This is a genomic window from Enterobacter sp. 186315 (assembly GCF_053290175.1).
The window spans coordinates 1-115,343 of sequence record NZ_JBPTTK010000010.1; the positions used below are offsets into that span (position 1 = coordinate 1).

Sequence of the window (115,343 nt, forward strand, 5' to 3'; positions counted from 1 at the left end):
GAGCAGTTGACTTTTAATCAATTGGTCGCAGGTTCGAATCCTGCACGACCCACCAATGTAAAAAGGCGCCCTAAAGGCGCTTTTTTGCTATCTGCGATATGGATGATTCGAACCTGCGGCAGGTTCGAGCCGAACGCAATGAGGCAGCGGAGCCGTTTACGGCGACGACCCGAAGGGCGAGCGAAGCGAGTCATCCTGCACGACCCACCAATGTAAAAAAGCGCCCTAAAGGCGCTTTTTTGCTATCTGCGATATGCCACCTGGTAATCCCTCCTTTTAGCCTCAAGCTCTCGCGCGAAATGCCGATATCCCTTATTTATGGCGAAAAGGATCTCAAAATGACAACCCTCAAGGCAGTATCGCTGTCGGCGCTGGAAATCGGCAGCACCGATAGTAGCTCTGGCGGAAACGACCTGGCCTCGCAAATCACCCGTCTGACAAAACAAATCACCAAAGTCACCCAGCAGTTAAAAGAGGTGGGGTTGAGCGATGGCTCCGTAGAAGAAAAACAGAAGCAGCAAGAGATGCTGGAATCACAGCTGGCAATGTTGCAGGCGCAGCTCGCTCAGCTTCAGCGCCAGCAGGCGGAAGAGTCAGCCCCTAAAGCAAGCCCGGTGCAGCAGGCGGTTGAAGAAGGGGTTAACAAACCTTCCAAAGACCATCAAATTGATATCTACATCTGATTATCGGTTGGGGTAAACAGTGGGTCGCGTATGCGCGCTGCGCTTAGTTTCTCGGCCTGCATACGCACCACTTCCCAGATGGCGAGCGCCGCACCGGAGATAGAGCGATTTTTTCGTCTTACCAGCATCAGCTTACGCTCGATCGGCGGCGTAAAGCGTTTCACCACCAGGCGACTGCCCTGCGGCAACGGCAGCGCCAGTGCGGGTAGCACGCTGATCCCTATCCCCGCTTCAACCATCGGGAATAGCGTGGCCGGATGACCGATTTCCTGAACGATCTTCGCATTAACGCCCTGAGCAGCCAGCGCCGCATCAATCAGCGGACGGCTGCCGGAGGCATAATCCTGTAAGACAAGATTTGCCCCCTCCAGCGCCTGCCAGCTCACCTGCGGTAACGCCGCCAGCGGGGAGTCCTCCCGGCACAGCAGTAAAAATGGCTCTGAAAGCACCACTTCGCTTTCCAGATTGCTCACCGGGCCGGGATCGATAACAATGCCGAAATCCACTTCACCCTGACGGATACTCTCCAGCACCCACTGCTGCGGCCTGTCGTGAAGGACAAAATCGATATCCGGGTAGCGCGCGTTACTTTGAGCAATGCACTGGGGGATCAGATGCGCGGATATCGTCTGGCTTGCCGCCACCCTGACGGTACCCGAAAGCTGCTGCCCAAGGCGCCCGACGTCGCGCAGCGTGCTGTTTAGTTCATCCAGAATTCTCTCCAGCCGCGACGCCAGCTGCTGGCCCGCGTCGGTGAGCACCACCTCGCGCGTGGTTCTGTCAAGCAATCGCACGCCGGTCTGGATCTCCAGCTCCTTAACGCTGTGGCTGACCGCCGACTGGCTGAGGCCGATGATCTCCCCTGCCCGGCTGAAGCTCCGGGCATGTGCAACGGTGACAAAGACCCGAAGCTGACGCAGTGAATAATTCATCTGTTTTACTCATGAATAGATGCAATAAATCAATTTTATTTCTCAAACGGAAAAAAGCACAATAGCCATATCTCTTTAAGGAGCCCCTATGAAACTCTTCCGTATTCTCGATCCGTTCACGCTTACGTTAATTACCGTCGTTCTGCTGGCCTCGTTTTTCCCGGCGCGCGGCAGTTTCGTTCCTTTCTTTGAAGGGCTGACCACCGCGGCCATCGCACTGCTGTTCTTTATGCACGGTGCCAAGCTCTCGCGGGAAGCGATTATCGCAGGCGGTAGCCACTGGCGGCTGCATCTGTGGGTAATGTGCAGCACCTTTATCTTGTTCCCCATCCTCGGCGTGCTGTTTGCCTGGTGGGCGCCGGTCAATGTGGATCCTGCCATCTATACCGGGTTCCTTTATCTGTGCATTCTTCCGGCCACCGTGCAGTCTGCCATCGCCTTTACGTCGCTTGCGGGCGGTAACGTGGCGGCGGCGGTCTGTTCTGCCTCGGCATCCAGTCTGCTCGGTATTTTTGTCTCTCCGCTGCTGGTCGGGCTGCTGATGAACATGCACGGCGCGGAAGGCAACCTTGAGCAGGTCGGTAAAATCTGTTTGCAGCTGCTGTTGCCGTTCGTGCTTGGGCACCTTTCTCGTCCGTGGACCGGGGCGTTTGTGGCGAAGCACAAGAAGTGGATCTCGAAAACGGACCAGACGTCAATTTTGCTGGTGGTTTACTCTGCCTTTAGCGAAGCCGTTGTGAACGGCATCTGGCACAAGGTTGGCGTGGGGTCACTGCTGTTTATCGCAATTGTGAGTATCGTTCTGCTGGCGATCGTAATTGCGGTGAATGTCTTTGTGGCGCGCAAATGCGGCTTTAACAAAGCGGATGAGATCACCATTGTCTTCTGCGGTTCGAAAAAGAGCCTGGCGAACGGTATCCCGATGGCAAACATTCTGTTCCCGACGTCTGTGATTGGGATGATGGTGCTGCCGCTGATGATTTTCCATCAGATCCAGCTGATGGTCTGCGCGGTGCTGGCACGTCGTTACAAAGCCCAGACCGAAAAGCTGGCGCAGGAAGAGACCCGCGCCGCAAAAGCTTAAGGACGTTTCAGGGGCTGAACCAGCTGGGTCAGCCCTTCTGTTTTAATCAGCAGCGTGATAGCCATTAGCTCGCCAAGCCGCCCGGCAGGAAATTCATCCTTACGGGCGAACCACAGCAGGTACTCCTCCGGCACATCAATCAACCTGCGGCCTTTGTACTTGCCGAACGGCATCTCGGTATTGGCAATTTCAACGAGCTGTTCTTTTTCCACGTTACTCTCCCAGCAGGCGCAGCATTTCCGCTTCGTCGATGACCTCGATTCCCAGCTCCTGCGCTTTCGCAAGCTTAGAGCCAGCCGCTTCACCGGCGATAACCAGGTCCGTTTTCTTCGATACGCTGCCCGCCACTTTTGCCCCTAACGCCACCAGGCGCGCTTTCGCATCGTCTCGGGAAAGCTGGCTCAGGCTGCCGGTCAGCACCACGGTTTTACCCGCAAACGGGCTGTCTATCTCTTCAGCGTTAATTGTCACAGGCGCAGGCCAGTGAATACCCACTTCCAGCAGCTTGCCGATCACCTCGCGGTTGCTCTCTTCGGCAAAGAAGTTGAAAACGTGTGTGGCGACCACAATGCCGACATCCGGCACTTTTTGCAGCTCATCGATGCTGGCTTTCTCCAGCGCCTCCAGCGTACCAAAATAGCCTGCCAGCCCGGCGGCTGTCGCTTCGCCCACTTCGCGGATCCCCAGAGCATAGAGGAAACGGGCAAAAGTGGTTTCTTTCGCTTTTTCCAGCGCGTTGACCACGTTCTGCGCCGACTTCGGCCCCATGCGGTCAAGGCCCGTCAGCTTCCCGGCGCTCAGAGTAAACAGGTCAGCAGGCGTGTGAACGTACTCTTTCTCGACCAGTTGATCGATGATCTTGTCGCCCATACCGTCGACGTCCATCGCCCGGCGAGACACGAAATGCTTCAGCGATTCTTTGCGCTGGGCACCGCAAATCAACCCGCCCGTGCAGCGCGTGACGGCTTCGCCTTCCACACGTTCAACGTCTGAACCACAGACCGGGCAGTGGGTCGGGAATTCAATAGCGCGGGTGTCGTCCGGGCGCTCTGATTCCACCACGTTAACCACCTGCGGGATGACGTCACCCGCGCGGCGGATCACCACTTTATCGCCAATACGCAGACCAAGACGCGCGATTTCGTCGGCGTTGTGCAGCGTGGCGTTACTGACCAGCACGCCCGCGACCTGAACCGGCTCCAGTCGCGCAACGGGGGTGATCGCCCCGGTGCGGCCCACCTGGAATTCAACGTCGCGAACGACGGTCATCTGCTCCTGAGCAGGGAATTTAAAGGCTACCGCCCAGCGCGGCGCACGCGCCACGAAGCCGAGCTGTTCCTGAAGCTGGAGCGAGTTGACCTTAATCACCACGCCGTCGATGTCAAAACCGAGCGTCGGACGGTCTTCCTCAACCTTGTGATAAAAGGCGAGTACCGCCTCCGGGGAGTCACAAAGCTGTACGCGATTACTGACCGGCAGGCCCCACGCTTTAAATTGCAGCAAGCGTCCGAGGTGCGTATCCGGCAGTTCACCGCCTTCCAGAATACCCACGCCGTAGCAGAAGAAAGTAAGCGGTCGCTTCGCGGTGATGCGCGGGTCGAGCTGGCGCAGCGAGCCCGCCGCGGCGTTACGCGGGTTAGCAAACACTTTTCCCCCCGTGCGGCGCGCGTCTTCATTGATTTTTTCAAAGCCCGCCTGCGGGAGGAACACTTCACCGCGCACCTCAAGACGAGCAGGAATATTGTCGCCGTGCAGTTTTAGCGGAATGGCGCGGATGGTACGCACGTTGGTGGTGATGTCCTCACCCGTCGTGCCGTCCCCGCGCGTGGCGGCGCGCACCAGCACGCCGTTTTCATACAAAATGCTGACCGCAAGACCATCAAGCTTAAGCTCACAGCACCAGGTCAGCGCATCAGTACTTTTCAGCCTGTCCTGCACGCGCTTGTTAAATGCCAGGAAGCTCTCTTCATCAAAGACGTTGTCCAGCGACAGCATCGGCACTTCATGACGCACCTGGCTAAACGCGCCCAGCGGCTCGGCGCCCACGCGCTGAGTCGGCGAATCAGGGGTAATAAGCTCAGGGTGCTGCGTTTCCAGCTCGCGCAGCTCGCGCATCAGACGGTCATATTCCGCATCCGGCACTTCCGGCGCGTCCATGACGTGATACAGATATTCATGATGGCGAAGCGTGGTTCGCAGTTCAGTGAGTTTTTGTTCGATTGAGTCCATATCGCACCATCAATGAGAAAAACCCCCGACAGGCGGGGGTTGAGGAGGAGTTGAAGTAAACGCGACGATTACGCGTTGGCTTCCTTAACTTCGCGGATGCGGTCCTGATATTCGCGCAGTTTCTGCGGCGTCATCATTCGACGCTGGTCGTCCAGCACCACGCCGCCGATTTCATCAGCGATGTGCTGAGCAGACTGGAGCATCAGCTTAAAGTTTTGCAGTTCGTCACCGTAAGACGGCACCTGCATGAAGATGGTGACGCCAGGCGTCACGAAATCACCGGTCATTTCCGGGTCAAACGTGCCAGGGTTAACCATATTAGCCAGGCTAAACAGCGCCGGGCCGCTACCGTCCGGGCTGAGGTGACGATGGAAAATATTCATGTCGCCAAACTTGAAGCCAGCCTGTTGAATGCTGTTAAGCAGAACGTCGCCATTCAGGTGAGTGCCGTGATGGGCGCCCACGTTCATGATGATCACGGCTTCTTTACGCTGTGGTTTTTCAACGACCGGCGCTTCTTCTACAATCGGTTCTGGCTCAACGTGCTGAACGGGCGCGGGTTGTGGCGCAGGCTGAGGCTGAGCGGGCTGAACAGGTTGCTGTTGAACGGGCTGCTGTACCGGTTGTTGCACCGGAGGCTGAACAGGCTGCTGATGTACGGGCTGCTGCGGCTGGCGCACCGGCTCTTCAACCGGCTGTGGAGCAGGTTGCGGACGCGGCTGTGCAGAAGCATACGGCGGTTGATACTGGTGCTGCGCAGGGCGAGGTGCATCATGCTCCCCATGACCCGCAACGGGCGCAGTATTGACCCGATGAACGCGAACTTCACCCACGCCGTCGTCGCTATCGTCGATGTCGTCTTCAACGTCATCGTCGTCACGAGTTGACTTCATGCGCTTGAGTGGGCGATCGCGAAACATAGAAGAGCGCTCTTTACGGCTGGTCCAGAAACCATGTACCAGTAAAGCGATTATGGCGATCGCGCCAACAATGATTAATATCAGACGCAAATCCTGCATCATTATATTCTCTGTTGTTCTAACACCTTGCCACCACGGCAAACATTTACTCACTAAGAGTATTTGCCGTTTAACTCAAGTGCAAGTGTGTCCGGAGCATTCACAGCATAAAGATGCGCTAAATCGTGCTTTTTGCTGTTTTTTCGAACATTTCCGAACTGGTCATTGATCCATAAGTGGATAAGATAGTCGGGCAATTCCACTGGTTGTGAAAAAAGGAGTACGGCCTGGTCATGGTTTCAACCTCAACATCCGCCCCTCGCAGCGGCATTTATTATTTCTCACAGGGATGGAAACTCGTTTCGCTTCCGGGTATCCGCCGCTTTGTCATTTTACCTCTGCTGATCAACATCTTATTAATGGGCGGTGCATTCTGGTGGCTGTTCACAAAACTCGAAAGCTGGGTTCCAGCCCTGATGAGCTACGTGCCGGACTGGCTGCAATGGCTGAGCTACGTGCTGTGGCCGGTCGTGGTGATCTCGGTGCTGCTGGTGTTCGGCTATTTCTTCTCGACGATAGCCAACTGGATTGCCGCGCCGTTTAACGGCCTGCTGGCGGAACAGCTCGAAGCGCGACTCACGGGGGCCACGCCGCCCGACACCGGCGTGCTGGGAATAATGAAAGATCTCCCGCGCATCATGAAGCGTGAATGGCAAAAGTTCGCCTGGTATCTGCCTCGCGCCATCGTGCTGCTAATCCTTTATTTCGTGCCAGGTATCGGTCAAACGGTCGCGCCGGTGCTGTGGTTCCTGTTTAGCGCGTGGATGCTGGCTATACAGTACTGCGACTACCCTTTTGATAACCACAAAGTGCCGTTTAAAGAGATGCGCACTGCCCTGCGCACGCAGAAGGTCGCCAACATGCAGTTCGGCGCGCTTACGAGCCTGTTCACCATGATCCCCTTCCTTAACCTGTTCATTATGCCGGTTGCGGTGTGCGGCGCGACGGCGATGTGGGTCGACTGTTATCGCAACCAACATGCGATGTGGAGATAGGCCGCAGGGGTGGCCTTATGCCCCCCCTTATTCCATACTGATACCCATTATTTCCTTGCAGCATATAGATATGCGAATTCCTTACTTCCCCATACCTGTTCTACAGGTATGCTGGGTCGGTATCCCAATTTCATACAGTTAAGGACAGGCCATGAGTAAGATTTATGAAGACAACTCGCTGACTATCGGTCATACGCCCCTGGTTCGACTGAACCGTATCGGTAATGGACGCATTCTTGCGAAGGTAGAATCTCGTAACCCAAGCTTCAGCGTAAAATGCCGTATCGGTGCCAATATGATTTGGGATGCTGAAAAACGTGGCGTGTTGAAACCAGGCGTTGAGCTGGTTGAACCGACCAGCGGTAACACCGGTATCGCTCTGGCCTATGTCGCTGCCGCGCGCGGCTACAAGCTGACGCTGACCATGCCTGAAACCATGAGTATCGAACGTCGTAAGCTGCTGAAGGCGCTGGGTGCGAACCTGGTTCTGACCGAAGGTGCGAAAGGCATGAAAGGCGCTATCCAGAAAGCCGAAGAAATTGTTGCCAGCGATCCGGCAAAATACCTTTTGCTTCAGCAGTTCAGCAACCCGGCAAACCCGGAAATCCACGAGAAAACCACCGGCCCTGAAATCTGGGAAGATACCGATGGTCAGGTTGATGTGTTTATCGCGGGCGTAGGTACCGGCGGCACGCTGACCGGCGTGACCCGCTACATTAAAGGCACCAAAGGCAAAAAAGATCTGATTACCGTGGCGGTTGAGCCAACGGATTCCCCGGTTATCGCACAGGCGTTGGCGGGCGAAGAGATCAAGCCTGGTCCACATAAAATTCAGGGTATCGGCGCGGGCTTTATTCCGGGCAACCTGGATTTGAAACTGATTGATAAGGTCGTTGCTATCACCAATGAAGAAGCGATCTCTACCGCACGTCGTCTGATGGATGAAGAAGGTATCCTGGCGGGTATCTCTTCCGGTGCCGCTGTCGCAGCCGCGCTGAAACTCCAGGAAGATGAAACCTTTACCAATAAGAATATAGTGGTTATTCTACCCTCTTCGGGTGAGCGTTACTTAAGCACAGCACTGTTTGCCGATCTTTTCACAGAGAAAGAACTGCAACAGTAATGCCAGCATGTTAAGAACGCGTAAAAAAGCACCCTTTCGGGTGCTTTTTTGTGGCCTGCTTCAAAGTTTTACCTCTCCTGGCATTGATTCACCCCGTTGGGTCTGGTATTTAAACCAGCAATTATTTTGATGCGCGAAATTAATCAGTGAACGAAATAGCGTTGCTGAATCGATTTTATGATTTGGTTCAAGTCTTGCTTTCACTGCATAATGTTTAATGACGATCGAAACGTCAGCGCTAACAATACAGGCTAAAGTTCAGTCGCCAGGCTAGACTTTAGTTCCACAACACTAAACCTATAAGTTGGGGAAATACAATGTTCCAGCAAGAAGTTACCATTACCGCTCCGAACGGTCTGCACACCCGCCCTGCTGCTCAGTTTGTTAAAGAAGCGAAAGGCTTCACTTCTGAAATCACCGTGACTTCCAACGGCAAAAGCGCTAGCGCAAAAAGCCTGTTCAAACTGCAAACTCTGGGCCTGACTCAGGGCACCGTTGTAACCATCTCTGCGGAAGGTGAAGACGAGCAGAAAGCAGTTGAGCATCTGGTTAAACTGATGGCTGAGCTCGAGTAAGTTTCCGGGTTCTTTTTAATATCAGTCACAAGTAAGGTAGGGTTATGATTTCAGGCATTTTAGCATCCCCGGGTATCGCTTTCGGCAAAGCACTTCTGCTGAAAGAAGACGAGATCGTCATCGACCGGAAAAAAATTTCTGCCGACAAGGTTGATCAGGAAGTTGAACGTTTTCTGAGCGGTCGTGCCAAGGCATCAGCGCAGCTGGAAACGATCAAAACTAAAGCTGGCGAAACTTTCGGTGAAGAAAAAGAAGCCATCTTCGAAGGGCACATTATGTTGCTCGAAGATGAGGAGCTGGAGCAGGAAATCATAGCCCTGATTAAAGATAAAGGCATGACGGCCGACGCGGCTGCACATGAAGTTATCGAAGGTCAGGCGACTGCCCTGGAAGAACTGGATGATGAATACCTGAAAGAGCGTGCGGCTGACGTACGTGACATCGGTAAGCGCCTGCTGCGCAACATCCTGGGTCTGGCAATCATCGATCTGAGCGCCATTCAGGACGAAGTTATCCTGGTTGCTGCTGACCTGACCCCGTCTGAAACCGCACAACTGAACCTGAACAAGGTGCTGGGTTTCATCACTGACGCAGGTGGCCGTACCTCCCACACCTCTATCATGGCGCGTTCTCTTGAACTGCCTGCCATCGTGGGTACCGGTAGCGTGACCTCTCAGGTTAAAAACGACGACTATCTGATTCTGGATGCCGTGAACAACGCTGTTTACGTTAATCCATCAAACGAAGAGATCGAGCGACTGCGCACCGTTCAGGAGCAGGTTGCCACCGAGAAGGCGGAACTCGCTAAACTGAAAGATCTGCCAGCTATCACGCTGGACGGACATCAGGTTGAAGTGTGCGCGAACATCGGTACCGTACGTGACGTTGACGGCGCTGAGCGCAACGGTGCGGAAGGTGTTGGTCTGTATCGTACTGAATTCCTGTTCATGGACCGCGACGCGCTGCCAACTGAAGAAGAACAGTTTGCTGCGTATAAAGCCGTTGCTGAAGCCTGTGGCTCTCAGGCGGTTATCGTGCGTACCATGGATATCGGTGGCGACAAAGAGCTGCCGTACATGAACTTCCCGAAAGAAGAGAACCCGTTCCTGGGCTGGCGTGCAGTGCGTATCGCTATGGATCGCAAAGAGATCCTGCGCGACCAGGTACGCGCGATTCTGCGTGCTTCCGCTTTCGGTAAACTGCGCATCATGTTCCCGATGATCATCTCTGTTGAAGAAGTGCGTGCACTGAAGAAAGAGATCGAAATCTATAAACAGGAACTGCGTGACGAAGGTAAAGCGTTTGACGAATCAATCGAAGTGGGCGTGATGGTAGAAACCCCAGCCGCCGCGACGATTGCGCGTCATTTAGCCAAAGAAGTTGATTTCTTTAGTATCGGTACCAATGATTTAACGCAGTACACCCTGGCAGTTGACCGTGGTAATGATATGATTTCACATCTCTACCAGCCAATGTCACCGTCCGTACTGACGCTTATTAAGCAAGTTATTGATGCTTCTCATGCAGAAGGTAAGTGGACTGGCATGTGTGGTGAGCTTGCAGGCGACGAACGTGCTACACTTCTGTTGCTGGGTATGGGTCTGGACGAATTCTCTATGAGCGCCATTTCCATTCCACGCATTAAGAAGATTATCCGTAACACGAACTTCGAAGATGCGAAGGTGTTAGCAGAGCAGGCTCTTGCTCAACCGACAACGGACGAGTTAATGACGCTGGTTAACAAGTTCATTGAAGAAAAAACAATCTGCTAATCCACGAGATGCGGCCCAATTTACTGCTTAGGAGAAGATCATGGGTTTGTTCGATAAACTGAAATCTCTGGTTTCTGATGATAAGAAAGACTCCGGAACTATTGAGATTGTTGCTCCGCTCTCCGGCGAGATCGTCAACATCGAAGACGTGCCGGATGTAGTGTTTGCTGAGAAAATCGTTGGTGATGGCATTGCTATCAAACCAACTGGCAACAAAATGGTTGCTCCAGTTGACGGCACCATCGGTAAAATTTTTGAAACCAACCATGCGTTCTCTATCGAATCCGATAGCGGTATCGAACTGTTCGTTCACTTTGGTATTGATACCGTTGAACTGAAAGGCGAAGGCTTCAAACGTATCGCGGAAGAAGGCCAGCGCGTTAAAGTTGGCGATCCGGTGATTGAATTCGATCTGCCACTGCTGGAAGAAAAAGCCAAGTCTACCCTGACGCCGGTTGTTATCTCCAACATGGACGAAATCAAAGAACTGATCAAACTGTCCGGCAGCGTGACCGTGGGTGAAACCCCGGTTATCCGCATCAAGAAGTAATTCTTGCCGCACAAAAAATGGCGCCTTCGGGCGCCATTTTTGTTTATGCTGGCAGGATAAGCTCGTCATAGCCTTTCGACTGCGTATAGATCATCACGTCAGTCACCCGATCCCCGGCCATGCGAATCGCATCGGCAACGGTTTTGCCCCCGACGATACCGCTTACCAGCTCTGAGCAGAACAGATCGCCCGTCCCTTTCAGATCGGTGGCGACGCGCGGGTGCGCGCTGACCGTCACGCCCTCTTCCGTTACCAGCACGACGTGAATGTTTTCCGGATCGTCCGCTACCGGCGCGCTGGTGATGGCCACCCACTTGAGCGTATCCGAGAGCAATCCTTGTGCCGCCTCGATAGCTCTGTCCGGTGTACGGCAGGATTTGCCGCTTAAAATCTCAAGCTCGAACACGTTTGGAGTGATCCCCTGCGCCAGCGGCAGCAGATGCTCCCGGTAGGCTTCTGGAATATCCGGCTTCACGTACATCCCGCTGTCGATATCGCCGATAACCGGGTCAACCAGAACCAGCAGCTCCGGGTGCTGAATTTTGATGGCCTTCAGCCACTGCGACAACAGCTGGATCTGGCTGGCGCTGCCCATATAGCCCGTCGTGACGGCCTTGAGTTCGCGCAGGATCTCACGCTCTTCCAGCGCTTTCAGGTAGCCGCTGAACCACTCGTCCGGTATCACGCCGCCGTAGAAGGTGTCGTAGTGCGGCGTATTGCTGAACAGCACCGTGGGCACCGCCGTCACGTTCAGACGATGGGTGCGAATGTTGGGCACCGCGATGCTGTTACCCACGCTGCCGTATACCACCTGAGACTGTACTGCGACAATGTCGGTTTGCTGCGCCCGGGTATTATCCCGGAATAAAATCATGTCCATGACGCTTAAATCCCCGCCCCCTGCGAATAACTCTCTTCACCAAAGACCCCGGTAGACAGATACCGATCGCCGCGATCGCAAATAATCGCCACCACGACCGCGCCGGGGTTCGCCTCGGCGACCCGAATGGCCCCTGCTACCGCCCCACCCGAGCTGACGCCGCAGAAGATCCCTTCGCGTACCGCCAGTTCACGCATTGTATTCTCCGCCTCGCGCTGGTGAATATCCAGCACCCGATCCACAAGCTGGGCGTTGAAGATGCCCGGCATGTATTCCGCAGGCCAGCGGCGAATGCCGGGGATGCTGCTCCCCTCTTCCGGCTGCAATCCGATAATCGACACGTTCGGCGCCTGCTCGCGCATAAAGCGCGATACGCCGGTGATGGTCCCGGTCGTGCCCATGCTGGAGACAAAATGGGTCATGCGGCCGTTGGTCTGCTGCCAGATCTCCGGCCCGGTGGTGGTGTAATGCGCGTAGGGGTTATCGGGATTGTTAAACTGATCGAGCAGCTTGCCTTCGCCGCGTTCGGCCATTTCAAGCGCCAGATCGCGCGCCCCTTCCATTCCCTGCTCTTTGGTGACCAGAATCAGCTCGGCGCCGTAGGCGCGCATGGCGGCGCGACGCTCCTGGCTCATGTTGTCCGGCATCAGCAGCTTAATGCGGTAGCCTTTCAGCGCGGCGATCATCGCCAGCGCGATACCGGTGTTGCCGCTGGTGGCCTCAATCAGCACGTCGCCGGGGGTAATTTCACCGCGCTTTTCGGCTTGCACAATCATCGACAGCGCCGCCCTGTCCTTGACGGAGCCCGCAGGATTGTTGCCTTCAAGTTTGACCCAGATTTCGCTACCGTTGTCTGGCCCCATGCGCTGAAGCTTGACCAGAGGCGTGTTGCCGATGGTGTGTTCGAGTGTATTCACGATTTTTACTCAATAAAAAAGCCGGGTGGCGTTTCGCTTACCCGGCCTACAAGACGCAGTGATAACTGTAGGCCCGGTAAGCGCAGCGCCACCGGGCGATAAACATGCTAATAACCTATCAGGCTGACTCCGCCAGAGCAACATCCTCGCGCGTTTCAATGCGCTCGTTGCCGTGATAAATCCTCGCATGCTGAAGCCCGACAAACAGGCGCTCACCGCGGTACGGCGGCTCTTCGTCGCGCATCACTACCGTCAGCGGCTCGGTGTACCAGCCAAGCGGCTGTACCACCAGTTGGGTGTAGTGCCCTTTAGGGCTAGCTTCCAGAACCTGCACCGGCAGCGGTGAATCCAGGCTGGTGCGGCGGCTGACGTCCACTTCCCACGGGCGCAGGAACAGGTCAACCGGCCCCTGATGCGCGGAGGTGTAGCCCAGCGGCCAGCGGTGCGCGCCCACGTGGAACTGCCCGCCGCGAATGGTGCCCTGCAAACGGTTCACTTCGCCCATAAACTCCAGCACGAAACGGGTCGCCGGTTCACGCCAGAGCTGTTCCGGCTCGTCAACCTGCTCAATGTTGCCCTGACTCATCACCACCACGCGATCCGCGACCTCCATCGCCTCTTCCTGATCGTGGGTGACGAAGACGCTGGTGAACTTCAGCTCTTCATGGAGCTGACGCAGCCAGCGGCGCAGTTCTTTACGCACCTGCGCATCCAGCGCACCGAAAGGTTCGTCGAGCAGCAGGATTTGTGGTTCGACCGCCAGCGCACGGGCAAGCGCCACGCGCTGCTTCTGCCCGCCGGAAAGCTGCGCCGGGAAGCGATCGGCAAGATGGGCAAGCTGCACCATCTCCAGCAGTTTGGTGACTTTCGCCTTGATGGTGGCCGCATTTGGGCGCTCGCGGCGCGGAAGCACGGTCAGGCCAAAGGCGATATTGTCGAACACGGTCATGTGGCGGAACAGCGCGTAGTGCTGGAACACAAATCCCACCTTGCGGTCACGCGCGTGCAGACGGCTCACGTCGGTGCCGTGAAAGCGGATATGCCCGCTGGTCTGATGTTCAAGCCCGGCGATGATACGCAGCAGCGTGGTTTTCCCGGAGCCGGACGGCCCCAGCAGCGCCACCATTTGTCCGGAAGGGATATCCAGCGAGATATCATTCAGCACCTGGGTGCGACCAAAAGACTTCTTAATATTGGCAATCTCAATGCTCATGATTTCCCTCCTGATGCTGACGTTTTTCCTGATTCTCTAAACGCCACTGCACCACACTCTTCAAAAACAGGGTCAAAATCGCCATCAGCGTCAGCAGCGCTGCGGCAGTAAAGGAACCGACGGTGTTGTAGTCCTGTTCCAGTAGTTCAATCTGTAACGGCAGCGACAGGGTTTCGCCGCGGATCGAGCCGGAGACCACCGACACCGCGCCAAACTCGCCAATCGCGCGGGCGTTGGTCAGCACTACGCCGTAGAGCAGCGCCCAGCGGATATTCGGCAGCGTGACGCGACGGAACATCTGCCAGCCGGATGCGCCCAGCAGCACCGCCGCTTCGTCTTCGTGGCTGCCCTGGCTCAGCATCACCGGGACCAGCTCGCGCACCACAAACGGACAGGTTACAAATACCGTTACCAGCACCATGCCCGGCCAGGCGAACATGATTTGCAGGTTATGCTCGTCCAGCCAGCCGCCCAGCGGGCCGTTGGAGCCGTAAAAAAGCAGATAGACCAGACCCGCCACTACCGGAGAAACCGCAAACGGGATATCCAGCAGGGTCAGCAGCAGCTGGCGGCCCGGGAAGTTGAACCGCGTCACCAGCCAGGCCAGCAAAATACCGAACACCAGGTTAACCGGTACGGTGATCAAGGCGATCATCACCGTCAGCCAGATAGCGTGCAGCATGTCCGGGTCGGCGAGGTTTTGCAGCGCGGGCATGATGCCTTTGCTGAACGCCTGCACGAAGATATAAACCATCGGCACGACGAGAATAAAGGCCGAAACCAGCACGCCCGTACCAATCAGAAACCATTTTCCCCAGTTGATGCGGGGGACGTCATAACGCTTCAATTGAGTAACTTCCGCCATCAGTGACCTACCACGCGTCGACCAAAGCGACTTTGCAGAGTGTTAATCGAGAACAGCAGCAGCAGCGATGCCGCCAGAATCACCGAGGCAATGGCGCTTGCGGCCGGGTAATCAAACTCCTGCAAACGGACAAAAATCATCAGCGAGGTGACTTCGGTTTTCCACGCGATGTTCCCCGCGATGAAGATAACGGCGCCGAACTCGCCGAGGCTGCGGGTAAACGACAGCGCCACGCCCGCCAGCAGCGCGGGGGACAGCTCCGGCAGCACCACCTTGCGGAAGCTCTGCCAGCGCGTCGCGCCCAGCGTTTCCGCCGCTTCTTCGTATTCCGGGCCTAACTCTTCCAGCACCGGCTGCACCGTACGCACCACAAACGGGATGCTGGTGAAGGCCATCGCCACCGCGATACCGAGCCAGGTGTAGGTCACTTTTATATCAAACTTCGCCAGCCATTCGCCGTAGAAACCGTTCACGGAGAAGAGCGACGCCAGGGTTAAACCGGCCACCGCCGTCGGCAGCGCAAAGGGCAGATCCATCAGCGCGTCGAGCAGCGTGCGGCCCGGAAAACGATAGCGGGTTAAGATCCACGCCATCAGCAGGCCGAACACGCCGTTGAAAATCGAGGCCACAAACGCCGACAGCAGCGTAACCTTATAGGCCGCCACCACCTGCGGGTTAGTGACCACCTCCCAGTACTGCGACCAGCTCATCTGGGCAAGCTGCATCACCAGCGCGCTGAGCGGTAATAACAAAATCAGGCAGACGAACAGCAGGCTGGTCCCGAGGCTTAGGGTAAAGCCCGGCAGCACGCGTCTGGAGGAGACTGCAAACATTACTTACGCCCCGCCGCCAGCAGTTTGTCCAGCTCGCCGCCGCTGGTAAAGTGCGTTTTCATCATATCAGGCCATGAGCCGAAATGGTCTTCCACGCGGAACAGGTCGGTCTGCGGGAATTTATCCTTCAGTTTGTTCATCACGTCCGGGTTGTTGACGCGATAGTAATAGTCGGTGATCACGGTCTGCGCCTGCGGGCTGTAGAGATAGTTGAGGTAGGCTTTCGCCGCCTTCTCCGTGCCGTTGGCCTGCACGTTTTTATCCACCCAGGCTACCGGGAACTCGGCCAGAATGTTGGTTTTCGGGATAACCACTTCGAAGCCCTGCGCTTCGTACTGTTTGCGGATGTTGTTCACTTCGGATTCGAAGCTGATAAGCACATCGCCCAGGCCGCGCTCGGCGAAGGTTGTGGTTGCCCCGCGTCCGCCGGTATCAAACACTTCGACGTTTTTCAGGAACTGGGTCATGAACTGCTCGGTTTTCGCTTTATCGTTACCGTCAGCTTTGTCCGCCGCGCCCCACGCCGCCAGATAGGTATAACGGGCGTTGCCGGAGGTTTTCGGGTTCGGGAAGATCAGTTTTACGTCAGAACGCACCAGGTCGTTCCAGTCGTGAATATTCTTTGGATTGCCCTTACGCACCAGGAAGCCCATGGTGGAGTAGAACGGTGAGCTGTTGTTCGGCAAACGGCTCTGCCAGTCCGCCGGGATCAGCTTGCCTTTGTCGTGCAGGATTTGCACGTCCGTCACCTGATTGTAGGTCACCACATCCGCCTTCAGCCCCTGGAGGATTGCCAGCGCCTGCTTGGACGACCCGGCGTGAGACTGCTTGATGGTCAGCTTGTCGCCGTTGTTGTCTTTCGCCCACTGCTGTTCAAACGGCGGGTTAAGGGCGGCAAACAGCTCGCGGGACACGTCGTAGGAACTGTTCAACAGCTCGGTTGCCTGCGCCTGCGCCACCAGCAGTAATCCTGCCAGTGCCAGCGATCCTTTTTTCAGTACAGTAACGGCCATTGCGCACCCTTATAAATGTGATGACTATCTTATGGTCATAATATTTATAACGGGTATGAAAGGAGTAACGGTTTTATATACCGTTTGGTGATTTGGAAGCAGAAAAGGGAATAAGGGTGGGGCCTGTTGCCCTCACCCCAGCCCTCTCCTACAGGAGAGGGAGAAAAACAATTACAGCGCCAGCAGACGCTCGACGGACGGCGCGAAGTAGTAGCCGCCGGTCACCGGTTTGGTAAAGCGCAGCATGGCGTCGCGCTTGCCGTCGGTGTCGCCGAACATGCTCAGCAGCTGCTGTTCGATGTTGTGCAGTCGCGCGCAGTAGGCGCAGAAGTAAAGGCCGTGCGTGCCGCTCGCGGTGCCGTACGGCAGGCTCTGGCGGACAATCTTCAGCCCTTTCCCCTCTTCTTTGAGATCGACGCGGGAGAGATGCGACGTTACCGGACGCGCGTCGCCGTCGATCTCTTCGTTGGCCTCTTTGGTACGGCCAATCATCATCTCCTGATCCTGCACGCTCATGCGGTTAAGCTGCTTGAGGTTGTGCTCCCAGCGCTGCACGAATACATAGCTGCCGCCCGCGTCCACGCCGTCTTTGATTACCGCCACGTCGCGGCGGATCTCTTCGCCCGCCGGGTTTTCGGTTCCGTCGACGAAACCGCTCAGGTCGCGCTCTTCAACCCAGCGGAAACCGTGAACCTCTTCCTGCACCTCAATGCAGTCGCCAAAGGCAGCCATCGCCGCCTGGGCCACGGAGAAGTTAACGTCGTGACGTAAAGAAAGAATATGGATCAGCACGTCGTACTGGGTCGCTGGCGCCAGGCCTTTACCGTAAGGGATAAAGTCCTTCAGCTCTTCAGCGCCTTCGCCGCCGCTCAGCTGACGCCAGACGTTATTGCCAAAGGCAACCACCGCGCCCAGGTGGGCGTCCGGGAATTTGGCCTGGAAGGTGGCCAGTTTATCGATGAAAATTTTGCTGGCCGCACGCAGGGCATCCACGTCCCCTTTAACATTGGCTTCAATCCAAATCGCCGCGCGGCAATGTTCTGGCAAAATGCCACTCTGAACCTGAGACATTGCTCCTCCTGAAAAAGAAATGCCACGTCGGCGTGGCATTTGATGGCGGCTATTATACCTGGATTTCAGCAGGACGGTTTGTTCCGGCGCAAATTACTGCTTCCAGATAATCTTGCTCACTTTCCAGTTTTTCAGGGTATCGTCAGACGGCATTAACCCTTCCGGGCCGCTCCACTCGCCGGTGAAGAGATAGCTGATGTGCTGGCTGCCCGCCGCTTTACACTCTACCGCCACGCTGTCGCTGGACGGCGCACTGGAGCAGTTGCCGAACGCTTTGCTGTACAGTTCGCTGAAAGGCGTACCGACCTTCACGCCGCTTGCCGTCGGAATGGCGTCGTCCATCACCTCAACGTGGTTGACCGTGCCTTTGTCGCCGTTAATCACCAGCGCCAGCCTGTCGTCTTTCAGCGCTTCAAAGTAATGCAAGATAGTGCCGTTTTCCGTTTTCATGCCGCTGCGCAGGCGATAGTCGCTGCCGAGCGCATCCTGAATGGCGTCCTGATCGAGCGCGGTGGCGGCGGTAATTTTCCCCACGCCCTGCTCGGTGACTTCGGTTGAGGAGCCAAACCAGTTCCACGGATAGGCCGCCGACCAGTTGATCGCAGAGAGCGTTGAACAGCCGGTGAGTGCCAGCGGCAGAGCGCATAAAAATAAACGCAGCGATTTCATTGAAACGTCCTTTTTGGTTAATTCAACGCTTGTTGGAGTGCGGCATCGGCAAAAAGTGCCGCGTTAATCTTTTTCAGGGGTAAAACAGGCGCGAAGGCGTGGGTTGGTCAGCAGCCACAGCAGCGCGACGATATCCGCCACCACCAGCGCAACGCCCACGCCGGTAACCGGGTCGCCATTCAGCCACAGCACCGGCTGCCAGACCAGCAGCGCAAGCTGTGCGAGGATCAGCAGCCAGCGAAGCGCGCCCCACAGACGCGGGATAGTCTGCCGACGACCGCTGCATAAAAACGCCATCACCGCCGGAACGCCCGGCAGCAGGCCGAGCCAGAAGGCATCGTGATCGGGATAAAAGAGCGTTAGCAGCGTATCGCCCTGCCCGCGCGAGGCGGCGGCCATCACGAACAGCACCCAGGTCCGCGCCTGTAAGAGCAGCACGCACCAGAATAAAAAAGGCAGCCTGACGCGACCCTGCGCGTCATAGTCTGCCGGATGGATTTCAGTACTCTTCATCTTCTATCAAACGCTTACCTAAAGTCAGCACGTCGGCGTGCTCGTAGCCCAGGCGTTCATACATGCCCAGCACCACGTCGTTATCTTCGCGCACCATAATCTGAATTTTCGGGCAGCCTCGGGCGATCAGCTTCTTCTCCAGACGATTAAGCAGCGCGTTGGCGATGCCGCGCGCGCGGTATTCCGGGTGAACGCCGAGATAATAGGCCGAGCCGCGATGCCCGTCGTAACCGCCCATCACCGTACCCACCACTTCGCCGTTAACCTCAGCGACCAGAAACAGGCTGACGTCGTGATGCACCTTGCGCTCGATGTCCATTTCCGGATCGTTCCACGGACGTAGCAGATCGCAGCGCTCCCAAAGGGTGATGACCTCTTCGAAATCTTCCTGGCGAAAAACGCGTATCTCCATGGTATTAACCGCCTTTTCAGGTTTAAAAACAGTGATTATGGCGCGAACGCCCCGTTTAGCCAATAACCGGCGAAAATCGGGCGAAAATTTGGCATAATGTCACTTTGTCACGTATTGAAATGAAAAGTAAAACAATTCTCAATAAGGACTGTCGTAACGCTATTCGCGATACGATATAACACCAGGACCCATTTTTTTACAATTCAGGCCGCATGAGCACATTCAAACCATTAAAAGCACTCACATCGCGTCGTCAGGTTCTCAAAGCGGGGCTGGCGGCCTTAACGTTAACGGGCATCGCAAAGCAGGCTCAGGCAAAAGACGAGAGCACGCTTAAAACCAGTAACGGACACAGCAAACCTAAAGCCAAAAAAGCGGGCGCAAAGCGCCTGGTCATGCTCGATCCCGGTCACGGCGGGATTGATACCGGGGCTATCGGCAGAAACGGCTCTAAAGAAAAACATGTCGTGCTGGCGATTGCAAAAAATGTGCGCTCGATTTTACGCAGTAACGGCATTGACGCCCGTCTGACGCGTACTGGCGACACGTTTATTCCGCTCTACGATCGCGTGGAGATTGCCCACCAGCACGGCGCGGACCTGTTTATGTCGATTCACGCGGACGGCTTTACCAACCCAAGCGCGGCAGGCGCCTCGGTATTTGCGCTTTCCAACCGCGGGGCCAGTAGCGCGATGGCGAAATACCTTTCCGATCGCGAAAACCGCGCGGATGAGGTCGCCGGGAAAAAAGCCACTGATAAAGATCATCTGCTGCAACAGGTGCTGTTCGACCTCGTTCAGACCGATACCATCAAAAACAGCCTGACCCTCGGCTCGCATATCCTCAAGAAGATCAAGCCCGTCCACCGTCTGCACAGTAAGGGAACGGAACAGGCGGCGTTCGTGGTGCTGAAGTCCCCGTCGATTCCGTCCGTGCTGGTCGAAACCTCCTTTATTACTAACCCGGAAGAGGAGCGTCTGCTCGGCACGACGGCGTTTCGCCAGAAGATTGCCAGCGCGATTGCCTCCGGGATAATCAGTTATTTCAACTGGTTCGATAACCAAAAAGCGCACTCCAGGAAACGTTAATGAAACCCAATGCTGAGCTGGTGAAAGCCTTTCTGTTGCAGCTACAGGATGAGATTTGCCAGAAACTGGCCGCCGCTGACGGCGGTGAATTTCAGGAAGATAACTGGCAGCGCGACGCGGGCGGCGGCGGCCGTAGCCGCGTGCTGCGTAACGGCGGCATTTTTGAACAGGCGGGCGTGAATTTCTCACACGTACACGGGGACGCGATGCCCGCTTCCGCAACGGCGCACCGCCCCGAACTCGCCGGGCGCAGCTTTGAAGCGATGGGCGTGTCCCTTGTGGTGCATCCGCATAATCCGTTTGTCCCGACCAGCCACGCCAACGTGCGCTTTTTCATCGCTGAAAAACCGGGTGCCGATCCAGTGTGGTGGTTCGGCGGCGGTTTCGATATGACTCCCTACTACGGCTTTGAAGAGGATGCCGTCCACTGGCACACCACCGCACGGGACCTGTGCCTGCCGTTCGGTGAAGAGGTGTATCCGAAGTTCAAGAAGTGGTGCGACGACTATTTCTATCTTAAGCATCGCGACGAGCAGCGTGGGATTGGCGGGCTGTTCTTTGACGATTTGAACACGCCAGATTTTGATACCGCATTCAGCTTTATGCAGGCGGTGGGTCAGGGCTATACCGACGCCTACCTGCCGATTGTCGAGCGCCGCAAAAACACCGATTACGGCGTGCGCGAGCGCGAGTTCCAGCTTTACCGTCGCGGGCGCTACGTAGAGTTTAACCTGGTGTGGGATCGCGGCACGCTGTTCGGCCTGCAAACCGGCGGGCGCACGGAGTCGATTTTAATGTCGATGCCGCCGCTGGTGCGCTGGGAGTACAGCTATGAGCCAAAAGAGGGCAGCCCGGAGGCTGCCCTGAAGGCGTTTATAAAGGTTCGGGACTGGGTTTAAATGCCGGATGGCGCTGCGCTTATCCGGCCTACTTATCCTGTAGGTCGGGTAAGCGAACGCGCCACCCGACACAACGAATCACAGCGGCTGGGTCTGCGCCTCAACCACCGCCAGCGCCACCATGTTCACGATACGACGCACCGAGGCAATCGGCGTTAACACATGCACCGGTTTCGCCACGCCCATCAGCACCGGCCCCACGGTCACCCCTTCTGAACTCGACACCCGCAGCAGATTGTAGCTGATACGCGCCGCCTCCACGTTTGGCATGATCAGCACGTTCGCCGAGCCTTTCAGCGGGCTGTCCGGCATACGCTCGCTGCGGATGCTCTCCACCAGCGCGGCGTCGCCGTGCATCTCACCGTCAATCATCAGCTCCGGCGCGCGCTCGCGCACCAGCGCCAGGGTCTCGCGCATTTTGCACGCGGCGGCAGACTTAGACGAACCAAAGTTAGAGTGCGACAGCAGCGCCACCTTCGGCTCGATACCAAAGCGACGCACGGTTTCCGCCGCCATCACCGTGATTTCCGCCAGCTCGTCCGGGGTCGGATCGTCGTTGACGTAGGTATCGGCGATAAAGGTGTTGCCGCTTGGCAGCAGCAGCGCGTTCATCGCCCCGGCAGTGTGGACGCCCTCGCGATAGCCGAAGATCTCCTGCACCACGCTGAAGTGCTCGTGGTAGTCGCCGATGGTGCCGCAGATCAGCGCATCCGCTTCGCCGCGATGAACCATGATCGCACCGATCACCGTGGTATTGCTGATGACCGCTTTCTGCGCCTGCTCCTGGGTGATCCCGCGACGCTTCATGATCGCGTAGTACTCGTTCCAGTACTCTTTGAAGCGCGGATCGGATTCGTTGTTGACGATCTCAAAATCCACGCCCGGTTTGATTTGCAGGCCGAGCTTCTGGATACGCATTTCGATCACGCTCGGGCGACCAATCAGCACCGGCTTCGCCAGGCCTAGGGTGATCAGCTCCTGGGTGGCGTGCAGCACGCGCGCCTCTTCCCCTTCCGCCAGCACCACGCGTTTCGCGTCCGCCCGCGCCTGGGAGAAGATCGGCTTCATAAACAGGTTGGTTTTGTAGACGAACTCCGCAAGCTTATCGACGTAGGCGTCAAAGTCCTCGATCGGGCGGGTCGCGACGCCGGAGTCCATCGCCGCTTTCGCCACGGCCGGGGCGATCTTAACAATCAGGCGCGGGTCGAACGGTTTTGGAATGATGTAGTCCGGGCCAAAGCTCAGATCCTGATCGCCGTAGGCCGAGGCCACCACTTCGCTCTGTTCGGCGTGGGCCAGCTCGGCAATCGCGTGTACCGCCGCCAGCTTCATCTCTTCGTTGATCGCCGTCGCGCCCACGTCCAGCGCACCGCGGAAGATGAACGGGAAGCACAGCACGTTGTTCACCTGGTTCGGGTAGTCCGAACGTCCGGTACAGATAATGGCGTCTTCACGCACTTCCTTCGCCAGCGGCGGCAGAATTTCCGGCTCCGGGTTCGCCAGCGCGAGGATCATCGGCGCGCGGGCCATTTTCTTCACCATCTCCTGGGTCAGCACTTTCGGGCCGGAGCAGCCGAGGAAGATATCCGCGCCGTCAATCACCTCTTCGAGCGTGCGTTTACCGTCGTCGTCCACCGCGTAGGCCGCTTTGGTTTCCGCCATGTTTGGCTCGCGGTCTTTGTAAATCACCCCTTTGGAGTCGCAGACCACGATGTTGTGCTTCTGCATGCCCAGCGCCACCAGCAGGTTCATACAGGCGATAGCCGCCGCGCCCGCGCCGGACACCACCATGCGCACGTCGGAGAGATTTTTCTCCACCACGCGCAGGCCGTTGAGAATGGCCGCCGTGCTGATGATCGCCGTGCCGTGCTGGTCATCATGAAACACGGGAATATTCATGCGCTCGCGCAGCTTCTGCTCGATATAAAAACATTCCGGCGCTTTGATGTCTTCGAGGTTGATACCGCCAAACGTGGGCTCCAGCGCGGCGACCACGTTGATGAATTTATCGGGATCAAGCTCGTCGACTTCAATATCAAACACGTCGATACCGGCGAACTTCTTGAACAGAACGCCCTTCCCTTCCATCACCGGCTTACCCGCCAGCGCCCCGATATTGCCTAACCCCAGCACCGCCGTACCGTTAGAGATAACCGCCACCAGGTTGCCGCGCGCGGTGTATTTGTAGGCTGCCAGCGGGTCTTTTTCGATTTCAAGACAGGGGGCGGCTACGCCCGGCGAATAGGCCAGCGCCAGATCGCGCTGCGTCGCCAGGGGTTTGGTCGGGGAAACCTGGATTTTGCCCGGAACAGGAAATTCATGAAAATCGAGGGCACTCTGTTTTAACTGGTCATCCATCTTATCTGTCCTTTCACGTATCGTTCAAAAAGGGTGGCGTGTTCACTCTCCTGATGCGCACCCAGGAATGCCGGCTAGTATCGCCAATGCACCGTGTTCAAACTTTGAAGGCTGCCAAACTCTCAGTATCCAAAGACAAAATTTGTTATCAATTTATAACAATCATGTTACCCGCCTCAGAAAGCAATGCCTCCCCCGTCTGCTATGCTTTTTTGTTAAGTCGCTCTCTTATTTCGCAGAAGTGTGAACCAACGCACTCATCTAAGGCTTTTATTCCTAAGGAGTAATTTTTCTATGAACCAATTAGACGGCATCAAACAATTCACCACGGTCGTAGCGGACAGCGGTGATATCGAATCTATTCGCCACTATCAGCCTGAAGATGCAACCACTAACCCTTCGCTGCTGCTGAAGGCCGCCGGGCTTGACCATTTCAGCCACCTGATCGATGACGCCATTGCCTACGGCAAGCAGCGCGGGAAGACGCAGGAGCAGCAGGTTGCCGAAGCCAGCGACAAGCTGGCGGTCAATATTGGTGCGGAAATTCTGAAAAGCATCCCCGGTCGCGTCTCCACCGAAGTGGACGCCCGCCTCTCCTTTGACCAGGAAAAAAGCATTAACAAAGCCCGTCGTCTGGTGGAGCTCTACCAGGAGCAGGGCGTCGATAAATCGCGCATTCTGATCAAGCTGGCCTCCACCTGGGAGGGTATTCGCGCCGCCGAAGTGCTGGAAAAAGAGGGGATCCACTGCAACCTGACCCTGCTGTTCTCCTTCGCCCAGGCACGCGCCTGCGCCGAAGCCGGGGTATATCTGGTGTCGCCGTTTGTCGGGCGTATCTATGACTGGTATCAGGCAAAGCAGCCGATGGAACCCTACGTGGTCGAGCAGGATCCGGGCGTGAAGTCGGTGCGTAATATCTTCGACTATTACAAACAGCACCGCTACGAAACCATCGTGATGGGGGCAAGCTTCCGCCGCACCGAGCAGATCCTCGCGCTGGCCGGCTGCGACCGCCTGACCATCTCCCCTAACCTGCTGAAAGAACTACAGGAAAAAGAGGAAACGGTTGTCCGCAAGCTGGTGCCGACCTCTACCGTGTTACCGAAACCAAAAGCGATGACCGAAGCGGAGTTCCGCTGGGAGCACAATCAGGATGCCATGGCCGTAGACAAGCTGGCGGAAGGTATCCGCCTGTTCGCCGTGGACCAGCGCAAACTCGAAGATCTGCTTGCCGCCAAACTTTAACCTTGCCATGGAGTGAACTATGTCCCGTAAAGAGCTTGCCAATGCCATTCGCGCCCTCAGCATGGATGCCGTGCAAAAGGCCAATTCCGGTCACCCTGGCGCCCCGATGGGCATGGCAGATATTGCCGAAGTGCTGTGGAATGACTTCCTGAAACATAACCCGACCGATCCGGCCTGGTACGATCGCGACCGCTTTATTCTCTCTAACGGTCACGCCTCGATGCTGCTCTACAGCCTGCTGCATCTCTCCGGCTACGATCTGCCGCTGGAAGAGCTGAAAAACTTCCGCCAGCTGCATTCGAAAACCCCCGGCCACCCGGAGCTGGGCTATACGCCGGGCGTGGAAACCACCACCGGGCCGCTCGGCCAGGGGCTGGCGAACGCGGTCGGGCTGGCGATTGCCGAGCGTACGCTGGCCGCGCAGTTTAACCAGCCGGAGCACGAGGTCGTTGACCACTACACCTACGTGTTTATGGGCGACGGCTGTCTGATGGAGGGGATCTCTCACGAGGTGTGCTCGCTGGCGGGCACCCTGGGGCTGGGCAAGCTGATCGGCTTCTACGATCACAACGGTATTTCCATCGACGGTGAAACCGATGGCTGGTTTACCGACGATACCGCCAAACGCTTCGAGGCCTACCACTGGCACGTGGTGCATGAAATCGACGGCCACGATCCGGCAGCGGTGAAAAAGGCGATTCAGGAAGCGCAGAGCGTGAAGGACAAACCGTCGCTGATTATCTGTCGAACCACCATCGGCTTCGGCTCGCCGAACAAGGCGGGCAAAGAAGAGGCTCACGGCGCGGCGCTGGGTGAAGAGGAAGTGGCGCTGACCCGTCAGAAGCTGGGCTGGAAACACCCGCCGTTTGAGATCCCGAAAGAGATCTACAAAGCCTGGGACGCCCGTGAAAGCGGCGAAAAAGCCCAGCACGCCTGGAACGAGAAGTTTGCCGCCTACAAAAAGGCGTATCCGGAGCTGGCCGCCGAGTTTTCGCGCCGCATGAGCGGCGGGCTGCCCGAGGACTGGGAAGCGAAGACCCAGGCGCTGATTGAAAATCTCCAGTCGAATCCGGCGAAAATCGCCACCCGTAAGGCGTCGCAAAACACGCTTAACGTTATCGGGCCGATATTGCCTGAGCTGCTGGGCGGGTCGGCGGATCTGGCGCCAAGCAACCTGACGATCTGGTCCGGTTCTAAATCGCTCAAAGAGGATATCGCCGGGAACTACATCCACTACGGCGTGCGCGAGTTCGGGATGACCGCGATTGCCAACGGTATCGCCCACCACGGCGGCTTTGTGCCTTACACCGCCACCTTCCTGATGTTTGTGGAATATGCCCGCAACGCGGCGCGCATGGCGGCGCTGATGAAGGCGCGGCAGATTATGGTCTATACCCACGACTCCATCGGGCTTGGGGAAGACGGGCCAACGCACCAGGCGGTGGAGCAGCTGGCGAGCCTGCGCCTGACGCCAAACTTCAGCACCTGGCGTCCGTGCGACCAGGTTGAGGCCGCGGTGGGCTGGAAGCTTGCCGTCGAGCGCCATACCGGGCCAACGGCGCTGATCCTGTCGCGTCAGAATCTCCAGCAAATTGAGCGTACGCCGGAGCAGGTGAAAAATATCGCCCGCGGCGGGTACATTCTGAAAGACAGCGGCGGCAAGCCGGATGTGATTTTGATTGCGACCGGGTCAGAGATTGAGATCACGGTAAAAGCCGCCGAGAAGCTGGCCGCCGACGGTCATGCGGTGCGCGTGGTGTCCCTGCCGTCTACTGATATTTTTGATGCGCAGGACGAGGCGTATCGGGAGTCGGTGCTGCCGTCGAACGTTGCGGCGCGCGTGGCGGTGGAAGCCGGTATCGCCGACTACTGGTATAAATACGTCGGGCTGAAAGGCGCTATCGTCGGGATGCACGGCTACGGTGAATCGGCGCCTGCCGAGAAGCTGTTCCCGTACTTTGGCTTTACGATTGAGAACGTGGTTGAGAAGGCGTTAAGCGTAATGTAGTGCGGCCTGATGCCCTCACCCCGCCCTCTCCCACAGGGAGAGGGATCCCCACAAAATGTAGGCACTAAACCATTCCCTCTCCCCTTCGGGGAGAGGGTGCATACACTAAAAACGGCAACCGAATGGTTGCCGTTTTGCTTTTACCGCGTGATCCAAAGCGTCGGCCACGCGTCTGGCCCGTGCCAGCTATCGCAGCTCGGCTCTTCGGCATAGCGCACCAGACGGAACCGCTGGCCGTCAAAACGCCAGCGGGTCTGGATCCCGCAGTCCCCCATTCCCCGACCCAGCGACAGGGTACTTAACTCGCGGGTTTTCTCGTCAAAGCTGGCGTTCATCAGCTCCATCTCTCCGCTGTCGTCTGAAGGGGTAAACGGCAGACGCAGCCGGACGCTCCGGGCCGCGAACGGCTTTTTGCGCGACACCAGCCACGCCAGATCGATAGTGTTATACGCCCCGGCCTCGCAGCCGATCGTCAGCAGCGCTTTATCATCGGTTAACGCGGTCACCCGCACTTCCCGGCGCGACGGATCCAGAGAGCACTGGCTGTTGTTCATCCGCCAGGTGCCGTAATCCAGCAGATCGTTAAGCTCCTTGTGCGACAGCGGCGTCGGCGTCGGGTTGACCACCGCCACCTCTTTCAGCGCGGGCGCAGGGGGCACGCTGAGCGGCGGCTGCCCGCCCTTTTTGATCCACGCCGTTTCACTGCCCACGCGCTTTTGCTGGGCATCAATAAACAGCAGCGCGGCCTTAAGGCCGTCAAGCGAGATAACCTGCTGCCCGCCCTGAAGGCGCAGCGCGTTCCCTTCCTGGATAGATTTCAAAAACGCGGTGATGGTCGCGGCATCGTCGGTCATCACATGCCACGGGGTGAGCTTCCAGCGCGGAGGGGCAAGCCTGACGGGGGCGTTGTCCAGCAGCAGACGGGGGGCGATAGCAGGCTCGCCGACCGACGGGGACGACAGCCCGCCGAGGTCGATGCGCAGCGTGGCGTCGGCTTTCGCGCCCGCGCTGCGGCTTAAGGTCATGACCAGCCCGCGGTGTTCGCCGGTATTGCGCGCAACGCAAAAATTCTGGTTATTGCAGGTCACCTGCCAGTCGCCGAAGGACTGCTGTGCAGGCGCTGCCCGCACCAGAGGCGCGAACAGCACGAAAAGTAAGGAGAGAATATAAACGCAGTAGCGCATGGATGGCACGATCCCGGAAACGAAATGCATATCTGGGCGGTATCTTCGTGTTACATCCCCGCTCGCTCAATCGGATTTATCGGATAGATTTATCCGAAAGACAGACTAGCGCCGTTCGAAAGCGGCATTCATCAGCCCGTTTGCCTGCAAATACTGCAATAAGATCACCGCCTTACCGTCCCTGATCTCACCGGATTTCATCATTGCCAGCGCCTCGGAAAAAGGCATCTCCAGCACATCGATATCTTCATCCTCCACGCCGCCGCCCCGGTTCACGCGCTGCGCGTCGCTGTATTCGGCAATAAAGAAGTGAACCAGCTCCGTGACGCCGCCCGGTGACATGTACAGCTCAAAGACCTTCTGCACCTCGCCTACCTCAAAGCCCGTTTCTTCGATGGCCTCTTTGCGGATGCAGACTTCAGGCTCGTCGTCATCCAGCAGGCCAGCGCAGGTTTCAATCAGGCGACCGTCCGGGTTGCCGTTCACCCAGGTCGCCACGCGGAACTGGCGAATGAGCACCACGCTCTGCTTGTCGCGGTTATAGAGCAGGATGGTGGCGCCGTTGCCGCGATCGTAGACCTCACGCCTGTGGCGGATCACCTCGCCGTTTTTGCGCGTTAAGTCGTAGGTGATGTTGCGAAGGACAAAGTAGTTTTCAGAAAGGATTTTGTCTTTAATGACGTCTATTTTCAGGGTCATACAGGCTCCACGGCGTAATGAGTGCCCTTATACTACGCCGCGAAGCCCGCTTTGTCGCCCGCCGGGATCAGTGCGCGTCCGGCGCGTTAACCCCCAGCCAGTCCATCATTCCCCGCGCGGCATGACGCCCTTCCGCCATCGCCGTGACCACCAGATCGGCCCCGCGCACCGCGTCACCGCCCGCGAAAATTTTCGGGTTCGTGGTCTGGTAGCGATACGGGCTGTCCACCGAGGCAACAATGCGCCCCCAGTCGTCGGTGCGGACACCCTGCGCGTCCAGCCACGGCATGGCGTGCGGGTTAAATCCGAAGGCCATAATCACCGCGTCCGCGGGCATGACAAACTCGCTGCCCGCCACCGGCACTGGCCGACGCCGCCCCTGCGCATCCGGCTCGCCAAGCTTAGTGCGCAGCATCCGAATGCCGTTCACCGCGCCGTTTTCCGACAGCGTCAGCTCAACGGGCTGCACGTTAAATTCAAATTCCGCGCCCTCTTCTCTGGCGTTTTTGACCTCTTTTTTCGAGCCCGGCATGTTGGCCTCATCGCGACGGTAGGCGCAGGTGACCTTCGCCGCCCCGTGGCGCAGCGCGGTACGTACGCAGTCCATCGCCGTATCACCGCCGCCAAGCACCACCACGTTCAGCCCGTGCGTGTCGATAAACGGCTCGCCGCTGGCGGGCTCAAGCCCCATCACGTTACGGGTGTTCGCCACTAAGAACGGCAGCGCGTCGTACACGCCCGGCGCGTCTTCATGAGGAATGCCCGCCTTCATTGAGCGGTAGGTGCCCACACCGATGAACAGCGCGTCGTACTCGCTCAGCAGCTGAGATAGCGGCAGATCGTTGCCCACCTCGCAGTTCAGCTCGAACCGAATGCCCATCCCGGTGAAGATCTCTCTGCGCCGGGCGAGCAGGGATTTGTCGAGCTTGAAGGCCGGGATGCCGAAGGTGAGCAGTCCGCCGATTTCCGGGTGGCGATCGTAGACGGTCACGCTGACCCCGTTGCGTACCAGCAGATCCGCGCAGGCCAGCCCTGCCGGTCCCGCGCCGATAATGGCGACGCGTTTATCCACCGGGGTGATGCCGCTCATGTCCGGCTTCCAGCCCATCGCCAGCGCCTGGTCGGAGATATAGCGCTCGATGTTGCCGATGGTCACCGAACCGGATTCATCGCGAACCGTGCAGGCCCCCTCGCATAATCGATCCTGCGGACAGACACGGCCGGTGATTTCAGGTAAACAGTTGGTCTGGTGGGAAAGCTCGACGGCGCCCGCGATATCCCCCGCCTTAACCCGCGCGATCCACTGCGGAATGTGATTATGCAGCGGGCAGGTCCACTCGCAGATACTGTGCTCACCGCAGCTCAGGCAGCGGGAGGCCTCGCGATACGCCTGCTCGCGGCGAAAAGGCAGGTAGATTTCCTTAAAGTGGCAGGCTCGCTTGCCGGGCGCCAGCTTGTCCGGCTCGCCGCGCGGGGGCAGCGCCTGCATCTGCTGCCGTTTTGTTTGCTCAGGTGTGTTGCGGGCAGCCTCGCCGTGCCAGGGCTGCGCTTCAAGGCTTGCGGTGCGCTGACGGCGGGATTTCGCGAGGCTGTCCAGAACGCCGGGCGTGGCGAGCGTCAGCACGTCCGCCGGGCAGTTTTCGATACAGGCCGGGCCCTGCGGACGGTCGATACACAAATCGCACTTGTGCGCCGTGGCTTTTGTGCCGCTGACGAGGATCTCCATCGTGCCGAAGGGACACGCGACCACGCAGGATTTGCAGCCAATGCATTTTTGCTGGTTAACCTGAATGCTGTCGGCGCGTTTACCGATAGCGCCGTTCGGACAGCTTTGCAGGCAGGGGGCGTTTTCACAGTGGTGGCAGGTGACGGGGGTTTTCCCGGAGCCAGACCTGAGTACCGTAATGCGGGGATGGAAATGACGCTCGCTCAGAACATGTTGCTCATCGTTGTGCGCCATAACGCAGGCGACTTCGCACGCGCGGCATCCGATACAGTGCTGGCTGTTGGCCATAATAAAACGATTCATAACAACACCTGTTTTTGGTTCAATAACCTTATTCTTTATGGTATTTACCCACGACGGCGTAGTCAGGCAATGTTCAAATGCCCAGGATGAGGCACTACTTACAGGGAACCTGAGGCAGATCAATTTATTTCAGCGCAGTTGAAACCCTGTTTCATCTGCTGACTTTTCTTTTCAGGAAGCTGTTTAGTGACCGTAAAACGACCCGTATCCCGAAGCCTTGCGCGGGCTTTCTTTTCCATCGTGTTGTTATCCGCCTTGACCAGCGCCATCGCGCTGCTGACCCTTGCCAGCAGCCAGCGCGACGCCGAAGCGATTAACATTGCCGGTTCCCTGCGAATGCAGAGCTACCGCCTGGGCTACGAAATGCAGCGCGCCAGCCCGGAGCTGCAAGCCCATCGCCAGAACTGGCAGCAGACGTTAAGCGCCCCGGCGCTGCTGGCGCTTGACCGCTGGTACGTGCCGGACGACGTGAAGCAGCGCTATCAGCAGCTGCACCTCGCCTGGCAGGAGATGGACGCGCAGATAGCCAACGGCAACAGCGGCTGGTATCAGGCGCATATCCAGAACTTCGTCGGGCGTATCGACGCCTTCGTGCTCGCACTTCAGCACTATACGGAACACAAAATCCGCCTGGTTATCCTGATCTCGCTTATCGGCGGCGTGGGCATTTTACTGCTGGCCGTGCTGACGCTGCGCCGCATCCGCCGTGAGGTGGTCGCCCCGCTGAACCATCTGGTGGCCGCCAGCGAGCGCATCGAACAGGGCATTTTTGATATCCCGGCTCCAGACACCCGCCTGCCCAACGAGCTGGGCAATTTATCCCTCGCCTTTAACCACATGTCGGCAGAGCTGCACACGCTGTATCGCTCGCTGGAGCAGTCGGTTGCCGAAAAGACCCGGCACCTGAACGACGCGCACCAGCAGCTCGAAATGCTGTTCAAATGCTCTCAGGCGCTGAACACCGGGCAGATAGACAGCCACTGTTTCCGCCACATATTGCAGATTGTGCAGGAGTACGCGCAGATGGGTTTTCTGGCGCTGCGCACCAGCGACGACTGGCAGCTGTTTGAGGGAAAAGAAGCCCCGCAGATGGCGACGCACAACCTGCCGGTGGTGATGCAGGAGACCCTTTACGGCGAGCTGCGCTGGCAAAGCGAGGCCGGGGACACCCTCACGCCGCTGATGAAAAGCGTGGCGACGATGCTCGGGCGCGGGCTCTATTTCAACGAGGCGCAGAAGCACTACCAGCAGCTGCTGCTGATGGAGGAGCGCGCCACCATCGCCCGCGAGCTGCACGATTCGCTGGCGCAGGTGCTCTCTTACCTGCGCATTCAGCTCACCCTGCTTAAACACGCGGTCCCGGAGGAGAACGCCCCGGCGCAGACGATTATTGGCGATTTCTCTCGCGAGCTGAACAACGCCTGGCGCCAGCTGCGCGAGCTGCTTACCACCTTCCGCCTGACGCTCAACCACGCCAACCTGCCGGGAGCGCTTCAGGAGTCTCTCGACAGCCTGCAAAGCCAGACGCAGGCGAAGCTTGTCCTCGACTGCCGCCTCTCCTCGCTGGCGCTGGATGCGCAGCGCCAGGTGCATCTGCTCCAGATTGTGCGTGAAGCGGTGCTCAACGCCATCAAACATTCAGGGGCGAGCGAAATCACGGTTAGCTGCGTGACCGCTGCGGACGGAACGCACAGCGTCACGGTGCGGGATAACGGCGTCGGTATTGGCGAGGCCAGCGAGCCGCCGGGACATTACGGATTGAACATTATGCGCGAGCGCGCCGAAAGGCTTGGCGGCACGCTGCGCTTTTCGCAACCGCCGGGTGGCGGGACGCAGGTCAGCGTGACATTCACCTCGCCGATGAACATCGCGGGTAAATAACGGTAAATTAGCGGCAAAGGCGACCGTCAGGCCCGGACCATGCGTGATACTTGCCATGCTGCCTGCGGGGAGAAGCGCTGTAAAAGGGCATGATAATTTACACTATCTCCTTTTTTTCTCCACGTTTGGCCTGCGCCTTACCGCTAGAGTTAGGCGGGCAATATACAATAATGACGTGCTGCAAAATGAGGTCACATTTACATGGCGAATTTCTTTATCGATCGCCCCATTTTTGCCTGGGTGCTTGCGATACTTTTGTGTCTGACGGGCGTCCTGGCCATTACTTCACTTCCCGTTGAGCAATATCCCGACCTGGCACCGCCAAACGTCCGTATCACCGCCAACTACCCCGGCGCATCGGCACAAACGCTGGAAAATACTGTAACCCAGGTGGTCGAACAGAACATGACCGGGCTGGATAACCTGATGTACATGTCCTCCCAGAGCAGCGCCACCGGGCAGGCAACCATCACCCTGAGCTTTACCGCGGGCACGGACCCGGATGAAGCCGTCCAGCAGGTGCAAAACCAGCTGCAATCCGCCATGCGTAAACTGCCGCAGGCGGTGCAAAATCAGGGGGTCACCGTGCGTAAAACCGGTGACACCAACATCCTGACCATCGCCTTTGTCTCCACCGACGGCTCAATGGATAAACAGGATATTGCCGACTACGTGGCCAGTAATATTCAGGATCCGCTTAGCCGTATTAACGGCGTCGGCGATATCGACGCCTATGGCTCGCAGTACTCCATGCGCATCTGGCTCGATCCGAACAAGCTTAACAGCGTCCAGATGACCGCCACCGACGTGACGGACGCCATCAAATCCCAGAACGCCCAAATCGCCGTCGGACAGCTAGGGGGGACTCCGTCCGTCGATAATCAGGCGCTGAACGCCACCATCAACTCGCAGTCGCTGCTCCAGACCCCTGACCAGTTCCGCAATATCACGCTGCGGGTCAATCAGGACGGTTCCGAGGTCAAACTCGGGGATGTCGCCACGGTAGAAATGGGCGCCGAAAAGTATGATTACCTCAGCCGCTTCAATGGCAATCAGGCCTCCGGTTTAGGGGTAAAGCTGGCATCCGGGGCCAACGAAATGGCGACCGCGAAGCTGGTGTTAGATCGCCTGGACGAGCTGTCGCAGTATTTCCCGCACGGGCTGGAGTATAAGGTCGCCTACGAAACCACCTCGTTCGTGAAGGCGTCAATTGAGGACGTGGTGAAAACCCTGCTCGAAGCGATCGCTCTGGTCTTCCTGGTGATGTATCTGTTCCTGCAAAACTTCCGCGCCACGCTTATCCCCACCATCGCCGTGCCGGTGGTGCTGCTCGGCACCTTCGCCGTGCTCTATACCTTCGGCTACAGCATTAACACCCTGACCATGTTTGCCATGGTGCTGGCGATAGGCCTGCTGGTGGACGATGCCATCGTGGTGGTCGAGAACGTCGAGCGCATCATGAGCGAGGAGGGGCTGTCGCCGCGCGAGGCGACGCGAAAATCAATGGGGCAAATCCAGGGGGCGCTGGTCGGTATCGCGATGGTGCTCTCGGCGGTATTTATTCCGATGGCCTTCTTCGGCGGCACGACCGGGGCGATTTACCGCCAGTTCTCCATCACCATCGTTTCGGCGATGGTGCTGTCGGTGCTGGTGGCGATGATCCTGACACCCGCGCTCTGTACCACCATCCTCAAACCGCTGCACAAAGGCGAACATCACGGCCAGAAAGGGTTCTTCGGCTGGTTTAACCGCATGTTCAACCGCAACGCCGCGCGTTACGAAGCGGGCGTCGGGCGCGTGCTGAGCCGCAGCCTGCGCTGGATGGTGATCTACGTGCTGCTGCTGGGCGGCATGGTGTTCCTGTTCCTGCGCCTGCCGACGTCGTTCCTGCCGATGGAAGACCGCGGCATGTTTATCACCTCGGTACAGCTGCCGAGCGGCGCGACGCAGCAACAGACCTTAAAAGTGGTCGAGAAAGTGGAGCAGTATTTCCACACCAAAGAGAAAGATAACGTCGTGTCGGTGTTCGCCACCGTGGGCTCGGGCCCCGGCGGTAACGGACAGAACGTGGCGCGTATGTTCGTGCGCCTGAAGGACTGGGACGCGCGCGATCCGGATACCGGCTCGTCGTTTGCCATCATCGAGCGCGCCACGCATGCCTTTAAAGAGATTAAAGAGGCCCGCGTATTTGCCAGCAGCCCGCCCGCCATCAGCGGCTTGGGCAGCTCCGCCGGGTTTGATATGGAGCTTCAGGATCACGCCGGCGCGGGTCATGACGCGCTGATGGCCGCCCGCGATAAGCTCTTAGAGCTGGCGGGCAAAGACGCTACCCTTACCCGCGTTCGCCACAACGGGCTTGATGACAGCCCGCAGCTACAGGTGGATATCGACCAGCGCAAAGCGCAGGCTCTGGGGGTATCGATTGATGATATCAACGACACGCTGCAAACGGCCTGGGGCTCAAGCTACGTGAATGACTTTATGGACAGGGGCCGCGTGAAGAAGGTGTACGTCCAGTCTGCCGCGCCGTTCCGCATGCTGCCGGACGATATCAACCGCTGGTACGTGCGTAACAACGCGGGCGGGATGGTGCCCTTCTCGGCCTTCGCCAGCTCGCACTGGGAGAGCGGCTCCCCGCGCCTGGAACGTTACAACGGCTATTCGGCGGTAGAGATCGTCGGTGAAGCCGCGCCGGGCATCAGTACCGGGACGGCGATGGATACGATGGAAAAACTGGTGCAGCAGCTGCCGAGCGGGTTTGGCCTCCAGTGGACGGCAATGTCCTACCAGGAACGCCTCTCCGGTGCGCAGGCGCCCGCGCTGTATGCTCTGTCGCTGCTGGTGGTGTTCCTCTGTCTGGCCGCGCTGTATGAAAGCTGGTCGGTGCCCTTCTCGGTCATGCTGGTGGTTCCGCTGGGGGTGATTGGCGCCCTGCTGGCAACCTGGATGCGCGGTCTTGAAAACGATGTCTACTTCCAGGTGGGGCTGCTGACGGTCATCGGCCTGTCGGCGAAAAACGCCATTCTGATCGTGGAGTTTGCCAACGAGATGAACGCCAAAGGCCACGATCTGCTGGAATCGACTCTCCACGCCTGCCGCCAGCGCCTGCGCCCGATTCTGATGACCTCGCTGGCGTTTGTCTTCGGCGTCCTGCCGATGGCGACCAGCTCCGGCGCGGGCTCCAGCAGCCAGCACGCGGTAGGCACCGGCGTGATGGGCGGTATGATCTCCGCTACCGTTCTGGCTATCTATTTTGTCCCGCTGTTCTTTGTCCTGGTGCGCCGTCGCTTCCCGCTGAAAGAGCGTCCTGAGTAAACTGCTGGCGGATAACAGGTATAAAAAAGGCGGCTTTTTAAGCCGCCTTTTTTTGTGTGATTAATTCACACTATGGTTATTTTAGGAATAGTAGTGCTCTTGCAATTCTCACTGGATATCATTTACGAAGCATGCCTTCGATAAAGTCTTTCCAGTTCCCCAGTTCACGTTCAATCATAATTGCCTCTCTTATTATTATGCGTATTCTACGAAAACCTACCATCATTGTGAAGACGCTTTACCCCATCGCTGTGATTGCTCCCCGCCCACTGCACCGGACTTACGCTAAATATGAGCGTTGCCGATTAAATTTTATGTGACCAATAGCAACATTCTGAAATAACCACGCGAGCGGGTGAGTTTTATTTTACCGCCTGAGATTACTCGCATTTTAAACATGATGGACAACTATGCTTAAATGATGAAAGAATATTCAGCTAACAGATGTACGTTGAATAAAATCGACGGATAAATTAAGCGAAATTAAGATTGTGTTATATTTCCCTTAAGGATATATCGTCGAAATAACTGAACATTTATTCATCATAAGAACAAAAGGATTCAACATGGTTGTGATGTACGGCATTAAAAACTGCGACACCATCAAAAAAGCGCGCCGCTGGCTGGAGGCGCACGGCGTCGAGTATCGTTTTCACGACTACCGCGCCGACGGGCTGGATGCAGAATTTCTGCATACCGCCATTAACGAACTGGGCTGGGAAGCGCTGCTGAACACCCGTGGCACCACCTGGCGCAAGCTGGATGAATCCGTGAGGGCAGGCATCACTGACGCCGACAGCGCGGCCGCGCTGATGCTGGAAATGCCGGCAATTATTAAACGCCCATTGCTCTGCGCGCCAGGGCAGCCTATGCTGCTGGGTTTTAATGAATCTCTTTATCAGACTTATTTTGTTGAGGTGTAGTCTATGTCATGCCCGGTCATTGAGCTGACTCAGCAGCTTATTCGCCGCCCTTCCCTCAGCCCGGACGACGCAGGTTGCCAGGCTTTAATGATTGAGCGCCTGCGCGCGATCGGTTTTACCGTCGAGCATATGGATTTTGGCGATACCCAGAACTTCTGGGCATGGCGCGGTCAGGGCGAAACGCTGGCCTTTGCCGGACATACGGACGTGGTTCCCGCTGGCGATGCCGACCGCTGGATCAACCCGCCTTTTGAACCAACGATCCGCGACGGCATGCTGTTTGGTCGCGGCGCGGCGGACATGAAAGGTTCGCTGGCGGCGATGGTGGTGGCGGCAGAGCGCTTCGTGGCGCAGCATCCCAATCATAAAAACCGCCTCGCGTTTCTGATCACCTCTGATGAAGAGGCCAGCGCGCAGAACGGCACCGTAAAGGTTGTCGAAGCGCTGATGGCGCGCAACGAACGCCTGGACTACTGCCTGGTGGGCGAGCCGTCCAGCACCGAAGTGGTGGGTGACGTGGTGAAAAACGGGCGTCGCGGCTCCATGACATGCAACCTCACCATTCACGGCGTACAGGGGCACGTGGCCTATCCGCATCTGGCCGATAACCCGGTTCACCGCGCCGCACCAATGCTCAACGAACTGGTGGCTATCGAGTGGGATAAAGGCAACGAATTTTTCCCGCCGACCAGTATGCAGATTGCCAACGTGAAGGCCGGAACGGGCAGCAATAACGTCATTCCGGGTGATTTTTTCGTGCAGTTTAACTTCCGCTTCAGCACCGAGTTAACCGACGAGATGATTAAATCGCGCGTGATTGCGCTGCTGGAAAAATACGAGCTGCGTTACACCGTCGACTGGTGGATCTCCGGCCAGCCGTTCCTGACCCAGCGCGGTAAGCTGGTGGATGCGGTAGTGAACGCTATCTCGCACTATAATGAAATTAAGCCACAACTGCTGACGACCGGCGGAACATCAGACGGTCGTTTTATTGCCCGCATGGGCGCACAGGTTGTCGAACTCGGGCCGGTGAATGCCACCATTCATAAAATCAATGAATGTGTTAACGCAGCGGATTTACAGCTGCTGGCCCGTATGTATCAACGCATCATGGAGCAACTCGTCGCCTGACGAACGCTCTGATAAGGAATAGCAAATGGACTGGCTGGCAAAATATTGGTGGATTTTGGTACTGGTGTTTTTGGTAGGCGTTTTGCTCAACGTGATTAAAGATCTTAAGCGCGTTGACCATAAAAAATTCCTCGCCAACAAACCGGATCTGCCGCCGCACCGTGATTTTAACGACAAGTGGGACGATGACGACAACTGGCCGAATAAAGACCAGAAGAAGTAATTGTATCTTCCCCTCATCCTAACCCTCTCCCCATAGGGGAGAGGGGACTGCTTTTCACCCTCGCCCCTTCGGGGAGAGGGCCGGGGTGAGGGGCTAAAACATCACATAAACTCAACGATATCATCATCGTTTGGCTTACCGCCGCTCAGCGCTTCATCAAAGTAGTGCTTCGGAACGGTATAGCGCAGATGGTCGAGCGCAAACTGCATGCTGCGATCATCGATGGCATGTCCCAGCTCATCCACAATATCCAGCGTCACGTCCCCGCCTGCCGCAATCAGCGCTTCCTGCGCGGCAACCGCATGAGAAAGCTCAATCACCCGGTCTTCACCGCCGTGGATCAGGTGGATCGTGGTCTGGGTGGTCGCCGTCTGCGGTAAGCTGGCAAAGCGGCCGTTGAAGGCAATCACGCGCGATACCAGACCCGGCTGCGCCTTGATGCTCTCAAGAGACATAATCGACCCCTGCGAGAAACCAATCAGCGCGGTGGCCTCCGCCCCTACGCCGCTCTGCTGCTGCCAGTAGCGCACCGTGTCGATAAAGGTCGGCATGATGGCATCAATACGCGCCTGCCGATTCTCTTCCGTTACGCCCTGCACCGAAAACCACTGGCGACCGTTCGGGCCGCACGGCTCAACGCCGCCGATGCTGACGATTAACGCCTCCGGGAAGATGGGCGCAAACCAGCTGCCAATCTGCCCCATATTGACGGCGTTATCGCCCACGCCATGAAACAGAAGCAGCAGCTGTTTTGCCGGTTTGTCAGGGCTCTGGACAACAAAATGGTCGTGTTTCATGGCGATCTCCTTAATTGATAAGCGGAATTTTACGCCTCTCGGGGGTAATGACCATGCCACTTTACTGAAGAAGTCATTGAAAAAATTGCCATTGCAAAACGGTCTCTTCCAGCTGCTGGCAGCGGGTATTATCGAGCGCCGCCAGCATCTGCGCCGCGTCACGCCGCAGCGCCACCAGCAGCGCTTTTCGCCCCGCCAGCCCCAGCCCGGCACAGAGTTCGCTCTCCTCTTTACGCCCCTCGATTCTTCCTCGCAGCGCCGCAGCAGGGGTATCAACCGCCAGCAGCAGACGGGTGAGCGCGGCAACCGAGGTCGGGAACGGTCGGTGGGCAAAGGCAAAACCGGCCAGCTCGAGCCAGTCGTCATCATTAAGGGTAGCTTCCCAGCGATCGTCCACCGGGATCTTTTCGTCATTCCACGCGGATAACACCCGCGCATCCCGACATAAACGCAGATGCTCCTGCTGGCACAGCGCCTGCCCCGCCTCGCTGAGCGGCAGCAGGGCCATCGCCGTGTAGCAGCCGCTGCTGGCCTCACGGTGGCTGCCCATGCGCACCAGCACAAAGCCGCACCGCTGCCAGAAGCGCCACAGCTCGTCGGTATAGCCAAAGCTGACGGAGAGATAATCCTGCGCGGCCTGCCGCTGCGCGCCCCGGATCAGCGCCTGGCCGATCCCTTCCCGCTGCCGAGCGGGGTGAACGGCGACGCGGGTGACGCGCTGGCCTGTGAGGGTTGCCGCCAGCGGAGAGCCGCCGTGCGCCGCCAGCGACTGGGCCACCAGATTGCCGCGCGGACGGCGAAAGCCCGCCCACACCGCACGGCTCAATCCCGCGCTTAATCCGCCCTCTTCCACCTGCCACAGCGCGCCCGCGATGCCGATATCCGTGGCGGCGACGGTAAAATGCTGTCCCGGCGCGTCCATCATCCGGCGCAAATCGAGCGGCGAGGTGCGATAGTGCGCGGCGCTTAACAGCTCATACAGGCTCGCGGTGGGTTCAGACGGGCCAATCCGCACCGCCCCGTCGGGAACCTGGTAGATAGGCGTATCGTCAAACAGCAGCGCATCGGCAATCACGCGCTCCAGCGGGCAGCCCGCCGCCCAGCGGATCGGGTCAGAGAGGGTGAAGCGCTGCAACCCGGCAAACCGGGCGCAAAATTTGAGTAAAAAGCCCCGTCCGGTGCCTTCGTAACCCTGCACCGTGGTGGTGAGCAGCACGCGCGGGAAACGCGCCACCAGGCGTTCCAGAAGCGGGCCGGGAATAGCCGCCGCCTCATCGACAATCAGCCAGTCCGCCTCAACCGAGGAGGCCAGCAGCGCGTCCGGTGCCATAAAGCGGTAGTTATCGCCCGCAAACCGGGCCATCACCTCCGTCGCCCCTTTTGCTGGCGCGGTGACCACGGCCTGCCCGGTCATGCTGTTCAGCAGCATTCCGGCCAGCGCGGACTTACCGCGCCCGCGCGCGGCGGTCACCGCCACCACGCCTGTACGTAACGCTAAAAGCGCATCCAGAATGTCGGCCTGCTCGCGCAGCGGCTCGCCATTTGCGGGCTGCCAGTCGGGTAGCGCAGGCGGGGGAGAAATGTGCAGCGGCTGATGCTGCTGCCACACAATCACGTCAGGATCGGCCGCGAGGGTGCGGCAAAAATGGCGGACAAAACGCGGGGTGGCGATGGGCTCCGCGCTGTCGCTCCAGCGAAGGGAATCGGCGTCCGGCCGTTCAGGCCAGTCGGACAAGGGCGGAACCAACAGCACCAGCAGGCTACCTGCGCGCAGCGTGCCGCTGAGGGCGGCAAAGGCCGACACGTCAAAGCCGCTGCGGGCGTCGAAAATGGCGTGCAGAAACTCACGCCCGAGCAGCGCGCTTAGCGCCTTCGGTGCGCCGTGCGGCTCCACGGGCGCATCATCGCCCACCCACAGCCAGTCTCCGCGCTGCTGCTCGCGCAGGGCAAGCGCCTGCTCCTGCGCCCAGCTCCCGTCACCGCTGACCACCACCAGCCGACGGTGCCCCTTGCGCCGCAGCTCGCTAATCAGACCTTCAAACGGCATCAGTTACAGCGCTTTACCGAAGGTATTGCACTGGTTCGGATCCCCGCTGGCGAAACCGCGCTTAAACCAGCTGTAGCGCTGCTCGGAGGTGCCGTGCGTAAAGCTGTCCGGCACCACGCGGCCCTGGCTTTGCTGTTGCAGACGGTCGTCGCCAATCGCCTGCGCGGCATTCAGCGCCTCTTCTAAATCCCCCGCCTCCAGCACGCCCTGCTGCTGCATGCTGTGGCCCCAGACGCCCGCGAAGCAGTCAGCCTGCAACTCCATGCGTACGGAGAGGCGGTTAACTTCGGTCTGGGAGGCATTTTGCTGAAGCTGGCGCACTTTGGGCTCAATGCCCAACAGTTTTTGTACGTGGTGCCCGACTTCATGCGCAATCACGTAGCCTTGGGCAAAATCGCCGTCGGCGCCCAGCTTGCTTTTCATGTCGTCGTAGAAGGAGAGATCGATATAAACGGTGCTGTCGGCAGGACAGTAAAACGGCCCCATCACCGATTGACCGGTGCCGCATCCGGTGCGGGTTGCGCCACGGTACATCACCAGTTTTGGCTGCTGGTAGGTGCGCCCCATTTTCTCGAAGAGCTGGCTCCAGGTATCTTCCGTGGTCGCGAGGATCACCGAGGTAAACCTGGCCGCTTCATCTTCATTCGGGCTGATAGAGCGCGGAGATTGTTGCTGCTGTTGCAGCGGTTGTCCGGTCATCAGACCGGTGAGATCGACGCCGTAGTAGCCCGCCACCAGCACCACGATCAGCAGAACGATACCGCCCTTCCCGCTCGGTAACCGGAAGCCCGGCCCGCCCATGGAAGGCCCGCCGCCGCCACTGCTGCGTCTGTCTTCTACATTGTCACTTTCACGACGCCCTTGCCAGCGCATAACCACCTCGAACTATTCCATTAATAATAGCTATGATCGTAGGCGGTTAACGGCAAGATTACCATAGGAAACAAAGGTAAGACGCCAAAGGAGTTGGTCATCCTTTGGCGATTGAGGGGCTTAGTCGAGCTTAACGCCTAAACGATGAGCTACCGCTTCGTAGGCTTCAATCAGGCCACCGAGGCTCTGACGGAAACGGTCTTTGTCCATTTTATCGAGGGTTTCTTTGTCCCACAGGCGGCTGCCGTCCGGCGAAAACTCATCGCCCAGCACCACTTCGCCTTTGAACAGACCGAACTCCAGCTTGAAGTCGACCAGGATCAGACCCGCGTCATCAAACAGCTTTTTCAGCACGTCGTTCGCTTTGTAGGTCAGCTCCTGCATACGCGCGAGGTTCTCTTTGCTCACCCAGCCGAAGGTTTCACAGTAGGATTCGTTGACCATCGGGTCGTGCATGGCGTCGTTTTTCAGGAACAGATCGAACAGCGGTGGGTTCAGCTCGATACCTTCTTCAATGCCCAGACGCTTCACCAGGGAGCCAGCGGCGCGGTTACGCACGACACACTCAACCGGAACCATATCCAGTTTTTTCACCAGACATTCCGTGTCGGACAGCAACGCTTCCATCTGGGTTGGAATGCCCGCTTCGGCCAGTTTGGTCATAATGAAGTGGTTGAACTTGTTGTTCACCATGCCTTTACGATCGAACTGCTCAATGCGTGCGCCATCCCCTGCTGACGTATCATTGCGGAATTCGAGCACCAACAGATCCGGGTTTTCCGTGCTGTATACGGTTTTCGCTTTGCCACGATACAACTCAGCTTGCTTCTGCATCTTCATTACTCCTGGTGTGATGATTTGTGTTCAAAACTGAGGATATTATGCCACGCACACGTTTGCGTAGCACTAAAATAAAAAGGGCTGGATTAACCAGCCCTCTTTTTACTTGCTGAATGCAGCCTGGAAGACCGCCACCAGCGCATCGTTCTGCGACTGGGTCAGCGTGTGACCTTTCGGATCGATAAACTGCAAGCTGCTGCGGTTATCGAGGTCACCGACCTGAATTTTGTAATCGCCCGCGGCCAGCCCTGGGTCGCGTGCGCCCAGCTCCTGCCATGCGCTATCGGACAGCGGCTTATAGGTTGCCGTCATGCTGCCCGTTGAACGGGTGCTGTCGGAAACTTTCATGCCCACTTTTTCCAGCGTTGCTGGCAGACGTTGCCAGGTCTGGTTAAACGGCGCACGTACAACCAGCATCGGCAGACCGGTATCATCCGCCGCGCTTTGCACGTCAAAGGTCGCACCGTTGCGATTCTGCGCAGCGTTGGCCGCGTCGGTCGCGTTCTTATCCAGACCCGCCGCGATGACGTTCAGCATTTCGGTGCTGTAGCGCTGCATAGAGGACGGATCGGCAACCGGCTTGCCCGCCTGTTCCAGGTTCAGCAGCTTAACGGTAACCGCCTGCTGATAGCCCTGAGGCTTAACGGAGACTTGATAACGACCACGGTACTGCTGATCTTCATCCAGACGATTCCATTCGACCCAGTCGGTGGAGAGGGTCTGGCTGGCGTCATCGCGCTTCGTAATGGTGTAATTTTTCGCCTGGATAACGCTGACGACCTGTGACCACAGCGAGCTGTTGCGCCCACTTTCAACCAGCAGGGAAGCGGTATCACCGGTGAACTGGGTACGCGCCCCGCTCACCAGCGCCAGAGGCTGTGCTGGCGGACGAATATCGAGCGCTTTACCGACCTGACCGCTACCGTTGGTCACGGGAATATTGTAATCGCCATTCTGGATCGGCAGGATCATGCCGGCCGGCGCGTGAAGTTCAGCAAGCGGCGCCGCATCCAGATAGGATTCATCACCGCTCACCTGGCGCTTGTAGCGCGAGTCTGAACTACAGGCAGCGAGCAGCATAATAAGCGAAACACCCGCAACCTTCGCCAGGCGCGACTTCTGTACTGAATAAGCCATCAAATCTCCCTAAACTTTACAGCAAACCGGCATGTTTCAGCGCGCCAGCGACGATGTCACGACCGTGGTCGGTAATCGGTGTCATTGGCAGACGCAACGTATCGGTTGCTACAAGTCCCAATTCCTTACAAGCCCATTTCACTGGGATCGGATTGGGTTCGACAAATAATTTATTGTGCAACGGCATCAGACGTTGATTGATTACGCGAGCTTCGTCGAAATGACCGGCCGCAGCCAGTTTGCACATTTCGGCCATATCACGCGCCGCCACGTTTGAGGTGACGGAAATCACGCCATGACCACCAAGCTGCATGAAGTCCAGCGCAGTCGCATCATCGCCACTGAGCAGGATAAAGTCATCTGAAACCAGCTCTTTGATCTGATGAACGCGACTTAAGTTCCCGGTTGCTTCTTTGATCCCGATAATATTTTTTACTTTCGAGAGGCGACCAACGGTTTCCGGCAGCATATCGCAGCCGGTACGGGACGGCACATTATACAGAATTTGTGGCAAGTCAGTATGTTCAGCGATGGCTTTGAAATGCTGGAACAGACCTTCCTGGGTAGGACGGTTGTAATAAGGGGTGACCGTCAGACAGCCGACAATGCCGCTGTCGTTAAAACGTTGGGTCAGGCTGATGGCTTCTGCGGTGGCGTTTGCCCCGGTTCCTGCGATGACCGGAATACGCCCGTCGGCCAGCTCCAGGGTCAGCATCACCACGTCGCCGTGCTCTTCGTGGCTCAGCGTTGCGGATTCACCGGTAGTCCCTACCGAAACGATCGCCGAGGTTCCATTGGCGACATGATAATCAATCAGCTTTTTCATGCTGGACCGGCAGACATTACCTTTTTCATCCATCGGTGTAACAAGCGCGACAATACTTCCCGTAAACATGGGCCATCCTCTGTGCGAACAAGAGCCTCAATGTTACGTTTGGAACTGTAATAAAAGCAAGCGACCTGAGGCTCTCAGGCGGTTGTATGCATGTTTTTTTTATGCTTTCCTTAGGAAGACTTAACCACGCAAAGGAAGAACAGGTTTGACAACCTCATCACAACATTACCTGGTTATCACTGCGCTGGGTGCTGACAGGCCGGGTATCGTGAACACCATCACCCGCCACGTGAGCAGCTGCGGCTGCAATATCGAAGACAGCCGCCTGGCTATGCTGGGTGAAGAGTTCACATTTATTATGCTGCTTTCCGGGTCATGGAACGCCATTACGCTCATTGAATCTACCCTTCCGCTTAAAGGCGCGGAGCTGGATTTGCTGATCGTGATGAAACGGACCACCGCTCGCCCGCGTCCGGCGATGCCTGCGAGCGTCTGGGTACAGGTTGAAGTCCCCGATTCACCGCATCTTATCGAACGTTTTACCGCGCTGTTTGACAGCCATGACATGAACATTGCCGAACTGGTTTCGCGCACGCAACCCGGGGACGAGAGCACGCTTCCTACGCTGTTTATTCAGATTACCGCGCACAGCCCTGCCTCGCAGGATGCCTCAAATATCGAGCAAGCGTTTAAAGCCCTCTGTACAGAATTAAACGCGCAGGGCAGTATAAGCGTCGTCGATTATTCTCAGCATGAACAGGATGGAGTTGATTAATGAATCCACTGAAAGCCGGTGACATCGCACCGAAATTTAGCCTGCCGGATCAGGACGGCGAGCAAGTAAATTTGACCGACTTCCAGGGACAGCGTGTTCTGGTTTATTTCTATCCGAAAGCCATGACGCCGGGCTGTACCGTACAGGCCTGCGGTTTACGCGACAACATGGACGAGTTGAAAAAAGCGGGTGTTGAAGTGCTGGGTATCAGCACCGACAAATCAGAGAAGCTGTCACGTTTCGCGGAAAAAGAGCTGCTGAACTTTACGCTGCTTTCCGATGAAGACCATCAGGTCTGCGAGCAGTTTGGCGTCTGGGGCGAGAAGTCCTTCATGGGCAAAACCTACGACGGCATTCACCGCATCAGCTTCCTGATCGACGCCGACGGCAAAATTGAGTATGTGTTTGATGATTTCAAAACCAGCAATCACCACGACGTGGTGTTGAACTGGCTGAAGCAGAGCGCCTGATAAACATCACGCTTCCCCCCTCTCCCCGTGGGAGAGGGCCGGGGTGAGGGCATCAGACCGCACAAACCCTACTTCTCTTCCACCGCCGGGACATCCGGCCATGCGTGAACCACCGCTTTAATCAGCGTGGCCAGCGGAATGGCAAAGAACACGCCCCAGAATCCCCACAGCCCGCCGAAAATCACCACCGACAGAATAATCACCAGCGGATGCAGGTTAACCGCTTCCGAGAACAGCACCGGCACCAGCAGGTTGCCGTCCAGCCCCTGAATAATCAGATATACCGCGAAGCAGCTCCAGAACTCCGTGCCCAAGCCGAACTGGAACAGCGCGACCCCGATAACAGGAATGGTCACCACAAACGCGCCGATATAGGGGATAAGCACCGACAGCCCCACCAGCACCGCCAGCAGCAGCGAATAGTTCAGCCCGAAGATCAGGAAGCCAATCCAGGTGGCAACGCCCACCACAATCATCTCCAGCACCTTGCCGCGAATGTAGTTGGTGATCTGCTGGTTCATCTCTTCCCACACCTGCCCAGCCAGACCGCGATTGCGCGGCAGGATGCGCCGCACGGCGTTGAGCATCTGCTCTTTGTCTTTGACCAGGAAGAAAACCATTAGCGGCACCAGTACCAGATAGACCGCCAGCGTCAGCAGCCCGACCAGCGAGGCCAGGGAGTATTTCACTACCGAATCGCCCATCGTCATGATGCGGGCGCGCATGTTTTCCGCCATCGCGTCGATAATGCCCGCATCCATCAGCGCCGGATAACGGCGCGGCAGCGTGGCGGCAAAATCGGAGAGCTTGTTTAACATGCCCGGCATGTCGCGGATCAGGTAAATCCCCTGCTGCCAGGCTATTGGCATCACCACGAACGACATCAGCAGCAGAATGCCGACAAATAGCACCAGCACAATGCTGGTCGCCCAGCGGCGGGAGCAGCCGATGTGCTCAAGACGCGCCGTTGGCCACTCCAGCAGATAGGCCAGCACGATAGCCACCAGCAGCGGCGCGAGCAGGCCGCTAAAGAAGAAAAGGATGCCGAATCCGGCAACCAGTATAACCAGCAGCGCTATGGCTTCCGGATCGCTAAAACGACGCCGATACCACTGCATTAACATTTCGAGCATACATCCCTTCCCTGAATCTGACGGCTGTAGAGCAAACGGGAATTGTATCTAACTGTCACAAAAAAGACTTTCGCTTTTTGTATCGCTGTAACGATCCGTAAAAGCCTGATGAATGGGATTTTCTTCATGCGGCAACACGGCTACACTCGCAGAGCAGTCGGGATGAACGATATACGGGTTCGTCGGTCAAATTAGCACATCCAACATACAGGACAGTGGTTATGTTCAGGCAGTTGAGAAAAACACTGGTTGCGACACTTATCGCCGCGCTGACGGTGGGTCAGGTCATGCCTGCTTTTGCTGACTCTTCCGATAACCTGCCGGATATGGGCACCTCAGCAGGAAGCACGCTCTCCATCGGCCAGGAGATGCAGATGGGGGATTACTACGTGCGCCAGCTGCGCGGTAGTGCGCCTCTGATCAATGACCCCCTTCTGGTGCAGTACATTAACGGCCTCGGGATGCGCCTGGTTGCTCACGCCAACTCGGTGAAGACCCCTTTCCACTTCTATTTGATCAATAACGACGAGATTAACGCCTTCGCCTTCTTCGGCGGCAACGTGGTGCTGCACTCGGCGTTATTCCGCTACTCCGATAACGAAAGCCAGCTGGCGTCGGTGATGGCGCACGAAATTTCCCACGTCACCCAGCGCCACCTCGCTCGTGCGATGGAAGACCAAAAGCGCAACGCGCCGCTGACCTGGGTTGGCGCGCTGGGTTCGATTTTACTGGCGATGGCCAGCCCGCAGGCGGGGATGGCGGCGCTGACCGGTACGCTCGCGGGCACGCGTCAGGGGATGATCAGCTTTACCCAGCAGAACGAGCAGGAGGCTGACCGTATCGGCATTCAGGTTTTACAGCGCTCGGGCTTTGATCCGCAGGCGATGCCGACCTTCCTTGAAAAACTGCTCGATCAGGCGCGCTACTCCTCGCGTCCGCCTGAAATTCTGTTGACCCACCCGCTGCCGGAAAGCCGCCTGTCGGACGCGCGTAACCGTGCCAACCAGATGCGTCCGGTGGTGGTGCAATCGTCGCAGGATTTCTATCTGGCGAAGGTGAGAACGCTCGGGATGTACAACTCCGGGCGGAACCAGCTCACCAGCGATCTGCTGGACGCGCTGGCAAAAGGCAACGTGCGCGAGAAAAATGCCGCGCAGTACGGCCAGGCGCTTCAGGCGATGGAAACCAGCAAATACGATGAGGCGCGCAAATCGCTGCAACCGCTGCTTTCCGCAGAGCCGAACAATCCCTGGTATCTCGACCTGGCTACCGATATCGATCTGGGGCAGAAAAAGGCGAACGATGCCATTAACCGCCTGAAAAATGCCAAAGACCTGCGTAATAACCCGGTGTTGCAGCTTAACCTGGCGAACGCCTACTTGCAGGGCGGCCAGCCGGGCGAAGCGGCCAACATCCTGAACCGCTACACGTTCAATAATAAAGACGATCAAAACGGCTGGGATCTGCTGGCGCAGGCCGAAGCGCAGCTGGGGAATCGCGATCAGGAGCTAGCGGCGCGCGCGGAAGGCTTTGCGCTGGTCGGCCGCCTCGATCAGGCGATCTCTATGCTGAGCAGCGCGAGCGCCCAGGTGAAGCTTGGCAGCCTGCAACAGGCGCGCTACGACGCCCGTATCGATCAGCTGCGCGGATTGCAGCAGCGCTTTAAGCCGTACGAGAAGATGTAATTAAGGAGAGATGTGATGACAGACGCGGTAAAAATCTACCATAACCCTCGCTGCTCGAAGAGCCGCGATACCCTGAGCCTGCTGAAGTCTAACGGCGTCGAGCCGGAGGTGGTGCTCTACCTGGAGACCCCGCCCGATGCGCAGACGATCAAAGCACTGCTGAAGATGCTGGAAATGGGCAGCGCGCGCGAGCTGATGCGCCAGAAAGAAGATCTGTATAAATCGTTAAATCTGGCTGATTCGCACCTGAGCGAAGAGCAGCTGATTCAGGCGATGGTAGACAATCCGAAGCTGATCGAGCGCCCGATTGTAGTGGCGAACGGTAAAGCGCGTATCGGTCGTCCGCCGGAAGATGTGCTGGAAATTTTATAAGCGTGTTGCCCGGTTGCGAAGGCTTACCGGGCACAATCAGAGTTTCAGAATATCTTTCACAAACGGAATGGTCAGCTTGCGCTGTGCGGTGATGGAGGCGCGATCGAGCTGATCGAGCGTATCGAAGAGCGTGCGCATTTCCCTGTCCAGACGCTTGAGCAAAAAGCGACCCACGTCTTCCGGCAGTTCAAACCCGCGCAGTCTTGCCCGCAGCTGTAGCGCCTGAAGCTTGTCTTCATCCGACAGCGGTTGCAGCTTGTAAATTTGCCCCCAGTCCAGACGCGACGCCAGATCCGGCAGGCCCAGGTTGAGCTGGCGCGGCGGACGATCGCCGGTGATCAGCAACCGGGTTTTCCCCGATTCCAGAATGCGGTTGTAGAGATTGAACATCGCCATTTCCCACGGCTCATCTCCCGCGACGCATTCGATATTATCGATGCAGACCAGCGAGAGCTGTTCCATGCCGTCGAGCACTTCCGGTACAAACCAGGTGCGTTTATCCAGCGGCACATAGCCTACCGCGTCACCGCGCGCCGAGAGTTCTGCGCAGGCGGCGTGCAGCAGGTGGCTGCGTCCCGCGCCTTCGCGTGACCAGATATAAATGTATCCGCTGTGATCCTGGCGCAGCACGTTTTGCAGTGCAGCCAGTAAAGAGGGGTTATCACCCGGCCAGAAACTCGCGAAAGTTTCGTCGTCAGGTAGATAAAGTGGCAGAGAGAGCTGTGCCGGTCCGTTCAGAAATACCTCAACCAGATCTTACGTAAAATCGGAACGGAGTTTAACACGGAACCTGCGAGGTGAGAAACGGGTGGATCGTCCACCCGGTTTGTCGATCAATGTGGCGTTTTGTCGCTCTCTTCTGCGTCCAGCACTACCTCTTCCGGGCGCAGCACGGAGATCAGCTTGAAGATCAGGCTCAGGCCCACGCCAACGATGGTCGCCAGCGCCATGCCCTTCAGCTCTGCGGCACCGATGTGAACTTTTGCGCCGCTCACGCCGATGATCAGGATAACCGAGGTCAGGATCAGGTTTTGCGCTTTGCTGTAATCCACTTTGGATTCAATCAGCACGCGAATACCGGACGCGCCGATCACCCCGTACAGCAGCAGAGAAACGCCGCCCATCACCGGCACCGGGATAATCTGGATAGCCGCCGCCAGTTTGCCCACGCACGAGAGCAGAATGGCGATGATCGCCGCGCCGCCGATCACCCAAGTGCTATAGACGCGGGTGATGGCCATTACGCCGATGTTCTCACCGTAGGTGGTGTTTGGCGTGGAGCCGAAGAAACCGGAGATAATCGTTGAGAGGCCGTTAGCAAACATGGAGCGGTGCAGCCCCGGGTCGCGGATCAGGTCGCGCTTCACGATGTTCGCCGTCACCACCAGGTGACCAACGTGCTCGGCAATCACCACCAGCGCGGCAGGCAGAATCGTGAAAATAGCGAACCATTCAAAGCGCGGGGTGTAGAAGGTTGGCAGCGCGAACCAGTGCGCCTGCGCGATTGGGGTGGTATCCACAACGCCCATCGCGAAGGAGAGCGCATAGCCCGCCAGCACGCCGATCAGGATCGGGATAATCGCCATAAAGCCGCGGAACAGCACCGAGCCAAACACCGTTACGCCCAGCGTCACCAGCGAGATGATAATGGTTTTGGAATCCGCTGATTGTCCGTCAGCAGGCAGCAGACCGGCCATGTTCGCCGCCACGCCCGCCAGCTCAAGACCGATGACGGCAACGATTGCGCCCATCGCCGCAGGCGGGAACATCACGTCCAGCCAGCCCGTCCCCGCTTTCTTGACGATGAAAGAGACCAGGCAGAACAGCACGCCGCACATGATAAAGCCGCCCAGCGCCACTTCATATCCTAACGGCAGCAGCAGCAGTACCGGCGAGATAAAGGCAAAGCTTGAACCCAGATAGGCCGGGATTTTGCCCTTACAGATAAAGAGATACAGCAGCGTACCGACGCCGTTAAACAGCAGCACGGTAGCCGGGTTAATGTGAAACAGGATTGGCACCAGCACGGTTGCGCCAAACATGGCGAACAGGTGCTGCAAACTAAGCGGGATTGTCTGTAAAAGCGGCGGTCTTTCACTCACCCCGATAGCACGGCGCGTCATAGTGTTTTCCTTTAAGTTGGGGGTTGGTTGTGTTTTTATTCAAAAAAAAGCCGACTATCAAAGTCGGCTCTTTTATCGTTATTCGATTATTTGGTACCAAAAATCTTATCGCCGGCATCGCCCAGCCCCGGGATGATGTACCCGTGCTCGTTCAGCCCCTGGTCGATAGATGCGGTATAGAGTTCTACATCCGGGTGCGCTTTTTCCAGCGCGGCGATCCCTTCAGGCGCAGCCACCAGAACCAGCACTTTAATGCTGCTGCATCCCGCTTTTTTCAGCAGGTCGATGGTGGCAATCATTGAACCGCCGGTCGCGAGCATCGGGTCAACCACCAGCGCCATACGCTCGTCGATGTTAGAGACCAGCTTCTGGAAGTACGGCACCGGCTCCAGCGTTTCTTCATTACGGTAGATACCCACCACGCTGATACGCGCACTCGGTACGTGCTCCAGCACGCCTTCCATCATGCCCAGACCCGCACGCAGGATTGGCACAACGGTAATTTTTTTACCTTTGATCTGCTCAACCTGTACCGGGCCGTTCCAGCCTTCGATGGTGACTTTTTCAGTTTCCAGATCGGAGGTCGCTTCGTAGGTCAGCAGGCTGCCAACTTCAGAAGCCAGTTCGCGAAAACGCTTCGTGCTGATGTCATGCTCACGCATCAGGCCCAGCTTGTGTTTAACGAGTGGGTGTTTCACTTCAACAATCTTCATTTTCTTTCTCCTCTGAGGCGGCAACCGCAAAAAAATCGCGGGATTATACCGCTTTTTTCGGATTAGGCCATACCCATCTTGCTTGACTACGATCAATCAAAATGGTTTAGAGGTAAAAAAAACCGGAGGCTGGCTCCGGCTTTGGTGCGGCGTTTTGCCCGGTGGCGCTGCGCTTACACGGGCCTACGGACAGTGTAGGTCGGGTAAGCGCAGCGCCACCCGACAATTACAGGTTATCGCCGTTGCTCGCAATCACCTGCTTATACCAGTCAAACGACTTCTTCTTGCTGCGCGCCAGCGTGCCGTTGCCCTCGTTGTCTTTATCCACATAGATAAAGCCGTAGCGTTTTTTCATTTCGCCGGTTCCAGCGGAGACCAGATCGATACAGCCCCACGGGGTGTAGCCCATCAGATCCACGCCATCTTCCACCACCGCTTTTTTCATTTCGCGGATGTGGGCGGAGAGATAATCAATGCGGTACTGGTCGTTCACCGTGCCGTCGCTCTCCTGCACGTCGATCGCGCCAAAGCCGTTTTCCACGATAAACAGCGGCAGCTGGTAATGATCCCAGAACCAGTTAAGGGAGTAGCGCAGCCCCACCGGGTCAATCTGCCAGCCCCAGTCGGATTTCTGCACGTAAGGGTTAGAGACCAGGCTCTTGCTCTCGTCGTAGTCCAGCGTCGGGTTGTCCGCCGTCGCTTTGGTGGCGAAGGACATGTAATAGCTGAAACCGATGTAATCGACGCAGCCCTGGGTCAGCGCAATTTTATCTTCTTCGGTGATATCCAGCTCAAAACCGCGGCGCTCAAAGTAGTTAAGCAGATGCTGCGGATATTTGCCGCGCACGTGAACGTCGGTAAACCAGTAGCGGCGATGCATGGCGTTCATCGCCATCATCATATCGTCCGGCGCGCAGGTCAGCGGATAGATTGGGCACATGGCAATCATGCAGCCGATGCGCAGGGACGGGTTAATTTCGCGCCCGGCCTTCACCGCCAGCGCGCTTGCCACCAGCTCGTAGTGCGCCGCCTGGAACATCACCGGCTCGCGATCTTCGCCCGGTTCATACTTCAGCCCGGAGTTGGTGAACGGCGCGAAATCTTCGTGGAAGTTGGCCTGGTTGTTGATCTCGTTAAAGGTCATCCAGTACTTCACTTTATGCTGGTAGCGTTTGAACACCACCTCGGCGAAACGCACGAAAAAGTCGATCAGCTTGCGGTTGCGCCAGCCGCCGTATTCGGTCACCAGATGGAACGGCATCTCGAAGTGGGAGAGCGTAATAACCGGCTCAATCCCGTGCTTCAGGCACTCGTCGAACAGATCGTCGTAGAACTTCAGGCCTGCCTCGTTTGGCTCCTGCTCGTCCCCGTTCGGGAAAATGCGCGTCCAGGCAATAGAGGTGCGGAAGCATTTAAAGCCCATTTCGGCAAACAGGCGGATGTCTTCTTTATAGCGATGGTAAAAGTCGATGGCGTCGTGGTTCGGATAGTTTTTACCGGGCAGCACACCGTTGGTGATTTCGCGCGGAACGCCGTGCGCGCCGGCGGTCATCACGTCGGCGACGCTCACCCCTTTACCGCCCTCTTTCCAGCCGCCTTCCAGCTGATGCGCGGCTACCGCACCGCCCCACAGAAAACCTTCTTTGAATCCTGACATACTCTTTCCCTCATTCAATGTTGCTGATTGCTGACGGATACTGCTGTCTGAAATGGTAAACCGCGCCAATCAGTCCGGCGCTGTTGCCGTGGCTTGCGGCATCGGCAATATCGGCAATGCCAAACCACGCAAGATGGCTGCGAAGCAGATCCATAAATCCCGGACGCTCGGCAATGCCGCCGCCGATTAAAATGGTTTCGGGATCGAAAATATTCGCGAGGTTGTATAGCCCTGACGCAATGCCGTTAAGAAAATCGTCGACCAGGCGGTGGCATACGGCATCGCCCGCGTCGTAGCCGTCAAAAATGGCCTCGCCGGTGACCGCCTCAAGCGCCAGTCCGTGGTAATCGGCATATCGCTTGCGAAGCGTGCGCAGCGTACAGTTTTCATTCATGGAGTGGCTTGCCACCCGGCGAGAGTCGGCCCGCCCGGTGAGCATGTAGCCAAATTCCCCGGCACGAAAACGCGCGCCGTGAACCAGCTGGCCGTTGCAGAAGATGGCGCCGCCGATTCCGGTGCCGATGGTCAGCACCAGAAAATTATCCAGCCCGGCCGCTTTGCCCTGCCAGCGCTCGGCGAGCAGCACGCAGTTGGCGTCATTTTCTACGGTGACCGGTAGCCCCGTCCGGTCAGCGAGCCACTCCTGCATCGCGAAGTTATCGAAGCGGCGAATAGCGCCGCCCATCTCGATAAAGCCGGTATGGGGATTAACGTAGCCCGGCGCGCTGATGGCGATGCCCCGGGCCTCCGGGTGACGCGCCACCCAGCTGAGGATTGCTGAAAGAATGGCATCGCCGTCGCTATCATTAATGGCGGCTTTACCCGTGTGCAGCAGCTCGCCCTGCGTGGTTGCGATGCCCATTTTTAACGCGGTGCCACCAATGTCGAATGCGGCAACTTTCATCTTTGTCATCCCTCCCGAATGAACTGAAACCGGTTTCAGTTGCATGATGTGCATTCGCTAAATGGCTTGCAAGCGAATCACCGAAACCGGTTTCATTTTCGTGAACGGAGTCAAGTTTGCGCGGCGTGACAAGGATTTCGAAAAAAAAATCGTCGTGCCGAGAATAGGCTCGCAAACGTTTGCCTGGACTGTTAGAATTGCGCCGATTTTTCTTACTAGCTATGCAATCGCGTGGGGACTTGAGCCGTGACCAACAAAACTTCTCTCAGCTACAAAGATGCCGGTGTTGATATTGACGCAGGTAATGCGCTGGTTGACCGAATCAAAGGTGTGGTGAAAAAAACCCGCCGCCCTGAAGTGATGGGTGGCCTGGGTGGATTCGGCGCACTGTGCGCGCTGCCGCAAAAATATCGTGAACCTGTGCTGGTCTCGGGGACTGACGGTGTAGGCACTAAACTGCGCCTGGCGATGGATCTTAAGCGTCACGACACGATCGGTATCGATCTGGTGGCAATGTGTGTGAACGACCTGGTGGTACAGGGCGCCGAGCCGCTGTTCTTCCTCGACTACTACGCGACCGGCAAGCTGGACGTGGATACCGCGTCAAGCGTGATTAGCGGCATCGCCGAAGGCTGTCTGCAATCAGGCTGCGCGCTGGTCGGGGGTGAAACCGCCGAAATGCCGGGCATGTATCACGGTGAAGATTATGACGTCGCAGGCTTCTGCGTCGGCGTGGTAGAAAAATCAGAAATTATCGACGGCAGCAAAGTGGCTGACGGCGATGTGCTGGTTGCGCTGGCCTCCAGCGGCCCGCACTCCAACGGCTATTCGCTGGTGCGTAAAATCCTCGAAGTGAGCGGCTGCGATCCGCTGACCACCGAGCTTGACGGTAAACCGCTGGCGGACCACCTGCTCGCCCCAACCCGCATCTACGTGAAAAACGTCCTTGAGCTGATCGCGAACGTTGACGTTCACGCCATTGCCCACCTCACCGGCGGCGGCTTCTGGGAAAACATTCCGCGCGTGCTGCCGGACAACACCCAGGCGGTGATCGACGAATCTTCCTGGCAGTGGCCGTCCGTGTTCAACTGGCTGCAAACGGCGGGCAACGTCAGCGACCACGAGATGTATCGCACCTTTAACTGCGGCGTCGGCATGGTGATCGCCCTGCCGGCCAGCGAAGCGGATAAAGCTATTGCGCTGATGAATGAGAAAGGTGAAAACGCGTGGAAAATCGGTACGATTAAAGCCTCCGATTCCGAACAGCGTGTGGTCATTGAATGAAAAACATCGTGGTGCTCATTTCCGGCAACGGAAGCAATTTGCAGGCGGTCATAGACGCCTGCGAACAGAAAAAAATTAATGGCACCATTCGGGCAGTATTCAGCAACAAGGCCGATGCGTTCGGCCTTGAGCGTGCGCGGGAAGCGAATATTCCCGCGCACGCGCTGGAGGCCAGCCAGTTCGCGGGCCGCGAGGCGTTTGACCGCGAACTGATGCACGAGATAGACGCCTATGCCCCCGACGTGGTGGTGCTGGCGGGATACATGCGTATTCTCAGCCCGGCGTTTGTCTCTCACTACGCGGGCCGCCTGCTGAATATCCACCCCTCCCTGCTGCCGAAATACCCCGGCCTGCACACCCACCGTCAGGCGCTGGAGAACGGCGACGACGAGCACGGCACCTCGGTGCATTTCGTCACCGACGAGCTGGACGGCGGCCCCGTGATTTTACAGGCGAAAGTGCCTGTGTTTGCGGGCGACAGCGAAGAGGAGGTGACCGGGCGCGTTCAGGCGCAGGAACACGCGATCTATCCGCTGGTCGTCAGCTGGTTTGTTGACGGGCGTCTTGAGATGCGCGACGGCGCGGCCTGGCTGGACGGCGTTAAGCTTCCTGCGCAAGGACATGCGGCAGACGAGTAGCCTGTGGCGTCGGGTGGCGCTGCGCTTACCCGACCTACAACATCCCTCCCCTTCCCCAACTTTCGAAAAATCCTCAAGAAAAAAATAACTGTCATAGTTTTCTGGCACTGTTGGACATATCGTGGAAATGCTCGCCATAATAAGGACGAGAAGGATTACCACGTCCTGTGATTGAACTGGAGTGTGAGCTGTAATGGGTCAGGAAAAGTTATACATCGAGAAAGAGCTAAGCTGGTTAGCGTTCAACGAACGTGTCCTTCAGGAAGCGGCGGATAAAACAAACCCGCTGATTGAGCGTATGCGTTTTTTGGGTATTTATTCCAATAACCTTGATGAATTCTATAAGGTTCGCTTCGCCGAGCTGAAGCGCAGGATCATCATCAGCGAAGAGCAGGGTTTGAACTCCCACTCGCGGCATCTGCTGGGCAAAATCCAGTCCCGCGTGATGAAAGCCGATCAGGAGTTCGATGGCCTTTATAACGAGCTGCTGCTGGAAATGGCGCGCAACCAAATCTTCCTGATCAACGAACGCCAGCTTTCCGTGAACCAGCAAACCTGGCTGCGTCACTACTTCAAACATTACCTGCGCCAGCACATCACCCCGATCCTGATTAACCGCGAAACGGACCTGGTGCAGTTCCTGAAAGATGATTACACCTATCTGGCGGTAGAGATTATTCGCGGCGAGGCGATTAGCTACGCACTGCTGGAGATCCCGTCCGATAAGGTTCCGCGCTTTGTGAACCTGCCGCCGGAAACCCCGCGCCGCCGCAAGCCGATGATCCTGCTCGACAACATCCTGCGCTACTGCCTGGACGATATCTTCAAGGGCTTCTTCGACTACGACGCCCTCAACGCCTATTCCATGAAAATGACCCGTGACGCCGAGTACGATCTGGTGCACGAGATGGAATCGAGCCTGATGGAGCTTATGTCCTCCAGCCTGAAGCAGCGCCTGACGGCGGAGCCGGTGCGCTTTGTGTATCAGCGCGACATGCCGGATGCCATGGTGGAGATGCTGCGTGAAAAGCTGACCATCTCCCGCTACGACTCCATTATCCCCGGCGGTCGTTACCACAACTTTAAAGACTTTATCGGCTTCCCGAACGTCGGCAAAGCGAACCTGGTCAACAAGCCGCTGCCGCGCCTGCGCCATATCTGGTTCGATAAGTTCCGCAACGGCTTCGACGCCATTCGCGAGCGCGACGTTCTGCTCTACTATCCGTACCACACCTTTGAACACGTGCTGGAGCTGCTGCGCCAGGCATCGTTTGACCCTAACGTGCTGGCTATCAAGATCAACATCTACCGCGTGGCAAAAGATTCGCGCATCATCGATGCGATGATCCACGCCGCGCACAATGGCAAGAAAGTGACCGTGGTGGTGGAGCTTCAGGCGCGTTTCGACGAAGAGGCAAACATCCACTGGGCAAGACGCCTGACCGAAGCGGGCGTTCACGTTATCTTCTCCGCGCCGGGCCTGAAAATTCACGCCAAGCTGTTCCTCATCTCGCGTAAAGAGGGCGAAGACGTGGTGCGCTATGCCCACATCGGCACCGGTAACTTTAACGAGAAAACGGCGCGTATTTATACCGACTACTCGCTGCTGACCGCCGACGCGCGCATCACCAACGAAGTGCGCCGGGTGTTTAACTTTATCGAGAACCCGTACCGCCCGGTGAGCTTCGATTATCTGCTGGTGTCACCGCAGAACTCGCGCCGCCTGCTTTACCAGATGATCGACAAAGAGATCGCCAACGCGCAGCAGGGACTCTCTTCCGGCATCACGCTGAAGCTTAACAACCTGGTCGATAAAGGGCTGGTGGATCGTCTGTATGCCGCCTCCAGCTCCGGCGTGCCGGTCAATCTGCTGATCCGCGGTATGTGCTCGCTTATTCCGGAACTGGAAGGGATTAGCGACAATATTCGCGTCATCAGCATCGTTGACCGCTATCTGGAACACGACCGGGTCTATATTTTCGATAATGCAGGAGATAAGCAGGTTTATCTCTCCTCGGCGGACTGGATGACGCGTAATATTGACTACCGCATTGAAGTGGCGACGCCGCTGCTCGATCCGCGTCTTAAGCAGCAGATCCTCGACATTATCGAGCTTTTGTTTAGCGATACGGTGAAAGCCCGCCATATCGACAAAGAACTCAGTAACCGCTACGTGTCGCGCGGCAATCGTCGTAAAGTGCGCTCACAGCTGGCGATTTACGACTATATAAAATCACTCGAGCAACCTGATTAACCTATGCCAATAAACGATATGACCCCACGACCGCAGGAGTTTGCCGCGGTCGACCTTGGCTCTAACAGTTTCCACATGGTCATCGCCCGTGAGGTGGATGGCGCGATGCAGATCATCGGTCGTCTGAAGCAGCGTGTGCATCTGGCCGACGGTCTTGACGAAAACAGTATGCTCAGCGAAGAGGCGATGGAGCGCGGCTTAAACTGCCTGTCGCTGTTCGCGGAGCGCCTGCAAGGGTTTTCGCCGTCCAGCGTCTGCATCGTGGGCACCCATACGCTGCGCCAGGCGCTCAACGCGCCGGAGTTTCTCAAGCGCGCCGAGAAAGTGATCCCCTACCCGATTGAGATAATCTCGGGTAACGAGGAAGCGCGTCTGATTTTTATGGGCGTGGAGCACACCCAGCCGGAAAAAGGCCGCAAGCTGGTGATCGATATCGGCGGCGGCTCTACGGAGCTGGTGATCGGTGAAGACTTTGAGCCGCGCCTGGTTGAGAGCCGCAGAATGGGCTGCGTCAGTTTTGCGCAGATCTATTTCCCCGGCGGTGCGATCACCCGCGAGAACTTCCAGCGCGCCCGTATGGCCGCCACGCAAAAGCTGGAGACTCTCGCCTGGCAGTATCGCATTCAGGGCTGGAACGTGGCGCTGGGCGCCTCGGGCACCATTAAAGCGGCGCATGAAGTGCTGCTGGCGATGGGCGAAAAAGACGGTTTTATCACCCCCGAGCGTCTGACGATGCTCATGGAAGAGGTGATCAAACATAAAAGCTTTGATGCGCTAAGCCTGCCGGGCCTGTCGGACGAACGCAAGGCGGTGTTTGTGCCGGGTCTGGCTATCCTGTGCGGCGTGTTTGATGCGCTGGCGATCAAGGAGCTGCGTCTGTCCGACGGTGCGCTGCGTGAAGGCGTGCTGTATGAGATGGAGGGCCGCTTCCGCCATCAGGATATCCGCAGCCGCACGGCGCAAAGCCTGGCGAACCAGTACAACATTGACCGCGAGCAGGCCAAGCGGGTGCTGGATACCACCACGCAAATGTACGATCAGTGGCATGAGCAGAACCCTAAGCTCGGCCATCCGCAGCTCGAAGCGCTGCTGAAGTGGGCGGCTCTGCTGCACGAAGTGGGTCTGAACATCAACCACAGCGGGATGCATCGCCACTCGGCCTATATTCTGCAAAACAGCGATCTGCCGGGCTTTAACCAGGAGCAGCAGGCGATGATGGCGACGCTGGTTCGCTACCACCGCAAGGCCATTAAGCTCGACGACATGCCGCGCTTTACGCTGTTTAAGAAGAAGCAGTTCCTGCCGCTGATCCAGCTGCTGCGTCTGGGCGTGCTGCTGAACAACCAGCGCCAGGCGACCACCACGCCGCCAACGCTGAAGCTGACCACCGACGATCACCACTGGACGCTCAGCTTCCCGCACGACTGGTTTAGCCAGAACGCGCTGGTCCTGCTGGACCTGGAAAAAGAGCAGCAGTACTGGGAAGCGGTGACCGGCTGGATGCTGAAAATTGAAGAAGAGAGTTCACCCGACGCCGACGTAGCGGCGTAAGGCTCAGGCGTCCTCGTGTGACGCCTCGGCTTCCAGCAGCGACTCCAGCGCCACCGGCCTGCCAATCAGATAACCCTGCACATAATCGATACCTAGCGCGTGTACCGCGCTTCGTATCTCTTCGTTTTCAACGTATTCCGCCACCACCAGCATTTTCTTCATGCGTGCCAGATGGCAAATGGAGGCAACGATCTGATAGTCCAGGCTGTTGCTGACGATATTGCGGATAAAGCTGCCGTCGATTTTGAGAATGTCGGCATCCACGCTTTTCAGACGCGCATAGCTCGCATAGCCCGTCCCGAAATCGTCAATTGCTATCCGCACGCCCAACTGCTGCAACTGTCGGAGCGTCTGCGCCGCCGCGTGGGAATTGCCAAAGCTGCTGCTTTCGGTGATTTCAAACACAATCTGCCAGGGCTCTACGCTGTACTTCGTCAGCAGGCGGTTGACCTCCAGCGGCAGCTGCGTCCGGCACACGGTTGACGGCGCGAGGTTAATCGCAAAACGCTGGGCCGGAAGCCGGTCGCGGTTATCCGCCAGGAAGCGCAGCGTGCGCTCCAGCACCCACAGATCCACGCGCGACGACAGGCCGAACTCCTGCGCTACCGGCAGGAAGACGTCGGGCGAAATCAGATCGCCGTTTTCATCCGGCATTCGCAGCAACACTTCATGGTAATGGTCGCCCCGCAGCCCGCGCACCGGCTGCACCATCAGGGTAAACGCATCCTGCTCGAGCGCCCGTTGCAGGCGGTTCATCATCGCCACTTTATCTTTCAGATTACGCTGCAAATGCAAAGCACCGCGCTGCTGGAGATTTTCCGGGTGGTTGGTGGAGAGCGACAGATCGGCAATTACGCCCAGCTCGCCCAGCACCAGATAGAGATGGTTGACCGGCGAGCGCACAAAGCAATAGCTCACGCCCACCTGCGGCTGGAGCGGCATGCCGTCCCAGATAAAGCGGAACTGCTTGATGTGTTCATCCAGCGTGTCGATGCGCATCTGGTACGACTCGGTGTTCAGGCGCACGGCCAGGTCGCATCCGGTCAGGTGATAGACCTGCTCATTAGGCTGAAGCGTACCGTTGATCCACGCCGCCAGCTTTTGCTTGTACTGGATACGCAGCAGCACGCCATAGTTACGGCCCAGCACTTCCAGTTCAGGAATGCGCAGCAAGCAGAGCGCCGACCAGGGCGATTTTGCCAGCTCGCGGGCTAAGGCGCGCAGGTTCGGCATATGCATCACCGGGTCGAGAAACGCCAGCCTGCGGGCGCGGATATTCACCGCCCGCTGACGCGTCGCCAGCATCGACATGTAAATCACCACAAACGAGAAGACCAGATAGCTGGACGAGGTGATAGCAAGCTGTACGTCATAGCCCGACTGATGCGGGATATAGCGGTAAAAGTAATGAATCGACACCAGCAGCACCGGCGTCCAGATAATCGACATCAGCTTGTAGCCAAAACGCATGGCGGCCCAAAGCATCACCGGCATCAGCAGCGACAGCGTGTAGTTGGTGCTGAATATCGAACTATTTTCATTCATCGGGAGTAACAGCAGCGTGAGCAAACTGCTCATGACAAGCGCCCAAATCAGAAATTCGGTAAGGCTTACCTTCCTGTCTATCTGGCCGCGGATCTGTGAAATCAGGCTTTTAAGGTAGAACGGGTTGCGGATAAGACGGATCAGTAGATAGCTCATCGGTACGCCCGTCAGCCCGCTGACCAGCAGCGCCTGATAGTTAATGAGCGTGCGGATATTTATCGGGTTCAGGCCGGCAAGGCTTTGACGGCTCTCGTAGATGCCCAGATAGGCAGCAAACTGGAATAACACCAGGAACAGGGTTGCCGGACAGACGACCTGCCAGAAGATGCGCTGCGCCATTAAGCGCGCGTCGCCATAGGCCACCATGTTGCGCTGCGGGCTAAAGACGCGGTATCCGCCCCAGCTCAGCACAACAGGAACAATAAAATGCAGGATGCTCGCCGCGGCTTCAAATAGCCCAACCGACGAGTAATAGCGAAAGAAAACCGCCAGAACAATGCCCGGCAAGGCTGCAAAACCATAAAAGAGCATCATGGCAAGCAGGAAAAAGAGAGGCACATAATAGAGAACGACAGGCCCGTCGCCCAGTTGCGTATAGGTATTCACCCCGCTGAGCAGCGGCAGCAAAATAAGAGGCAAAATGAGCGGTAACGCCCACCAGCGGTCTTTATTATTTTTAAGGAAATAGACGATGTTCATAGATGCCCGTTTAAACCCCCACGCGTTCCAGTGGGTAAAAGAAGACAGGCATCCAACCTGACGTACATGCCCGTGCGGTAAACATATGTGCGAGCATAATGGAGCAAGGATTTTAAATAGCGTCACCGATAATTTTTTGACTTAAATCAAACTATTTCCGGTGAAATTCATTTTCGGACATCTATCCAGGATATTTTTATTCTTATTATCAATATGGTAAATGCGTGATTTCTATTCAATAACATTGATTAATGTAAACATTGACGGATTTTTACATCCGGCCGAATTGACCCCCTCCTCCCGCTGTGCCTTAATGTGCAAATCGCCCGCACGGGTATACCCAGGAAAAACACAGTGAGTCAGGCCACGCGTATGCACAAACGACATCGGTTTAACACTCGGATGACCCGCATCATACTGCTGATTAGTTTTCTCTTTTTCTTTGGCCGCTTTGTTTATTCTTCCATTGGTGCCTGGTATCACCATCAGGACAAGATGCAATCTCAGCAATCCAGTCTGTCTGTTGAAACATCCGCACAATAGCGGCGATCCCTCGGCTCAGGATCTTATCCTGGCGCATCACGACCGCCAGCTGGCGCTGTAAATACGGCGTAAGCGACTGCACGCGTAACCCTTCGCGATCGGCGTCCATCGCCACCGCCATGCGCGGAACAATGCTGTAGCCCAGGCCGGCACGCACCATACGTTTAATAGCCTCAATGCTGCCAAGCTGCATCACCGGGGTTATCGCCAATCCGCTGGCCTCAAACCAGCCGTCGATCAGCGCCCGCGTGCCACTTCCCGACTCGAACGCAATCAGCGGGCGATGCTGCAACCCCTCCGGCGTGAGCGGCTCTGACGATTCGAGAGTGTCTGCGTCAATAAACACGAACTCTTCGGTCATCACCGGCATGACGTCAAGCGAACGCCCGCCCGCCGGTAAGGTCACCAGCCCCATATCCAGACGGTTTTCCTCAATGGCCCGTACCACGTCGAGCGTGTTTCCGGTCGTCACACCCACGCGTAACAGCGGGTAATCGCTGCGCAGCCGCTGTAGAAGCGAGGGTAAAAGATGGATGCATGCGGTCGCCCCGGTGCCGAGCGTGACCGTGCCGCTCACCTCGCCATTCAACTCGCTGACCGAACGCACCGCCTCCTGCACCGTCTGTTCGATGCACTCCGTATGGGTGAGCAGCATCAGCCCGGCCTGGGTTGCCTTGATGCCACGCCCGGTGCGCTCGATGAGTCGCGTCTGGAGGAACTGCTCCAGCTGACGGATTTGCAGACTCACGGCGGGCTGAGAAATCCCCAGCGCATCCGCCGCCGCGGAAAAGCTGCCGCGCTGAACCACCAGACGAAACGTTGCCAGCTGGGCCAGATTTAACGTCATCATTCAAAGTTTCTCTTATACAGGTCATAAGGTTAGGCGCCTGCCTGCACAATAGCGCGCCCGTTATGCTGAGGACAACTGCATTAACGGAATGAAAAACAATGGAAACACCTGCCCTGCCCCGCCGCCTCGCTCTGACCGCAGGCTGTAATCAGCTTATCAACTGGGGAATTTCGTTTTACATGCCGGGAACGTTCGCCACGGCAATCGCCGCCGACAGAGGATGGTCTTCCCCGCAAATCTACCTGGGACTGACGCTTGCCATGCTGGTGATGGCGATGGTTTCCCCCTTTGTCGCCCGGCTGCTGGCGCGCTTCGGCGGACGGCGGGTGGTAATGAGCGGCACGCTGCTGATTGCCGCAGGCTGCGCGGGGATGGCGCTTATTGACTCGCTTAGCGGCTGGTACGGATGCTGGCTGCTGGCGGGCATCGGGATGCGACTCTCCCTTTATGACGCGCTGTTTGCCTCACTGGTGAATCTCTATGGACAACAGGCGCGGCGCACGATTTCCCGCGTCACGCTGGCGGGCGGTCTTGCCTCTGCGGTGTTTTGGCCGCTGGGGAATGCGCTGCTCGGTATTATGCGCTGGCAGGATGCGCTGTTGATCTACGCCCTTTTTGGCCTGCTGAGCGCGGCGCTGATTTACCCGCTCTCCTCGCAGCGGATTTCATTGATGGCAAAAACGCCAGCCCGGATATCCAGATACGAACGGCGCCGCGGCTGGCTGTACGCCGCCTTTATCGCCCTCATCGCCTTTGTCTCTAACGGCACTTCCACGCACCTGCCGGAATTTATTGCCAGCGCCGGGCTGCCGGTGGCGGCGGGAATGCTGTGGGGAATCGGCCAGACCGGGGCGCGTTCGATGGAGGTGCTCGCGGGCGCGCGGCTGACCCCGCTCAGGCTGACGATCTTTACCGCTCTCGCAATGCCGCTCTGTTTTCTGCTCGGGCTAAGCGGATCGCAGTTTGCGTGGTGCGCCGTCGGGTTTGTGCTGGGGTTTGGCGCCATCAACGGGCTGGTGACTATCGTCAAAGCCACGCTGCCGCTGGAGCTGTTCAGTACGGAAAGCTACGCCAGCCGCACCGGCTGGTTGTTAATTCCGGGCCAGCTGACGGCGGCGGCATCGCCCTTTGCCTGTGCCTGGCTGAATAAAACGCTGGGAATAACAGGCGCGATGTGGGTGTCACTGGGGCTGACGCTGGTGATTGCCGGGCTGGCGATGGGGCTGGTGTGCCACCCGCGGGCGCGGTACGAAAAGCCGGGCGGGACTGTCGTGAGTAGCGTGAAGTGAAAAAAAACCCTCTGCCGAAACAGAGGGTTTTTATTTACTGTCTACGGGAGGGAATTATTCCCATTCAATCGTTGCCGGTGGCTTACCGCTGATGTCATACACCACGCGGGAAATGCCGTTCACTTCGTTGATGATGCGGTTAGACACGCGGCCTAAGAAGTCATACGGCAGGTGCGCCCAGTGCGCGGTCATAAAGTCGATGGTTTCCACCGCACGCAGGGAAACAACCCAGTCGTATTTACGGCCATCGCCCATCACGCCAACGGAGCGCACAGGCAGGAACACGGTAAACGCCTGGCTCACTTTGTTGTACAGGTCGGCTTTGTGCAGCTCTTCGATGAAGATCGCGTCCGCGCGACGCAGCAGGTCGCAGTACTCTTTCTTCACTTCGCCCAGCACGCGCACGCCCAGACCTGGCCCCGGGAACGGGTGACGGTAGAGCATGTCGTACGGCAGACCCAGTTCCAGACCGATCTTACGCACTTCGTCTTTGAACAGCTCGCGCAGCGGTTCAACCAGGCCCATCTTCATCTCTTTCGGCAGGCCGCCCACGTTGTGGTGAGATTTAATGACGTGCGCTTTACCGGTTGCGGATGCCGCCGATTCGATCACGTCCGGGTAGATAGTGCCCTGCGCCAGCCACTTCACGTCTTCCAGCTTCAGCGCTTCTTCGTCGAACACTTCAACGAACACGCGGCCGATGATTTTACGTTTTGCTTCCGGATCGTTTTCGCCCTTCAGCGCGTCGAGGAAGCGCTGTTCGCCTTCGACGTGAACGATGTTCAGACCGAAGTGGTCGCCAAACATGTCCATCACCTGCTGGGCTTCGTTCAGACGCAGCAGGCCGTTGTCCACGAATACGCAGGTCAGATTTTTGCCGATAGCGCGGTGCAGCAGCATCGCGGTCACGGAGGAGTCCACGCCGCCGGACAGGCCGAGGATCACTTTGTCATCGCCAACCTGCTGGCGGATACGCTCAACGGCGTCGTCGATGATTTTTGCTGGCGTCCACAGGGCTTCACACTGGCAGATGTCGCGCACGAAGCGCTCCAGCATACGCATCCCCTGACGGGTGTGGGTCACTTCCGGGTGGAACTGCACGCCGTAGAAGCGTTTTTCTTCGTTCGCCATAATGGCAAACGGGCAGCTTTCGGTGCTGGCAACGGTCACGAAGTCGGACGGGATCGCCGTCACTTTGTCGCCGTGGCTCATCCACACGTCCAGCAGCGGTTTGCCGTCTGCGGTCAGGGAGTCTTCGATGCCGCGCACCAGCGCGCTGTCGGTGACCACTTCTACCTGCGCATAGCCGAACTCGCGTTCGTTAGAGCCTTCAACGTGGCCGCCCAGTTGCATTGCCATGGTCTGCATACCGTAGCAGACGCCGAAGACCGGTACGCCCGCTTCGAACACGTACTGCGGCGCGCGCGGGCTGTTCTCTTCGGTGGTGCTTTCCGGGCCGCCGGACAGGATGATGCCGCTTGGGTTGAATTCGCGGATCTGTGCTTCCGTAACATCCCACGCCCACAGCTCACAGTAAACGCCCAGTTCACGCACGCGACGCGCGACCAGCTGAGTGTACTGAGAACCAAAATCGAGGATGAGAATGCGATGTTTATGAATATTTTCCGTCATTGACGCTAATTCCGAGGCAAGTGAAACAAAATCGCCCGGCATATAGCCGGGCGCGGAAACCGATCAGGAGCCCATACGGTAGTTCGGGGACTCTTTGGTGATGGTCACGTCGTGAACGTGACTTTCCTGAATACCCGCACCGCTGATACGCACAAATTCAGCTTTTGTACGCAGCAGGTCGATGGTACCACAGCCGGTCAGACCCATACAGGAACGCAGGCCGCCCATCTGCTGGTGAATGATCTCTTTCAGGCGGCCTTTATAGGCCACGCGGCCTTCGATACCTTCCGGCACCAGTTTGTCAGCGGCGTTATCGGTCTGGAAGTAACGATCAGACGAGCCTTTGGACATCGCGCCCAGAGAGCCCATGCCGCGGTAAGATTTGTAAGAACGGCCCTGGTAGAGTTCGATTTCGCCCGGGGATTCTTCGGTACCCGCCAGCATAGAGCCAACCATGACCGCAGCAGCACCAGCGGCGATGGCTTTAGCGATGTCGCCAGAGAAGCGGATACCGCCGTCAGCGATAACCGGAATACCGGTGCCTTCCAGCGCTTCTACCGCGTCAGACACGGCGGTGATCTGCGGAACGCCCACGCCGGTCACGATACGGGTGGTACAGATTGAGCCAGGGCCGATACCCACTTTCACCGCGCTGCAACCGGCTTCCGCCAGCGCGCGAGCGCCTGCGCCCGTTGCCACGTTACCGCCGATGATTTGCAGGTCAGGGTATTTCGCACGGGTTTCACGAATACGTTGCAGAACGCCTTCGGAGTGGCCGTGAGAGGAGTCAATCAGCAGCACGTCAACGCCCGCCGCAACCAGTGCGTCAACGCGCTCTTCGTTGCCCGCGCCCGCGCCAACCGCAGCACCCACGCGCAGACGGCCATGCTCGTCTTTACAGGCGTTAGGTTTACGTTCTGCTTTCTGGAAATCTTTAACGGTGATCATGCCGCGCAGGTGGAAGCTTGCGTCCACAACCAGCGCTTTCTCAACGCGTTTTTCGTGCATTTTGGCCAGCACCACGTCGCGGGTTTCGCCTTCACGCACGGTCACCAGACGCTCTTTCGGAGTCATATAGACGCTGACAGGCTGGTTCAGATCAGTCACGAAGCGCACGTCACGACCGGTGATGATACCGACCAGTTCGTTCTCTTCAGTCACAACCGGGTAACCCGCAAAACCGTTACGTTCGGTCAGGGCTTTCACTTCGTGCAGGGTGGTGGTTGGCAGAACGGTCTGTGGGTCAGACACGATGCCGGATTCATGTTTCTTCACGCGGCGAACTTCTTCCGCCTGACGCTCGATAGACATGTTTTTGTGAATAAAACCAATGCCACCCTCCTGTGCCAGGGCGATAGCCAGGCGCGCTTCAGTCACGGTGTCCATTGCCGCAGAGAGCATAGGAATGTTCAGGCGAATGGTTTTCGTCAACTGCGTGCTGAGATCGGCAGTATTCGGCAGAACGGTGGAGTGAGCGGGAACGAGGAGGACGTCGTCAAACGTCAGTGCTTCTTTAGCAATACGTAGCATGGGCAATATCTCTGACCTGGGGGGTTAAATATTGCCGTGGCATTATACAGAGCGTAACCGATTGCATCTACACTTTTTTATAAAAAAACCTTGCGATCCCCTCTTAGCAGGTTACTATCGACTGAATAACTTGCTGATTTAGAATTTGATCCCGCTCACATGTTATCCTCTCAAACCCCTTCAATTTATACCGTCAGCCGCCTTAATCAATCGGTTCGTTTACTGCTGGAGCAGGAAATGGGGCAGGTCTGGATCAGCGGTGAGATCTCTAACTTTACGCAGCCGTCGTCCGGTCACTGGTATTTCACGCTAAAAGACGACACCGCCCAGGTGCGCTGCGCGATGTTCCGCAACAGCAACCGTCGCGTGACGTTCCGCCCGCAGCACGGCCAGCAGGTTCTGGTTCGCGCCAATATCACCCTGTACGAGCCGCGCGGTGATTATCAAATCATCGTCGAAAGTATGCGGCCTGCGGGTGAAGGGCTGTTGCAGCAGAAATACGAACAGCTAAAAGCCAAACTCTCGGACGAAGGCCTGTTCGATCAGCAGTATAAAAAGCCGCTGCCCTCCCCGGCCCACTGCGTCGGGGTGATTACTTCCAAAACCGGTGCCGCGCTGCACGACATTTTGCACGTCCTGAAACGCCGCGATCCCTCCCTGCCCGTCATTATCTACCCGACCGCCGTTCAGGGTGACGACGCGCCGGGCCAGATCGTGCGCGCCATTGCGCTGGCGAACGCCCGCCAGGAGTGCGACGTGTTAATCGTCGGGCGCGGCGGCGGCTCGCTGGAAGATTTATGGAGCTTTAACGACGAACGCGTGGCGCGGGCGATTTTTGCCAGCGCCATCCCGGTGGTGAGCGCCGTCGGGCACGAAACGGACGTGACGATCGCGGATTTTGTCGCGGATTTACGTGCCCCTACGCCGTCCGCCGCCGCTGAAGTGGTGAGCCGCAACCAGCTTGAACTTCTGCGCCAGATTCAAAACGGCCAGCAGCGACTGGAGATGGCGATGGATTACTTCCTCGCTAATCGTACCCGCCGCTTTACCCAGATCCACCACCGCCTGCAACAGCAGCACCCGCAGCTGCGCCTTGCGCGTCAGCAGACCGTGCTGGAGCGCCTGCGCCAGCGGATGAACTTTGCGCTGGATAATCAGCTTAAGCGCGCGGTGTCGCGCCAGCAGCGCGTGACGCAGCGTCTGAATCAGCAAAACCCGCAGCCGAAAATTTATCGCGCGCAAACGCGTATTCAGCAGCTCGAGTATCGTCTGGCGGAGAATATCCGCACCCGGCTGAGCGCTACCCGCGAACGCTTTGGTAACGCCGTGACCCACCTTGAGGCCGTCAGCCCGCTCTCCACGCTGGCGCGCGGGTACAGCGTCACCACCGCAACGGACGGTAAGGTGCTGAAGCAGACCAGACAGGTGAAGGCCGGTGACGTGCTCACCACCCGCCTGTCGGACGGCTGGGTAGAGAGCGAAGTGAAAGGCGTGACCCCGGTGAAGAAACCGCGCGCCCGTAAAAAAGACTAATCAGCGACGGCCGTCAGGCATGACGGCCAGCATCGCCCAGGACAGCCCGGAAAAAACCATCAGCGCGGCCGCCGCGCCCGTCATTCCCAGCAGCACGCCAAACAGCATCGACCCGACGACCTGCCCGGCCGCCAGCATCAGAAACGCCATACTGACGCCCATCGCCGGGGACGGATGCGCAATCACCGCCCCCTGCACCAGCAGCACGCCGGACAAAATCACGTACCCCGCCCCGCTCATCGCCACCACGGGAACCAGCCACCAGGCAAATCCCTCGCTAAACGCCAGCGCGACCAGCGAGGCAGCCATAAAGATCTGCGACAGGCGATAAACGCCGCGCATCCCGATACGTTTTGCCGCGCTTGCGGTGAATACGGCCACGATCCCCGCCCCGCCGCTGACCAGCCACAGCCAGCGGGTCACCGTGCTCTCCAGCCCGGTATGTCGCGTCAGCAGTTCGGGCCCAAAACTCCACCACGCGGCGCTGGCAACGCCGCTGACGAAGGCGATAACCAGCAGCCGAACCATCCCCGGCTTGCGAAGTATCACCACTCCGCGCGGGGTTTGCTCAGGCCGTTTACCGTTCGACGAGGGCAGATAGCGCCACGCCGCCAGCAGGCAAAGCAGCGCCAGCACCGCAAAGATGACGCACGCCGCACGCCAGCCGCCCGGCGCGAAAAGCAAAATCGGCACCGAGAGGATGATCCCGCCGCTGGTGCCGGCATTGATGATGGTGTTGATCCCGGTCTGCCGCTCAGGCGGAACGCTGTCTCCGACCGCCCCGGCAAGTGCGGGGGACGCCAGCCCCGAGCTTAGCCCGGCGATAAACAACCCGAGCGCCAGGGTGAGCGGCTGCGCCGAGAGGGAAAGGACAAGCAGCCCGCTGGCGGCGGTCGCTGCGGCCAGCAGTGCCGGCACGCGGGGGCCAAAACGATCGGTGAGAAAAGAGGCCAAAAAGACCGACAGGCAATAGGCCGCGTAGCTACAGGCCGCAATAACGCCCGCCATCTGCGGCGTAAAGGGAATGGCCTGGCGAATATCGGGCAGCATCAGCCCCCAGGAAAATCTCGCCATCCCGTAGGTCACCGCGATAAGCGAAAACCCGGTGATGCCCAGCGCAATCGGTTTAGTCATCAGGCTCCTCTCTCTGGCTGCGTTAAAAAAACCTAACCCCTGAGCGCCTGTTGCGCCAGTTTTCAGCGCCGCGATTTGTCTGACTTCTCACCGCCTGCGCGTTCATCACTTACACTTAAGGTGTTTCTTTTTTCGGCATTGCCAGAAAACAGGAGAGATGCATGACCCGAATCCACAGCGTGATCCCGCCCTATATTCTTCGACGTATTATTGAAACCGGCTCGGAGCCGCAGCAGCGCTGCGCCCGTCAGACCTTAACGCACGTGCAAACGCTCATGGCGCATATGCCGGGCAAACCCGCCGCACCGCACGTCAATAAAGCCGGGCAGCTTGAGCGCGATATTTACGATGCGAAACAGACCCAGGAGCTGCCGGGCACGCAGGTGCGCTACGAGGGGCAGCCGTCAAACGGCGATGTGGCGGTTAATGAGGCCTATGACTATTTAGGCATCACCCATGACTTTTTCTGGAAGAACTATCGGCGCGACTCGCTGGATAATCAGGGGCTGATCCTGACCGGCACCGTGCACTACGGACGTGAATATCAGAACGCATTCTGGAACGGTCAGCAGATGGTGTTTGGCGATGGCGACGGGGAGATATTTAACCGCTTCACCATTGCCATTGACGTGGTGGCCCATGAACTCAGCCACGGCGTGACCGAAACCGAAGCCGGGCTGATCTATTTTGAACAATCCGGCGCGCTGAACGAGTCCTTATCGGATGTAATTGGCTCGCTGGTAAAACAGTATCACCTCAAGCAAAACGCCGACGAGGCCGACTGGCTAATCGGTGAAGGGCTGCTGGCGAAAGGGATTAACGGCAAAGGGCTGCGATCGATGTCGGAACCCGGCACGGCCTATGACGACCCGCTTCTCGGCAAAGATCCGCAGCCCGCGCACATGAAGGACTTTATCAAAACACGCGACGACAACGGCGGCGTGCATCTTAACTCGGGCATTCCGAATCGCGCCTTTTATCTGGCGGCAACGGCGATTGGCGGCAAGGCCTGGGAGAAAGCGGGCTATGCCTGGTACGACACGGTTTGCGATCGCAATTTGCCGCAGGATGCCGATTTTGATGCCTTCGCAAAACTGACGATTGCCCACGGTGAAAAACGTTCGGGTAGCGACGTTGCGGCGGCCATCAGGCAGGCCTGGGAACAGGTGGGAGTGTTGTAAATGCAGGTTCCGGAACTGACGGATGACGCGGTGGTTGAGCTGGCTCGTGAGGGCGGCGTGGCCTATATTCCCAAACTGGCCGGGCTGCGCCGCATTGCCCTCTCGTCGCTCAATACCACGCAGCGCGAGCGGGTGATAAGCATCCTGCAACAGGCGTTTCCTCGCGGGGAGCCGCCCGGTCAGGCCTCATCGCCCGGTCGCGGCGATCAGCGCTATTTTCGCATTCAGATCGTCTGGACGCGGCACAACCAGGCGCAGTACACCGATATGATCGTGCTGGTGCCGGAGCAGGAGGCGCCAGAGTCGCTGGTTGAACTCTGGCAAAAAGGCGAAGGATGCGTGTGCGATTAAGCCTCTGCTCTGACGAACTCCACGCGTTTTTTTGAAATCAGCCCGTGGCCGTTCTGGCAGAAATAGTCCACCGCACCGCAGGCTTTGAGCACCTGAAGCGGCTTGTGGCAATCCGGGCAGCGCGCTTCCAGCGCCACGTCTTTTTGACACGTTTCACAGTGAGCCACACCGTTCTGTGGCTCCAGCTCTGCATGGCAATCCGGGCAGATAATCGACATAGTGACTCCCGATCTCATATTGATAACCTGATCATTTTACCACGATGCGTTCAGTGTGGCCCGCGCAGCCGTTGCTGCAATGACAGCAAGAGCTCAACCTCTTCAAGCCTGCGCCGCGTCGTGCGCGGCACCTCCTGCGGGCAGCGAATAAACAGGCTCTGCTCCCCAAGGATCTGCTCTGCCAGACAGCGCTCATAAAGCGTGCCGGGAATGCGCCACTGCTGGACGCTGTCGCCGTGAACAGACTCCAGCACGTCCTCAGACCCGCGACGGTCGTGGCTAACGATGCGCCCGTCGCGCAGAATGATGCGCAGCCCCTTTTGCCCGCCGGATGGCCCGGCATATTTGTTGAGCCAGATATCCACCGGCACGCCGCCGACCTGCCCCTGAAGATGCGCTTCGCCCTCGGCGGTGGTGACATCGCCCTTACTGATTGTCTTGCCCAGGCGGTCTTTCGCCTTCATCACCTGTAAATCCATATCGCTGCCGCCGCCGAGCGCGTGCACCGTTTCGCGGATCATCGCCAGAACGTGCGTGCCGATATCCAGAATTACCCCGTCAGGGTGGCGAAGCGTGCGGGTGTCCGGCTCCCCGGTGGCGAAGTTAAGCGCGACGGGCTCGCCCGCGTCGTTAAACCCGCTTGGCTCCTGAAGAAACCCTTCTATTTTCACTACGTCAGCCAGGCGCTCGATCAGACCCAGCCGGACGATATCGGTGCGCGTCATCCAGTGGTCGAGCGCCAGTACGCGACTTGCCGCGTCAGGCGTTGCCAGCAGCGTTTTGAGCGTAGCGATTTGCGACAGCGTGGCGACAACGGGCTTTTCAACCACAATGCGCGGAACAGGTGAGGCGAGCGCCAGCTCAAGCACCTCAAGATGGTTTAGCGAAGCGGTGGTGATAAACAGCGTATCGAGAGGATGGCTAAGAAGCGCGGCCAGCGAAGAACAGCGGGTCACGTCATCAGGCTGCCTGTTGGGCTGAACGTCAAACCCCGGACAGGGAAGCGAAGAGTTAAAACGGTTTCGTAACGCCGGGAGATACGCCGTTTCGACCACGGCGCCCAGACCCACAAATCCTGACAGCATGTGTTTTCCTCGTTGAAGATTGCCGGGGCATGACGTCTGCCCCGGCAAAGCGAGGGGTTATCAGGCGTTAGCGGCCGGTTTGGTCTGCGCATTTTCCAGCATGCGACGCACCGGAACAATGAGCACAATCAGTACCGCAGCACAAATCAGCAGCGCCACGGAGCAGCGGGCAAAGAGATCCGGCAGCATATCCAGCTGATCGGCCTTCACGTGACCGCCAATCAGGCCCGCCGCCAGGTTGCCGAGCGCACTGGCGCAGAACCACAGGCCCATCATCTGCCCGCGCATTCTTTCCGGCGCCAGCAGCGTCATGGTCGCCAGACCAATCGGGCTCAGGCACAGCTCGCCCAGCGTCAGCATCAGGATACTGCCCACCAGCCAGAACGGCGACACGCCCGCCCCGCCGTTAGCCAGCACGTTCTGCGCCGCCAGCATCATCAGGCCAAAGCCGCCCGCCGCGCACAGAATGCCGATAACGAACTTGGTAATGCTGCTCGGACGAATATTCATGCTCGCCAGCTTCGGCCACGCCCAGCTGAAGACCGGCGCCAGCAGAATGATAAACAGCGCGTTAATCGACTGGAACCACACCGCCGGGATCTCGAAATCCCCAATCATGCGGTTAGTGTAGTCGTTGGCAAACAGGTTAAACGAGGTCGGCTTTTGTTCGAACGCCGACCAGAAGAAGGCGGCGGACACCAGCAGGATAAAGCAGACCAGCAGTCTGGCGCGCTCTTTACGGTTAAGACCGGCAAAGACAAACAGGTAGATAAAATAGAGCGCCACGGAGGCCGCAATCACGTACACCAGCACGCTGGCGACCGCAACCGGGTTAATCACAATCACGCCCTGGGAAATCAGCGTCACGAGCACCGCCACGCCAACGGCCAGCGCAAGCAGCCAGGCACCCACGCCGTTGCGCTTCACCACCGGGCTGTTCCAGGTAGAATCCAGGCCCACTTCGCTGTCGTAACGTTTCATCGACGGCACGGCAAACACGCGGAAGATCACCAGCGCCACCAGCATCCCGATACCGCCGATGCCAAAGCCCCAGTGCCAGCCGTGGGTTTTAATCAGCCAGCCGGAGATCAGCGGCGCAATAAACGACCCCATGTTGATGCCCATGTAAAACAGCGAGAAGCCGCCGTCGCGGCGGGTATCGCCCTTTTTATACAGGGTGCCCACCATCACCGAGATACAGGTTTTGAACAGGCCAGAGCCGAGGACGATAAACATAAGGCCGATAAAGAACAGGTCGTTGCCCATCACCGCGGAGAGGGCGATCGACAGGTGGCCCAGCGCGATCAGGATCGAACCGTACCACACGGCTTTTTGCTGACCGAGCCAGTTGTCCGCCAGCCAGCCGCCCGGCAGCGCGGCCAGATACATGGCACCGGCAAAAATCCCCACGATGGCGGACGCATTTTCCCGCGCCAGGCCCATGCCGCCGTCATAAACGGTGGCAGCCATAAACAGGATCAATAACGGTCGAATACCGTAAAACGAGAAACGTTCCCACATTTCGGTGAAGAACAGGGACCCGAGCGGATAAGGGTGGCCGAAGAAAGTCCGGCTTTCTTTTTGATTAACAGAGGATTGCATAATTCTCCCGAAAAGGTATGTCGTCGTGCTTGTAAGCACCGCAAACACGCCGACCAGTTATATATCTGGTCGATTTTTTGTCGGCGGCGAAGTGTTATTTAACCATTTGATAACCTGAGGCCAGTTTTGTCTAGTACCAACCCCAGGTGTTTAAGATGAAAGTTCGACAATCATCTTATTTCTCAGATTTATAATTGGCTAGTCGCGAATAGTGATTGACATCACACACAGAAACATACGACAGGTACAGGCGAAAAAAAACCCGCGAATTACCGCGGGTTTATTCAGATCAGCAATGCTTATTTGCTTTTCTTGATGTGCTTGATCAGACGCTTGCGCTTACGCATCTGGTTCGGGGTCAGGGTGTTGCGCTTGTTAGCAAACGGGTTCTCCCCTTCTTTGAACTGAATGCGGATCGGCGTGCCCATTACGTCCAGTGATTTACGGAAGTAATTCATCAGATAGCGTTTGTAGGAATCCGGCAGATCTTTCACCTGGTTACCGTGGATCACCACGATAGGCGGGTTATAACCACCGGCGTGGGCATATTTCAGCTTCACGCGACGGCCACGCACCAGCGGCGGCTGATGGTCTTCTGCGGCCATGTTCATAATGCGGGTCAGCATCGCGGTGCTCTGACGACGGGTAGAGCTGTCGTAGGCTTCACGCACGGATTCAAACAGATTACCCACGCCGCTGCCGTGCAGGGCAGAGATAAAGTGAACGCGGGCGAAGTCGATAAAGCCAAGGCGGAAGTCCAGCGTCTCTTTCACCTGCTCGCGAACTTCGTTGCTCAGGCCGTCCCACTTGTTGACGACGATAACCAGTGAGCGTCCGCTATTGAGGATAAAGCCCAGCAGCGAGAGATCCTGATCCGAAATACCCTCGCGCGCGTCGATAACCAGCAGCACCACGTTGGCGTCTTCAATCGCCTGCAAGGTTTTAATGACGGAGAATTTCTCCACCACATCGGTGATTTTCCCGCGCTTACGCACGCCCGCGGTGTCGATGAGCACATACTCACGTTCATCGCGCTGCATAGGGATGTAGATACTGTCGCGGGTGGTGCCAGGCATGTCGTAAACGACCACGCGGTCTTCACCCAGAATGCGGTTAGTAAGCGTAGACTTACCGACGTTTGGACGGCCCACGATTGCCAGCTTGATTGGCAGGTCCTGCGGGTTAAAGTCGTCTTCAGGCTCTTCTTCCGCGCCCTCTTCACCCGCTTCGAACTGCGCCCAGTATTCGGCGTCTTCGTCCACTTCTTCCGGCGGGTTAACTTCATCAACCCACGGTAGCAGAACGGTTTCGAGCAGGCTGGTTACGCCGCGACCGTGCGAAGCGGCGATTGGGTAGATCTCACCCAGCCCTAAGGACCAGAAATCAGCGACCGCCTGATCGGCGTCAATACCGTCAGTTTTGTTCGCGACCAGGAAGGTCGGTTTTTCACGCGAGCGCAGATGCTTAGCGATAGCGGAATCCGCTGGCATCAGGCCTGCACGGGCATCAACCATAAACAGAACTACGTCCGCCTCTTCGATTGCCAGCAGAGACTGTTCCGCCATACGGGTTTCAACGCCGTCTTCTGTGCCGTCGATACCGCCGGTATCAACACAGATAAACTCGCGACCTTCCACTTCTGCACGACCGTACTTACGGTCACGCGTCAGCCCCGGGAAATCCGCAACCAGCGCATCACGGGTGCGTGTTAAACGGTTAAAAAGAGTGGATTTTCCAACGTTAGGGCGCCCGACAAGCGCGACCACAGGTACCATGTTTGAAGCCTCATAAAATTCAAAATAACGTCGCTTTTGCGGCGTTTTTAAAAATGTCAAAACGGCCCCTGAGTGAACAGGAGCCGTTTAGTATACTACAACCGCCGTGTAATTAACGCGTGATCGCGTACAGCGTGCCGTCTTTTGCCTGAATCAGCAGTTTGCCATCGGCCACAACCGGCTCGGTCAGGAAGCCAGAGCTGTCGACTTTCTGCTGTGCCACGAAGCGACCGGTTTCAGGATCGATCCAGTGCATGTAGCCTTCGCTGTCGCCCACCACCAGGCTGCCGTTATACAGTACCGGCGCGGTCAGCAGACGGTGCAGCAAGTCGCTTTGCGTCCACAGAGTGACGCCGCCATCGGTGTTCAGCGCCAGCAGACGGTCGTTCTGATCAACCATGTAGATACGGTTGCCATCAACAACGAAATCGTTCACTGAGCCCAGCTCGCGTTTCCACATAATCTGGCCGCTGCGCAGATCCAGCGCGGTCAGGTTGCCGTTGTAAGCCAGCGCGTAAACCACGTTATCAACGATAACCGGCGTGGTGTCCACGTCGCTCAGACGGTCGATTTCAGTTGAACCGGTCGCCTGGGAGATACGCTGCTGCCAAATCATCTGGCCCTGCTGCATCAGTACCGCGCTCACGCGACCGTTGTCACCGCCAACGATAGCCGCACCAAACGCAGTGGCAGGTGCAGACTCGCCGCGCAGAGACAGGGCTGGCATGTCGAGGTTAACCGTCCATTTTACCAGACCGTCCGCTTCGTTCAGCGCCTGAAGCTGGCCGTTGCTGGTGTGGATCAGCACCAGGCCGTCGCTGACTACCGGACGCGACAGGGATTCGCCCGCCACGGTGGTTTGCCATGCAATTGAACCGTCGCTGGCGTTCAGCGCGTAAACCTGCGCTTTTTCACTGCCCACGTACACATGACCGCCGGAAACCGTCAGGCCGCCGGAGAGCAGTGCAGATTTACGGGAGAACCAGCCGTCTTTTTCCGCCAGGTTAACCGACCAAACTTCTTTGCCATCATCGGCGTTAACCGCTTTAACCGTGCCTTTGCGGTCAGCCGCATAGACAACGCTGTCAGCATAAGCCGGATGCAGGTTGGAATAGAAATCACCAATACCCCCGCCCACGGACGTGTCCCAGGCGGTTGATGGGGTGAACTGGTTTTCAACCGTCGGCAGCGGGGACATTTTTACAACATCTTCTTCGCCACTGAACAGTGAACAGCCACTCAATAACGTAACGGAAAGCAGTCCTGGCAGAAGTAATTTACGCAATTGCATCGGGTCCCTCTCAGACGGACAAATTATTTATTTTCATCTGCATCATTTCGCTCAGCGCAGGTGAAGCTTTGCTGTCTACGCCAGCTTGCCACGCTTTACGCGCGCCCTCTTTGTCGCCTTTGCTGAGCAGCGCTTCACCGCGCAGATCGGCAACGATGGCGGCAAAGCCTTCGCCTTTGATGGTATCGAGCGTTTTCAGCGCATCATCCGCTTTCTTCTGCTGAACCTGGATACGTGCCAGACGCAGATTGATGACCGCTTTCAGGTTCTCATCGCTTGCCGCGGCAAGGCCCTGTGAAAGCTGTGCTGCCGCTTTATCCAGCTCGTTTTTATCAACGAACTGCTGGGCGACTTCCAGCGCAGCCAGCGCGCCGTAAGTATTTTTGTTGTCAGCAGCAAATTTCTCTGCCGCCGCCAGGGTTTGCGGCTGATCGGCACGGATAGCGCTGACGGTATTTTCATACGCCAGAGAGGATCCGCGTGCGGAATCCATCTGATGGCTGTTCCAGTAACGCCAGCCCGCTAATGCGCCAATACCTAAAATCACCCCAACAGCCAGGGCTTTGCCGTTTTCAGCAAAGAAGCGCTTAATGGCGTCAACCTGGTCGTTTTCGTTCTCGTACATTTCCACGCAGTCTTTCTCCTTAGCCCAATAGAGTGCGCAAGTGCGCCGCAACGCCGTCCTGCGTTACCGTAGTTTGCTCACCCGAGCGCAGGTCTTTGACAACCACTTCGCCGTTAGCCACTTCGGACTCACCCAGTACCAGTGCGATACTTGCGCCCCACTTATCGGCACGAGCAAACTGTTTCTTAAAGTTGCCGCCGCCGTGGTTGGTCATCAGCTTAACGCCCGGCAGTTCATCACGAACGCGTTCGGCAAGCTGCATCGCCGCAGACTGCGTATCCGCACCTGAAGCCACCAGGTATATATCGACAACGGAATCTGCTTTAAATTCCGGATTAACTGCCTGAACCAGTAAAACAAGTCGCTCAAGGCCCATCGCGAAGCCGACACCAGGGGCGGTGCGACCGCCGAGCTGCTCAACCAGACCGTCGTAACGACCGCCCGCGCAGACCGTCCCCTGGGAACCCAGGCTGGACGTCACCCACTCGAACACGGTGCGGTTGTAGTAGTCCAGACCGCGCACCAGGCGTTGGTTGACGGTATAGGCAATGCCTGCGGCTTCCAGCAGCTTGCACACGCCCGCGAAATGCTCGCGAGACTCGTCGTCAAGGTAATCACCCAGCGCAGGGGCGTCGTTTAACAGCGCCTGCACGTCAGGATTTTTGGAATCCAGCACGCGCAGCGGGTTGCTGTACATACGGCGTTTGCAGTCTTCGTCCAGCTTATCTTTATGCTGTTCCAGGAACGCCACCAGCGCATCGCGGTAGTTTGCACGCGCTTCAAGAGAACCGATGGAGTTCAGCTCCAGAGAAACGTGCTCAGAAATACCCAGCGCGCGCCACCAGCGAGCGGTCAGCATAATCAGCTCAGCGTCGATATCCGGACCGTTCAGGCCGAAAACTTCCACACCCAGCTGGTTGAACTGGCGGTAACGCCCTTTCTGCGGACGTTCGTGGCGGAACATCGGGCCGATATACCACAGGCGCTGCTCCTGATTGTACAGAAGACCATGTTCGATGCCGGCGCGTACGCAGCCCGCCGTACCTTCCGGACGCAGGGTCAGGCTATCGCCGTTGCGGTCCTCAAAGGTATACATCTCTTTTTCAACCACGTCGGTCACTTCGCCGATCGCGCGTTTGAATAACGGGGTCTGCTCTACAATCGGCAAACGGATTTCGCTGTAACCGTAGCTGCCGAGCACCTGCTTCAGCGTGCCTTCAATGCGCTGCCAGATGGCGGTTTCGCCCGGCAGATAATCGTTCATGCCGCGGATGGCTTGAATGTTTTTTGCCACGTTTATTCTCTTTCTATATACAAAAAAAACCCAAAGAATGGGTTCAATCATACATGGGAAGCGTCACGCTTCCCATCACGTTATTTTTCAACCTGCTGGATGCTGATGCGCTGCGCTTCATCCATCATCGTGGCTTTGGCGCGAATGCGGGCTTCGAGCTGGTCGATCATGTCACTATTATCCAGACGATCTTTACGAACGCCATCTTCATAGAGACCACTTTTCTTGTTTCCGCCCGTCACGCCAAGCGTTGACACCAGCGCCTCACCGGGACCGTTCACCACGCAGCCGATAATGGACACGTCCATTGGCGTGATAATGTCTTCCAGACGCTGCTCGAGGGCATTTACCGTGCCGATCACGTCAAACTCCTGACGCGAACAGGTTGGGCAGGCAATAAAGTTGATCCCACGCGCGCGGATGCGCAGCGACTTTAAAATATCGAAACCGACTTTGATCTCTTCTACCGGATCCGCCGCCAGAGACACGCGCAGCGTATCGCCGATTCCCTCTGAAAGCAGCAGCCCCAGCCCGATCGCCGACTTAACGGAGCCGCTACGCAGGCCGCCCGCTTCGGTGATCCCGAGGTGCAGAGGCTGCTCGATCTGTTTAGCCAGCAGGCGATAGGACTCCACCGCCAGGAACACGTCGGAGGCTTTTACGCTGACTTTGAACTGATCGAAGTTAAGACGATCCAGATGATCCACGTGACGCATGGCGGATTCGAGCAGCGCCTGAGGCGTTGGCTCACCGTATTTTTCCTGGAGATCTTTTTCCAGGGAACCGGCGTTGACGCCGATGCGGATAGGAATATTTTTGTCGCGCGCGCAGTCCACTACCATGCGGATACGCTCTTCGTTACCGATGTTGCCCGGGTTTATGCGCAGGCAATCTACGCCGTACTCGGCGACTTTAAGGGCAATGCGATAGTCGAAGTGGATGTCGGCAACCAGCGGAACGCTGACCTGCTGTTTGATCAGCTTAAACGCCTCAGCAGCATCCATCGTAGGAACGGAAACGCGGACAATGTCCGCGCCTACGCGTTCTAATGCTTTGATTTGATTGACCGTTGCTTCCACGTCCGTGGTGCGCGTGTTGGTCATCGACTGGACGGCGATAGGTGCCCCATCGCCAATCGGCACATTCCCAACGTAAATCCGTTTTGATTTTCTACGTTGAATCGGAGCCTGGTTATGCATGAAAAATCTCCCGCGGTGCCCGTCTGTTACTGTGCTGCTGATTGTTCGGCATTAACGGTAAGACGCGCAACCTGGTTAGTTCTGATAAAGCGGCTCAGATCGACAGGTTTTCCTTGATACTGGATCTGTACCGCTGCCGGAGCGCCAATTTTAAGCTTGTAAGGTGCCTGACCCGTGAGGTTTAACGTGCCATCTTTACGCTGTAAGCCGCTGAACAGTTTTTTACCGGTCGCATCGCTAACTTCTAACCAGCAATCTGCGGTGAAGTTCATCACCAGCGCGTTCGGATCGGCGGCGGTATTGGCTACGCCAGCCTGATCGGTTGGCAGCGGCTGCGTGGTGCTGTCCGCTGGTGCGGTTGAAGCAGGTGCGTTCGCCGCGGTGTCTACGTTCGCCTGAGAAGGGGAAACCACGGCGTTGTTCTGGGATGCCGCTGGCGCGGTAGCGTCGGTAGCAGGCGCTTGTGCCTGAGCGGTATCCGTTGCTGGCGCATCGGTCGTCGCCTGCGGTTCGCTGGACGCCGACGCGGTGTCGGTATTCAGCGGCACGCTCTGGGAATTATCGCTACCGGCGTTGTTCAGCTCGGCGGAGGATTGATCGGCCATGGTGGTGATCTCTTCCTGCTGCGCTTTGTGGTTCTGCCACCACCATGCGCCCGTCAGACCGACGACCACAAACAGCACCAGCCAGGTGAAGCTCATCAGCCAGCCATCACGTTTTTTACGACGTTTACCCAGGGAGAAGGTCTGCATCGGTGCGACTTTCGCAGCACGGACCGGCGCCTGTTTCTCCATCATAGGCAGTAATTCGTCTTCGGGAATGTGCACCAGTTTTGCGTAAGAGCGGATATAACCACGCAGAAATGTTGAAGCCAGATCGGCAGGCGCCTTATCTTCTTCAATATCGCGAACCGTGGAAACCTTCAGGCACAAGCGTTCTGCAACGGCTTGCTGGCTGAGTCCGAGTTGTTCACGGGCGTTGCGAAGACGAACGCCAGTGGAGAGTGCTTCATTTTGGTCGTGAGTGGCTTCAGTATTCATTCGCTACAACTACTGGTACGTGAAAATAAGGGTTCAGGTGCCGGTGAGTCACAATGCCACCCGCACCGCGAAACTTCTGGTCAGTTAGCCAGGAACAGAGAGTATAAGGCTGTCAGCCCAGAGATGACAGTGCCGCCCTGCCGCATAGCTAAACTGTTGTTACGACGTTACATACTGCCCGAAAGTCGTATGAAACGCACCGTAATTATTAATCAATCATTCTGAATATGACTGATTATTCAGTAAGATTATGCTTCACGGCGCAGAAATGCGCCGTGAGTGCATGATTATCAAACAGCTTTCACCGCAATGGTCTCGCCCTGCATACGTTTACGCAGCGTTCGCTTGGTACGGTCGATAACGTCACCGGCCAGCTGCCCACACGCGGCATCAATATCATCACCACGGGTTTTACGCACGATGGTGGTGAAACCGTACTCCATCAGCACCTTGGAGAAACGATCGATTCGGCTATTCGAGCTGCGGCCATACGGCGCGCCCGGGAACGGGTTCCACGGGATCAGGTTGATCTTGCACGGCGTATCTTTCAGCAGTTCCGCCAGCTCGTGCGCGTGCTCGGTGCCGTCGTTGACGTGATCGAGCATCACGTATTCGATCGTGACTCGGCCCTGGTTCGCATTGGATTTCTCCAGGTAGCGACGCACGCCCGCGAGGAAGGTTTCGATATTGTACTTTTTGTTAATAGGCACAATTTCGTCACGAATAGTATCGTTTGGCGCGTGCAGGGAGATAGCCAGCGCAACGTCAATCATGTCGCCGAGCTTATCCAGCGCAGGGACAACGCCCGAGGTGGACAGCGTGACGCGGCGTTTGGACAGACCAAAACCGAAGTCGTCCAGCATGATTTCCATTGCAGGGACAACGTTGGTCAGGTTCAGCAGAGGTTCGCCCATGCCCATCATCACCACGTTGGTGATAGGACGGGTGCCCGTCACTTTCGCGGCACCGACGATTTTCGCCGCACGCCACACCTGGCCGATAATTTCGGACACGCGCAGGTTACGGTTAAAGCCCTGCTGTGCGGTAGAGCAGAATTTACACTCCAGCGCACAGCCGACCTGAGAAGAGACGCACAGCGTGGCGCGGTCATCTTCAGGAATATAAACGGTCTCAACGCGCTGATCGCCCACGGCAATCGCCCATTTAATGGTGCCATCGGAAGAGCGTTGTTCTTCTACCACTTCCGGCGCGCGGATTTCAGCCACTTCCTTGAGCTTATTGCGCAGCACTTTATTGATGTCAGTCATGTCATCAAAGTTGTCGCTGCAATAGTGGTACATCCATTTCATGACCTGGTCGGCACGAAACGGCTTCTCGCCCATCTCTTTGAAGAATTCGCGCATCTGCTGACGGTTCAGATCCAGCAGGTTGATTTTTCCATTTTTATTTGGAACCGCAGGAATGGCGACTTCGGAGGTGTTAACTAGTTCAGACATAATATTTTCCGGCCTCGTTGTTACACGTTATGGCCCGTGGAGGGTTGAAAAGAAACGCCCCGGTAAGCAGTCTGCTCGTCCGGGGCGTTGCATTGTACAAAGTCTGGTGCAGGGATGCCACGTTTGCGCGCGGCATTTACGAAAATAATGTGTAAACGAAACCGTTAAATTAACGGGTACGTGGACACACTTCGCCTTCTGCGAAGAAGAAAGCGATTTCGCGCGCAGCGGATTCTACAGAGTCGGAACCGTGGGTGCCGTTCTCGGTGAAGCTGTCAGCGTAATCGGCACGCAGGGTACCGGCCAGCGCGTTGTCCGGGTTGGTTGCGCCCAGCAGATCGCGGTGACGCTGAACGGCGTTTTCGCCTTCCAGCACGGACACCACGATTGGGCCAGAGGTCATGAACTCAACCAGGCCATCAAAGAACGGGCGACCTTCGTGCTCAGCATAGAAACCGCGAGCCTGCTCAACGGTCAGGTGCAGCATTTTGGTGCCAACGATTTTGAACCCTGCTGATTCAAAGCGAGCAAAGATGCTGCCAATAACGTTTTTTGCCACCGCGTTTGGTTTGATGATGGAAAAAGTACGTTCAATAGCCATGATTACCTCTGTGATCTGTTCTGTTGTTTTGCATACCGGAGTATGGTGTGGCGCGGATTATAATGAGCAATGGCGCCATTGCCTACGGATCTAAGTAACATTTTTTTAAAATAAGACGAGTATTAGCAACAGGTCACGCTAAACGCGTCCGTTTCGTTACTGAAGCGTAAAGTTCACCGTTGCCACCTGACCCGCCTCATCCATTACCAGTAGCTGATATTCACCAGACTTATCAAGCTCTAAAGTGTAACCTCTTCCCTTCACGTCCAGCGGTTCACCGTTTAAAAACCACCATCGCCCGGTACTCGTGCCGCTGGCCTGCAACGGCAACGCCACCTTCGCCTCGCCCGGAAGACGTTTAATGACTGCCCCTTCCCGCACGCCGGAGAGGATCAGCGGCGCGGGCGGATCCTGCGTGATGGGCGGGCAGACCGTCGACGACGGCGGAACTCTTGCCGAACGTCGCTCCGCCGCTGGCAGCCAGGGTTCGAGCGGCAGCGGCCAGACGTCAATGACCTTTTCCGCTGCCCCCGGACAATCCGCCGCCACGCGTTTACCCTCTTTATCGAGCCAGACCGGGAAACGAATGCCGCGAATGCCCTCCTGCTCCGGCAGCAGCAGCGTAGGCGGCTCGCTGCCGTCCAGCAGCCAGGTGGCCAGACGGCGGCGACAGTTTTCGCTGCCCTCAGGAAGCGACTGCCCGCCCGGCCAGCAAATCACGCCACGGCCTACCGATGCCGGGCGCGGATCGCGCGGCAAGCGGGCTTCATCAACCGAGGTACGCGACTGAAGCATGTTATTGACCTGATTGAGCAGCGGAACCGCGCTGGCAAACCCAAACTGGCCGGCAACCGGCGTGCCGTCCGGGCGGCCGGTCCAGATCCCAATCAGATAACGCGCGTTCAGCCCCACCGCCCAGGCGTCACGATAGCCGTAGCTGGTGCCGGTTTTCCACGCGAGCGGCGCAACCTGCGGCAGCACGTTATCCGGCAGCGGCTGCGCCTGGTTGCCCAAAATACGGCGGATGATCCACGCCGCGCCCGGCGACAGCAATGGCCGCTCCACCAGCGGATCGCCGGGCTGAAGGCGCAGCTTCGCGGCTTTACCTTTACGGGCAAACGCGCTGTAAGCCGCCGTGATGTCCGCCAGCCGCGCCCCTGCTCCACCCAGGATCAGCGACAGGTTAGGCTGCGCCCCCGCCGGGAGGATCAGCGGCAGCCCGGCATTGCTCAGCATTCCCGCAAACCGCTTTGGCCCGTAGGCTTCAAGCACCTGCACCGCGGGAAGATTCAACGAGCGCACCAGCGCGTCGCTCATGCTCACCGGCCCGTGAAAGCCGCTGTCAAAGTTACCGGGACGATAATCCCCGGTTCGTCGCGGCACGTCCTGAAGCAGCGAGGCGGGATGGATCAGCCCGTCGTCCAGCGCCATGCCGTAGACGAACGGCTTCAAAACCGATCCGGGCGATCGCACCGCGTTGACCATATCCACATGGCTAAATCGGGTGGCGTCGTTGATGTCCACCGATCCCACCCAGCCGCGCACCTTCATACTGGTATGATCGACAACGATCATCGCTAGCGAGCTACGCTCCGGCAGGCGCGCTTTCCAGTTCAGCGCCAGCTCTTCCAGCTGGCGTTGCAATGAGGCGTCGAGGGTGGTGATAATTTTGTTGTCGCGACTTTTACCCAGCATCATGCGCGCAAAAAGCGGCGCCAGCTGCGGCATCTGTCGGGGAGCCAGCCATACCGCTTCCTGACGCGACTCTTTCACCTGCTGCGCCGACCAGACGCCCTGCGTCACCATTCTGTCGAGCACTTTGTTGCGCGCCGCTTCCGCCCTCTCCGGCCATCGGTCCGGACGCAACCGGCTGGGCGCCTGCGGCAGCACCGCCAGCAGCGCCGCTTCGGAATAGCTCAGCTGCGAAGGCGGTTTACCGAGATAGGTCCAGCTCGCGGCACCGACGCCCTGCAACGTGCCGCCAAACGGCGCGCGGTTGAGGTACAGCGTCAGAATGTCGCGTTTAGAGAGGTGCCACTCCAGCTGTATCGCCCGCCAGAGCTGGCGAATTTTGCCGCCAAAGGTGCGCGGATGCGGGTCGAGCAGACGCGCCACCTGCATGGTGAGCGTGCTCCCGCCGGAGACCACTTTTCCCGAGCTCAGATCCTGCCAGGCCGCGCGCAGCACCGAGAAGGGATTGACGCCGGGGTGCGTCCAGAACCAGCGGTCTTCATACTGGATCAGGGCTTCGAGGTAGCGAGGAGAAACCTCTTCAATAGTGACCGGGTAGCGCCAGATCCCGTCGCTGTCGGCAAATCGCCACAGCGGCGTTCCCTGTTCATCCACCACCACGCGCGCGGGATTGACCTCTTTGAGCGGCAGCGGCCACAGGCGATCGGCGGCGATAACCAGCCCCCATAAAACGAGAAGCGCTCCCGCCAGCCGAAGCCAGCGGGAGCGTGTCAGACGGGCTATGCGCATTTTACGGAACAACAATCAGCGGACCGGCTGCCGAACCTGTTGCCCGCCACTGCGGAACATACATGGACTCAACCAGCGGCGCAGGCACCTGGTACGTCCCCGGCGTGACCGCGCGCGCCAGATAAACCAGCGTCACCGGCTCCCCTGCGTTAACCGGAACGGCCGCCACAAAGCGATCGTCGCGGAACTCCATGTGCTGAATATCCGCCTGCTGCATCTGGTTCAGCAGGTTTTGCACCTCGCTGCCGCTCTCTTCCAGGCTGGCGCTGCTGCTTGCCAGATTCTGGTTTTCCAGCTCCAGACCGGCCGGGAGCAGATCGACCACCAGCGCATCCGGAACGTTCTGGCTGGCTTTGACATCAAGCCAGACCAGCACCAGCTCGCTGCTCTTCAGGCTTGAGAGCGAACGGCTGCTGCCGTCGGTAGACAGAATGTGGCGTTCAATTCGTAGGACGTTAGACGAAGGCGCCGGGGCATATTCCGGATATCCGGTGCTGTCCAGGCGCACCCACAGCGGGGCATCACCGGTATTGGTCACCTGCAACGCGTCGAGCTTGTCGCCGTCCACGTTTTGCACCTGCGCCGCGTCCCCGCTCATCGGCTGCTCTGACAGCGACGTGGTGGCCTGCCATGCGCCTGAGGTGTTCTGCAATGCACGTCCGGCGAGGAACAGCGCGTTGCTCTCTTGAGTGGAGAGCCAGCGCTGGCTGAACGCCTGCTCAGACAGGGTGTTGAGCAGCGTATTTTGCGCGTCCGGCAGCAGCTTGTACTCCTCAAGCAGAGAGAGCATCAGCGCGTTATCGCGCAGCGCGCTGCCGTAATCCGCCATCCAGCTGCGGGAGTCACTGCGCGGCGTTTTGATGGCTAAATCCAGCGCCTGCTGGCTGCGCGGCGCATCGCCCATCAGCTTCAGCGCCATGCCCAGCTGCATCAGCGGCAGGCCGGAAGCCGCCTGTGAATGGCGATCCCAGATTTCACGCAGCGCGCCAAGCGGTGCTTTTTGCTGACGCGCCAGCACCAGCGCCGCATAGGCCTGAACGGCAAATTTGCTGGCTCCGGTGTTATCGCTGTAGCGAATAGACATCATGCCCGGATCCTGCAAATAGCGCAGCAGGCGGTTGTTGGCGTTGTTGATAGCGTCAGACGGCACGCTGTAGCCCTGCTCGCCCGCACGCACCAGGAAATCGGTCACGTAGGCGGTCAGCCAGTACTCTTCCGCACCGTTTTTATCCCACAGCGCAAAGCCGCCGTTATCGCGCTGCATTTGCAGCAGGCGGGAAATGCCGACGTCGATGGCGCCGCGACGTTTTTCGTCGCTGTCGCCCTTAATGCCCAGCGCCGTCAGCTGCGCGGCGTTGGTATAGAGCGACGGGAACAGACCGCTGGTGGTTTGCTCCAGGCAGCCGTATGGATACGCCTGAAGCTCGCGGATATAACGCGCCAGGTTCAGCGGCGCTTTACCGCTCAGCAGCAGCTGACCTTGCAGCGTGGCGGGCGAAAAGCCGTCGATATGCTGTGACGGTGCCGTCCAGGACTCACCCGGATTCAGCATGGTGCCGGTATTCACCGTCTGCGCCGGGAACGCCGGGCGCACGCCGATTTTCCAGCTTTTCTGCTGCGGCGCGATAGTCTCGCCCGGCAGCTCAAGGCCCGAGATTTGCGCGGTCACTTCACCGTCGCCGTAGCCATCAAGAGCACGTACCGGAACGAACATCGTGGTGCGCGCGCCCGGCGGCAGCTTAATCGGCTGCGGCTGTGCCCCTTCCAGCGACAGTTTACCGGACGCGGTTAACGCCACGCTCAGGGTTTGCGGCTGGTCAGTCAGGTTGGTGACGTCCAGCGTTAAGCGGGACGTGTCCCCGCTGGCGAGGAAGCGCGGGGTGTTCAGCTCGGCGATGACCGGTGCGGCAACGACCACTTTGTTTTCGCTGCTGCCGAAGTCTTCTTCCGTCCAGGCCTGCGCCATCAGGCGTAATTCGCCGTTGAAATCGCCAATCGGCAACGTGATGGTGCCTTCACCGTTGGCGTCGAGCTCCACCGGCTGCGCCTGCTGGGCAATGATTGTTACGTGGTTCACCGGCGGCTTACCGCCGCGCTTCAGCTCGTCACCGTCACCACCAAACCGCAGCGCCGCCACGCGGCCCTGGCCTTCAATCACCTGGCCGTAGATATCATAGATATCCGCGCCGTAGCGTTTCTGTCCGAAGAAGGCCTGCCACGGATCGGGCGTGACGTAATCGGTGATGTTCAGCACGCCGCTATCCACGGCAGAGAGCAGTACGTTCACCTTCTGCGGCACCGCCCCCTCTTTCACGCTGGCTTTCACCTTCACGGAAAGCGTCTGGTTTGGACGCATTTTCTGCGGCGCATCCAGCGCAACGTTCAGGCGACGATTTTCATCCCCCATCGGCAGATGCAGCAGGCCGACCGCGCGCTTCGGCGTGGCGGATTTAGATTTATCGCCCGGACGAACCACCAGGGTGCTGAGGTACAGATCGTGGCGTTTCCAGCTCTTATCGACCGGAATAGACAGATCCAGACCGTTAGCCGGCACGTCGATCTCTTTCCACCACAGCGGCCCTTCGCTGGATTCGATCATGGCGTAGCCTTTACCGGCGGCAGGTGCAGCAATGTGCAGATTAATGGTATCGCCAGGCTGATAGGCCGGTTTATCGAGCTTGAGGGTCACGCGATCCGGACGCGCCGCGCCGGAGCCGTCGCTGTTATCCTGCCAGCTGTAACCGGCCCAGAAACGCACACTGCTGACGGTGTCGTCAGGGGCTTTCACCTCCAGACGATACGAACCCCACTCCACCGGGAAGGTCACTTTACCGGTCTGGTCGGCAGTCAGATCGAGCGACTGCTCGCCTTCGACCAGATCTTTTTGATCGAACTGCGATTTCCAGCCGTCGGTTTCCGACCAGTTCCAGAAATAATCACGGCGTTCACGGATCAGGCGTACCTGTAAACCGGACACCGCTTTTTTCGCCCCGCTGGCATCGGCATAGACAATGTCGAAGCTGGCGTTGCTATCTTCATCGACAATCGGCTGATTGACGGTGGTGTCGGTGCGGTAGTCATAGACCGCTTTGCTGGCGAACTGCGGGCGAATCCCCGGCAGCGTTTTCGCCGGCCAGATGGCCTGTTCCGCACGACGCGTGACCGGACGGCCGCCCGACTCCAGCAGGCTGGCCTGCAAAATCACCTGCAACGGCGAGTGGGTCTCTTTCCACTGGCTCTCCACTGAAACATCGCCACGGCCCTGTTCATCCAGCTTGATCTGGACTTCATCGAGGCTGCGCGTCAGGTTCTCTTCCGCGATATCGCCAAACTGGAAGCCAGGCAGCGCGGCCACGGCTTCACGCAGCGGACGCAGATAAAGCTGGCCTTGCAGGCTGTTACCGTTAGCCGGCGCACCGTACAGGTAATATCCCGCCACGTTAAAGTTGACCTCATCGGCCGGGGCGACTGGCGTTTTTTGGCCGGTCAGATTCAGCGCCATCCGCTCAGGCATGAAATCTTCGACGTGGAAATCCCACAGGCGCTGCAAGTTGTCGCCGGTATTGGCGCGAATATGCCACATGCCGGTCTGCGCGCTGGCGTCCAGCGGATAGTTAAGGCGATAGAGGCCATTTTCAGGCTGAACCACCAGCGTGCGCGCCACCTGCCCGTCCGGGCGCAGCACGTCGAGCTTCACCGGCTGGGCTGGCAGAGACTTGCCGTCGCTGTCGCGCAGCAGGCCGTTTAAGATCACCGTTTCACCCGGGCGATAGAGATCGCGCGGACCAAACATAAAGAACTGCTTGCTGTAGCCCGGGGCGCCAGTAATATCAAACTCGGCGAGATCCAGCGCCGGGAGTTTGAGGTCGAGCAGCGTTGTCTGACCGTCTTTACGCGCCAGGATTAGCGCCGCTTCTTTATCCGTTTCAAGCTTAGCGTGGCCGTCGGCATCGCTGGTGCCCTGCGCCAGCGTCTGCCCTTTATCATTGAGTAACGACACCTCAATGCCGGACTGCGCCGCGCCGTTTTCCAGGCTCTGGGTGAAGATATCGAGGCGGTTATGATAACGGTGAGCGGACAGGCCAATATCGCTCAGGGTAAAGAGGGTTGCCGCATTGCTGTAGTTGTAGTGCCCGGCCTGGTTCATCACGGCGATATAGACGCCCGACTGTTGCAGCGGCTTGATGTCGCCCAGCGGGAGCTGCAATTTTTCACGCGTGTTGCGCGCCGGATTCAGGTCGAAACGTCCGGTATAGACCAGATCCGCCATCTTCAGCAGATTGTCCGACTCCCAGTTGGTGAGCGAGTTGCGGTACTCCCACTGGCTGACGAAAGCGGCCAGCGACTCTGGCTTCACGCGATAGAAGTTCACGTCCACGTTGTCGACGTTGAGCGCCATCACCGGCAGCCCTTCCACGACTTTGCCCGGCAGCAGCGAACCGCGGCTGGCGAAACCGACCGTCGGCTGAATGTCGCGGGTGGTGAGCGTTTTTTCGTAATCAATACCAAAGGTGGCTTTATTCAGCGCTACAAGTCCGCGCTCGACGGTCACGACCAGCTCGCGGTTCGGCTCAAGGTGGCGTAAACGCAGCTCTTTCAGGTTAGGCGCGAGTTCCCATGCACCGTCAACCTTGCCGCTTTTCTTATCGACTACGTGTACGGTTTTGGCGAAATCCTGATCGGGATTGAGCGGGACAGAAAAGGTCAGCACCAGCGTTGACGCGCCGTCGAGCTGAATTTCAGAGGCATCGAGTAAGGTTAAAGGTTTCCCTTCGCTGGCGGCGGCCAGCTTCGCGAGCTGCTCGCTGTCGGGTTTCGTCGGCGCGTTCTTCTCAGGAGCCGTGGCGGTTGAAGCGGGAGCAGGCGATGTGGCCTGCGGTTTTTCGTCGCTGTTATCACAGCCGACGAGCGTAAAAGCGGTAAGAAGCGCGAGAGAAATCGCAGCTAGACGAAACGGTTTCATCCTTTATCCCTGGCCTGTTGGGCCTGTTGGTCGTGTTCCGGGTAAGTATTATCCGCAAGTTTCATTAATTCAAAAAGTCCAAAATGAGAAATTCAGAATCTGATAAAAAATAAGGCCTTGTTCGCGAGTTGAACGTGGTTTGCTTGTCGATGTCAGAAAAAACATCGACAATTCTTATTTATGGAAACGATGGAGGCACCCATGTCCACCTCATATTTTGTGTCGGCCGACTGGCTGATTGAGCATCACGACGATCCGGAAGTCCAGATTATTGACGCGCGTATGGCTCCCCCAGGACAAGAGCACCGGGATGTCCCGGCGGAATATCGCGCCGGACATCTGCCGGAGGCGGTGTTTTTTGATATCGAAGCGCTGTCGGATCATACCTCTCCCCTGCCGCACATGATGCCTCGCCCGGAAGCCTTTGCCGTGGCGATGCGCGAGCTGGGCGTGAGCCGCGATAAGCACCTGGTGGTGTATGACGAGGGCAATCTGTTCTCCGCGCCGCGCGCGTGGTGGATGCTGAAAACCTTCGGCGTGGAAAAGGTCTCTATTCTGGCGGGTGGACTGGCGGGATGGAAGCGCGACGAGCTGCCATTGCAGGAGGGCGACGTAACTTTGCTTGAGGGCGAGTTTGACGTCAGCTTCGATGCGAATGCGGTGAAGCGCCTGACCGACGTGCTGCTGGCAAGCCACGAAGGGACGGCGCAAATTGTCGATGCGCGCCCGGCACCGCGCTTTACGGCGCAGGCCGACGAGCCGCGTCCGGGCTTGAAGCGCGGGCATATCCCCGGCGCGCGCAACGTGCCGTGGGGCGATCTGGTATTCGAGGGTGAGCTGAAAACCACCGATGAGCTTGAGTCGATTTTCGCGCGTCAGGGCGTTGACCTGCATCAGCCTATTATTGCCAGCTGCGGCTCGGGCGTGACGGCGGCAGTCGTGGTGCTCGCGCTTGCGACGCTGGGGGTGAAAAACGTGACGCTGTATGACGGGGCGTGGAGCGAATGGGGCGCGCGTGACGATCTGCCCGTTGAGCCTGCGGCTGACCGCTAACGCGATAACTGTCGGGGTGAAGATTCACCCCGACAGGCTTTAAATAATGCGGTTGGTTTTTAAATCGCGCAGGAAACCGCCCCAGCGGCGTTCATAGAACGGAGTGATGTGCTCGGTAATAAAGTGGCTGATGCCCTTCTCACCCTTCACCACGCGACAAATATCAATCGGCTCATCGCCCGGCAGGGTGTCGGTGGCCACGCTTCCCGCCGCCTGAATGATGTCGTCGATATCGCCGTCCGCCTCAATCCCAATCAGCAGCACGGGCTGTTCATCCGCACGCTCTTTGATTGAGCAGAGAAACGCGCGCCTCACCGGCTTGATGGTTTTGAACAGGGTGGTCAGCGAGTCGATCATCTGCGCAGGCGGCTCGGCCACTTCAGACAGCAGCAGCGTTTCGCCCCCCTCCAGCACCTCCTGCGTGCTGAGCGGGTTGCCCTCTTCGCCGATCAGGTGGCTAATTTCACGCGGGGTGAACTCTTTCCCGGTCGGCAGTTTGGCGTTGAGGAACAGGGTTTCGCCGAGCGTCATCTCAAACAGCGTGCGCACGGGCATGACTACGAACGCCTGCTCATCTTCCACCGCGCTCTGAAGCGCCTCCAGCGAGGTGAAGAATGGGATAACCGAGGTGCCATCGTCTTTTTCCCAGTGCAGCAGATCCAGCGCGCTGTCTTCCACAACCTGCTCGCCTTCCGCTGCGGTGCCGGGCACCCATACGGTTGATTCCAGCAGCGTGCGGAAAAATGCCGGGCGGTGTGCCGGCTCGGTCGCCGCCTGCTCCAGCAGGGTTTCTAATTCGTTTTTGGTTTCGGACATAGCATTTCCAGATGTCGAATTTCCCCCCTCACCCCGGCACTCTCCCACAGGGAGAGGGAGCAAATCATCCCCTCTCCCTGTGGGAGAGGGTTAGGGTGAGGGCAAAGAACGTTACTCAGCCGTCAGCAGGTTCGCAACGGTACGCACGCCGAGGCCGGTCGCGCCCGCAGACCACTGTTCAACCGCCGCTTTACGGTAGGTCGCGGAGCAGTCAATGTGCAGCCAGCCTTCGTGATAGTTCTCAACGAAGTGAGACAGGAAGCCTGCCGCGGTGCTTGCCCCCGCCGTATTTGCCGCGCCGGTGTTGTTCAGCTCTGCAAAATTCGACGGCAGCTGGTTGCGGTGGAACTCGGCCAGCGGCAGACGCCAGAACGGTTCGTTTTCCGCCGCGGCGCTTGCCATCAGGCGGGCCGCCAGCCTGTCGTCGAAGCTAAACAGCGCGTGGTAGTCGTTACCCAACGCCATTTTCGCGGCGCCGGTCAGGGTCGCCATGTCGATGATCATCTCCGGCTTCTGGGCGCAGGCGTCGATCAGGCCGTCGGCCAGCACCAGACGGCCTTCCGCATCGGTGTTCATCACCTCAACGTTTTTGCCGTTGCGATAGCGAATGATATCGCCCAGCTTGAACGCGTTGCCGCTCACCATGTTATCGGCACAGCACAGGTAGAGTTTGACACGCTTGTTCAGACCACGGGTAATGGCAAACGCCAGCGCGCCGGTGATGGTCGCCGCGCCGCCCATGTCGGATTTCATAGAATCCATGAACGCGCTCTGCTTCAGGCTGTAGCCGCCGGTATCGAAGGTGATACCTTTACCCACCAGGCAGGCAAAGACCGGGGCTTCTTTATCGCCGGTTGGGTTGAAGTCCAGCGCCAGCAGGACCGGAGGACGGTCGGAGCCACGGCCAACGGTGTGAAGACCCATGTAGTTCTGCTCGCGCAGATCTTCACCTTTGGTGATGCGGTAAGACATGTTGTCGCCCGCCACGCCGCACAGCAGGTCAACGGCGCGCTGCGCCAGCTGCTCAGGGCCTAACTCTTCCGCCGGGGCGTTGATGGTGTCGCGCACCCAGTCGATGATTTTCAGGCGGCTTTCCAGCTCTTTCTGACCTGCTTCATCAAGGCTCGCCCACTCGATTTTACGGGTGCCTTTTGGCCCTTTGTAGCCTGCCCAGAACGCCCAGCTGCGGTCAATATCCCAGCCTTCGCCGTCGAGTAACACATGCTTAATGCCCATACCGTCGATTTTGCGCGCGGCACGCTGGATAAGGCCGGTGTCGTCTTTTCCGTTCAGATGCAGGGTAATGCCGTCGTTCGTAATGCTATAAGTCGCTTTTTCGCCCCAGCGTGCGTCAGCAGGCTGTGTGGAGAGCGTAATCTTCATCGCTTCGGTCATTTTATTTATCCTTATTAGCAAACGGGCCGCCTGAAGGCAGCCCATAGAGTCTCTTTCCACTAAATGATTCGCGTTGCAGGAAGGCGGCAAGCGAGTGAATCCCCGGGAGCAGAGATAACTCTGTGACCGGGGTGAACAAGCGCAGCCAACGCATCGGCAACGTGAAGCATGACGTGGAAATTATTCTGCTTCATCTAACCAGACTAACAGAATCGCCTCCAGAATTTTTTCATTGGATGCGCTGGGATCGTCGTCAAAATCCTCCAGATCGCAGATCCACTGATGCATATCGGTGAAGCGTACGGTCTTAGGATCGAGATCCGGGTTTGCGTCGTAAAGCGCTTCGCCGATTTCACGGCTGTCTGTCCACTTCAGTCCCATATTAATGCTCGCGTGCGTGGTTGATGGTGTAGCGCGGGAATTCCACGACCAGATCCTCGTCGGTCACCAGCGCCTGGCAGCTTAAACGGCTGTCTGGCTCCAGACCCCATGCTTTATCCAGCATGTCATCTTCGTCTTCGGTGCTCTCGGCAAGGGAGTCAAAACCTTCACGAACCACGCAGTGGCAGGTGGTGCAGGCGCAGGATTTCTCACAGGCGTGTTCCACTTCGATACCTGCACGCAGGGCAACATCGAGAATGGTTTCACCGGTCTTCGCTTCCAGAACAGCACCATCCGGACACAGGTCCGCATGAGGCAAAATTACAATCTTTGGCATATTAAACCTCGTCCACGGACTGGCCTTTCAGCGCGACGCGGACAGATTTGTCCATGCGGCGAGCAGCAAAGTCCTGGGTATGTTTATCAACGTTTTTAATGGCATCTTCTATTGCGTCAGCGTCATTGCCTTGTGCCACAGCGCTTAGGTGCGCGGCAGCCTCGTCAATCACCTGGCGCTCGGCGGCGCTCAGCAGCGCGGCATCGGCAGCGAGCGCGCCGTTCAGGCTTTCCAGCACGCGTGCGGCTTCAACTTTTTGTTCAGCCAGCATACGCGCCTTCACATCCTGCTCGGCGTAGCTCATTGAGTCCTGAATCATGGAGGCGATTTCGCCATCGGTCAGGCCGTAGGACGGCTTCACCTGAATAGACGATTCCACGCCGGTCGATTTTTCCATCGCCGTAACGCTGAGCAGGCCGTCCGCATCCACCTGGAAGGTGACGCGAATGTGCGCCCCGCCCGCAGGCAGCGCCGGAATACCGCGCAGTGCAAACCGCGCGAGGGAACGGCAATCCTGCACCAGCTCGCGCTCGCCCTGCATCACGTGGATGGACATCGCGGTCTGGCCGTCTTTAAAGGTGGTGAACTCCTGCGCGCGCGCCACCGGAATGGTGGTGTTACGCGGGATCACTTTCTCCACCAGGCCGCCCATGGTTTCTAACCCCAGCGACAGCGGGATAACGTCCAGCAGCAGCATTTCGCTGTCGGGCTTGTTGCCGACCAGAATATCGGCCTGCACGGCAGCGCCAATGGCGACAACTTTGTCCGGGTCGATGGAGGTCAGCGGCGTGCGGCCGAAGAATTCGCCCACGCGCTCGCGCACCAGCGGTACGCGGGTTGAGCCGCCCACCATCACCACTTCCAGCACCTCGCCTGCCTCAACGCCCGCATCTTTCAGTGCGCGACGGCAGGCCAGCAGCGTGCGTTTAACCAGCGAGGCGATCAGCGCGTTGAACTGGTCGCGGGTGATGTCACCCTGCCAGCCCGCCACGTTCACGGTAACGGACTGCGCATCGCTGAGCGCAATTTTGGCGTCGATAGCCGCATCCAGCAGTTCACGCTGAACGCGCGCGTCGCTGCGATCGGCAATGCCCGCCTGTTCGCGAATGTAGTCCGCCAGCAGATGGTCGAAGTCATCGCCGCCCAGTGCGGAATCCCCGCCGGTCGCCAGCACTTCGAACACCCCGCGGCTTAAGCGCAGGATGGAGATATCAAAGGTGCCGCCGCCCAGATCGTACACGGCAATCACCCCTTCCTGACCGGAGTCGAGGCCGTAGGCAATCGCGGCCGCCGTCGGCTCGTTCAGCAGGCGCAGCACGTGCAGCCCCGCCAGACGCGCGGCGTCTTTGGTGCCCTGACGCTGTGCATCGTCAAAGTAGGCCGGAACGGTGATCACCACGCCGTCGAGGTCGCCCTCAAGGGTGGCTTTTGCGCGGGCGGCCAGCGCGGTGAGGATATCGGCAGAAACGCGAATCGGGTTGAGCAGACCGGCCGCGGTCGCCATCATCGGCAGGCCGTTTTCACTCGGCTGAAGCTGATACGGCAGATGCGGGTAGCGGGTCTGAATATCCGCCAGGGAGCGGCCCATCATGCGCTTAACAGAGCTGATGGTGTTGGCCGGATCGCGCGCCGCGTTGGTGCGTGCGTCATAGCCAACCGTGTGGCCCTGCTGTTGGTAGTGGACCACGGATGGCAGCAGATGGCGGCCATCAGCGTCAGGCAGCGTTTCCGCCTGGCCGCTGCGCACGGTCGCCACGAGGGAATTGGTGGTGCCTAAATCAATGCCAACCGCCAGACGACGCTGGTGCGGTGCAGCACTTAAACCAGGCTCACTAATTTGTAATAAGGCCATGTTGAGCTTCCGGAATCAAAAATCGAGCAGCTTTTCTTCGAGTTGTTCAGCGCTGCTTCGCAGTTTATCGAGAAAACGCAGCTTGCGTACAGTGTCCGCCGCCACGTCCCATGTCTCGTTATTCAATTGTTCAACCATCTGCTGATGGCGGGTATCAAACATCGCGTTAACGCGTTTGATAAAGGCTTCAAGCCGCGCTTCGTCTTTCGCCTGGCCAATCTCATCCAGCTCTTCGCGAAGCTCCAGCTGTTCCATCAGAAAGGCGGTGTCGCGCACGGTGTGCTGTTCGCTCGCCAGATCAAAACCGTGGAGTGAGAGCAGGTATTCTGCGCGGGTTAACGGATGGCGCAGCGTCTGCCAGGCCTGATTGATGGTCGCCGACTGCGACACCGCTGCCAGCTGTTCTGACTGCGTCCCGCTGGCGAATTTATCCGGGTGGTACTGACGTTGCAGATCCTGAAAACGGACGGTCAGCGCCGGGAGATCAATCGGGTACTGAGCAGGTAATCCGAAGAGGGTGAAGTAATCCATAACAATCTCAGGGGTAGCCGATTAAAACAAACCCCACGCACAGGTTCCTGCGGTGGGGTTCATCGGATGACGCACGATCAAACGTGGAAGCTTTCGCCGCAACCGCACTCGTCTTTAACGTTCGGGTTCGTGAATTTGAACCCTTCGTTCAGCCCTTCTTTTACGAAGTCCAGCTGAGTGCCGTTGAGGAATTGCAGGCTTTTGCCATCGACCACCACCTTCACGCCCTTGTCTTCAAACACGGTGTCGTCGGACGCCGGTTCATCAACAAACTCCAGTACGTAAGCCATACCAGAACAGCCGGAGGTACGTACGCCCAGTCGCAGGCCAAAGCCTTTACCACGGTTCGCCAGAAAAGAGCTTACTCGCGCGGCAGCGCTGTCGCTAAGGGTAATCGACATACTCAAACCTCAATTATTTTGCTTCACGTTTGCTTTTGTAATCCGCAATAGCGGCTTTGATCGCGTCTTCTGCCAGGATAGAACAGTGAATTTTCACCGGTGGCAGTTCGAGTTCTTCAGCAATGTCCGTGTTCTTAATTGCCTGTGCTTCGTCCAGAGACTTGCCCTTCACCCATTCGGTTACCAGGGAGCTGGAGGCGATAGCAGAACCGCAGCCGTAGGTCTTGAAGCGCGCGTCTTCAATGATACCTTCGTTGTTCACTTTAATCTGCAACTTCATCACGTCGCCACACGCCGGCGCGCCGACCATGCCGCTACCAACGGATTCGTCGCTGTTGTCAAAAGAGCCAACGTTGCGCGGGTTCTCGTAATGATCAATAACTTTTTCGCTGTATGCCATGATTGAATTCTCCTTATGTACCGATTAGTGATGTGACCATTCAATGCTGTTCAGATCCACGCCCTGCTTGAACATTTCCCACAGTGGAGAAAGGTCGCGCAGACGGCCGATGGAGTTGCGAACCAGCTTGATGGTGTAGTCAATCTCTTCTTCGGTAGTGAAACGACCTAAAGAGAAACGAATGGAGCTGTGTGCCAGCTCGTCGGTCATTCCCAGCGCGCGCAGCACGTAGGATGGCTCCAGGCTTGCAGAGGTACAGGCAGAACCGGAAGAAACCGCCAGGTCTTTCAGCGCCATGATCAGCGACTCGCCTTCAACATAGTTGAAGCTGACGTTGAGGATGTTCGGCGCGCCCTGCTCGAGATCGCCGTTCAGATACACTTCTTCCATATCTTTCACGCCGTCCCACAGACGGTTACGCAAGGTGCGCAGACGCGCCATCTCGGTTTCCATCTCTTCTTTTGCAATGCGGTAAGCTTCGCCCATGCCCACGATCTGGTGAACAGGCAGCGTACCGGAACGCATACCGCGCTCGTGACCGCCGCCGTGCATCTGTGCTTCGATGCGGATACGTGGCTTACGACGAACGTACAGCGCGCCGATACCTTTCGGGCCATAGATTTTGTGGCCGGAGAAGGACATCAGATCCACTTTCAGCTGGCTCAGGTCGATAGGCAGTTTGCCCACGCTCTGGGTCGCATCCACGTGGTAGATGATGCCGCGCGCACGGCACATTTCGCCGATGGTCGCGATATCCTGAACGACGCCGATTTCGTTGTTAACGTGCATGATGGAGACCAGAATGGTGTCGTCACGCATTGCTGCTTCGAGCTCTTTCAGGTCGATGATACCGTTGCTCTGTGGCGCGAGGTAGGTGACTTCAAACCCTTCACGCTCCAGCTGGCGGCAGGTATCCAGCACGGCTTTGTGTTCGGTTTTGCTGGTGATGATGTGCTTGCCTTTTTTCTGATAAAAGTTGGCAGCACCTTTGATCGCCAGGTTGTCGGATTCGGTCGCACCAGAGGTGAAAACAATTTCACGCGGGTCGGCGCCAACCAGGTCAGCAATCTGATTACGGGCGATATCAACCGCCTCTTCAGCATGCCAGCCAAAACGGTGTGAACGGGAAGCTGGGTTACCAAAGTTTCCGTCCAGGGTCAGACACTGCATCATTTTCTCGGCAACACGCGGGTCCACCGGCGTGGTTGCGGAGTAGTCGAGATAAATCGGTAATTTCATTGCTCTATAAACTCCGTACATCGCTTCAATGCAAGGAATCAGGCAACCGGCTGGATGTACGACCGAGTACACGGGGCGAGCTAACGCCCCGGCCTGATTCTGAAATCTTATAATCTTTGCCCTAAATAGTTCGTGTTGCAGCAAGGCGGCAAACTTGAGAGTCCCAGGAGCTTACAGCAAGTAAGTGACTGGGGCGAGCAAGTGCGGCCAACGCAGTTGCGGCACGAAATATAACGGGCAAATTAGGCGCGTAGTTTAACGTCGATCGCGTCTTGCGCGCGGGTGCTGCGTTGTGATTCCTGATTGTGCTGGCGACCTGACACATCCAGAACTTCCTGGTTATTCACCAGTTCACCCAGGGTGATATTGTTCAGAAAGCCGGTCAGACGGTCGCTCAGATCGCGCCACAGCGCGTGGGTCAGGCACTTATCGCCGCCCTGGCAGCCGCCTTTACCCTGGCAACGGGTCGCGTCGACGGATTCGTCAACCGCGCTAATCACTTCGCCAACCGCAATACTGCCCGCGTCTTTACCCAGCAGATAACCGCCGCCCGGGCCACGAACGCTGGAAACAAGGCCGTTTTTACGCAGTCTGGAGAACAGCTGTTCCAGATAAGAGAGGGAGATCCCCTGTCGTTCAGAAATATCAGCCAACGGAACCGGGCCCGCTTCGGAGTTGAGCGCAACGTCCAGCATCGCGGTCACGGCATAACGCCCTTTAGATGTCAGTCTCATGTCTTACTTAACCTCAAACTCGCCCCTGCCCGGGGTTTTTTATTGTAAAATGGGGGTATTGCATAGCAGGGCCAAGTCTGACATTCCTGACTAAAATGGTCAACTATTTACTTGACTGTTTTAGTCAGGTATTTAACCTTCTGTGCCGTTTTTGTCGGGTGGCGCTGCGCTTACCCGACCTACGGTTTTGTAGGCCGGGTAAGCGCAGCGCCACCCGGCGAACAGACGACTCTATTCTTTATTCTTCTGCTCAATCGACGCCAGAATACCGCGCAGGATATTCAGCTCCTGGCTTTCCGGACGCGCGCGGGTAAACATGCGGCGCAGCTTGTTCATCACCTGTCCCGGATGGCCCTCGCGGATAAACCCGGTAGAGAGCAGGGTCTGCTCCAGGTGGCCGTAGAAACGCTCCAGATCGTCCACCAGCGGATACGCTGACTCTTCCTGCGGTTCGGTACGCTCTTTTTCCTGCGTTGCCAGCCAGGCCATGCGCACTTCGTAGGCAATGACCTGCACCGCCATCGCCAGGTTCAGGGAGCTGTATTCCGGGTTAGCGGCAATCGCGACGTGATAATGGCACTTTTGCAGTTCGTCGTTAGTCAGGCCAACGCGCTCGCGGCCAAACACCAGCGCAACCGGAGCCTGTTCCGCTTCCGATACGCTTTTCAGACCGCATTCACGCGGGTCGAGCATTGGCCACGGCAGCGTGCGGGAGCGCGCGCTGGTGCCGACAACAAGGCTGCATCCTGCAAGGGCTTCGTCCAGGGTATCAACGATCTGCGCGTTGCCGATAACATCGCTGGCCCCCGCCGCCAGGGCGATGGCCTGAGAGTCAGGTTTTACCAGAGGGTTAACCAGCCACAGGTTGGTTAACCCCATGGTTTTCATGGCGCGGGCGACGGAGCCCATGTTGCCGGTGTGCGATGTTTCTACCAGTACGATTCGAATATTTTGCAGCATAGTTTTTGGCGTCTGAGGTCAGTTTTCAGGAATATTCAGCCATATTATCATAAACGGAAGACATATTCCGAACCCGCTGCTATACTCTGCGCCGATTTTCCCGTTCTTTAAAATCCAGTGAGAGAAACCGATGCATCCGATGCTGACCATCGCCGTGCGCGCAGCGCGCAAGGCGGGTAATGTAATTGCCAAACACTACGAAACACCTGACTCCGTAGAAACCAGCCAGAAAGGCAGCAATGATTTCGTGACTAACGTCGATAAAGCCGCAGAAGCGATTATTATCGAAACAATCCGCAAATCTTACCCGCAGCACACCATCATCACCGAAGAAAGCGGTGAACATGAAGGTACAGACCAGGATGTTCAATGGGTTATCGATCCACTGGATGGCACCACCAACTTCGTCAAACGCCTGCCACACTTCTCTGTATCAATCGCAGTACGCATCAAAGGCCGTACTGAAGTCGCCGTTGTTTACGATCCAATGCGTAACGAACTCTTTACCGCCACCCGCGGTCAGGGCGCACAGCTGAACGGCTACCGCCTGCGTTGCAGCAATGCACGCGATCTGGACGGGACTATCCTGGCGACCGGTTTCCCGTTCAAGGCGAAACAGCACGCGACTACCTACATGAATATCCTCGGCAAACTGTTCACCGAATGCGCGGACTTCCGTCGCACCGGCTCTGCTGCGCTGGATCTGGCGTACGTTGCGACCGGTCGCGTTGACGGTTACTTCGAGCTGGCACTGAAGCCGTGGGACTTTGCTGCGGGCGAGCTGATCGCACGTGAAGCGGGCGCGCTGGTATGTGATTTCACCGGTGGCCACAACTACATGACGACCGGCAACATCGTTGCAGGTAACCCACGCGTTGTGAAAGCCATGCTGGCAAACATGCGTGAAGAACTGAGCGATGCGCTGAAGCGTTAATCCCGGTCATTCCCTCTCCCCGTGGGAGAGGGTTAATTAAAACGGCCGTAATCCCCTTCCCACCGGCACCGCGCTTACCCACATCGTCACCGCCGCGACCAGTAAAATCACCCCGCCCGCCATTGCCAGCGTTGTCCACCCTACCTGCCGCCACAGTACCGGCGTTTTATTGCCGCTGAGTTTGACCGCCAGCTGACGAAAGCTGTGTACCAGCAGCGCCAGAGAAGAGATTGTTAAAGAGGTGCCTGCCGCCATCGCCAGTGCGGAGATCATCCCCCAGCCAAACACGCCGATCACCTTGCTGAACAGCAGCACCATGATCGCCCCCGAACACGGGCGCATCCCCATCGAGAGAATAATCATCAGCCGCGCGCGCCAGTCGTCGCCGTTTTGCAGCTGCTCCTGCGTGGGCAGGTGCTGATGTCCGCAGCCGCAGTGGGCGTCGTGGACGTGATGCGGCGTGAAGGATGTAAACGTTGGTTTTTTCAGCAGAGCGCGCAGCTTTTTCAGGGCGCGCCAGCAGAGGATCAGCCCCAGCACGCCCACCAGCGCGTAGCTCCTCTTCTCCAGCCAGAAGCTGCTCAGATGCAGCTGACGTGCGGGAAGCTGCAACAGCGAGAGCACCACAACCACCAGCCCAATCGCCACCAGCCCCTGCAACAGCGAAGAGGCCAGCGTAAGGCCAATGCTGGACTTCAGCTTTGACGGGTGCGTGGCAAGCCAGGTGGTAATGACGATTTTACCGTGTCCCGGGCCCAGCGCGTGCAGCACGCCGTAAAGGAAGCTGAAGACCAGCAGCGATCCCCCCGCCTGGGCCGGATTTTCCGCCACGGCCTTCAGCAGGCCGCTCATCTGCTGATTGACCTCGCGCTGCCAGACGATGCTTTTCATCATCACCTGCGGCCATGCCTGCCACAGCCAGAGCGCGCCGCAAAGCGCCAGCAGCATAAACGCCGCGAGCGGCCACAGGTGCAGCCAGCGGCGCGGTTTTCGGGTGGTAGAAGCCATTACTGACATTGCAGCGTCACCTCCTGCGCAAACTGTTTCCCCAGCTCCATATCCTCTGGCGGCGCATCGGCTTTATCGAGGGAGACCGCGAAATTGAGCGTTTCTTCGCTGGGCTTCGGCGTATGAACGGAGAGCTTACAGTTTTTTTGCAGCGCGGCGGGCAGCTGCGCGTCGCTATCTTCGGCGTAGCTCATGTCGACGTAATAGGATGGGTCGAAGGTAGAGAAGCGGTAGGTCTGCCCCGCCAGCGGCTGTGGATGCGCAAGCGGTAAAATGAAGGACAGCACCGCCTGGTGCCCGTCACGGGACATGCCGTACTCGGTCGGGCGATTGAGAAACTTCACCTTTTCGCCGTTGTGCCAGAACTCGGTGAAGTAGTGCTGACCCAGCACGTTCGCCATCACCTCTGCCGCCAGTTTTTTCCAGATCTCATCGCCGGGCTTTGCGTTTCCGGCGTCGTAGAGCAGATCCGCCGAGGTGATTTCGTCCATCGTCCAGCGCATTTTGAGGCCGCTGAGCTGCGTGCCATCGGTCACCAGCTCGGTTTTCAGGCTAATGAAGCTGTGAGGATGGGCGTAAGCGGTAAAGCTGAAAACCGCCAAAAATAGCGTCCAGGCGCATTGTTTAACTATTTGCATCAATTCCTCACGTCAAAAATTCTGTGATGTTCGCCAGCATTCCTGAAGGAAAGCCCTCCCGGTGCGCTTTCGCGCGGACATCCTTTAGCTATTCTTATCAGACACACACTGGATACCCGACAGATGATGACGACGCTTGAAAACCCATCTGTGCTTTCCAGTTCGCAGCGCCGCTGCCAGGTGCTTTTGATGCTTTATCTGCCGGATGCCGCCGTCACCGCGCAGAGCATTATTGCGACCAACGGGGTGGACGACGCCATCGCACGGCAAGATATAGCCGAGACACGCGATGAAATCCAGCGCTATCATCGGCTTGATATCATCACGCATCAGGATGGCAGCTACCGAATTGAAGGCACCGCCCTGAACCAGCGGTTATGCCTGCTGCACTGGCTGCGCAGGTCGCTTCGGCTTTGCCCGCATTTTGTCACGCAACAGTTTACCCCGGCGCTGAAAACGGCGCTTAAACGCCAGGGTATCGCCCGCCCGCTTTACGACGACACCAACCTGCGCGCGCTGATCACCTTCTGCTCGCGGCGGCTCGGGCGCAGCTTCGAGTGCCGCGATATCCAGTTTTTACAGCTGTTTTTGCAGTATTGCCTGATCCAGCACCATCAGGGCCTTACGCCACAGTTTTCCCCCGTTCAGCGCAACTGGACCCAGTCGAGGGGGGAGTATTTCACCGCGCAGGAGATTGTCCGCCACTGGAAGCGCCGGGTGCCTCAGGCGCTGCATACGGACGAACAGCTGTTTCTGGCACTGCTGTTTATGATGCTGCGCACCCCCGATCCGGTGATGGATAAGCATCAGCAGGATCAGCGGCTACGGCGCACCATCGTGCGCATGATTGCCCGCTTCCGGGCGCAGACCGGGATGAAATTCAGCGATGAACAGGGGCTGACCGATCAGCTTTATGTTCATCTGGCCCAGGCGCTGGACCGTTCGCTGTTTGATATCGGCATCGACAACAGCCTGCCGGAGGAGATCCACCGTCTGTATCCGCGCCTGCTGCGCACCACCAAAGAGGCGCTGTTCGAGCTGGAAGCCGAGTTTGGCCTGCGTTTTTCCGACGAGGAGATGAGTCTGGTGGCGGTGATTTTCGGTGCCTGGCTGATGCAGGAAACCGACCTGCACGAGAAGCAGGTGGTTTTGTTGACGGGAGAGGATAAAGCCTGTGAAGCGTTGATTGAGCAGCAGCTTCGGGAGCTGACCCTGCTGCCGCTCAATATCCGTTATCTGACGCTACAGGCGTTCCAGAAAGAGGGCGCGCCGCGTGAGGCCGCGCTGGTGATTACGCCGTACCCCACTGCCCTGCCGCTGTTCTCGCCGCCGCTGATCCATGCGGTGGAAGAGCTGAACGCGCAGCAGCAGGAACATATCCGCGCCATGCTGGAATCCTGATTAACCGCGCGCCGCGACTTTCGGGCGCACCACCATCGCGGGCAGCGCCACCAGCGCCATCAACCAGAACACGCCGTGCCCCAGATGCTGGTATAGGAAGCCCGCAAAGACGGTCATCACCGCAATGCTGCCGCCCATCGCCACGGCGGAGTAAACCGCTTGCAGGCGAATGACATCTCCGCCTTCCCGCGCGGCGATGTAGCGCATCGCCGCCAGATGACAGACCGTAAAGGTGCCGCAGTGCAGGATCTGCGCCACGATCAGCCACGGCAGCTCCGTCGTCCAGCCCATAATCCCCCAGCGCACCACGCCGCAGACGGCGGAAAGCAGCAGCAGGTCGCGCGCGCCAAAACGGCGGAACAGCTTCTTGCTGAGCGCAAAGATAATCACCTCAGCGACAACGCCAAGCGACCATAAATAGCCCACCGCAGAGGCGGAATAGCCCGCTCCCTGCCAGTAGATGGCGCTAAAGCCGTAGTAGGCCGCATGCGCCCCCTGAAGCAGACACACGCACGCCAGAAAACGCCAGCTTTGGGCCACCAGCGACCGCCAGGCAGGCCAGCCCGCGCTCTCCTGATGGCGGCTTTCGCCCTGCGGCAGGATCGACGGGCGCAGCAGCATCCCCAGCAGCATGGAGGCGATGCCGACGCTCAGCAGCGCCAGAATGGCGCGGTAATCGTAGAGGCTGACCAGCTTCCCCACCAGCGCAGAGCCGATCACAAAGGCAATCGACCCCCACAGGCGCACGCGGCCATAGTCCATGGTGATCTGCTTTTGCCAGGTGTTCGCCAGCGCATCCGTCAGCGGCACCAGCGGAGAGAAGAACAGGTTAAAGCCGACCATGACGACCATCAGCCAGGCGAACTGGTGGCTGACCCAGAAGCAGGCGACAAAAACCAACGTCAGCAGCGCCAGAATACGCACCGCTTTAATCAGTAAGGAGGGATCGCTGACGCGCGGCGCAATCAGCAGGCTGCCGAGAAAACGTGCCACCAGGCCTGCGCCCAACAGCACGCCGATTGTCTCTGGCGTCAGGCCAATGCCCTTGAGCCACACGCTCCAGAATGGCAGAAATATGCCGTAGCTAAAAAAGTAGGTGAAATAGCTGAGCGCCAGCCAGCGCGTGGAATGCAAGACCATGAATCCCTCCTGAAATCGAGGCGATAGTCTGGCGAGAATAGCGAAATTAAGCAAGTAGATAGCGGGCTATAAATTAACGAAAATTTAACATATCGTGCAGCCGTCTGGCTTATGGCAGGGATAAAATATTTCAGCGGTATTTTGCTCGTTAAACATCAGGCATAAAAAAGGCCGCACGGGGCGGCCTTTCGATGGTCTTTAACGCAGAGGAATTATGCGTATACCGGGAAGCGTGCGCAGATATCCAGAACTTTACCTTTTACGCGCTCGATAACCGCGTCGTCATTGATATTGTCCAGAACGTCACACATCCAGCCAGCCAGCTCTTTCACTTCCGCTTCTTTGAAGCCGCGACGGGTCACAGCCGGAGAACCGATACGGATACCGGAGGTCACAAACGGGCTCTTCGGATCGTTTGGTACGCTGTTTTTGTTCACGGTGATGTTGGCGCGGCCCAGGGCGGCGTCCGCTTCTTTACCGGTCAGGTTCTTATCAACCAGATCCAGCAGGAACAGGTGGTTTTCAGTGCCGCCGGACACCACTTTGTAGCCGCGGTTCAGGAACACTTCCACCATCGCTTTGGCGTTTTTAGCAACCTGCTGCTGGTACACCTTGAACTCAGGCTCCATCGCTTCTTTCAGCGCAACCGCTTTAGCGGCGATAACGTGCATCAGCGGGCCGCCCTGCGCGCTTGGGAACACGGCAGAGTTCAGTTTCTTATACAGATCTTCGTCACCGCCCTTCGCCAGGATCAGACCACCGCGTGGACCTGCCAGGGTTTTGTGGGTGGTGGTGGTCACAACGTGCGCGTGGGGAACCGGGTTAGGGTAGACGCCTGCGGCAATCAGGCCCGCAACGTGCGCCATGTCGACGAACAGGTAAGCGCCGATGCTGTCTGCGATTTCACGCATTTTTGCCCAGTCAACGATGCCGGAGTAAGCGGAGAAACCACCGATGATCATCTTCGGTTTGTGTTCCTGAGCCTGCTTCGCCATGTCGTCGTAGTCAATTTTGCCGGACTCATCGATACCGTAAGGGATGATGTTGTACAGCTTGCCGGAGAAGTTAACCGGGGAGCCGTGAGTCAGGTGGCCGCCCTGCGCCAGGTTCATACCCAGAACGGTATCGCCCGGTTGCAGCAGCGCGGTGTAGACCGCGAAGTTCGCCTGAGAGCCGGAGTGCGGCTGCACGTTCGCGTAGTCGGCGCCAAACAGCTCTTTTGCACGGTCAATCGCCAGTTGTTCAACGATATCAACGTACTCGCAACCGCCGTAGTAGCGTTTGCCTGGGTAACCTTCAGCATATTTGTTGGTCAGCTGAGAACCCTGCGCCTGCATGACGCGCGGGCTGGTGTAGTTCTCGGAGGCGATCAGTTCGATGTGCTCTTCCTGACGTACTTTTTCCTGCTCCATAGCCTGCCACAGTTCGGCATCATAATCGGCAATGTTCATTTCACGCTTTAACATCCGCATCTCCTGACTCAGCTAACAAGTAAATTTTTGCCCTAAAAAGGCAGTCCTGATGGACAACGGGCAACAGTATAACCGAATCGTTCTGTGATAACAGGTCTTGACAAACGATTTTACGCAAACGTTTACCTGCCCGCCACGCAAGGGTTTGACGAATAAAGCCCTCCCCCGTTTCAACGGAATTCTTTTCAGGTTTGTGATGCATATTTTTCACGATGCAAAGAACCATTTACATTGCAGGGGTATTTTTATAAGATGCATTTAAAATGCATCATTAGGATAACAATTGAAGGAAGTTGCTATGTTAGACGCTCAAACCATCGCTACCGTTAAGGCTACCATTCCCCTGCTGGTTGAAACCGGCCCTAAACTCACCGCCCATTTTTACGATCGCATGTTTGCCCATAACCCGGAGTTGAAAGAGATTTTCAACATGAGCAACCAGCGTAACGGCGATCAGCGTGAAGCCCTGTTCAATGCGATTGCGGCCTACGCCAGCAATATTGAAAACCTGGCGGCGCTGCTGCCGGCGGTAGAAAAAATCGCGCAGAAACATACCAGCTTCCAGATCAAACCCGAGCAGTACAATATCGTGGGCGCTCACCTGCTGGCGACGCTGGACGAGATGTTCAGCCCGGGTCAGGAGGTGCTGGACGCGTGGGGTAAAGCCTACGGCGTGCTGGCAAACGTGTTTATCAATCGTGAAGCGCAGATCTACAGCGAGAACGCCAGCAAAAACGGCGGCTGGGAAGGGACTCGCGCCTTCCGCATCGTCGAGAAAACGCCGCGCAGCGCGCTGATAACCAGCTTTGAGTTCGAGCCGGTCGACGGCAAGCCTGTCGCCGACTACCAGCCGGGCCAGTATCTGGGCGTGTGGCTTAAGCCAGAAGGTTTCCCGCATCAGGAAATTCGTCAGTATTCACTGACCCGCAAGCCAGACGGTAAAGGCTATCGCATTGCGGTGAAGCGCGAAGACGGCGGGCAGGTTTCCACCTGGCTGCACAATCATGCGAACGTCGGCGACGTGGTCCATCTTGCTGCCCCGGCGGGTGATTTCTTTATGGCGGTTGAGGCGAATACGCCGGTGACGCTGATTTCGGCGGGTGTCGGTCAAACGCCGATGCTGGCGATGCTCGATACGCTGGCAAAGTCCCACCACAGCGCGCAGGTAAACTGGTTCCACGCGGCGGAAAATTGTGACGTTCATGCCTTCGGGGATGAGGTGAAGGCGCTGGCGGCAACGTTACCACGCTTTACGGCGCATACCTGGTATCGTCAGCCAACGGATGCGGATCGTGCGGCGGCGCGTTTTGACAGCGAAGGGCTGATGGATTTACGCCCGCTCGAAGGGGCGTTTAGCGCACCGGAGATGCAGTTTTACGTGTGCGGCCCGGTGGCGTTTATGCAGTATGCGGCGAAGCAGCTCGTTGAGCTGGGGGTGGATAAAGATAATATCCATTACGAGTGTTTTGGGCCGCATAAGGTTTTGTGATGAAAAAGCCCCTCGTTCGAGGGGCTTTTTTTCGCCGGGTGGCGGCTGCGCCTTACCCGGCCTACATGTTCGAGCTAGTTGTAGGCCGGGTAAGCGTAAGCGCCACCCGGCTTTTTCAAACCGCAGAGAACGTTAAGGGAACGCTAGTCCGGCAGAAAATCGCCGAGGCGTTTCACCGTAGCCGGGTCGACGCGCAGGGATGCGCGGAGAGGGTGCGAGTCACAGGGATGTGACATCGCGCCCGACCCGAAGAGGAGGTGAATAAGCCGAGGGAATCGCGAAGCGACGATTTTCATGGCCGGGAGCCGGGATTGTAAAGGGGGCGCGATAGCCCCCTTTACACGTTCACCGCAGCGGGTGACACAATTAGCAGAGGTGTCATAGTGAACGGAACCATTCCACCTGTTTACAAGAGAAGTTAAACTGCGCGCGACTTAAATCGCCGCATCATCCTCTTCCCCGGTACGAATTCGAATCACTCTCGCCACGTCGAAGACAAAAATCTTCCCGTCGCCGATCTTACCGGTCTGCGCCGTGCGGATAATCGTATCCACGCAGGTATCCACAATATCGTCACTCACCACGATTTCGATTTTCACTTTCGGCAGAAAGTCCACCATGTACTCCGCGCCGCGGTACAGTTCAGTGTGGCCTTTCTGGCGACCAAAACCTTTCACTTCCGTCACCGTCATCCCGGTGATGCCGACTTCTGCCAGCGCTTCACGCACATCGTCCAGTTTGAAAGGTTTAATAATCGCATCAATCTTTTTCATGGTGGGTCCTTAAACTCTTGCCAGTAAGCTGCCTCGTAATCGGTTGCTCACAGTATCATATTCATTCAGATTTTGCGGTACTACTCTTTAAAATCGTTCGCTTCAAGCTCATGCCGCGAGAGCAGTTTATAGAACTCGGTGCGGTTGCGCCCGGCCATACGCGCCGCGTGGGTGACGTTGCCTTTGGTTATCTGCAACAGCTTGCGCAGGTAGTTCAGTTCAAACTGGTTTCGCGCCTCGGCAAAGGTGGGCAGCGCGGTGTTTTCCCCTTCCAGCGCCTGCTCCACCAGCGCGTCGCTGATAACCGGCGATGAGGTCAGCGCCACGCACTGCTCGATAACGTTAACCAGCTGGCGAACGTTCCCCGGCCAGCTGGCGGTCATTAAGCGCTTCATGGCATCAGTGGAAAACGCCCGTACAAACGGCTTGTGACGATCGGCAGACTGGCGCAGAAGATGGTTCGCCAGCAGCGGAATATCTTCCGCGCGCTCGGCCAGCGCGGGGATCTTCAGGTTCACCACGTTCAGACGATAATAAAGATCTTCACGGAACTCGTTCCGCGCCATCACTTTTGGCAGGTCGCGGTGGGTCGCCGAAATAATCCGCACGTTAATGTCGATATCGCGGTTACTGCCGAGCGGGCGCACCTTGCGCTCCTGCAACACGCGCAGCAGTTTAACCTGGAGCGGCGCGGGCATATCCCCGATTTCATCCAGAAACAGCGTGCCGCCCTCCGCCGCCTGGAACAGCCCTTCCCTGCTGCTCACCGCCCCGGTAAAGGCTCCGCGCGCGTGGCCGAACAGTTCGGATTCCAGTAATTGTTCCGGCAGCGCGCCGCAGTTAATGGCGATAAAGGCGTTTTTACTGCGCGGGCTGGCGTTGTGGATAGCCTGGGCGAGGATCTCTTTACCCGTCCCGCTTTGGCCGTTAATCAGCACGCTGACGTCGGACTGCGCCACCATTCGCGCCTGTTCGAGCAGGCGCAGCATAATCGGGCTGCGGGTGACGATGGATTCGCGCCAGGCCTCATCGCCCGACGGCGCAGCGTGTTCAAGGGCGCTGTCGATCGCCTTATAGAGCGCGTCTTTATCCACCGGTTTGGTGAGAAAGCTGAACACCCCCTGCTGGGTCGCCGCCACCGCGTCCGGGATAGAGCCGTGGGCGGTAAGGATGATCACCGGCATTCCCGGCTGCTGCTTCTGGATCTCGCTAAAAAGCTGCATCCCGTCCATCTCGTCCATGCGCAGGTCGCTGATCACCAGGTCAATCTTCTCGCGATTGAGCACCTTCAGCCCTTCCTGCCCGCTTTCGGCGGTGACCACGCTGTAGCCTTCGCTGACCAGGCGCATCCCCAGCAGCTTGAGCAGTCCCGGATCGTCGTCCACCAGCAGGAGATGGGCAGGTTTGCGGCTTGTCATGGCTTCACATCCTCTTGTTTCTGCGTGTCGCTGTCCGGGTCCGACGAGGTGGATGGCGGATTCCCCTTCGAGCCATCCGGCAGGTAGTTGCCCGCCGGCTTACGCGTTGAGAGCTGTCTTTCGATATCGGTCAGGTTTTCCAGCTTGCGCGTGGTGGTATCAAGCTGCGCGCGCAAGGAGTCGTGCTGCTGGCGAAGCGTATCCAGCTCGGCATCGGTGGTTTGCTGGAGCTTGCTGTAGCGAGAGCGCTCTTCCGCCAGCTGAAGCTGCTGCACCTGCCCGTCACGCCAGAGCTGATACACCGGGCGCACCTGCCCCGGAATATTTGCGGCAAGCAGATCCAGACGCGCGGTATTGGCGCGACGCTCAACGGGGGTAATTTTGGCATCCGCCAGCAAAATGGCCCGCTTGAACAGCGCCTGCCAGGTATCGTCATTTAACATCGCGGCCTGGGCGCGCGCGGTGGCGGGCGAAAGCCGCTGCGAACAGTCGATGCCGCGCAGCCAGAACAGCGGGTTCGCTTCAACGTCGTGCCCCGATAAGTTCCAGATATCGTCGCAGCGGGTGGTCAGGAAATCGGCCAGCTGATTTTCAGGCCAGGTGGCCTCTTTTTTATCTTCGATTGCACTTTTGGGTGCATGGGAAACACAGCCTGCCAGCAGAATACAGGGCAGACTCAGGCGTAATTTTTTGCTGGAAAACACCGCGCGCGCGGCGCGAAAAAAGACGTGTGACATACTCACCAGACATAGATTCATTTTATTGATTTTTCCGGCTCAAGAGGCAGTTCAATGCGGAAGCAGACGTCTGAGCGATCGTCACTGGCGATATGGAGCTCACCCTGCATCCGTCGTATGCAGTCGCGGGCAATGCTCAGCCCCAGACCGCTTCCTTTTACCGCCCCTTTTCGCTGATGGCTTCCCTGGAAGAAGGGTTCAAAAATCATCGCCTTTTCTTCATCAGGGATCGGGGTTCCCGTATTGGCTACATCAATTAGCACCCGTGAGCCATTCGTATAGCTACGGATATAAATGTTACCGGATTCAGTACCATAGTGCACCGCATTGGAATAAAGATTATCCAGCACGCTCATCAGCAGCATCGGCTCGGCAAGGCAGGCCGACTCGCTGAGATCCACTTCGGTATGCATCATTTTAGCTCGTGCTGGCAGGCTATGGGCGGAGATCACCATATCGACCAGCGGTTCAATCTCGACCCTCTCCAGCGCCACCGCGCCGTCTGCAAGCTTACGGTTGTAGTCCAGCAGCTGTTCAATGAGCTTTTGCAGATTGCGGCTGCTGGCATCGAGAATATCGACAATTTCTTTTTGTTCGACGGTGAGCGGCCCGGCCACCTCGTCCGCCAGCAGCTCGGTCCCTTCACGCATGCTGGCAAGCGGGGTTTTAAGCTCGTGGGAGATGTGGCGCAGGAACTGATGACGCTGAGACTCCAGCCAGGCCAGACGCTCTGAAAGCCAGATAATCCGCTGCCCGACCGAACGCAGCTCGCGCGGCCCTTTAAAGGCTACCGTATCGCCAAGGGATTTCCCCTCGCCCAGGCGGTTGATCATTCGCTGAATGCCCTTCACCGGGCCGATGATCATGCGGGTAAAGAGTAAGACCAGCCCGAGGCTGACTAAAAACAGCACCAGCGCCTGCCAGCCGAAGAACTGACCGCGCTCGGCGATTTCCTGTTGCAGCTGTTGCCCGCGGGAGAAGACCACCGTTCGCGTGGCCTGCACCATCTCGGTATTGGCGTTGGCGAAGGCTTCAAGACGCGCGGCGGCGGCGGTATCCGGGCCGCTGTTTTTACACTGAAGCTGGGCCAGATCGTTCAGATCCTGGCGCAGCGCCTGATAAAGCTTGTCGTCCGGCAGCACGCCCGCGTGGGCGTCGAGCATTTCGCTGTAGCGCTTGCGCTGATTTTGATAGACCTTTTCCAGGGTGCTGTCGTCCAGCACGCAGTACTGACGATAGCTGCGCTCCATCTCCAGCGCGGCGTTGGTCATCGCTTCGCTGCGCCGGGCGTCGATAAGCGTGGTCCGGTTGGTCAGCGCCGCCTGCGCGCTGAGCGCGTTAAGGCTTTGCCACGCCTGCCACGCCAGCACCAGCAGAGGGAGCAGGATCAGCAGGAACGCCATCATCACGAGCTGTCGCAATGAGCGAGGGAAAAGGGACCAGCGTTTCAACACATTACTCTCTTCATGTGGGTTTCAGGAGAGCGTAGCGAGTCTGCCCTTCAGATACAACAAAGCCGGGTAAAAACCCGGCTTTGTTATGGAATGAGGCGGTGCCTTACTCGACGTTTCGCCCTGGCCTGATAAGCAATGCTTTTATCAGTAGTTGGACGGCAGGCACCTGTTTGTGCGTCATTCGAAGTTTATGTAGCGCGTCCCGAAGGGGCTGACATAAGAAGGTGAATGAGCCACTGCTTATTATTATGCAACACCCGTGCCAGATTGCAAATAAATAAATTATGCCACTGATAAATAAGGTGTTTTAATGAAAAACAGAATCATTAGGCTCTGAATGATTTTTGCGCTAACTGTCGCTAATTAGCAACACCTTATCGGGAACGTTTTCCATCCCATAAAAATCAATAACTTATATGTCTCCAATTGACGACAGCGATGTT

At 57.7% G+C, this 115,343-nt stretch carries 100 protein-coding genes, 1 other RNA gene and 1 pseudogene; 34 read left to right on the forward strand and 68 right to left on the reverse strand.

What is annotated here, in order from left to right:
• Positions 1-84: 84 nt before the first annotated feature.
• Positions 85-210: non-coding RNA, RtT sRNA (locus ACSVHP_RS13145), on the forward strand.
• Between the two features lie 128 nt (positions 211-338).
• Positions 339-683 (forward strand): FlxA-like family protein, encoded by a 345-nt coding sequence (locus tag ACSVHP_RS13150; protein ID WP_234675356.1) that lies wholly within the window; start codon positions 339-341, stop codon positions 681-683.
• Here ACSVHP_RS13150 and ACSVHP_RS13155 read toward each other — a convergent pair.
• Positions 674-1,615, reverse strand: coding sequence for a LysR substrate-binding domain-containing protein (locus tag ACSVHP_RS13155; protein WP_447552134.1), 942 nt, complete (start codon positions 1,613-1,615; stop codon positions 674-676). The two genes, ACSVHP_RS13150 and ACSVHP_RS13155, sit on opposite strands and share 10 nt — an antisense overlap.
• 88 nt (positions 1,616-1,703) lie before the next feature.
• On the opposite strand from ACSVHP_RS13155, the gene ACSVHP_RS13160 reads away from it, so the two are divergent.
• Positions 1,704-2,699 (forward strand): bile acid:sodium symporter family protein, encoded by a 996-nt coding sequence (locus ACSVHP_RS13160; protein WP_234675354.1) that lies wholly within the window; start codon positions 1,704-1,706, stop codon positions 2,697-2,699.
• Here ACSVHP_RS13160 and ACSVHP_RS13165 read toward each other — a convergent pair.
• The 3 genes from ACSVHP_RS13165 to zipA form a co-directional block, all read right to left on the reverse strand.
• On the reverse strand, positions 2,696-2,911 hold the full coding sequence (locus tag ACSVHP_RS13165; protein ID WP_234675353.1) for a putative quorum-sensing-regulated virulence factor: 216 nt from the start codon (positions 2,909-2,911) through the stop codon (positions 2,696-2,698). The genes ACSVHP_RS13160 and ACSVHP_RS13165 overlap by 4 nt on opposite strands.
• 1 nt (position 2,912) lies before the next feature.
• Positions 2,913-4,928: an NAD-dependent DNA ligase LigA gene (gene ligA / locus ACSVHP_RS13170; RefSeq protein WP_417313471.1), complete on the reverse strand. Its 2,016-nt coding sequence runs from the start codon at positions 4,926-4,928 to the stop codon at positions 2,913-2,915.
• A 68-nt stretch (positions 4,929-4,996) separates the two neighbouring features.
• On the reverse strand, positions 4,997-5,950 hold the full coding sequence (gene zipA, locus ACSVHP_RS13175) for a cell division protein ZipA (protein ID WP_447552135.1): 954 nt from the start codon (positions 5,948-5,950) through the stop codon (positions 4,997-4,999).
• A gap of 230 nt (positions 5,951-6,180) precedes the next feature.
• On the opposite strand from zipA, the gene cysZ reads away from it, so the two are divergent.
• The 5 genes from cysZ to crr all read left to right on the forward strand — a co-directional run bounded on the left by cysZ (position 6,181) and on the right by crr (position 10,962).
• Positions 6,181-6,942, forward strand: a complete 762-nt coding sequence (gene cysZ, locus ACSVHP_RS13180; RefSeq protein ID WP_417312948.1) for a sulfate transporter CysZ — start codon at positions 6,181-6,183, stop codon at positions 6,940-6,942.
• Between the two features lie 151 nt (positions 6,943-7,093).
• Positions 7,094-8,065, forward strand: coding sequence for a cysteine synthase A (gene cysK / locus ACSVHP_RS13185; RefSeq protein ID WP_181620316.1), 972 nt, complete (start codon positions 7,094-7,096; stop codon positions 8,063-8,065).
• Between the two features lie 317 nt (positions 8,066-8,382).
• Entirely contained in the window at positions 8,383-8,640 is a 258-nt protein-coding gene (gene ptsH, locus ACSVHP_RS13190) for a phosphocarrier protein Hpr (RefSeq protein ID WP_000487600.1), read from the forward strand.
• 44 nt (positions 8,641-8,684) lie between these two features.
• Positions 8,685-10,412, forward strand: coding sequence for a phosphoenolpyruvate-protein phosphotransferase PtsI (ptsI, locus tag ACSVHP_RS13195; protein WP_234675349.1), 1,728 nt, complete (start codon positions 8,685-8,687; stop codon positions 10,410-10,412).
• A 40-nt stretch (positions 10,413-10,452) separates the two neighbouring features.
• Positions 10,453-10,962, forward strand: coding sequence for a PTS glucose transporter subunit IIA (crr, locus tag ACSVHP_RS13200; RefSeq protein ID WP_003861316.1), 510 nt, complete (start codon positions 10,453-10,455; stop codon positions 10,960-10,962).
• A gap of 43 nt (positions 10,963-11,005) precedes the next feature.
• Here the strand turns inward: crr and pdxK are convergent, their stop codons facing one another.
• The 10 genes from pdxK to ACSVHP_RS13250 all read right to left on the reverse strand — a co-directional run bounded on the left by pdxK (position 11,006) and on the right by ACSVHP_RS13250 (position 19,348).
• Positions 11,006-11,842: a pyridoxine/pyridoxal/pyridoxamine kinase gene (pdxK, locus tag ACSVHP_RS13205; protein ID WP_447552136.1), complete on the reverse strand. Its 837-nt coding sequence runs from the start codon at positions 11,840-11,842 to the stop codon at positions 11,006-11,008.
• A gap of 5 nt (positions 11,843-11,847) precedes the next feature.
• A complete protein-coding gene (gene cysM, locus ACSVHP_RS13210; protein ID WP_447552137.1) occupies positions 11,848-12,759 on the reverse strand; it encodes a cysteine synthase CysM in 912 nt (303 codons plus the stop codon).
• A 118-nt stretch (positions 12,760-12,877) separates the two neighbouring features.
• Positions 12,878-13,972, reverse strand: coding sequence for a sulfate/thiosulfate ABC transporter ATP-binding protein CysA (gene cysA / locus ACSVHP_RS13215; RefSeq protein ID WP_234675346.1), 1,095 nt, complete (start codon positions 13,970-13,972; stop codon positions 12,878-12,880).
• Positions 13,962-14,837, reverse strand: coding sequence for a sulfate/thiosulfate ABC transporter permease CysW (gene cysW / locus ACSVHP_RS13220; protein ID WP_447552138.1), 876 nt, complete (start codon positions 14,835-14,837; stop codon positions 13,962-13,964). The genes cysA and cysW overlap by 11 nt, the downstream gene beginning before the upstream one ends.
• The gene (gene cysT / locus ACSVHP_RS13225) at positions 14,837-15,670 is read right to left on the reverse strand and encodes a sulfate/thiosulfate ABC transporter permease CysT (protein ID WP_014071253.1); all 834 of its coding nucleotides are present in this window, start codon (positions 15,668-15,670) and stop codon (positions 14,837-14,839) included. The genes cysW and cysT overlap by 1 nt, the downstream gene beginning before the upstream one ends.
• Complete coding sequence (gene cysP, locus ACSVHP_RS13230; protein ID WP_447552139.1) at positions 15,670-16,683, reverse strand: thiosulfate/sulfate ABC transporter substrate-binding protein CysP; 1,014 nt, start codon at positions 16,681-16,683, stop codon at positions 15,670-15,672. Before cysP ends, cysT begins: the two co-directional genes overlap by 1 nt.
• A 171-nt stretch (positions 16,684-16,854) precedes the next feature.
• Positions 16,855-17,754 (reverse strand): Dyp-type peroxidase, encoded by a 900-nt coding sequence (locus ACSVHP_RS13235; RefSeq protein ID WP_234675343.1) that lies wholly within the window; start codon positions 17,752-17,754, stop codon positions 16,855-16,857.
• A gap of 93 nt (positions 17,755-17,847) precedes the next feature.
• Positions 17,848-18,423, reverse strand: coding sequence for an RpoE-regulated lipoprotein (locus tag ACSVHP_RS13240; protein ID WP_447552140.1), 576 nt, complete (start codon positions 18,421-18,423; stop codon positions 17,848-17,850).
• Between the two features lie 63 nt (positions 18,424-18,486).
• Positions 18,487-18,936, reverse strand: a complete 450-nt coding sequence (locus ACSVHP_RS13245) for a DUF2919 domain-containing protein (protein ID WP_234675341.1) — start codon at positions 18,934-18,936, stop codon at positions 18,487-18,489.
• The gene (locus ACSVHP_RS13250; RefSeq protein ID WP_234675340.1) at positions 18,923-19,348 is read right to left on the reverse strand and encodes a GNAT family acetyltransferase; all 426 of its coding nucleotides are present in this window, start codon (positions 19,346-19,348) and stop codon (positions 18,923-18,925) included. Before ACSVHP_RS13250 ends, ACSVHP_RS13245 begins: the two co-directional genes overlap by 14 nt.
• Positions 19,349-19,560: 212 nt before the next feature.
• On the opposite strand from ACSVHP_RS13250, the gene amiA reads away from it, so the two are divergent.
• Positions 19,561-20,436 carry an N-acetylmuramoyl-L-alanine amidase AmiA gene (gene amiA, locus ACSVHP_RS13255; protein WP_234675339.1) on the forward strand — a complete coding sequence of 292 codons (876 nt, stop codon included), beginning with the start codon at positions 19,561-19,563 and terminating at the stop codon, positions 20,434-20,436.
• On the forward strand, positions 20,436-21,335 hold the full coding sequence (hemF, locus tag ACSVHP_RS13260) for an oxygen-dependent coproporphyrinogen oxidase (protein ID WP_447552141.1): 900 nt from the start codon (positions 20,436-20,438) through the stop codon (positions 21,333-21,335). The genes amiA and hemF overlap by 1 nt, the downstream gene beginning before the upstream one ends.
• 78 nt (positions 21,336-21,413) lie before the next feature.
• Here hemF and maeB read toward each other — a convergent pair whose 3' ends face one another.
• A complete protein-coding gene (gene maeB, locus ACSVHP_RS13265) occupies positions 21,414-23,693 on the reverse strand; it encodes an NADP-dependent oxaloacetate-decarboxylating malate dehydrogenase (protein ID WP_234675337.1) in 2,280 nt (759 codons plus the stop codon).
• A 294-nt stretch (positions 23,694-23,987) separates the two neighbouring features.
• Between maeB and tal the strand changes: the two genes are divergently transcribed.
• Together tal and tkt are read left to right on the forward strand one after the other, a co-directional pair.
• A complete protein-coding gene (gene tal / locus ACSVHP_RS13270; protein WP_447552142.1) occupies positions 23,988-24,938 on the forward strand; it encodes a transaldolase in 951 nt (316 codons plus the stop codon).
• 19 nt (positions 24,939-24,957) lie between these two features.
• A complete protein-coding gene (gene tkt / locus ACSVHP_RS13275) occupies positions 24,958-26,946 on the forward strand; it encodes a transketolase (protein ID WP_447552143.1) in 1,989 nt (662 codons plus the stop codon).
• A gap of 140 nt (positions 26,947-27,086) precedes the next feature.
• Here the strand turns inward: tkt and ACSVHP_RS13280 are convergent, their stop codons facing one another.
• The 3 genes from ACSVHP_RS13280 to aegA form a co-directional block, all read right to left on the reverse strand.
• Positions 27,087-28,130, reverse strand: a complete 1,044-nt coding sequence (locus ACSVHP_RS13280) for a DUF1176 domain-containing protein (RefSeq protein ID WP_447552184.1) — start codon at positions 28,128-28,130, stop codon at positions 27,087-27,089.
• 105 nt (positions 28,131-28,235) lie between these two features.
• Positions 28,236-28,829, reverse strand: coding sequence for a GDP-mannose pyrophosphatase NudK (gene nudK, locus ACSVHP_RS13285; protein ID WP_234671153.1), 594 nt, complete (start codon positions 28,827-28,829; stop codon positions 28,236-28,238).
• Between the two features lie 67 nt (positions 28,830-28,896).
• Complete coding sequence (gene aegA / locus ACSVHP_RS13290; protein ID WP_447552144.1) at positions 28,897-30,858, reverse strand: formate-dependent uric acid utilization protein AegA; 1,962 nt, start codon at positions 30,856-30,858, stop codon at positions 28,897-28,899.
• 186 nt (positions 30,859-31,044) lie between these two features.
• Between aegA and narQ the strand changes: the two genes are divergently transcribed.
• Positions 31,045-32,739, forward strand: a complete 1,695-nt coding sequence (gene narQ, locus ACSVHP_RS13295; RefSeq protein WP_447552145.1) for a nitrate/nitrite two-component system sensor histidine kinase NarQ — start codon at positions 31,045-31,047, stop codon at positions 32,737-32,739.
• Positions 32,740-32,940: 201 nt separating this feature from the next.
• Positions 32,941-36,054, forward strand: coding sequence for a multidrug efflux RND transporter permease AcrD (acrD, locus tag ACSVHP_RS13300; protein WP_447552146.1), 3,114 nt, complete (start codon positions 32,941-32,943; stop codon positions 36,052-36,054).
• Between the two features lie 118 nt (positions 36,055-36,172).
• On the opposite strand, the gene ypfM is transcribed toward acrD, so the two are convergent.
• The gene (ypfM, locus tag ACSVHP_RS13305; protein WP_015572204.1) at positions 36,173-36,232 is read right to left on the reverse strand and encodes a protein YpfM; all 60 of its coding nucleotides are present in this window, start codon (positions 36,230-36,232) and stop codon (positions 36,173-36,175) included.
• A 388-nt stretch (positions 36,233-36,620) separates the two neighbouring features.
• Between ypfM and ACSVHP_RS13310 the strand changes: the two genes are divergently transcribed.
• From ACSVHP_RS13310 to ACSVHP_RS13320, 3 genes are read left to right on the forward strand one after another with little or no spacing between them, the layout of a single operon-like run.
• Positions 36,621-36,977 carry an ArsC family reductase gene (locus ACSVHP_RS13310; protein ID WP_447552147.1) on the forward strand — a complete coding sequence of 119 codons (357 nt, stop codon included), beginning with the start codon at positions 36,621-36,623 and terminating at the stop codon, positions 36,975-36,977.
• 3 nt (positions 36,978-36,980) lie between these two features.
• Positions 36,981-38,108: a succinyl-diaminopimelate desuccinylase gene (gene dapE, locus ACSVHP_RS13315; protein WP_447552148.1), complete on the forward strand. Its 1,128-nt coding sequence runs from the start codon at positions 36,981-36,983 to the stop codon at positions 38,106-38,108.
• Positions 38,109-38,133: 25 nt separating this feature from the next.
• Positions 38,134-38,331, forward strand: a complete 198-nt coding sequence (locus ACSVHP_RS13320) for a YpfN family protein (protein ID WP_234671163.1) — start codon at positions 38,134-38,136, stop codon at positions 38,329-38,331.
• A gap of 101 nt (positions 38,332-38,432) precedes the next feature.
• Here the strand turns inward: ACSVHP_RS13320 and ypfH are convergent, their stop codons facing one another.
• From ypfH to dapA, 6 genes are all read right to left on the reverse strand, one after another.
• Positions 38,433-39,128 (reverse strand): esterase, encoded by a 696-nt coding sequence (gene ypfH, locus ACSVHP_RS13325; RefSeq protein WP_447552149.1) that lies wholly within the window; start codon positions 39,126-39,128, stop codon positions 38,433-38,435.
• Positions 39,129-39,201: 73 nt separating this feature from the next.
• The gene (locus tag ACSVHP_RS13330; RefSeq protein ID WP_447552185.1) at positions 39,202-41,178 is read right to left on the reverse strand and encodes a tRNA(Met) cytidine acetyltransferase TmcA; all 1,977 of its coding nucleotides are present in this window, start codon (positions 41,176-41,178) and stop codon (positions 39,202-39,204) included.
• On the reverse strand, positions 41,179-42,048 hold the full coding sequence (gene ypfJ, locus ACSVHP_RS13335; protein WP_417314698.1) for a KPN_02809 family neutral zinc metallopeptidase: 870 nt from the start codon (positions 42,046-42,048) through the stop codon (positions 41,179-41,181).
• 120 nt (positions 42,049-42,168) lie between these two features.
• Positions 42,169-42,882 carry a phosphoribosylaminoimidazolesuccinocarboxamide synthase gene (gene purC / locus ACSVHP_RS13340; protein WP_042320387.1) on the reverse strand — a complete coding sequence of 238 codons (714 nt, stop codon included), beginning with the start codon at positions 42,880-42,882 and terminating at the stop codon, positions 42,169-42,171.
• 108 nt (positions 42,883-42,990) lie between these two features.
• The gene (bamC, locus tag ACSVHP_RS13345) at positions 42,991-44,025 is read right to left on the reverse strand and encodes an outer membrane protein assembly factor BamC (protein WP_234671179.1); all 1,035 of its coding nucleotides are present in this window, start codon (positions 44,023-44,025) and stop codon (positions 42,991-42,993) included.
• A gap of 16 nt (positions 44,026-44,041) precedes the next feature.
• On the reverse strand, positions 44,042-44,920 hold the full coding sequence (dapA, locus tag ACSVHP_RS13350) for a 4-hydroxy-tetrahydrodipicolinate synthase (protein WP_234671190.1): 879 nt from the start codon (positions 44,918-44,920) through the stop codon (positions 44,042-44,044).
• A 145-nt stretch (positions 44,921-45,065) separates the two neighbouring features.
• Here dapA and ACSVHP_RS13355 point away from each other — a divergent pair, with 145 nt between their 5' ends.
• Positions 45,066-45,635, forward strand: a complete 570-nt coding sequence (locus ACSVHP_RS13355; protein ID WP_417314695.1) for a glycine cleavage system transcriptional repressor — start codon at positions 45,066-45,068, stop codon at positions 45,633-45,635.
• Positions 45,635-46,105 (forward strand): thioredoxin-dependent thiol peroxidase, encoded by a 471-nt coding sequence (gene bcp / locus ACSVHP_RS13360; RefSeq protein ID WP_447552150.1) that lies wholly within the window; start codon positions 45,635-45,637, stop codon positions 46,103-46,105. Before ACSVHP_RS13355 ends, bcp begins: the two co-directional genes overlap by 1 nt.
• Before the next feature lie 68 nt (positions 46,106-46,173).
• Here bcp and ACSVHP_RS13365 read toward each other — a convergent pair whose 3' ends face one another.
• Positions 46,174-47,238 carry an AI-2E family transporter gene (locus tag ACSVHP_RS13365; RefSeq protein WP_234671196.1) on the reverse strand — a complete coding sequence of 355 codons (1,065 nt, stop codon included), beginning with the start codon at positions 47,236-47,238 and terminating at the stop codon, positions 46,174-46,176.
• A gap of 221 nt (positions 47,239-47,459) precedes the next feature.
• On the opposite strand from ACSVHP_RS13365, the gene bepA reads away from it, so the two are divergent.
• A complete protein-coding gene (gene bepA / locus ACSVHP_RS13370) occupies positions 47,460-48,923 on the forward strand; it encodes a beta-barrel assembly-enhancing protease (RefSeq protein ID WP_234671197.1) in 1,464 nt (487 codons plus the stop codon).
• A gap of 15 nt (positions 48,924-48,938) precedes the next feature.
• Positions 48,939-49,295 carry an arsenate reductase (glutaredoxin) gene (arsC, locus tag ACSVHP_RS13375; protein ID WP_234671199.1) on the forward strand — a complete coding sequence of 119 codons (357 nt, stop codon included), beginning with the start codon at positions 48,939-48,941 and terminating at the stop codon, positions 49,293-49,295.
• A gap of 36 nt (positions 49,296-49,331) precedes the next feature.
• Here the strand turns inward: arsC and ACSVHP_RS13380 are convergent, their stop codons facing one another.
• The 5 genes from ACSVHP_RS13380 to bglK form a co-directional block, all read right to left on the reverse strand.
• Entirely contained in the window at positions 49,332-50,033 is a 702-nt protein-coding gene (locus tag ACSVHP_RS13380) for a DnaA inactivator Hda (RefSeq protein WP_234671435.1), read from the reverse strand.
• Positions 50,034-50,128: 95 nt separating this feature from the next.
• The gene (gene uraA / locus ACSVHP_RS13385) at positions 50,129-51,418 is read right to left on the reverse strand and encodes a uracil permease (RefSeq protein ID WP_234671202.1); all 1,290 of its coding nucleotides are present in this window, start codon (positions 51,416-51,418) and stop codon (positions 50,129-50,131) included.
• A gap of 86 nt (positions 51,419-51,504) precedes the next feature.
• Positions 51,505-52,131: a uracil phosphoribosyltransferase gene (upp, locus tag ACSVHP_RS13390; RefSeq protein WP_008501641.1), complete on the reverse strand. Its 627-nt coding sequence runs from the start codon at positions 52,129-52,131 to the stop codon at positions 51,505-51,507.
• A gap of 226 nt (positions 52,132-52,357) precedes the next feature.
• Entirely contained in the window at positions 52,358-53,788 is a 1,431-nt protein-coding gene (locus ACSVHP_RS13395; protein WP_447552151.1) for a 6-phospho-beta-glucosidase, read from the reverse strand.
• Positions 53,789-53,798: 10 nt separating this feature from the next.
• Positions 53,799-54,692, reverse strand: coding sequence for a beta-glucoside kinase BglK (gene bglK / locus ACSVHP_RS13400; protein WP_447552152.1), 894 nt, complete (start codon positions 54,690-54,692; stop codon positions 53,799-53,801).
• A gap of 246 nt (positions 54,693-54,938) precedes the next feature.
• On the opposite strand from bglK, the gene purM reads away from it, so the two are divergent.
• The 4 genes from purM to ppx all read left to right on the forward strand — a co-directional run bounded on the left by purM (position 54,939) and on the right by ppx (position 60,419).
• A complete protein-coding gene (purM, locus tag ACSVHP_RS13405; RefSeq protein ID WP_417314683.1) occupies positions 54,939-55,976 on the forward strand; it encodes a phosphoribosylformylglycinamidine cyclo-ligase in 1,038 nt (345 codons plus the stop codon).
• Positions 55,973-56,614, forward strand: coding sequence for a phosphoribosylglycinamide formyltransferase (purN, locus tag ACSVHP_RS13410; protein ID WP_234671228.1), 642 nt, complete (start codon positions 55,973-55,975; stop codon positions 56,612-56,614). The genes purM and purN overlap by 4 nt, the downstream gene beginning before the upstream one ends.
• A gap of 193 nt (positions 56,615-56,807) precedes the next feature.
• Entirely contained in the window at positions 56,808-58,868 is a 2,061-nt protein-coding gene (gene ppk1 / locus ACSVHP_RS13415) for a polyphosphate kinase 1 (RefSeq protein ID WP_234671231.1), read from the forward strand.
• Between the two features lie 3 nt (positions 58,869-58,871).
• Positions 58,872-60,419 (forward strand): exopolyphosphatase, encoded by a 1,548-nt coding sequence (ppx, locus tag ACSVHP_RS13420; protein WP_234671233.1) that lies wholly within the window; start codon positions 58,872-58,874, stop codon positions 60,417-60,419.
• A 3-nt stretch (positions 60,420-60,422) separates the two neighbouring features.
• Here ppx and ACSVHP_RS13425 read toward each other — a convergent pair whose 3' ends face one another.
• Entirely contained in the window at positions 60,423-62,663 is a 2,241-nt protein-coding gene (locus ACSVHP_RS13425) for a bifunctional diguanylate cyclase/phosphodiesterase (RefSeq protein ID WP_234671235.1), read from the reverse strand.
• A 354-nt stretch (positions 62,664-63,017) separates the two neighbouring features.
• On the opposite strand from ACSVHP_RS13425, the gene ACSVHP_RS13430 reads away from it, so the two are divergent.
• Positions 63,018-63,206: a YfgG family protein gene (locus ACSVHP_RS13430; RefSeq protein WP_234671237.1), complete on the forward strand. Its 189-nt coding sequence runs from the start codon at positions 63,018-63,020 to the stop codon at positions 63,204-63,206.
• Here the strand turns inward: ACSVHP_RS13430 and ACSVHP_RS13435 are convergent.
• Positions 63,187-64,056: pseudogene (locus ACSVHP_RS13435) on the reverse strand (LysR family transcriptional regulator); the annotation flags it as partial. The gene ACSVHP_RS13430 and the pseudogene ACSVHP_RS13435 overlap by 20 nt on opposite strands.
• A 98-nt stretch (positions 64,057-64,154) precedes the next feature.
• Between ACSVHP_RS13435 and ACSVHP_RS13440 the strand changes: the two are divergent.
• Positions 64,155-65,345: an MFS transporter gene (locus ACSVHP_RS13440; RefSeq protein WP_447552153.1), complete on the forward strand. Its 1,191-nt coding sequence runs from the start codon at positions 64,155-64,157 to the stop codon at positions 65,343-65,345.
• Positions 65,346-65,399: 54 nt separating this feature from the next.
• Here ACSVHP_RS13440 and guaA read toward each other — a convergent pair whose 3' ends face one another.
• Both guaA and guaB read right to left on the reverse strand, forming a co-directional pair.
• A complete protein-coding gene (gene guaA, locus ACSVHP_RS13445) occupies positions 65,400-66,977 on the reverse strand; it encodes a glutamine-hydrolyzing GMP synthase (protein ID WP_006811514.1) in 1,578 nt (525 codons plus the stop codon).
• Positions 66,978-67,040: 63 nt separating this feature from the next.
• Positions 67,041-68,507: an IMP dehydrogenase gene (gene guaB / locus ACSVHP_RS13450; protein WP_234671241.1), complete on the reverse strand. Its 1,467-nt coding sequence runs from the start codon at positions 68,505-68,507 to the stop codon at positions 67,041-67,043.
• Between the two features lie 159 nt (positions 68,508-68,666).
• On the opposite strand from guaB, the gene xseA reads away from it, so the two are divergent.
• Positions 68,667-70,040 carry an exodeoxyribonuclease VII large subunit gene (xseA, locus tag ACSVHP_RS13455; RefSeq protein WP_447552154.1) on the forward strand — a complete coding sequence of 458 codons (1,374 nt, stop codon included), beginning with the start codon at positions 68,667-68,669 and terminating at the stop codon, positions 70,038-70,040.
• On the opposite strand, the gene ACSVHP_RS13460 is transcribed toward xseA, so the two are convergent.
• On the reverse strand, positions 70,041-71,174 hold the full coding sequence (locus tag ACSVHP_RS13460; RefSeq protein WP_447552155.1) for an MFS transporter: 1,134 nt from the start codon (positions 71,172-71,174) through the stop codon (positions 70,041-70,043). It lies immediately after the preceding gene.
• 161 nt (positions 71,175-71,335) lie between these two features.
• Between ACSVHP_RS13460 and ACSVHP_RS13465 the strand changes: the two genes are divergently transcribed.
• Positions 71,336-72,355, forward strand: a complete 1,020-nt coding sequence (locus ACSVHP_RS13465; RefSeq protein WP_447552156.1) for a M4 family metallopeptidase — start codon at positions 71,336-71,338, stop codon at positions 72,353-72,355.
• Positions 72,356-72,706: a protealysin inhibitor emfourin gene (locus tag ACSVHP_RS13470; RefSeq protein ID WP_447552157.1), complete on the forward strand. Its 351-nt coding sequence runs from the start codon at positions 72,356-72,358 to the stop codon at positions 72,704-72,706.
• On the opposite strand, the gene ACSVHP_RS13475 is transcribed toward ACSVHP_RS13470, so the two are convergent.
• The 13 genes from ACSVHP_RS13475 to ACSVHP_RS13535 form a co-directional block, all read right to left on the reverse strand.
• Entirely contained in the window at positions 72,703-72,924 is a 222-nt protein-coding gene (locus tag ACSVHP_RS13475) for a zinc ribbon domain-containing protein (protein ID WP_234671257.1), read from the reverse strand. The two genes, ACSVHP_RS13470 and ACSVHP_RS13475, sit on opposite strands and share 4 nt — an antisense overlap.
• Positions 72,925-72,974: 50 nt before the next feature.
• Positions 72,975-74,009 carry an oxidoreductase gene (locus ACSVHP_RS13480; protein ID WP_447552158.1) on the reverse strand — a complete coding sequence of 345 codons (1,035 nt, stop codon included), beginning with the start codon at positions 74,007-74,009 and terminating at the stop codon, positions 72,975-72,977.
• Positions 74,010-74,069: 60 nt separating this feature from the next.
• A complete protein-coding gene (locus ACSVHP_RS13485) occupies positions 74,070-75,611 on the reverse strand; it encodes a peptide MFS transporter (protein WP_234671261.1) in 1,542 nt (513 codons plus the stop codon).
• 299 nt (positions 75,612-75,910) lie between these two features.
• Positions 75,911-77,386 carry a ribosome biogenesis GTPase Der gene (gene der, locus ACSVHP_RS13490; RefSeq protein WP_417315914.1) on the reverse strand — a complete coding sequence of 492 codons (1,476 nt, stop codon included), beginning with the start codon at positions 77,384-77,386 and terminating at the stop codon, positions 75,911-75,913.
• Positions 77,387-77,498: 112 nt separating this feature from the next.
• On the reverse strand, positions 77,499-78,677 hold the full coding sequence (bamB, locus tag ACSVHP_RS13495; protein ID WP_234671285.1) for an outer membrane protein assembly factor BamB: 1,179 nt from the start codon (positions 78,675-78,677) through the stop codon (positions 77,499-77,501).
• 10 nt (positions 78,678-78,687) lie between these two features.
• Positions 78,688-79,308 carry a YfgM family protein gene (locus ACSVHP_RS13500; protein ID WP_417315912.1) on the reverse strand — a complete coding sequence of 207 codons (621 nt, stop codon included), beginning with the start codon at positions 79,306-79,308 and terminating at the stop codon, positions 78,688-78,690.
• Positions 79,309-79,321: 13 nt separating this feature from the next.
• The gene (gene hisS / locus ACSVHP_RS13505; RefSeq protein ID WP_447552159.1) at positions 79,322-80,596 is read right to left on the reverse strand and encodes a histidine--tRNA ligase; all 1,275 of its coding nucleotides are present in this window, start codon (positions 80,594-80,596) and stop codon (positions 79,322-79,324) included.
• Between the two features lie 80 nt (positions 80,597-80,676).
• The gene (gene ispG, locus ACSVHP_RS13510; protein WP_234671291.1) at positions 80,677-81,795 is read right to left on the reverse strand and encodes a flavodoxin-dependent (E)-4-hydroxy-3-methylbut-2-enyl-diphosphate synthase; all 1,119 of its coding nucleotides are present in this window, start codon (positions 81,793-81,795) and stop codon (positions 80,677-80,679) included.
• A gap of 26 nt (positions 81,796-81,821) precedes the next feature.
• Positions 81,822-82,835 carry a cytoskeleton protein RodZ gene (gene rodZ / locus ACSVHP_RS13515; protein ID WP_234671293.1) on the reverse strand — a complete coding sequence of 338 codons (1,014 nt, stop codon included), beginning with the start codon at positions 82,833-82,835 and terminating at the stop codon, positions 81,822-81,824.
• A 290-nt stretch (positions 82,836-83,125) separates the two neighbouring features.
• Positions 83,126-84,292: a bifunctional tRNA (adenosine(37)-C2)-methyltransferase TrmG/ribosomal RNA large subunit methyltransferase RlmN gene (locus tag ACSVHP_RS13520; RefSeq protein ID WP_234671296.1), complete on the reverse strand. Its 1,167-nt coding sequence runs from the start codon at positions 84,290-84,292 to the stop codon at positions 83,126-83,128.
• 169 nt (positions 84,293-84,461) lie between these two features.
• Entirely contained in the window at positions 84,462-84,893 is a 432-nt protein-coding gene (ndk, locus tag ACSVHP_RS13525) for a nucleoside-diphosphate kinase (RefSeq protein ID WP_003860625.1), read from the reverse strand.
• Between the two features lie 156 nt (positions 84,894-85,049).
• Entirely contained in the window at positions 85,050-87,374 is a 2,325-nt protein-coding gene (pbpC, locus tag ACSVHP_RS13530; RefSeq protein WP_447552160.1) for a peptidoglycan glycosyltransferase PbpC, read from the reverse strand.
• A gap of 1 nt (position 87,375) precedes the next feature.
• The gene (locus ACSVHP_RS13535) at positions 87,376-92,337 is read right to left on the reverse strand and encodes an alpha-2-macroglobulin family protein (RefSeq protein ID WP_447552161.1); all 4,962 of its coding nucleotides are present in this window, start codon (positions 92,335-92,337) and stop codon (positions 87,376-87,378) included.
• Between the two features lie 201 nt (positions 92,338-92,538).
• Here ACSVHP_RS13535 and sseA point away from each other — a divergent pair, with 201 nt between their 5' ends.
• Positions 92,539-93,390, forward strand: coding sequence for a 3-mercaptopyruvate sulfurtransferase (gene sseA / locus ACSVHP_RS13540; protein WP_447552162.1), 852 nt, complete (start codon positions 92,539-92,541; stop codon positions 93,388-93,390).
• A 39-nt stretch (positions 93,391-93,429) separates the two neighbouring features.
• Here sseA and sseB read toward each other — a convergent pair whose 3' ends face one another.
• The 11 genes from sseB to trmJ all read right to left on the reverse strand — a co-directional run bounded on the left by sseB (position 93,430) and on the right by trmJ (position 102,436).
• Positions 93,430-94,206 carry an enhanced serine sensitivity protein SseB gene (gene sseB / locus ACSVHP_RS13545; protein WP_234671313.1) on the reverse strand — a complete coding sequence of 259 codons (777 nt, stop codon included), beginning with the start codon at positions 94,204-94,206 and terminating at the stop codon, positions 93,430-93,432.
• A gap of 111 nt (positions 94,207-94,317) precedes the next feature.
• Positions 94,318-95,601 (reverse strand): aminopeptidase PepB, encoded by a 1,284-nt coding sequence (gene pepB / locus ACSVHP_RS13550; protein ID WP_447552163.1) that lies wholly within the window; start codon positions 95,599-95,601, stop codon positions 94,318-94,320.
• Between the two features lie 180 nt (positions 95,602-95,781).
• A complete protein-coding gene (gene iscX / locus ACSVHP_RS13555; RefSeq protein ID WP_095282903.1) occupies positions 95,782-95,982 on the reverse strand; it encodes a Fe-S cluster assembly protein IscX in 201 nt (66 codons plus the stop codon).
• 1 nt (position 95,983) lies between these two features.
• Positions 95,984-96,319 (reverse strand): ISC system 2Fe-2S type ferredoxin, encoded by a 336-nt coding sequence (fdx, locus tag ACSVHP_RS13560; RefSeq protein WP_119937458.1) that lies wholly within the window; start codon positions 96,317-96,319, stop codon positions 95,984-95,986.
• Between the two features lies 1 nt (position 96,320).
• The gene (gene hscA, locus ACSVHP_RS13565) at positions 96,321-98,171 is read right to left on the reverse strand and encodes a Fe-S protein assembly chaperone HscA (protein WP_447552164.1); all 1,851 of its coding nucleotides are present in this window, start codon (positions 98,169-98,171) and stop codon (positions 96,321-96,323) included.
• Positions 98,172-98,186: 15 nt separating this feature from the next.
• Complete coding sequence (hscB, locus tag ACSVHP_RS13570; RefSeq protein WP_234671319.1) at positions 98,187-98,702, reverse strand: co-chaperone HscB; 516 nt, start codon at positions 98,700-98,702, stop codon at positions 98,187-98,189.
• A 77-nt stretch (positions 98,703-98,779) separates the two neighbouring features.
• The gene (gene iscA, locus ACSVHP_RS13575; protein ID WP_003860659.1) at positions 98,780-99,103 is read right to left on the reverse strand and encodes an iron-sulfur cluster assembly protein IscA; all 324 of its coding nucleotides are present in this window, start codon (positions 99,101-99,103) and stop codon (positions 98,780-98,782) included.
• A 13-nt stretch (positions 99,104-99,116) separates the two neighbouring features.
• A complete protein-coding gene (gene iscU, locus ACSVHP_RS13580) occupies positions 99,117-99,503 on the reverse strand; it encodes a Fe-S cluster assembly scaffold IscU (RefSeq protein ID WP_003860661.1) in 387 nt (128 codons plus the stop codon).
• A 24-nt stretch (positions 99,504-99,527) separates the two neighbouring features.
• The gene (iscS, locus tag ACSVHP_RS13585) at positions 99,528-100,742 is read right to left on the reverse strand and encodes a cysteine desulfurase (RefSeq protein ID WP_003860663.1); all 1,215 of its coding nucleotides are present in this window, start codon (positions 100,740-100,742) and stop codon (positions 99,528-99,530) included.
• A gap of 242 nt (positions 100,743-100,984) precedes the next feature.
• Positions 100,985-101,476 (reverse strand): Fe-S cluster assembly transcriptional regulator IscR, encoded by a 492-nt coding sequence (iscR, locus tag ACSVHP_RS13590; RefSeq protein WP_062729931.1) that lies wholly within the window; start codon positions 101,474-101,476, stop codon positions 100,985-100,987.
• Positions 101,477-101,707: 231 nt separating this feature from the next.
• Positions 101,708-102,436 (reverse strand): tRNA (cytosine(32)/uridine(32)-2'-O)-methyltransferase TrmJ, encoded by a 729-nt coding sequence (gene trmJ, locus ACSVHP_RS13595; protein ID WP_010434012.1) that lies wholly within the window; start codon positions 102,434-102,436, stop codon positions 101,708-101,710.
• A 130-nt stretch (positions 102,437-102,566) separates the two neighbouring features.
• Here trmJ and suhB point away from each other — a divergent pair, with 130 nt between their 5' ends.
• Complete coding sequence (suhB, locus tag ACSVHP_RS13600) at positions 102,567-103,370, forward strand: inositol-1-monophosphatase (protein ID WP_234671321.1); 804 nt, start codon at positions 102,567-102,569, stop codon at positions 103,368-103,370.
• Positions 103,371-103,406: 36 nt separating this feature from the next.
• Here the strand turns inward: suhB and ACSVHP_RS13605 are convergent, their stop codons facing one another.
• The gene (locus ACSVHP_RS13605; protein WP_447552165.1) at positions 103,407-104,387 is read right to left on the reverse strand and encodes a nickel/cobalt transporter; all 981 of its coding nucleotides are present in this window, start codon (positions 104,385-104,387) and stop codon (positions 103,407-103,409) included.
• Positions 104,378-105,016, reverse strand: a complete 639-nt coding sequence (locus ACSVHP_RS13610; RefSeq protein ID WP_447552166.1) for a DUF1007 family protein — start codon at positions 105,014-105,016, stop codon at positions 104,378-104,380. The genes ACSVHP_RS13605 and ACSVHP_RS13610 overlap by 10 nt, the downstream gene beginning before the upstream one ends.
• Before the next feature lie 123 nt (positions 105,017-105,139).
• On the opposite strand from ACSVHP_RS13610, the gene csiE reads away from it, so the two are divergent.
• The gene (gene csiE, locus ACSVHP_RS13615) at positions 105,140-106,417 is read left to right on the forward strand and encodes a stationary phase inducible protein CsiE (RefSeq protein WP_447552167.1); all 1,278 of its coding nucleotides are present in this window, start codon (positions 105,140-105,142) and stop codon (positions 106,415-106,417) included.
• On the opposite strand, the gene ACSVHP_RS13620 is transcribed toward csiE, so the two are convergent.
• Both ACSVHP_RS13620 and glyA read right to left on the reverse strand, forming a co-directional pair.
• On the reverse strand, positions 106,418-107,557 hold the full coding sequence (locus tag ACSVHP_RS13620; RefSeq protein ID WP_447552168.1) for a 3-phenylpropionate MFS transporter: 1,140 nt from the start codon (positions 107,555-107,557) through the stop codon (positions 106,418-106,420).
• A gap of 212 nt (positions 107,558-107,769) precedes the next feature.
• Entirely contained in the window at positions 107,770-109,023 is a 1,254-nt protein-coding gene (glyA, locus tag ACSVHP_RS13625) for a serine hydroxymethyltransferase (RefSeq protein ID WP_234671337.1), read from the reverse strand.
• Positions 109,024-109,327: 304 nt separating this feature from the next.
• Between glyA and hmpA the strand changes: the two genes are divergently transcribed.
• The gene (gene hmpA / locus ACSVHP_RS13630) at positions 109,328-110,518 is read left to right on the forward strand and encodes an NO-inducible flavohemoprotein (protein WP_447552169.1); all 1,191 of its coding nucleotides are present in this window, start codon (positions 109,328-109,330) and stop codon (positions 110,516-110,518) included.
• A 434-nt stretch (positions 110,519-110,952) separates the two neighbouring features.
• On the opposite strand, the gene glnB is transcribed toward hmpA, so the two are convergent.
• The 4 genes from glnB to qseE all read right to left on the reverse strand — a co-directional run bounded on the left by glnB (position 110,953) and on the right by qseE (position 114,897).
• On the reverse strand, positions 110,953-111,291 hold the full coding sequence (gene glnB / locus ACSVHP_RS13635) for a nitrogen regulatory protein P-II (RefSeq protein ID WP_003860685.1): 339 nt from the start codon (positions 111,289-111,291) through the stop codon (positions 110,953-110,955).
• 80 nt (positions 111,292-111,371) lie between these two features.
• Positions 111,372-112,709, reverse strand: coding sequence for a two-component system response regulator GlrR (gene glrR / locus ACSVHP_RS13640; RefSeq protein ID WP_234671341.1), 1,338 nt, complete (start codon positions 112,707-112,709; stop codon positions 111,372-111,374).
• Entirely contained in the window at positions 112,706-113,467 is a 762-nt protein-coding gene (gene qseG / locus ACSVHP_RS13645) for a two-component system QseEF-associated lipoprotein QseG (RefSeq protein ID WP_417313268.1), read from the reverse strand. Before qseG ends, glrR begins: the two co-directional genes overlap by 4 nt.
• Entirely contained in the window at positions 113,464-114,897 is a 1,434-nt protein-coding gene (gene qseE / locus ACSVHP_RS13650; RefSeq protein WP_234671437.1) for a two component system sensor histidine kinase QseE/GlrK, read from the reverse strand. The genes qseG and qseE overlap by 4 nt, the downstream gene beginning before the upstream one ends.
• Positions 114,898-115,343 lie beyond the last annotated feature (446 nt).

Coding starts and splice junctions, on each gene's coding strand:
- ACSVHP_RS13150 (WP_234675356.1), top strand. CDS start 339: ATGACAACCCTCAAGGCAGTATCGCTGTCGGCGCTGGAAATCGGCAGC.
- ACSVHP_RS13155 (WP_447552134.1), bottom strand. CDS start 1,615: ATGAATTATTCACTGCGTCAGCTTCGGGTCTTTGTCACCGTTGCACAT.
- ACSVHP_RS13160 (WP_234675354.1), top strand. CDS start 1,704: ATGAAACTCTTCCGTATTCTCGATCCGTTCACGCTTACGTTAATTACC.
- ligA (WP_417313471.1), bottom strand. CDS start 4,928: ATGGACTCAATCGAACAAAAACTCACTGAACTGCGAACCACGCTTCGC.
- zipA (WP_447552135.1), bottom strand. CDS start 5,950: ATGATGCAGGATTTGCGTCTGATATTAATCATTGTTGGCGCGATCGCC.
- cysZ (WP_417312948.1), top strand. CDS start 6,181: ATGGTTTCAACCTCAACATCCGCCCCTCGCAGCGGCATTTATTATTTC.
- cysK (WP_181620316.1), top strand. CDS start 7,094: ATGAGTAAGATTTATGAAGACAACTCGCTGACTATCGGTCATACGCCC.
- ptsH (WP_000487600.1), top strand. CDS start 8,383: ATGTTCCAGCAAGAAGTTACCATTACCGCTCCGAACGGTCTGCACACC.
- ptsI (WP_234675349.1), top strand. CDS start 8,685: ATGATTTCAGGCATTTTAGCATCCCCGGGTATCGCTTTCGGCAAAGCA.
- crr (WP_003861316.1), top strand. CDS start 10,453: ATGGGTTTGTTCGATAAACTGAAATCTCTGGTTTCTGATGATAAGAAA.
- pdxK (WP_447552136.1), bottom strand. CDS start 11,842: ATGGACATGATTTTATTCCGGGATAATACCCGGGCGCAGCAAACCGAC.
- cysA (WP_234675346.1), bottom strand. CDS start 13,972: ATGAGCATTGAGATTGCCAATATTAAGAAGTCTTTTGGTCGCACCCAG.
- cysW (WP_447552138.1), bottom strand. CDS start 14,837: ATGGCGGAAGTTACTCAATTGAAGCGTTATGACGTCCCCCGCATCAAC.
- cysT (WP_014071253.1), bottom strand. CDS start 15,670: ATGTTTGCAGTCTCCTCCAGACGCGTGCTGCCGGGCTTTACCCTAAGC.
- cysP (WP_447552139.1), bottom strand. CDS start 16,683: ATGGCCGTTACTGTACTGAAAAAAGGATCGCTGGCACTGGCAGGATTA.
- ACSVHP_RS13235 (WP_234675343.1), bottom strand. CDS start 17,754: ATGTCTCAGGTTCAGAGTGGCATTTTGCCAGAACATTGCCGCGCGGCG.
- ACSVHP_RS13240 (WP_447552140.1), bottom strand. CDS start 18,423: ATGAAATCGCTGCGTTTATTTTTATGCGCTCTGCCGCTGGCACTCACC.
- ACSVHP_RS13245 (WP_234675341.1), bottom strand. CDS start 18,936: ATGAAGAGTACTGAAATCCATCCGGCAGACTATGACGCGCAGGGTCGC.
- ACSVHP_RS13250 (WP_234675340.1), bottom strand. CDS start 19,348: ATGGAGATACGCGTTTTTCGCCAGGAAGATTTCGAAGAGGTCATCACC.
- amiA (WP_234675339.1), top strand. CDS start 19,561: ATGAGCACATTCAAACCATTAAAAGCACTCACATCGCGTCGTCAGGTT.
- hemF (WP_447552141.1), top strand. CDS start 20,436: ATGAAACCCAATGCTGAGCTGGTGAAAGCCTTTCTGTTGCAGCTACAG.
- maeB (WP_234675337.1), bottom strand. CDS start 23,693: ATGGATGACCAGTTAAAACAGAGTGCCCTCGATTTTCATGAATTTCCT.
- tal (WP_447552142.1), top strand. CDS start 23,988: ATGAACCAATTAGACGGCATCAAACAATTCACCACGGTCGTAGCGGAC.
- tkt (WP_447552143.1), top strand. CDS start 24,958: ATGTCCCGTAAAGAGCTTGCCAATGCCATTCGCGCCCTCAGCATGGAT.
- ACSVHP_RS13280 (WP_447552184.1), bottom strand. CDS start 28,130: ATGCGCTACTGCGTTTATATTCTCTCCTTACTTTTCGTGCTGTTCGCG.
- nudK (WP_234671153.1), bottom strand. CDS start 28,829: ATGACCCTGAAAATAGACGTCATTAAAGACAAAATCCTTTCTGAAAAC.
- aegA (WP_447552144.1), bottom strand. CDS start 30,858: ATGAATCGTTTTATTATGGCCAACAGCCAGCACTGTATCGGATGCCGC.
- acrD (WP_447552146.1), top strand. CDS start 32,941: ATGGCGAATTTCTTTATCGATCGCCCCATTTTTGCCTGGGTGCTTGCG.
- ACSVHP_RS13310 (WP_447552147.1), top strand. CDS start 36,621: ATGGTTGTGATGTACGGCATTAAAAACTGCGACACCATCAAAAAAGCG.
- dapE (WP_447552148.1), top strand. CDS start 36,981: ATGTCATGCCCGGTCATTGAGCTGACTCAGCAGCTTATTCGCCGCCCT.
- ACSVHP_RS13320 (WP_234671163.1), top strand. CDS start 38,134: ATGGACTGGCTGGCAAAATATTGGTGGATTTTGGTACTGGTGTTTTTG.
- ypfH (WP_447552149.1), bottom strand. CDS start 39,128: ATGAAACACGACCATTTTGTTGTCCAGAGCCCTGACAAACCGGCAAAA.
- ypfJ (WP_417314698.1), bottom strand. CDS start 42,048: ATGCGCTGGCAAGGGCGTCGTGAAAGTGACAATGTAGAAGACAGACGC.
- purC (WP_042320387.1), bottom strand. CDS start 42,882: ATGCAGAAGCAAGCTGAGTTGTATCGTGGCAAAGCGAAAACCGTATAC.
- bamC (WP_234671179.1), bottom strand. CDS start 44,025: ATGGCTTATTCAGTACAGAAGTCGCGCCTGGCGAAGGTTGCGGGTGTT.
- dapA (WP_234671190.1), bottom strand. CDS start 44,920: ATGTTTACGGGAAGTATTGTCGCGCTTGTTACACCGATGGATGAAAAA.
- bcp (WP_447552150.1), top strand. CDS start 45,635: ATGAATCCACTGAAAGCCGGTGACATCGCACCGAAATTTAGCCTGCCG.
- ACSVHP_RS13365 (WP_234671196.1), bottom strand. CDS start 47,238: ATGCTCGAAATGTTAATGCAGTGGTATCGGCGTCGTTTTAGCGATCCG.
- bepA (WP_234671197.1), top strand. CDS start 47,460: ATGTTCAGGCAGTTGAGAAAAACACTGGTTGCGACACTTATCGCCGCG.
- arsC (WP_234671199.1), top strand. CDS start 48,939: ATGACAGACGCGGTAAAAATCTACCATAACCCTCGCTGCTCGAAGAGC.
- uraA (WP_234671202.1), bottom strand. CDS start 51,418: ATGACGCGCCGTGCTATCGGGGTGAGTGAAAGACCGCCGCTTTTACAG.
- upp (WP_008501641.1), bottom strand. CDS start 52,131: ATGAAGATTGTTGAAGTGAAACACCCACTCGTTAAACACAAGCTGGGC.
- ACSVHP_RS13395 (WP_447552151.1), bottom strand. CDS start 53,788: ATGTCAGGATTCAAAGAAGGTTTTCTGTGGGGCGGTGCGGTAGCCGCG.
- bglK (WP_447552152.1), bottom strand. CDS start 54,692: ATGAAAGTTGCCGCATTCGACATTGGTGGCACCGCGTTAAAAATGGGC.
- purN (WP_234671228.1), top strand. CDS start 55,973: ATGAAAAACATCGTGGTGCTCATTTCCGGCAACGGAAGCAATTTGCAG.
- ppk1 (WP_234671231.1), top strand. CDS start 56,808: ATGGGTCAGGAAAAGTTATACATCGAGAAAGAGCTAAGCTGGTTAGCG.
- ppx (WP_234671233.1), top strand. CDS start 58,872: ATGCCAATAAACGATATGACCCCACGACCGCAGGAGTTTGCCGCGGTC.
- ACSVHP_RS13425 (WP_234671235.1), bottom strand. CDS start 62,663: ATGAACATCGTCTATTTCCTTAAAAATAATAAAGACCGCTGGTGGGCG.
- ACSVHP_RS13440 (WP_447552153.1), top strand. CDS start 64,155: ATGGAAACACCTGCCCTGCCCCGCCGCCTCGCTCTGACCGCAGGCTGT.
- guaA (WP_006811514.1), bottom strand. CDS start 66,977: ATGACGGAAAATATTCATAAACATCGCATTCTCATCCTCGATTTTGGT.
- guaB (WP_234671241.1), bottom strand. CDS start 68,507: ATGCTACGTATTGCTAAAGAAGCACTGACGTTTGACGACGTCCTCCTC.
- xseA (WP_447552154.1), top strand. CDS start 68,667: ATGTTATCCTCTCAAACCCCTTCAATTTATACCGTCAGCCGCCTTAAT.
- ACSVHP_RS13460 (WP_447552155.1), bottom strand. CDS start 71,174: ATGACTAAACCGATTGCGCTGGGCATCACCGGGTTTTCGCTTATCGCG.
- ACSVHP_RS13465 (WP_447552156.1), top strand. CDS start 71,336: ATGACCCGAATCCACAGCGTGATCCCGCCCTATATTCTTCGACGTATT.
- ACSVHP_RS13470 (WP_447552157.1), top strand. CDS start 72,356: ATGCAGGTTCCGGAACTGACGGATGACGCGGTGGTTGAGCTGGCTCGT.
- ACSVHP_RS13475 (WP_234671257.1), bottom strand. CDS start 72,924: ATGTCGATTATCTGCCCGGATTGCCATGCAGAGCTGGAGCCACAGAAC.
- ACSVHP_RS13480 (WP_447552158.1), bottom strand. CDS start 74,009: ATGCTGTCAGGATTTGTGGGTCTGGGCGCCGTGGTCGAAACGGCGTAT.
- ACSVHP_RS13485 (WP_234671261.1), bottom strand. CDS start 75,611: ATGCAATCCTCTGTTAATCAAAAAGAAAGCCGGACTTTCTTCGGCCAC.
- der (WP_417315914.1), bottom strand. CDS start 77,386: ATGGTACCTGTGGTCGCGCTTGTCGGGCGCCCTAACGTTGGAAAATCC.
- bamB (WP_234671285.1), bottom strand. CDS start 78,677: ATGCAATTGCGTAAATTACTTCTGCCAGGACTGCTTTCCGTTACGTTA.
- ispG (WP_234671291.1), bottom strand. CDS start 81,795: ATGCATAACCAGGCTCCGATTCAACGTAGAAAATCAAAACGGATTTAC.
- rodZ (WP_234671293.1), bottom strand. CDS start 82,835: ATGAATACTGAAGCCACTCACGACCAAAATGAAGCACTCTCCACTGGC.
- ACSVHP_RS13520 (WP_234671296.1), bottom strand. CDS start 84,292: ATGTCTGAACTAGTTAACACCTCCGAAGTCGCCATTCCTGCGGTTCCA.
- ndk (WP_003860625.1), bottom strand. CDS start 84,893: ATGGCTATTGAACGTACTTTTTCCATCATCAAACCAAACGCGGTGGCA.
- pbpC (WP_447552160.1), bottom strand. CDS start 87,374: ATGCGCATAGCCCGTCTGACACGCTCCCGCTGGCTTCGGCTGGCGGGA.
- ACSVHP_RS13535 (WP_447552161.1), bottom strand. CDS start 92,337: ATGAAACCGTTTCGTCTAGCTGCGATTTCTCTCGCGCTTCTTACCGCT.
- sseA (WP_447552162.1), top strand. CDS start 92,539: ATGTCCACCTCATATTTTGTGTCGGCCGACTGGCTGATTGAGCATCAC.
- sseB (WP_234671313.1), bottom strand. CDS start 94,206: ATGTCCGAAACCAAAAACGAATTAGAAACCCTGCTGGAGCAGGCGGCG.
- pepB (WP_447552163.1), bottom strand. CDS start 95,601: ATGACCGAAGCGATGAAGATTACGCTCTCCACACAGCCTGCTGACGCA.
- iscX (WP_095282903.1), bottom strand. CDS start 95,982: ATGGGACTGAAGTGGACAGACAGCCGTGAAATCGGCGAAGCGCTTTAC.
- fdx (WP_119937458.1), bottom strand. CDS start 96,319: ATGCCAAAGATTGTAATTTTGCCTCATGCGGACCTGTGTCCGGATGGT.
- hscA (WP_447552164.1), bottom strand. CDS start 98,171: ATGGCCTTATTACAAATTAGTGAGCCTGGTTTAAGTGCTGCACCGCAC.
- hscB (WP_234671319.1), bottom strand. CDS start 98,702: ATGGATTACTTCACCCTCTTCGGATTACCTGCTCAGTACCCGATTGAT.
- iscA (WP_003860659.1), bottom strand. CDS start 99,103: ATGTCGATTACCCTTAGCGACAGCGCTGCCGCGCGAGTAAGCTCTTTT.
- iscU (WP_003860661.1), bottom strand. CDS start 99,503: ATGGCATACAGCGAAAAAGTTATTGATCATTACGAGAACCCGCGCAAC.
- iscS (WP_003860663.1), bottom strand. CDS start 100,742: ATGAAATTACCGATTTATCTCGACTACTCCGCAACCACGCCGGTGGAC.
- iscR (WP_062729931.1), bottom strand. CDS start 101,476: ATGAGACTGACATCTAAAGGGCGTTATGCCGTGACCGCGATGCTGGAC.
- trmJ (WP_010434012.1), bottom strand. CDS start 102,436: ATGCTGCAAAATATTCGAATCGTACTGGTAGAAACATCGCACACCGGC.
- suhB (WP_234671321.1), top strand. CDS start 102,567: ATGCATCCGATGCTGACCATCGCCGTGCGCGCAGCGCGCAAGGCGGGT.
- ACSVHP_RS13605 (WP_447552165.1), bottom strand. CDS start 104,387: ATGTCAGTAATGGCTTCTACCACCCGAAAACCGCGCCGCTGGCTGCAC.
- ACSVHP_RS13610 (WP_447552166.1), bottom strand. CDS start 105,016: ATGCAAATAGTTAAACAATGCGCCTGGACGCTATTTTTGGCGGTTTTC.
- csiE (WP_447552167.1), top strand. CDS start 105,140: ATGATGACGACGCTTGAAAACCCATCTGTGCTTTCCAGTTCGCAGCGC.
- ACSVHP_RS13620 (WP_447552168.1), bottom strand. CDS start 107,557: ATGGTCTTGCATTCCACGCGCTGGCTGGCGCTCAGCTATTTCACCTAC.
- glyA (WP_234671337.1), bottom strand. CDS start 109,023: ATGTTAAAGCGTGAAATGAACATTGCCGATTATGATGCCGAACTGTGG.
- hmpA (WP_447552169.1), top strand. CDS start 109,328: ATGTTAGACGCTCAAACCATCGCTACCGTTAAGGCTACCATTCCCCTG.
- glnB (WP_003860685.1), bottom strand. CDS start 111,291: ATGAAAAAGATTGATGCGATTATTAAACCTTTCAAACTGGACGATGTG.
- glrR (WP_234671341.1), bottom strand. CDS start 112,709: ATGACAAGCCGCAAACCTGCCCATCTCCTGCTGGTGGACGACGATCCG.
- qseG (WP_417313268.1), bottom strand. CDS start 113,467: ATGAATCTATGTCTGGTGAGTATGTCACACGTCTTTTTTCGCGCCGCG.